Here is a 112,405-nt window from a genome sequence, read left to right on the forward strand (position 1 = left end):
GTTACATTTCGAACCCGGAAGCTAAGCCTTACAGCGCCGATGGTACTGCAGGGGGGACCCTGTGGGAGAGTAGGACGCCGCCGAACAATTTTTGGAAGGACCCCTGGTCCCCAGCGTTCAGCTGGGGACCAGGGGTCCTTTTGTTTTTCCAGAGCGCGTCGGGTACCCGACTGCGCGAGAATGACTTGCAGTACCAAAGACAGGAGTCACCCATGTCCACCAACTCTCCCGACGATCGACCGGAGCGCGACCAGCGGCGACGGGACAGTGGTGACCGGGGTGACCGCGGCGGCTACCGCGGAGATCGTGGTGGCTTCAGTCGCGACAACGACCGTGGTGGGTACGGACGTCGAGACGACCGTCGAAGCGATGACCGCGGTGCTGACCGCGGTGGTGACCGTGGTGGCTTCCGACGTGACGACCGGCGGGATGACCGTCGCGACGACCGCCGTGATGACCGCCGTGATGATCGTCGGAGCGACGACCGTGGTGGCGAACGTGGTGGGTTCCGGCGGGACGACAACCGGGGCGGTTACGGCCGGCGGGATGACCGACGCGAAGGCGACCGCGGACCGCGTCCCGCGTTCCGACGGGACGACCGTTCCGCTGGGCCCCGACGGGACGACCGTCCTGCCGGGCCGCGCCGGGATGACCGTTCCGCCGGACCGCGCCGTGACGACCGACCCTCCGGACCGCGTCGTGACGACCGACCCTCCGGGCCACGTCGTGACGATCGTGACCGTGGTCCCCGACGTGATGGAGACCGTCCCACCTTCCGCCGCGACGACCGCGGGGAGCGTCGGGACGACAACCGTGGTGGTTTCCGGCGGGACGACAACCGGGGTGCCGGCTATGGGCGCCGTGATGACCGCCGTGACGACCGTGGGGGTGACCGCGGTGGTTTCCGGCGTGACGATCGCCGTGACGACCGTGGGGGTGACCGCGGTGGATTCCGTCGGGACGACCGCCGTGATGACCGCCGAGACGATCGGCGTACCGACGATCGCCGGGACGGTGACCGTGGGGGCTTCCGGCGTGATGATCGGGACCGGGACCGTGGGTTCCGGAGTGACGACCGTGATCGTGGCTTCCGGCGTGATGACCGCGGTGGCGACCGGGGTGGCTTCCGGCGGGACGATCGTGACAGGGAACGCGGTGGCGACCGTCGTGATGACCGCGGTGGCGATCGCGGCGGTTTCCGGCGTGATGACAACCGCGGCGACCGCGGTGGCTTCCGGCGTGATGACAACCGTGGTGAGCGGGGCGGATTCCGGGGTCGGGAAGACCGTGGTGCCCGTGGCCCTCGCCGGGACGACCGAGGTGACCGTCCCGGTGGCTTCCGTGGACGTGATGACCGGCGCGGCGGCGACGACCGGCGCGGTGGCGGTCGCTTCCGTGACGAGCGTGACCGGGACCGGGAGCCGATCAGGCGGCTGCCGATCCCCGAGGACGTCACCGGCGACGAGATCGACAAGGACGTACGGCAGGAACTGCAGAGCCTGCCGAAGGGGCTCGCCGAGGACGTCGCCAAGAACCTGGTAATGGTGGCCCGGCTCATCGACGAGGACCCCCAAGGCGCCTACGGCTACTCCAAGGTGGCCCTGCGGCTCGCGTCGCGGGTTGCCGCCGTACGTGAGGCGGCCGGGTTCGCGGCGTACGCGAACCAGAAGTACAGCGAGGCCCTCGCGGAGTTCCGGGCAGCGCGGCGGATGACCGGCAACGTGGAGCTGTGGCCCGTCATGGCCGACTGCGAGCGTGGGCTCGGGCGGCCGGAGAAGGCGCTGGACATGGCCGGCGCCGCCGAGGTGCACAAACTCGACAAGGCCGGACAGGTGGAGATGCGGCTCGTCGCGGCCGGTGCCCGGCGTGACATGGGGCAGTTGGACGCGGCGATCGTCACGCTGCAGAGCCCCGAGCTGGCCTCCCACTCCGTACAGCCGTGGACCGCGCGGCTGCGGTACGCGTACGCCGACGCCCTGCTTGCCGCCGAGCGCGAGGACGAGGCGCGGGAGTGGTTCGCCAAGGCCATTGAGGCCGACAAGGACGGCAGCACCGACGCCTCGGACCGGCTCGCCGAGCTCGACGGGGTCGAATTCGTCGACGCCTTCGACGAGAACGAGAACGAGGGCGAGAGCGAGAGCGAAGGCACGGTCGAGAGCAAGCGTTCGGCCGACGTCGAGCCCCAGGAAGCCTCCGTGGAGCAGGCCGAGGACGGCGACTGGGACGACGACGAGAACGACGACGAGGACGACGCCGTGAGCGACGACAAGAACGACGACGTGAACGGCGACGGCAAGGACTGACGGCCTTGAGAGAAGGGTGGGGTCCCGGGTTCGGGATCCCACCCTTTCTGCTGTCCGGGGTGCTACAGGTCCAGGGCGCGCAGTACCAGACCTGACGCCGGTTTCGGCCCGAACGACGTCGACTTGCGGGGCATCGTGACGCCCAGCCGGGCCAGATCGCGGACGACCTCCTCGCGGACGGGGTGCATCAGGACGGCCGTACCGCCGTCACGCTCGGCCTTCTCTATCGTGGCCGCCGTGTCGTGGATGTAGGCGACGCGGGCGGGGTCGTCCTCGGGGATGTGCCAGACGTGGTCGAGGAGAGCGGCGTGCAGGACGGTCGCGTCGAGGGTGCGCCAGGCTGCGGGATGCTCGACGGGGACCGTGCGGGACAACAGGGCAGGATCCGGGCGGTCGATCAGATGGAAGGTGCCGTCGCCGGCCAGCAGGAACGCGTTGCCCTCGCGAGCCGCCTCCGCCAGGGCCTCCAGCGCCTGCGCCAAGGGGACGTCGATGCGGCGTACCCGGAACAGGCCGTCCAGGGCGGCCACCGCGGCCGCGACGGGCAGATCGTGCAGGAGACGGTGGATGGCGCGGACGCGCAGGGGGTAGCGGGCCGTGTCGACGAGGAGGACCAGGCCGTAGTCCCAGGGGCTGGGGGAGGTGTGCTCCGCGCGTAGACGCCGATAGGTGGCCCAGCGGTGGTGGCCGTCGGCGATGAGGGCCTGATGGCGGGCCAGGTCGGACTGGACGCGGCCCACGTCGGTCGGATCGGTCACCGACCACAGACGGTGGCGGTAGCCGTCCTCCGTGGTCGTCGCGAGCAGCGGGGGCTGTTCGGCGAGCCGCTCGACCAGCTCGTTGGTGGCGGACGCGGCGCCGTCGCCGCGGTAGGTCAGGAGCAGGGGCTCCAGGTTCGCCGAGGTGGCCCGCATGAGGGCGGCACGGTCGGCGACGACATGAGGCATGACGTCTTCATGGGGCAGGACCACACCCTCCGACGGGTCCGACAGGCGCAGGGCGCCGATGACGCCGCGCTGGAGCAGGAGATCGCCGTCGCTCTGTTCGTAGACATACAGGCCCGGTTGGGAGTCGGTGGTCAGGACACCCTCGGACAGCCAGCCGCGCAGGGTGCGGGCCGCCTGTGCGTTGCGTTCGGCGGGGGTCGCGGCCTGCGGGAGAATCAGTCGGACGATGTTGTGCGGGTCGGCGGACTGCAGGTGGTGCACGCCGTCCGGGCGCACGACGACGTCGTACGGAGGAGACGTCACGGCGGCCAGGTTGCCGACCCGGTCGGGGTCGTAGCGCAGGCCTCGGAACGGGGTGAGTTCCAGGCCTCGGGGCGCCGTTGCTTCCGAGTGACCTGCTGAGTTCATCCCGGCATCGTACGTGTGTCAGTGGCATGCGGGATGATCGGGGGAAAGCCGTCGAACGAGGAGCGATGCGGAATGAGCCAGCGTGTCAGGACGAGGCCCGAGGGCAGTGGGCAGGCCCTGAGCGAGGCGTACGACACGGCGCTGCTCGATCTGGACGGGGTGGTGTACGCGGGCGGGAACGCGATCGCGTACGCCGTGGAGTCGCTGGCCACCGCGCGTGAGGGCGGCATGCGGCTCGCGTATGTCACCAACAACGCGCTGCGCACGCCGGACATCGTGGCCGAGCACCTCACCGAGCTGGGCATACCGACGGGAGCCTCGGACGTCATCACCTCCGCGCAGGCGGTCGCACGGCTGATCGCCGAGCAGGTGCCGTCCGGTGCGCGCGTGCTGGTGATCGGCGGCGAGGGGTTGCGGGTGGCGCTGCGTGAGCGCGGACTCGAGCCGGTGGAGTCGGCCGACGACGATCCCGCGGCGGTCGTCCAGGGATATGGCGGGCCCGACCTGACGTGGAGTCGTTTCGCCGAGGCCTGCTACGCCATCAGGCGCGGGGTGCCGTGGTTCGCCTCCAACACCGACCTGACGATCCCGAGCGCGCGCGGCATCGCGCCGGGCAACGGAGCGGCGGTGGAGGTCGTGAGGATCGCGACCGGTGCCGATCCGCAGGTGGCGGGCAAGCCGCTGCCGCCGATGCACCGGGAGACGGTTCTGCGGACCGGTGCCGAACGCCCGCTGGTCGTCGGGGACCGGCTCGACACCGACATCGAGGGGGCGTTCAACGGGGAGGTCGACTCGCTGCTCGTCCTGACCGGGGTCACGGACGGGCCGCAGCTGCTGGCCGCGCCTCCGCAGCACCGGCCGACGTATGTCGACGCCGATCTGCGGGGGTTGCTCACCGGGCAGCCGGAGGTCACCGAGGACGGGCAGGGCTTCCGGTGCGGCGGGTGGACGGCGCGGGCCGGGACCGGGGGGAGGCTGGAACTCGACGGTGACGGCGAGGCCTTGGACGGGCTGCGGGCGCTGTGCGCGGCGGCCTGGACGGCGGCCGGTGATGGTGTGTGCGAGCTGGACGGGGGCAAGGCACTGGCACGGCTGGGCTTGTGAACCCATGGTCCCGTGGGCTTTCGTGACACCGGGATCGTGACCGAATGCGAGGGTAGGCTAACCTAACCACGTGTTGGTCGACAGTCCCCCCGAACAGCGCGCGGAGACCGCCCCCGCGCCCCCCAACCGCAGGGCGATACGCGTCGTCGGATTGCTGCTCTCGGTCGTGGCGCTGGTGCTCGTCGCGGTGGCGAGCATCGCGATCGGCGCCAAGGCGCTCTCCGTGACAGAGGTCTGGCACGGTCTGTTCGAGGAGTCGGGGACGTACGCCGACGTCGTCGTCGCCGACCGGCTGTCGCGGACCGTGCTGGGCTTGCTGGTGGGTGCCGCGCTCGGGCTGTCCGGGGCCGTGCTGCAGGCGCTGACCCGCAATCCGCTGGCCGATCCCGGGCTGCTCGGTATCAACGCGGGGGCGTCCGCCGCGGTCGTCACCGCGATCTCGTTCCTCGGGGTCACCTCGCTGAGCGGGTACGTGTGGTTCGCCTTCCTCGGCGCGGCCGCCGTCGGGGCCGTGGTCTGGTTCCTGGGCGGCAGCCGGGGTGCGACGCCGGTTCGGCTCGCGCTGGCCGGCACCGCGATCAGTGCGGCGCTGTACGGCTATCTCCAGGCCGTGATGATCCTGGACGACGCGGCGCTGAACCGGATGCGCTTCTGGACGGTCGGTTCGCTGTCCTCGGCGAGCGACTCGACCATCGCGCAGGTGCTGCCGTTCCTGCTGGCCGGCTCGGTCCTCGCGCTCGCCCTGGCCCGGCCGCTCAACGCCGTCGCCATGGGCGACGACACCGCCAAGGCGCTGGGCGCCGACCTGAACCGCACCCGGGCGCTGTCGATGCTCGCCGCGACCGTGCTGAGCGGGGCCGCGACCGCCGCCTGCGGGCCGATCGTGTTCGTGGGGCTGATGGTCCCGCACGTCGTCCGGTCCTTCACCGGCCCCGACCTGCGCTGGATCCTGCCGTACGCGACCATCCTGTCGCCGGTGCTGCTGCTGGGCTCCGACGTCCTCGGCCGGGTCGTCGCGCGCCCCGCGGAGGTGCAGGTCGGCATCGTCACCGCGCTCATCGGGGGACCCGTGTTCATCTTTCTCGTACGTCGGCGGAGGCTGGCCCAGCTGTGAAGACCACCCGTGTCCTCAGGACCCCCGGCGGGCTCTCGATCCGGCTGGACGTCCGTGCCGTCGTCGTCGTCGCACTCCTGCTGCTCGCCGCGCTGACCGCGGGTGTCGTGCTGATCGGCACCGGAGACTTCCCGATCCCGCCCGCCGACGTGCTCAGGTCGCTGGTCGGCGACGGCAACGCGGGCCAGGAGTTCATCATCAACGAGCTGCGGCTGCCCCGGGTCCTCGTGGGACTCCTGGTGGGCGCCTCGCTGGGACTCGGGGGTGCGCTGTTCCAGGCCATCTCCCGCAATCCGCTGGGCAGTCCGGACGTGCTCGGGCTCGGACAGGGAGCGGCGGCCGGTGCGCTGATCGTGATCGTGCTGATGCACGGGAGCGCGGCCCAGGTCACCGTCGGGGCACTCCTGGGCGGTCTCGTGACCGGGCTCGCCATCTACCTGCTCGCCTGGAAGCGGGGCGTGCACGGCTATCGACTGGTGCTGGTCGGCATCGGTGTGGCCGCGATGCTCACGGCGCTCAACAGCTATCTGCTCACCATCTCCGACCTCACTGACGCGGCCAGTGCCGTGGTCTGGATGACCGGGTCGCTCGACGGGCGGGACTGGGACCAGGTATGGCCGCTGCTCGGGCTGTGCGCCGTGTTCGTACCCCTCGTCCTCGCCAACGCGCGCGGGCTGCGGATGACGGAGATGGGCGACGACGTCTCGTACGCTCTCGGAGTGCGCGTCGAGCGGCTGCGGATGATGATGCTGGTGGTCGCCGTCCTGCTCACCGCGACCGCCACCGCGGCGGCCGGGCCGATCAGCTTCGTGGCGCTCACCGCGCCCCAACTGGCCCGCCGGTTGACCCGCTCGCCCGGGCCGAACCTGCTTCCCTCCCTGTGCATGGGCGCCACCCTCCTGGTCACCGCCGACTGGATCTCGCAACGCGCGTTCGGAGCGGGCCAACTGCCCGTCGGCGTGGTCACCGGCGCCCTCGGCGGGGTCTACCTGCTGTGGCTGCTGGTCATCGAGCGCAAGGCGGGCCGGATATGAGCGTCGACAGCAGCGCCGGTAACGGGCCGAACAATCCAAGGAGCACAGTGAACCGCCTGTCCGCCGAGAACGTGACCCTCGCCTACGACCAGCGGGTCATCGCCGAACAGCTGTCGGTGGAGATACCCGACAACTCCTTCACGGTGATCGTCGGTCCGAACGCGTGCGGCAAGTCCACGCTGTTGCGGGCCCTGTCACGGATGCTCAAGCCGAGTCGTGGCCGGGTGCTGCTCGACGGACAGGTCATCCAGTCGATGCCGGCGAAGAAGGTCGCCCGCACCCTGGGGCTGCTGCCGCAGTCGTCGATCGCGCCCGACGGGATCACCGTCGCCGACCTGGTCGGCCGCGGCCGGTACCCGCACCAGGGGATCCTGCGCCAGTGGTCGCCCGAGGACGAGCGGGTCGTCCAGGAGTCGATGGCGCAGACCGGGGTCGCCGAACTCGCCGACCGCTATGTCGACGAGTTGTCAGGCGGCCAGCGTCAGCGGGTGTGGATCGCGATGGCGCTCGCCCAGCAGACGCCGTTGCTGCTGCTCGACGAGCCGACGACCTTCCTGGACATCCAGCACCAGATCGACGTCCTCGACCTGTGTGCCGAACTGCACGAGGAGCAGGGCCGCACGCTGGTCGCCGTGCTGCACGACCTCAACCACGCCGCGCGCTACGCCACCCATCTGATCGCCCTGAAGGGCGGTGCGGTCATCGCCGAGGGCGCGCCGAAGGACATCGTCACCGCCGAACTGGTCGAGGACGTCTTCGGACTGCGCTGCCAGGTCATCGACGACCCGGAGACGGGCACGCCGCTGGTGGTGCCGGCGGCGCGCAAGGCTCGGACGGCCGCGGTGGTCACAGAAGTTTCCTGAGACTGAACAGGTCCTTCAGGCCCGCCTCCAGCTTCACCCGGCCCGAACCCCAGGCCTTGGCGAAGTTGAGCTCGCCGTTCACCAGGGCCACCAGGTCGTCGCCCGCCATGGCGAGTCTGATCTGGGCCTTCTCCGGTGGCGGTCCCTGGAGGGTGTCCGCCACCTCGATCCGGCCGTCGACGAGCCGGCCGACGAAGGTGACGTCAAGGTCGGTGATGTGGCAGCTCACCGAGCGGTCCAGGGCCGCGGCAGTGCGGACGTCCCCCTCGGCGGTCTGCAGGTTGTCCGAGAGCTTCTCGAGTGCGGCGCGGCACTCCTCGATCGTGGCCATCGCGATCGACGTTACCCCAGGGCTTCGAGGTAGCGTCTGGGCATGAGCGACTCTGTGCCCGAGTTCGCGGTCCGGGCGGAAGCGGAGGTTCCGGCGGCGGACGCGCCGGCCCCGACGGACGGACCGGCTCCGACGGCCGTACCAGACGCACCCGGGGCACCCCCCGTACCCGAGGTACGCGACGTGCCGGACGAACCGGACGGCCAGGCGGAACCGGACCACGATCCCGCCGCGCCCGCCCCGCTGGACGTGCCCCGTACCCCCACCGGGAACGCCGAGGTGGACGCCCAGCTGGCCCGGCTCGGCGACACCGACCACCTCGCCACCGACGGACACCTCGAGGTGTACGAGGATGTACACCGGGGGCTGCGCGACGCGCTGACCGCGCTCGACGCCCGCCCGGGACCTCCGGCGCCCGCCGGCCAGTACGAAAACAGGAGCTGAACCGAACGTGGCAGGAGTCGCACGTCGCCGTCTCGACGCGGAGCTGGTCCGCCGGAAGCTCGCGCGCTCCCGTGAGCACGCCGGGCAGCTGATCGCCGCCGGGCGGGTCACCGTCGGGAAGACCGTCGCGACCAAGTCCGCCACCCAGGTGGAGACGGCGGCGGCGATCGTGGTCTCGGCCGACGACAGCGACCCCGACTACGTGTCGCGCGGCGGTCACAAGCTCGCCGGCGCGCTCGCGGCGTTCGTTCCGGAAGGGCTCGTCGTCGAGGGGCGGCGGGCGCTGGACGCCGGCGCGTCCACCGGCGGATTCACCGATGTGCTGCTGCGCGCGGGCGCCGCGCACGTGGTCGCCGTGGACGTCGGATACGGACAACTCGCATGGTCTCTCCAGAGCGATGAACGCGTCACCGTCAAGGACCGTACGAACGTACGCGAGTTGACGCTCGAAGTGATTGATGGGGAACCAGTGGATCTTGTCGTGGGGGATTTGTCCTTCATCCCGCTCGGACTGGTACTGCCCGCGCTGGCGCGGTGCGTGAAGCCGGACTCCGACCTGGTGATGATGGTCAAGCCGCAGTTCGAGGTGGGTAAGGAGCGGCTCGGCAGTGGGGGAGTCGTACGGAGTCCGCAGCTGCGCGCCGACGCCGTGCGCGCGGTGGCGCGGCGGGCCTGGGAACTGGGGCTCGGCGTGAAGGGTGTCACCGCCAGTCCGCTGCCCGGACCGTCCGGGAATGTCGAGTATTTTCTGTGGCTGCGGTCGGGGGCACCCGAACTGGACCCGGCCGACGTCGATCGTGCCGTTGCGGAGGGGCCGCGTTGAACCAGAACCGAGCTCGTACTGTTTTCCTGCTCGCCCACACCGGGCGGCCCGCGGCGATCCGCAGCGCCGAACTGGTGGTGAAGGGACTGCTGCGTGAGGGCATCGGCGTGCGGGTCCTGGAGTACGAGGCCGCCGACCTGCCGTTGCCCAAGGAGGTGGAGCTGGTCAAGGAGGCCACTCCGCAGTGCCTCGACGGGTGCGAGCTGCTGATCGTGCTCGGGGGCGACGGAACGCTGCTGCGGGGCGCCGAGTTCGCCCGGGCGTCCGGGGTGCCGATGCTCGGCGTCAACCTCGGGCGCGTCGGATTCCTCGCGGAGGCCGAACGGGACGACCTCGACCGGGTCGTCGAGCGGGTGGCGACGAAGGCGTACGAGGTCGAGGAGCGGATGACGGTCGACGTCGTCGTGCATCGCAACGGGGACATCGTGCACACCGACTGGGCGCTGAACGAGGCGGCCGTGCAGAAGGTGTCCGCCGAGAAGCTGCTCGAAGTGGTCCTCGAGATCGACGGGCGGCCGGTCACCGGGTTCGGGTGCGACGGGATCGTGCTGTCCACTCCGACCGGGTCGACCGCGTACGCCTTCTCGGCGGGCGGGCCGGTGGTGTGGCCCGAGGTCGAGGCGTTGCTGATGGTGCCGATCAGTGCGCACGCGCTGTTCGCGAAGCCGTTGGTGACCTCGCCGGACTCCGTGCTGGCGGTGGAGGTGCTGCCGCACATCCCGCCGGGTGTCCTGTGGTGTGACGGGCGGCGGACCGTCGAGTTGCCGCCGGGGGCGCGGGTCGAGGTGCGGCGGGGGGCTGTGCCGGTGCGGCTGGCCCGGCTGCATCACGCTTCGTTCACGGACCGGTTGGTGGCGAAGTTCGCGTTGCCGGTCTCCGGATGGCGGGGGGCGCCCCACTAGGGCGTGTTGCGAAAGTCCCGTCGTCCGCCCGGAGGGCGGGCCGAGCGGCGTCGTGGGGGCCCCTCCCGCTCGAGCGCAGCCGAGAGTGGGGGAGCGTGCTCTCGGTGTGCCGGGCGGAAGCCCTCGTACTGGTTGTACGTGGGTTTTCGACCGGTGCGGCGAGAGTGCGTGCCAGGCGTCGCTCGGCAGGCGGGACTTTCGCAACACGCCCTAGGCCTGGAGATCCCGGGGGACGAGGAGCGTCCGGGCCACGCGGCGGTCGTGGCTGGTCGCGTCCACGCCGCCGAGCCGCACATAAACACGGCCCCGCGACCCCGCGCCACCTCCACTCGCCCGGGTGACAAGCGTCGGCTGTGCACATTCGTTACCTGCACCTTCACACAACAGGGGCGGGGGCCGTCGCACTTCCCCTCCCTGACCTCGTAAGGTCGTGTCCGTGTTGGAGGAGATGCGGATACGGTCGCTCGGAGTCATCGACGACGCGGTCGTGGAGCTGTCGCCCGGCTTCACCGCCGTCACGGGTGAGACGGGTGCGGGCAAGACCATGGTGGTCACCAGCCTCGGGCTGTTGCTCGGTGGGCGTGCCGACCCGGCGCTGGTGCGGATCGGGGCGAAGAACGCTGTCGTGGAGGGGCGGATCAGCATGTCCGCCGGCGACTCGGCTGTCGTGCGGGCCGAGGAGGCCGGGGCCGAGCTCGACGACGGCGCGCTGCTGATCAGCCGTACCGTGTCCGCGGAAGGGCGGTCCCGGGCGCACCTGGGCGGGCGCTCGGTGCCGGTGGGGCTGCTCGCCGAGCTCGCCGACGACCTGGCGGCCGTGCACGGGCAGACCGACCAGCAGGGGCTGCTGAAGCTGTCCCGGCAGCGGCAGGCCCTCGACCGGTACGCCGGGGACGCCGTCGCGGTTCCGCTGGCCAAGTACACCGAGGCCTACCGGCGACTGCGGGCGGTGTCCGTGGAGCTGGAGGAGATCGTCACGCGCGGGCGGGAGCGGGCTCAGGAAGCCGACCTGCTGCGGTACGGGCTCGACGAGATCGCCGGCGTCGAACCGCGCGCCGGGGAGGACGTGGAGCTGGCGGAGGAGGCGGAGCGGCTCGGACACGCCGAGGCGCTGTCGTCCGCCGCCACGGCCGCTCACGCCGCCCTCGCCGGCAACCCGGAGGACCCCGAGGGCATCGACGCGGCGACCTTCGTCGCGGGCGCGCAGCGGGCCCTGGACGCCGTACGGTCGCACGACCCGTCGCTGGCCGCGCTCGCGGACCGGATCGGGGAGATCGGGATCCTGCTGGGTGACGTCGCGGGGGAACTCGCCGGGTACGCCGACGACCTGGACGCCGATCCGCTGCGGCTGGCGGCCGTCGAGGAGCGCCGGGCCGCGCTGACCGCGCTGACCCGGAAGTACGGCGAGGACGTGGCCTCGGTGCTGGCGTGGGCCGAGCACAGTGCCGCTCGGCTCACCGAACTGGACGGGGACGACGAGCGGACCGGGGAGCTGACCGCCGAACGGGACGCCCTGCGGGCCGAACTGGGCGGGCTGGCGCAGGCCCTGACCGACGCGCGGACGGAGGCCGCGGAACGGTTCGCGGCCGCCGTGACCGCGGAGCTTGCCTCGCTGGCGATGCCGCACGCGCGGGTGTCCTTCGACATCCGCCAGACCGAGGACCCGGAGGGCGTCGAGGTCGGGGGGCGTGCGGTCGCCTACGGGCCGGCCGGTGCCGACGAGGTCGAACTGCTGCTGGCCCCGCATCCGGGGGCGCCGCCCCGGCCCATCGCCAAGGGCGCGTCCGGGGGTGAACTCTCCCGCGTGATGCTGGCGGTGGAGGTGGTCTTCGCGGGCAACGATCCGGTGCCCACCTATCTCTTCGACGAGGTCGACGCGGGCGTCGGCGGCAAGGCCGCGGTGGAGATCGGGCGGCGGCTGGCCCGGCTCGCGAAGAGCGCGCAGGTGGTGGTCGTGACGCACCTGCCGCAGGTCGCCGCGTTCGCCGACCGGCAGTTGCTGGTGGAGAAGACCCACGACGGCTCCGTCACCCGATCCGGAGTGAAGGTCCTGGAGGGGGAGGAGCGAGTCCGGGAGCTGTCCCGGATGCTCGCCGGCCAGGAGGACTCGGAGACGGCCCGGGCCCACGCGGAGGAGCTGTTGGCCACGGCCAGGGCGGATGGCTAGAGCCGGAGGTCGGTGTCCATGGCCTGATGCTCGGCTCGGTGAGTAGTGGTGAGCGCATCGGGCTGAGGCGTGTCCTCGTAGGGTGACCGGATGATGAGCCGTACTCGCGGAACCAGTCGTGCTCGCCGGATCAGTTCGTTGGGGCTCGCCGCCGCCGTCACCCGTGCCGCGACCGCCGGCCTGCGCGCCAAGCCACCCGGCGGGCGTGAGCGCTGGGCTCGGACCAACTACGCGGGGCGGACGGTCGAGTGGTACGCCGGGCCCGCGTGCGCCTTCGCGGCCGCCACCGGGACGGCGCGGGTGAGGCCCGCCGCCGGATTAGCGGTGCTGGTCGCCGGGGTGTGCGGGGCGTACGACGACGTAGCCGGGGCCGGTGACGCCCGGCGCGGGTTCCGTGCGCATCTGACCGCGCTGCGGGACGGTGAGGTCACCAGCGGGGCCGTGAAGCTGCTCGGGATCTCCGCGGCGGGGCTCGTCGCGGGCGCGTCGCTGAAGGAACGAGCGGTCGACAAGGTGCTGGCGGGTGTGGTGATCGCCGGAGCCGCGCACCTGGTGAACCTGGTCGACGTACGGCCGGGGCGGGCCGCCGCGGCGGTCGTCGCACTCGGCGCGCCGGGACTGCTGCGGAAGGGGCCGGGGGCGGAGTTGGCCGCCGCTGCCGTGGGGGCGGCGCTGGCCGTGCTCCCCGACGACCTCGGCGAGCGCGCGATGATGGGCGACACGGGCGCCCACGCGCTGGGTGCCGCGCTGGGCACCGCCGTCGTCGCGGGCAACGGGCGGGCGGGGCTGGTCGTCCATGCCGCCGCTCTGGTCGCCGCGGCCGTCCACGGGGAGGCGCGCGGCGCGTAGGTGGTGCCTCCCCCAGGGTGAACAGTGTGGGCACATGTGTGCGGAATCATGCCCTCCTTCACTCGTGTGGGTGACCTGGGCCACCGTGCCGCCAGGGCGTACGGCCGACGGCGTTCCCGGAACACCCGTACGTACTGGCATCCTTGGACCAGAACGCAGTACGCGTAGGAAGCGCGCGGTACACCCCCTCCGCCCGACACCTTCTGTACGTTTCCTCGTGACCGCCCGACGCCGAACCAGGAGCCCCGGCCACGTGACCCCCGTGAGCAGCCACTCACCGCTCGGCCAGTCGCCGCTGCGCACCGTGCAGGTGCTCGGCGGAGGCAACGCCGCCAGCAGCGCGCATGTGCGCTCCCTGGCCTCCGGGCTGGTGGCGCGGGGCGTGCGGGTCACCGTGTGCGCCCCCGTGGAGGCCGATCGCGCCTACGACTTCACCGGGGCCGGTGCCGACCACGTGCACGTGCCACGCAGCAGCGACCCGGGGGCGGTGGCCGCGCTGCGGCAGGCGTGCACCGACGCCGACCTGGTGCACGCGCACGGCCTGCACGCCTCCTTCCGCGCCGTGCTCGCGCTCAGCGGACGGCGCACCCCGCTCATCGTCACCTGGCACGACCGCGCGTACGCCGAGGGGGCCCGCGCCCACTTCCTGCGGCTGCTTGAGCGACGGGTGGTGAAGGCCGCGACCGTGGTGCTCGGCACCACCTCCGTCCTGGTGGACCGGGCACGCCGTACCGGAGCAAGGGACGCGCGTCTGGCCGCCGTGGCGCTGCCCGGCCCGCGCCAGACCGTGGAGCCGGAGGACCCCGACCGGCCGCGGGCCAAGATCCGGGCCGAACTCGGTGCCACCGGACGTCCCTTGCTGATGGCGGTCGGCTCCCTCGAACCACACCGGGGCTACGACAAGCTGCTGGATGCCGCGCGCGCCTGGCGCGACCTCGACCCGGTGCCGCTGGTGGTGATCGCGGGAGAGGGGCCCTCGCGCGCCGAGTTGCAGTGGCGGATCGAAGCCGAGGGGCTGCCGGTCCGGCTCATCGGACGGCGGGAGGACATCACCGAGTTGCTCGCCGCCGCCGACCTCGCCCTGCTGCCGAGCGGCGAGGAGTCGCGGTCCGTCCTCGCCCAGGAGGCGTTCCACGCGCGGGTGCCGCTCGTCGCCACCGACTCCGGCGCCGTCCCCGAACTCGTGGGCGACGCGGCCGAACTCGTCCCGTCCGGCAACCCCGAGGCGTTCGCGGACGCCGTGGTACGCCTCCTCGGCGACCCCGAGCGGCAGCAGTCGCTGCGGGACAGGGGCGCCCGGCAGGCGGCCACCTGGCCGTCCGAGGACGAGACCGTCGCGCAAGTGCTCAGTGTCTACGACGAACTGACCCAGCCCCGGCCGTTGATCTAGAAACAGTCCGTCGATCTGGAAACAGGCCGGACTACGGCACGAGCCGGCGTGCCCGCAGGGCCAGGCTCAACGCCAGTACCGTCTGCGGATCGTCGAGGTCGGTGCCCAGCAACTCCCCGATCCGCGCCAGCCGGTTGTACAACGTCTGCCGGTTGAGGTGGAGTTCCCGGGCCGTCTCCGCCTTGCGTCCCGCGTGCGCGAGATACGTCTCCAAGGTGGGCAGCAGCGGCGGTTTGGAGCGGTGGTCGTGGTCCCGGACCGGGCCGATCGCACGGTCCACGAAGGCCGCCAGGTCCGGATGGTCGCGCAACCGCCACAGCAGCAGGTCGATGTCCAGGCGGCGGGCGTCGTACCAGGGACGGTCCGACAGACCCTGAGCCGCCGTCGCCGTCTCCGCCGCGTGCCTGAGCCCCGCCGAGGCCGCCGCCCAGCCGCCGGTCTGCCCGACGACCACCACCGGCGGCTGCGCTCCCGGCCGCTGCATCCCGGCCCGCTCCACGCCCGCCCGCAGCGCCGCCGCGACGCGGTCCGCGACGGCCGGCCGCTCCGACTCCGAACGCAGGCCCAGCAGTACCGGGACACGGCCCTCCACCGGTCGTACGCCCAGCAGGACCGGCACCCCCACCGACGCCAGCTCCTCCGCGACCGCGCGCGCCAGGACCGCCCAGCCGCCGCCGGGGGACAGGGCGTCCCCGAGTCGCATGACCACGGGCAGCAGCGGGCCGTCGCCCGGTTTGAAGCCCAGGACGCGGGCCTGCGCGGGGGCGTCCTGGGCCGCGACCCGGCCCTCGGCGAGGTCGGTCAGGAAATCCCCGCGTCCCCGCGCGGCCAGTTCCTCCTCCTGGCGGGCCTGCATCAGGACCACGGCCAGGATGCCCGCGGCCCGTTCGGCGGCCATGCGGTGCACGGGCGCGAGCGGCGCGCGTACGGGCAGCAGGACGAGGCGGGCCCGGACCGCTCCCGCCCCCGGCCCGCCGCCCGGCACGTCCACCACGACCGAGCCGGCCGGCGGGGTGTCCTTGTGCTGGCCGCGCAGCCCCTCCCACACCTGGAGCGGGTCCGCGCCCTCGGGGCCCGCCCCGGCGGCGAACAGGAGCCGGCCGTCCGTCGTCTCCAGGAAGACCGGGTTGTCGCCGAAGTCGGCCAGGATGCCGAGGACCTGCGGTATCCCGCCACCGCCCAGCAGGGCTTCGGTGCAGCGGCGGTGCACCTCCTCCGCCCGCTGGAGCAGGGCGTAGTGGCCGTTGACGATCTCGGTGTGGATCTCCTCGGTGACCGTCACGAACGGCACCTCGCGATGAAGTTGGACCAGCGGGAGACCGGCCGCGCGTGCCGTGTCGACCAGCGCCGCGGGCAGGCGGGCGAAGCGCGGGCCGAGCTCCACGACGAGGGCCGCGATGCCGCGTTCGGCGAGCGTGCGCACGAACACGCGCTGGTCGGCCGGGCGGGTCCCGAGGCCGTAGCCCGTGGTCAGCAGCAGCTCGCCGCCCTTGAGCAGCGAGGCGATGTTGGGTACCTCGCCCGCGTGCACCCAGCGGACGGTCCGATGCAGCCGGTCGGCGCCCGCGAGGACCTCGGGCAGACCGCTGCGCAGGCCCGGCAGCTCCAGCGCGCGCTGCACGGTGATGCCGCCGCCCTGGGTCTCGAATCGGTGGTCCGTGCGGCTGTCCATGCAGCGGACGCTACCCGCGGACCAGCCCCGGAGACATCTCCGGGGATCGCGGGGCGAGCCGCGCGGTCAGGGGACGACCGGCCGCATCGCGGCGCCGGATGGCAGCGGGGCGTCACGGCCCCCGCCGGCAGGGCGTGTCAGGCAATCGCGAGCCGGTCCACCAGCAACTCCACCCTCCACTCGGCGTCCTCCGGTGGCAGCCGTCCCGCCCGGGTCAGGGTGGCCAGGCCGTGCAGGGCAGCCCAGAACGTCTCGGTGAACAGCCCCGGGTGGACGCCGTCCCCGGCGACCTCGCCGAGGGTCTCCAGCAGGGCGGCGAAGGCGTCCTTCAGTGGCTCCGGGGTTTCCTCCTTCGCGTACGCCAGGCCGCCGTCGAGCTGGAACAAGGCGTCGTAGACCGCCGGGTTGCGTGCGGCGAAGTCCAGGTAGGCGCGGGCAAGAGCGGCGACCCGCTCGCGCGGGCTGCTCGCCTCGGAGGTCGCGGCCCGCACGGCCACGGCCATCTCGGTGGCGCCCTCGATGGCGACGGCGCCGATGATCTCGCGTTTGCCGCGGAAGTGGCTGTAGAGGACGGGCTGGCTGTACTCGATGCGTTCGGCGAGCCGGCGGGTGGTGACCGCGTCCCAGCCCTGCTGCTCGGCGAGTTCGCGGGCCGTCGCCACGATGAGGCGCTCGCGCTCCGCCCGTTCGCGCTGCTTGCGTTCCTGTACCGACATGATTCGATCCTAGCACCGCTAGACAATCGAGCGGCAGTAGGTCTAGCGTTGCATCAACACCTAGCAGCGCTAGATCCAGGAGGGATCATCATGCTCAACGCACTTGAGGTCTTCACCACCGTGGTCGTCGGCCTGATGGTGGGGGTGGAGTTCTCCGTCGCCTTCGTCATGAACCCGATCTTGAGCGCCCTCCCCGAGGACAGCAGCCAGGCGGCCCACGCCCACGGGGGCCGGATGCTTGGCGCCGTGATGCCGTTCTGGTACATCGGCTCGCTCGTCCTGAGCGCGGTCTGGGCCATCGCCGGATGGCACCACGAGGGCACCGGCCTCGTCGTCACCGCCGCCGGGCTGCTGATCGTCAGCGTGGTCATGTCGCTTCTGCTGCTCGTCCCGATCAACAACCGGAACAAGACGTGGACCCCCGAGAACCGGCCCGCGGACTGGAAAGAGCAGCTGAACCGCTGGGAGCGCTTCCACTACGTCCGGGTCGCCGTCATCATCGCCGCCTTCACCCTGCTGGTCACCGCCCTCGTCTGACACCGAAGCCGCCCCCGACATCGGGTCCCACACGGCTCAGCAGCTCCACGAAGCTCACCAAGCTGACGAAGACTCACGAAGACTCACAAGGAGAAGAACCATGTCACTGAAGAAGATCAACACCGTGCTCGCCGCCGCCTTCATCCTCTTCATCCTCTGGTTCGGGACGGAGTTCATCCTCAGCCCGGAGACGACGGCACCGACCTTCGGCCTGCCGAGCTGGCCGTCCGGCGACGGCGGCGGCTTCCTGATCATCAAGGGAATCCGCGATGTCGTCTTAGGCCTGGTGCTGGCCGTCCTGCTGGTGACGGGCCACCGCCGAGCGCTGGGCCTGGTGCTGCTGGTGGAGGCGCTCGCCGCGTACGGCGACATGGCCACCGTGCTGGCCCACCACGGCTCCGTGGCCACCGCCCTCGGCGTCCACTGCCTGACCGCGACACTGATGGTGGTCAACGGCCTGCTGATCATGCGCGAGACCCGCAAGGTCCCGGCCGCTCCGGCGACGCCCGCCCCGCAGCCCGCATGACGCCGGGACGGCTCTCAGTCAGGCCTGATGTTGTGGTTGAAACGGAAGACGTTGTCGGGGTCGTACCGCCGCTTCACCTCCGCCAGCCGCCGGCTGTTCTCGGCGCCCACGCCGGCCACGACCCGGTCACTGCCCTCGTCGCCGATGAAGTTGAGGTAGACCGCGCCGGTGCTCCACGGCCGGGCGGCGGTACGGACATCCCGAACCCACTGGACGCAGCGCTCGTCGTCCGCGGGGTCCTCCCACAGACCGAAGGGGTGCACCGCCCACGGCGCGTCCCGGTAGGGCACGGGATACGTGTGCGGCCCGGTGCCGATCGCGCCGCCCTGCGGGAACAGCGCGTGCAGGGTGCCGGTCGGTACGGGCATGGCCTCCCCCTGGGCGCAGAAGGCCGCCACGAAGTCGTCGGGCGCGCCCGTCAGGTACTCCGCCGACCAGTAGTTCCGCATTCCGGGAGGATCGTCGATCATGCACTGGACGTCGGCGTAGGGCATCGCCCCGACGACCTCCGACTCGTGCGGCAGCGCCAGCAGCGGCTCGGCCAGCTTGCGCATGTCCGCCTCGGACCCGGCGTACGTCAGCAGCACCCCGCACAGCAACGACCCGACCAGATGCGGTGGTACGAACTCCTCGGGCGGGCCGGTGAGATAGATGACAGCGCCGCCGGCCTCGTCGGGACCGGCCGTGATGACATCGCGGTAGGTACGCGTGACCTCGGGACCGTGCTCGGGGAGGTACAGCAGCAGCGCGATGGAGAACTCGGGCAGCTCGTGCAGCTTCAGAGTGATCGCGGTCGCGACGCCGAAGTTCCCGCCGCCGCCGTGCAGGGCCCAGAACAGGTCCGGGTTCTCGTCGTCGCTCGCATGCACCCGGCTGCCGTCGGCTGTGACCAGTTCCACGCCCAGGAGGTTGTCGACGGCCAGTCCGCAGTGCCGGTCCAGCCAGCCCGTGCCGCCGCCCAGGACGAAGCCGCCCACCCCGGTCGTCGACGCCCGGCCACCGGTGGTGGCCAGGCCGTGGGGCTGGGTGGCGCGGTCCAGGTCGCTCATCGTGGCGCCGCCCGCGACCCGTACCGCCTCGGCCGCGGGATCGACCGTGACGGCGCGCATGTGACGCAGGTCGACCACCACCGCCCCGTCGCCCAGCGCCATGCCCGCCACACTGTGCCCGCCGCCGCGAACCGCGACCGGCAGATCGAGGCTCCGGGCGAAGCGCAGCGAGCGCACCACATCCGTCTCGTCCACACACTGCGCGATCACCGCCGGCCGCCGGTCGATCATGGCGTTGAAGACGGCCCGGGCGTCGTCGTACCCAGGGTCCTGCGGGGTGAACACGTCGCCGACCAGATCCTCGCGGAACGCGGTGAGAGCCGCGCCCGCCTTCGAGGGGGAAGCCATGGCCGCTCCCTTCCGAGAAGGGGCATTGTCTGCTTCCAGCCTAGGGGGTGTCCGCAAAGTCCCGCCTGCCCTGCGACGCCCGGCACGCACTCTCGCCGCACCGGGCGAACACCCGAGTACGACCAGTACGCGGGCGTCCGCCCGGCACGCCGAGAGCACGCACCGGACGCCGCAGGGCCCGCCCTTCGGGCGGACGACGCGACTTTGCGGACACCCCCTAGGCGGGCACGGCCAACCGGTCTCGCTCAGCCGCCGTACGCCCCCGAGGCCGTCAGGCGCAGGGCCGTGTCGATGAGGGGCACGTGGCTGAAGGCCTGGGGGAAGTTGCCGACCTGGCGTTGCAGGCGGGGGTCCCATTCCTCGGCCAGCAGGCCGAGGTCGTTGCGCAGGGCCAGGAGCTTCTCGAACAGCTTGCGGGCCTCGTCCACGCGGCCGATCATCGCGAGGTCGTCCGCCATCCAGAACGAGCAGGCCAAGAAGGCCCCTTCGTCGCCGGGCAGACCGTCGACGCCTTCGTTGTCGCCCGAGGTCGGGTAGCGCAGGATGAATCCGTCCGAGGTGGACAGCTCCCGCTGGATCGCCTCGATCGTGCCGATCACGCGCTTGTCGTCCGGCGGCAGGAAGCCCATCTGCGGGATCAGCAGCAGGGAGGCGTCCAACTCCTTCGAGCCGTACGACTGGGTGAACGTGTTGCGCTCCTTGTCGTAGCCCCGCTCGCACACGTCCCGGTGGATGTCGTCGCGCAGTTCACGCCACTTCTCCAGCGGGCCGTCCGCGTCCCCGGACTCGATCAGCTTGATCGTGCGGTCGACGGCGACCCAGGCCATCACCTTGGAGTGCACGAAGTGGCGGCGCGGACCGCGCACCTCCCAGATGCCCTCGTCCGGCTCGTCCCAGTGCTGCTCCAGGTAGCGGATCAGCTTCAGCTGGAGCAGCGAGGCGTAGTCGTTGCGGGCCAGGCCCGTCATGTGGGCCAGGTGCAGGGCCTCGGTGACCTCGCCGTACACGTCCAGCTGGAGTTGGTGCGCGGCGCCGTTGCCGACCCGGACCGGCCCGGAGTTCTCGTAGCCGGGCAGCCAGTCCAGCTCGGCCTCGCCCAGCTCGCGCTCACCCGCGATGCCGTACATGATCTGCAGGTTCTCCGGGTCACCGGCGACGGCCCGCAGCAGCCATTCGCGCCAGGCGCGGGCCTCCTCGCGGTAACCGGTGCGCAGCAGCGAGGAGAGCGTGATGGCCGCGTCCCGCAGCCAGGTGTAGCGGTAGTCCCAGTTGCGGACACCGCCGATCTCCTCCGGCAGGGACGTGGTGGGCGCGGCGACGATGCCGCCGGTCGGGCCGTAGGTCAGCGCCTTCAGGGTGATCAGCGAACGGATCACGGCCTCGCGGTAGGGGCCGTGGTACGTGCAGTGCTCGACCCAGTCCCGCCAGAAGTCCTCCGTCGCCTCCAGTGACTGCTCCGGTTCCGGCAGCGGCGGCGGCTCCTTGTGCGAGGGCTCCCAGGAGATGGTGAACGCGATCCGGTCACCGGGGGCGACGGTGAAGTCCGCGTACGTCGTCAGCGACTTCCCGTACGTCTCGGCCTCTGTGTCGAACCACACGGAGTCCGGCCCGGCGACGGCCACCGTGCGGCCCTCGTGCTTGTGCACCCACGGCACGATCCGGCCGTAGGAGAAACGCATCCGCAGCGCCGAGCGCATCGGGACCCGGCCCGAGACGCCCTCCACGATCCTGATCAGCTGCGGAGCGCCGTCACGCGGAGGCATGAAGTCGATCACCCGGACCGTGCCGCGTGGGGTGTCCCACTCGGACTCCAGGATCAGGGAGTCGCCGCGGTAGCTGCGTCGGGCCGCGGTGGGCGGCTCGGCGCCGGACGCGTGCGCCGGGCCGATCCGCCAGAAGCCGTGTTCCTCCGTGCCGAGCAGACCGGCGAAGATGGCATGCGAGTCGAAGCGGGGCAGGCACAGCCAGTCCACTGTGCCGTCCCGGCAGACCAGGGCTGCGGTCTGCATGTCTCCGATGAGTGCGTAATCTTCGATGCGCCCGGCCACGTGCAACTCCAGTCGAACGGCCACGTCACCCCCGGAACAGGGGGCTGTCGCTTGCGGTAAAAGGGGTGTGGGTCTTGTTACTGCGTCGTTGAGCGGTGAATCAAAACAGTCCTACCGCTGTGAGGCAAAACGACAACTGTTGCTCAACGAACTGACGAGCTCTCGTTGTTCCGGTTGTTCCGGTCGTTACGGGAGGGGGGTGGTCCCGTGTTGCCGGCCTGGCTCGGCAGTGAGTGTCCGAGCAGGATACGACGCACGTAGATGATCTGCGTGCTGCCCCGGGCAACGCGGGTGAGCCGAACGGGTGAGCGTGAGGTGAGAAACACGTGAGAGCGTGCGGGTCTGTGCCGATCTGTGCGCGGAGCGTGGCCGGAAATCACCGCGCCCGGTCGCTGATACCCTGGTAGCCCGTGGACCGGTGGGCACGAAACCCCCGAACCGCAGCGACGGCGCCCCCGGAAAGCCTCCGGTGCGGCAGCCGCACCGCAACCCCAGACCGCGACCACGGGAGCCCCGCCTTGGCCATGCCGCCCGCTGCTTTTCGAAACAGCCCTGCCACGACGACCAAGCACATCTTCGTGACCGGGGGTGTCGCCTCCTCGCTCGGCAAGGGCTTGACGGCCTCCAGCCTCGGCATGCTGCTCAAGGCGCGTGGCCTGCGCGTCGTGATGCAGAAGCTCGACCCGTACCTGAACGTCGACCCGGGCACGATGAACCCCTTCCAGCACGGTGAGGTGTTCGTCACCAACGACGGCGCCGAGACCGACCTGGACATCGGCCACTACGAGCGCTTCCTCGACCGTGATCTCGACGGCTCCGCCAACGTCACCACCGGCCAGGTGTACAACACGGTGATCGCCAAGGAACGGCGTGGCGAGTACCTCGGCGACACCGTCCAGGTCATCCCGCACATCACCAACGAGATCAAGCACCGCATCCGCCGCATGGCGACCGACGAGGTCGACGTCGTGATCACGGAGGTCGGCGGCACGGTCGGCGACATCGAGTCGCTGCCCTTCCTGGAGACGGTCCGCCAGGTCCGGCACGAGGTCGGCCGGGACAACGTCTTCGTCGTCCACATCTCCCTCCTGCCGTACATCGGTCCCTCGGGTGAGCTGAAGACGAAGCCGACCCAGCACTCGGTCGCCGCGCTGCGGAACATCGGTATCCAGCCAGACGCGATCGTGCTGCGCTGCGACCGCGAGGTACCCACCGCGATCAAGCGCAAGATCTCTCTGATGTGCGACGTCGACGAGGCCGCCGTGGTCGCCTGCCCCGACGCCCGCTCGATCTACGACATCCCGAAGACCGTGCACGGCGAGGGCCTGGACGCCTACGTCGTCCGCAAACTGGACCTGCCGTTCCGCGACGTGGACTGGCGGACCTGGGACGACCTGCTCGACCGCGTCCACAACCCCGACCACGAGATCACCCTCGCCCTGGTCGGCAAGTACATCGACCTGCCCGACGCCTACCTCTCGGTCATCGAGGCGCTGCGCGCGGGCGGCTTCGCCAACCGGGCCCGCGTGAAGATCAAGTGGGTCACCTCGGACGACTGCAAGACCCCGGCCGGCGCCGCCCAGCAGCTCGAGGACGTGGACGGCATCTGCATCCCCGGCGGCTTCGGCGACCGCGGTGTGCTCGGCAAGGTCGGCGCCATCCGCTACGCCCGCGAGCACAAGATCCCGCTGCTCGGCCTGTGCCTGGGCCTCCAGTGCATCGTGATCGAGGCCGCGCGCAGCCTCGCCGACATCCCGGACGCCAACTCCACCGAGTTCGACCCGGCCACCTCGCACCCGGTCATCTCCACCATGGCCGAGCAGCTCGACATCGTCGCCGGCGAGGGCGACATGGGCGGCACGATGCGGCTGGGCATGTACCCGGCCAAGCTCGCCGAGGGGTCGATCGTGCGTGAGGTGTACGACGGCAAGGAGTACGTCGAGGAGCGCCACCGGCACCGCTACGAGGTGAACAACGCCTACCGCGCGGAGCTGGAGAAGCGGGCCGGCATCCAGTTCTCCGGCACCTCGCCGGACGGCAAGCTCGTCGAGTACGTCGAGTACCCGCGCGAGGTCCACCCCTATCTGGTCGCCACCCAGGCGCACCCGGAGCTGCGCTCGCGTCCGACGCGTCCGCACCCGCTGTTCGCCGGGCTGGTGAAGGCGGCCGTCCAAAGGACCGAGGCGGCTCGGGAGAATTCGAAGTAACACACCAGTTGTACGGTGGCCGGGGTGCGATCCTTCAAAAGGTGACCGCCCCGGCTGCTTTTTCGCACGTGGCCGCAGCGCGTCGGACGGCTTCCGGACGCCTGCGTCGCGTGGTTTCCGTACGTCTGGAAGGACAGGGCATGACGATCAAGGACACCCCCGAGGAGTGGCGGATCCGGTCGACCAAGACCCCCTTCGTGGGCAACAAGACCTCCGTCCGCACGGACGAGGTGGTCATGCCCGACGGCTCGGTGGTCAACCGCGACTACCAGGTCCACCCCGGTTCGGTGGCCGTCGTCGCCCTCGACGGGGAGGACCGGGTCCTGCTGATCAAGCAGTACCGCCACCCGGCGCGGCAACGGCTGTGGGAGATCCCGGCCGGCCTGCTCGACGTGCCCGGCGAGAACCCGCTGCACGCGGCCCAGCGCGAACTGTACGAGGAGGCGCACGTCAAGGCCGAGGACTGGCGGGTGCTGACCGACGTCTACACCACCCCCGGCGGTTGTGACGAAGCCGTACGGATCTTTCTCGCCCGCGACCTGTCCGAGGCCGACGGGGACCGCTTCGAGGTGGAGGACGAGGAGGCCGACATGGAGCACGCGCGGGTCCCGGTCGACGACCTGGTCCAGGGTGTGCTGGCGGGCGACCTCCACAACAACTGCCTCGTGGTGGGCGTGCTTTCGCTGGTCGCCGCGCGGGGCGGCGAAGGGCTCGACGCACTGCGCCCGGCGGAGGCGCCCTGGCCCGCACGCCCCTTCGACTCCTGAACGCCCGCAACCCGCACTCCGGACCATTCACACCCCCTCCTGGTGTGACCATCGGCTGATCCGATTGAGGGATGTGTCCGCCGCGCTCCGCCCGGAACGTAGCAGAGCGTGAACTAGGCTCTGGAAACGCCCGAACCGGAGTCCCGGCGGGCTTGCGCGTGCGGTGGGACGGGAGTGTGGCCCGTGACGGATCAGGTGGTGGACGCAGACGGTGCACGGCTGTCGGCACAGGCTCCCCGGGACGACCAATTCCTCGGCCGCACACGGGAGTTGAAGGAACTGCGCGCCGACATCGAGCGCGCCGGACTGGATACGATCTCCGGCCGCAAGGCCCCCCGCGCGCGCGTGCTCCTCATCGCGGGCAGGCCCGGTTCGGGACGCACCGCCCTCGCCGCGGAACTCGCCCGACAGGTCGCCGACCGTTACCCGGACGGGGTCCTGCGGGCCCGCCTCGGCGAGCCCGACGGCACCCCCGTCCCGGTCGAGCGCACCGCCCGCGAACTGCTCGCCGCCCTGGAGGTGCCGGCCCCGGCCGGAGCCGCCGAGGACGACCTCACCGCGGCCCTGCGCGAGGCCCTCGCCGACCGCCGGACGCTGCTCCTGCTCGACGACGCGGCCACCGCCGAACAGGTCGACGCCCTGCTGCCGGACACCCCGGAGTGCCTGGTCGTCGCCGTCTCAGGGGGCCCGCTGACCGGGATCGCGGACGTCCGCCCCTGCACCCTGGGCGGCCTCGACACCAAGTCGGCGGTGGAACTGCTGTCCCGGCACACCGGGTCGGTCCGCGTCACCGTCGATCCGCGGGCCGCCGAGGGCCTGGCGGTGACCTGCCAGGGCCAGCCCGCCGCGCTGACCCTGGCCGGCGGCTGGCTCGCCGCCCGCCCCAAGTCGGCCGTCTCCGACTTCGCCAAGCACCTGCACGCGGAGGGCGAGGAGGGCACCCCGCTCAGCCGGGTCTTCCGGCTCGTGTACGCGTCCCTGCCCGGTCCCGCCGCCCGGATACTGCGCCTGCTCGCCCTCGCCCCGGCCGGCCTGGTCGACCCGCACACCGCGTCCGCGCTGGCCGGCTGCTCGGTGACCGGGGCCCGCACCACCCTGGACGACTTCGTCGCCCTCGGCCTGCTCCGGGCGGTGGACTCGCCGCTGCCGCAGTACGAGGTCCCCGGCTGTCTGCACCCCCTGCTGAAGGCGCTCACCGAGACCCAGGACCGGCCCGCCGAGCTGCAGCTGGCCCGGGCCCGCATGCTGGAGCGGACCGTGCGGCTGCTGCAGTCCTGCCGGGCGATCACCGAGACCGACAGCCCCGAGGCCCGCGAGAAGCTCCTGGGCATGCCCCCCGCCCTGCGCTTCCCGACCCCCCGGGCGGCCGCCCAGTGGCTGACCCTGCGCAAGCCCGCCCTGCTCGCCTCGGCCCGGCTCGCGGTCGCCGACGGGGAGCTGGACACCCTCGCCCGGCGTCTGATGTCCCAGCTCGTGCGGGCCCTGGTGGCCCACTGCGGCACCCGGGCGGTCGCGTCCGACCTGTACGGCGTCCACCGCCTCGTCCTCGACGTGGCCGAGCGCCAGAAGCTGCCCCGGGAGAAGGCCGCCGCGCTGCTGAACCTCGCCGACCTGGACGCCCGGACCGGCCGCACGAACGAGGCGCTGGCGCGGTACCGGGCGGCGCTGGACGCGGGACGGGAGGCGAACGACCCGTACGCGACCGGCCGCGCGATGGAATCCGTGGGCGGGGCCCACCTGGAGCTCGGGGACCCCGACCGGGCGGCCGACTGGTTCGGCCGCGCCCTCGCCCAGCGACTGGCCCGGGACGAGCGCGCGGACGCCGCCCGGCTGTACGGCCGTATCGCCGCCGCGCACACCCTCGCGGGTCGTTACGGCGAGGCGCAGCGGGGCTGGCGGGCGGCGGTGGCCGGGCACCGCAAGGACGGCGATGTGGCGGCCCACGCGCGGGCGTTGAGCGAACTCGCGCGCGTCCAGGAGTACGCCGGATGCCCCGAGGACTCGCTGCGCACCTGCCACGAGGCGCTGGAGTGGGCGCGTCGCGCCGAGGACGTCCGTCTCCAGGCCGCGCTCCAGCTGCGGCTCGGCGACACGCTGGAGCGTCTCGGCGATCCGGCGGCGGCCTCGCTGCACCGGGGTACGGCCGAGCGGCTGTTGGGTGACGAGCTGCGGACGCCGGAAACACGGGCCGAGCCGGAGCCGGAGCAGGCCGTTCACCTGAAACAAGACGCGAACGCCTGCGAAATCCGCAGTACATCCGCTGAAGATTGACGCAATGAAAGGCTAGACAGCGGGAACACCTTCATTAGACTGGCTCTGCCGCGCGCTCTCCTGCGGTGCGTCCTGGTGTGCCCGAGCATGCCTGGGTATGTCATGCAATGCCCCCCATTCCCTGAGCCAAGGACCGTGATCGACGTGAAGGTCGGCATCCCCCGCGAGGTCAAGAACAACGAGTTCCGGGTGGCCATCACCCCGGCCGGTGTGCACGAACTGGTGCGCCACGGCCACCAGGTCGTCATCGAGCGGGGTGCCGGAGTCGGCTCCTCCATCACGGACGGCGAGTTCGCCGCGGCCGGTGCCCGGATCCTGGAGACCGCCGACGAGGTGTGGGCCACCGCCGACCTGCTGCTCAAGGTCAAGGAGCCCATCGCCGAGGAGTACCACCGCCTCCGCAAGGACCAGACGCTCTTCACGTACCTGCACCTGGCCGCGTCCAAGGAGTGCACCGACGCCCTGGTCGCGTCCGGCACCACCGCGATCGCCTACGAGACGGTCGAACTGCCCAGTCGCGCCCTTCCGCTGCTCGCCCCCATGTCCGAGGTCGCGGGCCGCCTCGCCCCCCAGGTCGGCGCCTACCACCTGATGGCCGCCAACGGCGGCCGAGGGGTGCTGCCCGGCGGTGTCCCGGGCGTACTGGCCGCCAGGGCCGTCGTCATCGGCGGCGGTGTCTCCGGCTGGAACGCGGCGCAGATCGCCATCGGCATGGGCTTCCACGTGACCCTGCTCGACAAGGACATCAACAAGCTCAAGGAGGCCGACAAGATCTTCGGTACGAAGATCCAGACCGTCGTCTCCAACGCCTTCGAGCTGGAGAAGGCCTGCCTGGAGGCCGACCTCGTGATCGGCGCGGTGCTCATCCCGGGTGCCAAGGCCCCGAAGCTGGTCACCAACGAGCTCGTGTCACGCATGAAGCCGGGAAGTGTCCTTGTCGACATCGCGATCGATCAGGGCGGTTGCTTCGAGGACTCCCGTCCGACCACCCACGCCGAGCCGACCTTCCCGGTCCACAACTCGGTCTTCTACTGCGTCGCCAACATGCCCGGCGCGGTGCCCAACACCTCCACCTACGCGCTCACCAACGCCACGCTGCCGTACATCGTCGAGCTCGCCGATCATGGCTGGGTCGCGGCGCTGCGCCGGGATCCCGCGCTCGCCAAGGGGCTCAACGCACATGACGGCAAGGTCGTTTACCGCGAGGTCGCGGAGGCACACGGACTGGAGCACGTGGAGCTCGACGCGCTGCTCGGCTGAGCGGCGACCTTAAGTCTCCTTTTGGTAAAGGTCGATACGTCAACAGAGGTCGTCAACCCCGTGCACCTGGCCGGACCTTGCCCGACATGGTCCGGCCAGGTGTGTGTATGGTCACTTTGCGGCACTCGGTCAACTCGCCTCGAACGTAACCCTTGAACCGATTCGTACACCGGTGAAACCCACCGTGCGACGGCCGTACGCCCTTGACAGAGGGATGTTTCATTGCCGACACATCCTGCCGGGTCCGGTGGATTGTGTTGCTGCGGACGCCCGACACGCCATAGAGTCGCCAACCGTCGGCATGGTGCCACGCCGACCTGTCTAGAAGTTTCCTGGTCACCAAGGAGGTAAGACGACTTGTGAATGAGTCGACATTTTCTCCCGGGGGTGGTCAACCAGGAATGCCTGCAGGGGCCCAGGGCCCCGAGGGGTTCGAGGCTGTCGGCTCCGTCGCGGTGCGCACCTTCGCAGCCCAGCAGAGTCCCCAGGTGACTCGGACACACCAGAGCATGGATGGCCATCACGTGAACGCCATGGCCGGCGACGGAAGTGGCGCGCCCCGCAACCACTTCGCCGACTACGACGAACTGCCCGACGGGCACTTCTACGACCCCGACGCCGAGTACGAGCCCGATCCAGAGTACGCGGCCACGCTCGCGCCCGACGCCGCCCGGCAGCGCCGGGAGCGCGTCGGTCCGACCGGACGCCCGCTGCCGTACTTCCCGATCCCGGGACCGCTGACCAACCACGGCCCCGCGACGATCATCGCGATGTGCAACCAGAAGGGCGGCGTCGGCAAGACGACGTCGACCATCAACCTGGGTGCCGCCCTCGCGGAGTATGGCCGTCGTGTGCTGCTCGTGGACTTCGACCCGCAGGGCGCGCTGTCGGTGGGTCTCGGTGTCAACCCGATGGAGCTCGACCTCACCGTCTACAACCTGCTCATGGAGCGAGGCATGGCGGCCGACGAGGTGCTCCTGAAGACGGCGGTCCCCAACATGGACCTGCTGCCCAGCAACATCGACCTGTCCGCCGCCGAGGTCCAGCTGGTCTCCGAGGTCGCGCGCGAGTCGACGCTGCAACGTGCCCTGAAGCCGCTCCTGGCCGACTACGACTACATCGTGATCGACTGTCAGCCCTCGCTCGGCCTGCTCACGGTGAACGCCCTGACGGCCGCGCACAAGGTGATAGTGCCCCTGGAGTGCGAGTTCTTCGCTCTCCGTGGTGTCGCGCTGCTGACGGAGACCATCGAGAAGGTCCAGGAGCGGCTCAACCCGGAGCTGGAGCTCGACGGGATCCTGGCCACGATGTACGACTCGCGTACCGTGCACAGCCGTGAGGTGCTCGCGCGGGTCGTCGAGGCGTTCGACGACCACGTCTACCACACGGTCATCGGGCGCACGGTCCGCTTCCCGGAGACCACGGTCGCCGGTGAGCCGATCACCACGTACGCGTCCAACTCCGTCGGCGCCGCCGCGTATCGCCAGCTCGCCAGGGAGGTGCTCGCCCGGTGTCACGCCGAGTGAGTCTGCCGGGGGCCGACGAACTGTTCCGTACGACCGGGGGGACGGCGCTCCAGCCGTCCGCTCCCCGGCGCCCGGTCAACGGCGAGGCCCGGGTGCCGGCGCCCGCGGGGGAGTCCGACGGGGCCGCGGCCGCGGCGCCGTCCTCGTCCGAGGACGCACCGCAGTCGGTGCCGGCCCAGGGTGGTGACGGTGACGGTGCGGAGCATGTGGCGGCCGACTCGGAACCGGCCGGGGCCGGCGAGTCCCGCAGCCGGGGCGCCGACCCCGCCGGACGTCGTCAGGGCCCGCAGGAAGGTTCTGCCTCGGGTGCGGACGCGGCGGCCCCGCGCGGCAAGCGCGGACGGGCGGCCTCGCGCCGTCCCAGCGGGCGGGAGCGGCACGACGAGAAGATCACCGTGTACGTCTCCGCCGAGGAGCTGATGGATCTGGAGCACGCGCGTCTGGTGCTCCGGGGCGAGCACGGGCTGGCGGTCGACCGCGGTCGGATCGTCCGCGAGGCCGTGGCCGTGGTGCTGGCCGACCTGGAGTCACGCGGTGACGCGAGCATCCTCGTACGACGGCTGCGCGGGCGGTAACGGTAGCCTGCGGGGGCCATGACCTCGAACGACGTTCCCCCGGGCGCCGGCGCAGCCGCCGGCCGTCGGCGTGCGCTGGGCAGAGGGCCGGGGGCGGTTCCCGTTCCCGCGGAAGCCCTCGCCCCGCCGGCGCAACCGCCGGTCGCGGAGCACCCCGCTCCGGCGGAACCCTCCCCTGAGGCCGCGGTTCCCGCGCCGGCGGACATTCCCGCCCCTGTGCGGTCCGAGGCACCCGGAGAACCCGACGAGCCCGGGGAACCGGAAGAGCCCGGGGAACCGGAAGAGTCCGAGGAACTGGAAGAGCCCGGGGAGACCGAAAAGCCCAGAGACCCCGAAGACCCCGGCGACGGTGTCTTCAAGGTCCGTCTCTCCAACTTCGAGGGCCCCTTCGACCTCCTCCTCCAGCTGATCTCCAAGCACAAGCTGGACGTCACCGAGGTCGCCCTGTCCAAGGTGACCGACGAGTTCATGGCGCACATCCGGGCGATGGGCCCGGACTGGGACCTCGACCAGACCACCGAGTTCCTGGTCGTCGCCGCCACGTTGCTGGACCTGAAGGCGGCCCGGTTGCTGCCCGCCGCCGAGGTGGAGGACGAGGCCGACCTGGCGCTGCTGGAGGCCCGGGACCTGCTGTTCGCCCGGCTTCTCCAGTACCGCGCGTACAAACAGATCGCCGACATCTTCAGCCACCGGCTCGACGACGAGGCCCGCCGCTACCCCCGTACCGTCGGACTCGAGGCGCACCACGCCGAACTGCTGCCCGAGGTGGTCATCAGCATCGGCGCGGAGGGCTTCGCGAAGCTCGCGGTCAAGGCGATGCAGCCCAGGCCCCGGCCGCAGGTGTACGTCGACCACATCCACGCGCCGCTGGTGAGTGTCCAGGAGCAGGCCCAGATCGTGGTCGCACGGCTCAGGGAGCGGGGCGAGGCGACCTTCCGGGCGCTGATCGAGGACACCGACGACACCCTGACCGTCGTGGCGCGCTTCCTGGCGCTGCTGGAGCTGTACCGGGAGAAGGCCGTCGCGCTGGAGCAGGAGACGGCCCTCGGGGAGTTGCTGGTGCGCTGGACCGGCGGAGACGAGGGCGATACGCCGAAGGTCACCGACGAGTTCGACCGGCCGCCCGAGGTACCGAAGGACGACGCCAAGGAGGAGAAGACGTGAGTGAGGAGACGACCGACGTTCCGGCCGGGCCGCGCACGGTCGCCGACCTCGATCTCAAACCGGCTCTGGAGGCCGTCCTCATGGTCGTGGACGAGCCGGCGACGGAGGAGCACCTCGCGAAGATACTCCAGCGGCCGAAGAGGCAGATCGGGGACGCGCTGCGGGAACTGGCCGACGAGTACACCGTGCAGGGGCGCGGCTTCGAGCTGCGGCTGATCGCGGGCGGCTGGCGTTTCTACAGCCGCCCCGCGTACGCGCCGGCCGTCGAGGGCTTCGTCCTGGACGGCCAGCAGGCCCGGCTCACACAGGCGGCGCTGGAGACCCTGGCGGTGGTCGCCTACCGCCAGCCGGTCAGCCGCAGCCGGGTCTCCGCGGTGCGCGGAGTGAACTGCGACGGCGTGATGCGCACCCTGCTCCAGCGCGGTCTGGTGGAGGAGGCGGGCACGGAACCCGAAACAGGTGCGATCCTGTACGTGACGACGAACTACTTCCTGGAGCGGATGGGCCTGCGCGGTCTGGACGAGCTCCCGGAGCTCGCGCCCTTCCTCCCGGAGGCGGAGGCGATCGAGGCCGAGACACAGGAAGGCGTACCGTCGTTCGATCCGGACGCCCCGGACCCGGACGACGGTCCCACGACGAACCCGACGACGACGGAAATTTGATGCGAAGCAGCGGTAGCGGCAAGAGCGGTGGGCGCGGTAACCACCGCGGGGCCGGCAACAACAGGGACCAGAAGCAGGGTCAGGGCCAGAGCAAGGGTCAGGGCCAGGGCAAGGGTCAGGGCCAGGGCCGTCCCAGCAAGCCCCGCCCCGAGGAGCGCCGCTACGACGTGGGGCCCAGCGCGTCTCATGAGGGCCCGAAGGCCGGTCGCGGCGGCGCGGCCCGTGGCGGTGCCAAGGGCGGCCCGAAGAGGCCCCAGCAGAGCAGGCGGACGGCCCCGGCGACCTCACGCGAGTACGAGACGCGCGCCGAGGAGCGCAACCGTGAGCGGTACGCGGGCAAGAAGGACGTCAAGCTGCCCAAGACGTTCCCGGGCGCCGAGCAGGAGGGCGAGCGGCTGCAGAAGATCCTCGCGCGTGCCGGCTACGGCTCCCGGCGGGCCTGCGAGGAGCTGATCGAGCAGGCGCGGGTCGAGGTCAACGGCGAGATCGTGCTGGAGCAGGGCAAGCGGGTCGACCCGGAGAGGGACGAGGTCAAGGTCGACGGCCTGACGGTGGCGACGCAGTCGTACCAGTTCTTCTCGCTGAACAAGCCCGCCGGTGTGGTCTCGACGATGGAGGACACCGAGGGCCGGCAGTGCCTCGGCGACTACGTCACCAACCGTGAGACCCGGCTCTTCCACGTCGGACGGCTCGACACCGAGACCGAGGGCGTCATCCTGCTCACCAACCACGGCGAGCTGGCGCACCGGCTGACCCATCCCAAGTACGGCGTGAAGAAGGTCTACCTCGCGCACATCGTGGGTCCGATCCCGCGCGACCTGGGCAAGCGGCTCAAGGACGGCATCCAGCTGGAGGACGGGTACGCGAAGGCGGACCACTTCCGGGTCGTCGAGCAGACCGGCAAGAACTACCTGGTCGAGGTGACGCTCCACGAGGGCCGCAAGCACATCGTCCGTCGCATGCTCGCCGAGGCGGGCTTCCCGGTCGACAAGCTGGTCCGGGTCTCCTTCGGGCCGATCACCCTGGGCGACCAGAAGTCGGGCTGGCTGCGGCGGCTGTCCAACACGGAGGTCGGGATGCTGATGAAGGAAGTGGACCTGTAGACAACACCGCCGAGGCGTGGGCGAGTTGCGCCGAGGCACAGGCGGCCGGTTTCCCATCATGGGGCCGGCCGCTTTCTTGCGCACGCCTACCGCCGCCCCTTATGGTCAAGGTGACGATTAAACGGGCCTCGTCGCTCGTCCTGTCACTCCGGGAAGGACACCACCCACCCATGACCATGACCGCCACGAAGCGTGCCGCCACCGGCGCGCTCACGGGGCTCGCCCTCGGCGACGCGCTCGGCTTTCCTGCCGAGTTCAACGACGTGCCGTCGATCCTCGCCAAGTGCGGGCCGTGGCGGGAGATGGCGCTGCCCACGCCCGCGATCGTCACCGACGACACGCAGATGACCTTGGCGCTGGCGCGGGGCCTGAGGGCGGCCATGGACCGCGGGGTGCTCGGGCCCGACCTGGCCGAGCCCGTGCGGCGGGAGTTCATCGCCTGGAACCGGTCGCCGGAGAACAACCGGGCACCGGGCAACACCTGTCTGAGGGCCTGCGAGCTGCTGGAACGTGCGGACCGGCCCTGGCAGGACGCCAGCCAGATCGGCTCCAAGGGCTGCGGTGCCAACATGCGGGTCGCACCGGTCGGGCTGGTCCCCGGGCTGAGCGACGAACAGCGCGCGGGTGCCGCCCAGTTGCAGGCCGCGCTCACCCACGGCCATCCCACGGCACTCGCCGCCTCCGACCTCACCGCCCATGCCGTACGGCTGCTCGCGCAGGGGGTCGAGCCGGCCGCGCTGACCGGGTTGCTGCGGGCGTACGCGGACGACAACCGCAGCCACTACCACGAGCGCTGGCTCGGTGATCTGTGGACGCGCGGCCACGACTCCTCGCCCGAGCAGTTCATCGCGCGCGGCTGGGACGAGTGTGTGGGCGTCCTGGACCGTCTCCAGGAGGCGCTGCGGACTCCCTCGCCCGAGACCGACCCGTGCCTGGCCACCGGGGCGGGCTGGATCGCCGAAGAGGCGCTGGCGACCGGGCTGTTGTCCTTCCTGCTCTTCGTCGACGAGCCGCTGACGGCCCTGCGGCGCGCCGCCTGCACCTCCGGGGACTCCGACTCGATCGCCTGTCTGGCGGGCGCGTTCGCGGGCGCGCACCTGGGTGCGGAGGTGTGGCCCGCGCAGTGGGCGGACCGGATCGAGTACCAGAGCGAGCTGGCGACGTTCGGGGCGCTCTGGGACGCCTGACGCGCCGCAGGCGCCTGCCGGTCGGGCGCCGGTAGGGCGGGCCGGTGACGAGTGGGCGGCCCGGGTGATCCTCAGGCCAGGCGGATCGAGCCGTCCCGCACCGTGATCTTCTTCTGGGGCAGCGGTCGCGTCGCCGGATCGTGGACCACCGAGCCGTCGGTGATGTTGAACTTGCTGCCGTGACAGGTGCAGTTGATGGTGCCGTCCGAGACGCTGGCCACCGGACACTGAGCGTGCGTGCAGATGTTCGAGAAGCCCTTGAACTCGCCCTGCGCGGGCTGGGTGACGACGATCCCCTCGTCCTTGAAGATCTTGCCGCCGCCGACCGGGATGTCCGCCGTCCTGGCCAGTTCCGTACCGGGGGTGGCGTTCGAGGATGAGGAGCCCTCGCCGCCACCGCAGCCCGCGGTCAGCGCCGCCGCGCCCGCCCCGCCCGCCGCGATGAGAAGGGTGCGCCGCGTAGGGATGTCGGTCATGTCGTCACTCCGAAGGTGCGGAAGAACCAGTGGGCCGAGGCCGGCGGGATGAGCAGCAGCATCCTGACACCGAAAGCACCGCGGAAGAAGCACCCCGGGACCCCGGGCCACAGGTGGGCCCAGGCGTCTCAGGGAACGGGCGCCGAGCCCCGGTCCGACGGAGGCTGACTACGCTGGACGTATCAAAAGCCGTACATCAGCAAGGAGCATCGCCGTGGCGGTACGAGCGGTCCGGGGCGCCGTCCAACTCGACAAGGACGAGGCCGGCCACATGGACGAGCAGGTCGGAGCCCTGCTCACCGCCATCATGGAGCGGAACGGTCTGACCGCCGACGACCTGATCAGCGTCTGGTTCACGGCCACGCCCGACCTGCACAGCGACTTCCCGGCGGCCGCGGCCCGCAAGCTCGGCACCGGTTTCGCCGACGTACCGCTGATCTGCGCCCAGGAACTCGACATCGAGGGCGCCATGCCCCGGGTGGTCCGGGTCCTCGCGCACATCGAGTCCGCCCGGCCCCGCGCCGACATCGCGCACGTCTACCTCGGTGCGGCGGGTGCCCTGCGCAAGGACATCGCCCAGTGAGGACCGCTCTGGTCATCGGAACCGGCCTCATCGGTACGTCCGCCGCGCTCGCCCTGACCCAGCGCGGCGTCGTCGTCCACCTCGCCGACCACGACCCCGAGCAGGCCCGCACCGCGGCCGCGCTCGGCGCCGGCACCGACGAGACGCCCGAAGGGCCCGTGGACCTCGCGATCGTCGCCGCCCCGCCCGCCCATGTGGCCGCGGTGCTCACGGACGCCATGCGCCGGGGTGTCGCCCGCGGCTACATCGACGTGGCCAGCGTCAAGGGCGGTCCGCGCCGCGAGCTGGAGGAGCTCGGCCTGGACCTGTCGCCGTACATCGGCACCCACCCGATGTCCGGCCGCGAGAAGTCGGGACCGCTGGCGGCCACCGGCGACCTGTTCGAGGGCCGCCCCTGGGTGCTGACGCCGACCCGCGACACCGACACCGAGGTCCTGAACCTCGCTCTGGAGCTGGTCTCGCACTGCCGCGCGGTGCCGGTGGTGATGGACGCCGACGCCCACGACCGGGCCGTCGCGCTCGTCTCGCACATGCCCCACCTGGTCGCCAGCATGGTCGCCGCCCGTCTGGAGCACGCCGAGGAGGCCGCCGTCCGGCTGTGCGGACAGGGCATCCGGGACGTGACCCGGATCGCCGGCTCCGACCCCCGGATGTGGATCGACATCCTGTCCGCGAACCCCGGTCCGGTCGCCGACCTCCTCACCGACGTCTCCGCGGACCTCGACGAGACGGTGCGGGCGCTGCGCGCGCTGCAGTCCTCCGACGAGGACAAGCGCCGCGAGGGCACCGTCGGCATCGAGGGAGTCCTGCGGCGCGGCAACGCGGGCCAGGTCCGGGTGCCCGGCAAGCACGGGTCCGCCCCGCGGGCGTACGAGGTCGTGGTCGTCCTCATCGACGACCAGCCCGGTCAGCTGGCCCGCATCTTCGCGGACGCCGGGATGGCAGGGGTCAATATCGAGGACGTCCGTATCGAGCACGCGACCGGGCAGCAGGCGGGCCTGGTGCAGCTGATGGTGGAGCCGAAGGCGGCCCCCGTGCTGACGGTGGCGCTGAAGGAACGGGGCTGGGCCATCCGGCAGTGACCGCCCGCACCCGAGCGGCCCGTCCTCCCGGTCATCCGCCTGTCAGAGGGCGCCCGGGGAGCCAGTAACCTTGTGCGGGGCACGTTCGCGCCCCGCACACCCCAGCGCACCGCACCAGGAAGGTGTCCCCCGTGGAAAACGGCGCCGCCCAGCCCGTGATTGTCGCCATAGACGGCCCCTCCGGCACGGGTAAGTCGAGCACGTCCAAGGCCGTCGCAGCGCAGCTCGGCCTGAGCTACCTGGACACCGGCGCCCAGTACCGGGCGATCACCTGGTGGATGGTGACCAACGGGATCGACACCGACGACCCCACGGCGATCGCCGCCGTGGCCGGCAAGGCGGACATCGTCTCCGGCACCGACCCGGCGAACCCGACGATCACGGTCGACGGCACCGACGTGGCCGCCGCGATCCGTACCCAGGAGGTCACCTCCAAGGTCAGCGCGGTCAGCGCGGTGCCCGACGTGCGGGCCCGGATCACCGAACTGCAGCGTTCCATCGCGGCCGGCGCCGAGAAGGGCATCGTCGTGGAGGGCCGCGACATCGGTACGACCGTGCTGCCCGACGCCGACCTGAAGATCTTCCTGACCGCCTCCGCCGAGGCCCGCGCGGCCCGGCGCAGCGGCGAACTCAAGGGCGCCGACGTCAACGCCACCCGCGAGGCCCTGATCAAGCGGGACGCGGCCGACTCCAGCCGTAAGACCTCGCCGCTCGCCAAGGCGGACGACGCGGTCGAGGTGGACACCACCGAGCTCACCCTCGCGCAGGTCATCGAGTGCGTCGTCACGCTCGTCGAGGAGAAGCGGGACGCGAAGTGAGTGGTCCGTCCGTGCCCTCCGGGAAGGGCGCCGAGGTGGGGCGGCGCATCGGCGTCGGCCTGATGTACGGCCTGTGGAAGCCGCGGGTGCTGGGTGCCTGGAAGGTGCCCGCGACCGGACCGGTGATCTTCGCCGTCAACCACTCCCACAACATCGACGGCCCGATGGTCATGGGCGTGGCGCCCCGGCCGACGCACTTCCTGATCAAGAAGGAAGCCTTCATCGGACCGCTCGACCCCTTCCTGCTCGGCATCGGGCAGGTCAAGGTCGACCGCGACACCACCGACCGCACGGCGATCACCCAGGCACTGGGCGTGCTGGACAACGGCGGTGTCCTCGGGATCTTCCCGGAGGGCACCCGGGGCGAGGGGGACTTCGCCGCGCTGCGCGCCGGGCTCGCGTACTTCGCGGTACGCGGCCGCGCTCCGATCGTCCCGGTGGCCGTCCTGGGAAGTTCTGACCGGCCCGGACGGTTGGTCAAGGGGCTGCCTCCGCTGCGCAGCCGCGTCGACGTCGTCTTCGGCGACCCCTTCGAGGCGGGCGACGGCAGCGGACGACGTACGCGCAGGGTGCTCGACGAGGCGACCGAACGCATTCAGAAGCAGCTCACCGCGCACCTGGACAACGCTAGGCGGCTGACCGGCCGCCGGTGAGAATGCCGGGCGTCCACGCGGGCGCCGGGCGACACCGAGTAGTGGATCAACCGCAGAAAACCGGATGCTCCACCGATCACCACGATGAACGAGGTACGGACTTCATGAACGACCACATCCACTCCGACGGCTCGGGCGAGGAGCACGACCACGGAGCGCTTGGCGATGCCGAGTACGCGGAGTTCATGGAGCTCGCCGCGGAAGAGGGCTTCGACATCGAGGACGTCGAGGGCGCGATCGAGGCGGCCGGTCACGGTCCGCTTCCCGTCCTCGCCGTCGTCGGCCGCCCGAATGTCGGCAAGTCGACCCTGGTGAACCGGATCATCGGCCGCCGCGAGGCCGTCGTCGAGGACAAGCCGGGCGTCACCCGCGACCGGGTCACCTACGAGGCCGAGTGGGCGGGCCGCCGCTTCAAGGTCGTCGACACCGGCGGCTGGGAGCAGGACGTCCTCGGCATCGACGCCTCCGTGGCCGCCCAGGCCGAGTACGCGATCGAGGCCGCCGACGCCGTCGTGTTCGTCGTCGACGCCAAGGTCGGCGCCACCGACACCGACGAGGCGGTCGTACGGCTGCTGCGCAAGGCCGGCAAGCCCGTCGTCCTGGCCGCCAACAAGGTCGACGGCCAGAGCGGCGAGGCCGACGCGGCCTACCTGTGGTCCCTCGGACTCGGCGAGCCGCACCCCATCTCCGCGCTGCACGGCCGCGGCACCGGCGACATGCTGGACGCCGTCCTGGAGGCCCTGCCGGAGGCGCCCGAGCAGACCTTCGGCACCGCGGTCGGCGGGCCGCGCCGCATCGCCCTCATCGGCCGCCCGAACGTCGGCAAGTCCTCGCTGCTGAACAAGGTGGCCGGCGAGGAGCGCGTCGTCGTCAACGAAATGGCGGGCACCACCCGCGACCCGGTCGACGAGCTCATCGAACTCGGCGGCGTGACCTGGAAGTTCGTCGACACGGCGGGCATCCGCAAGCGCGTCCACCTCCAGCAGGGCGCCGACTACTACGCCTCGTTGCGCACCGCGGCCGCCGTCGAGAAGGCCGAGGTGGCGGTCATCCTGATCGACGCCTCCGAGCCCATCTCGGTCCAGGACCAGCGGATCGTCAGCATGGCCGTGGACGCGGGGCGCGCCATGGTGATCGCCTACAACAAGTGGGACACCCTCGACGAGGAGCGCCGCTACTACCTGGAGCGGGAGATCGAGACCGAGTTCGGTCAGGTCGCCTGGGCACCCCGGGTGAACGTCTCGGCGCAGACCGGCCGGCACATGGAGAAGCTGGTCCCGGCCATCGAGACGGCCCTCGCCGGCTGGGAGACCCGGGTCCCCACGGGCCGCCTGAACGCCTTCCTCGGTGAACTGGTCGCCGCCCACCCGCACCCCGTCCGGGGCGGCAAGCAGCCCCGCATCCTCTTCGGCACCCAGGCCGGCACCAAGCCCCCGCGGTTCGTGCTGTTCGCCTCCGGCTTCATCGAGGCGGGCTACCGGCGCTTCGTCGAGCGCCGCCTGCGCGAGGAGTTCGAGTTCGAGGGCACCCCGATCCACATCTCGGTGCGGGTACGCGAGAAGCGCGGCAGGAAGAAGTGACGCGGGTATGAGGAAGGGCGGTCCCGACCGGGACCGCCCTTCCTTCATGCCGCCGTCCCCCCGGACCGTCTCAGGCGCCCCTGCGAGGCCCGGGCGGCAGCGCCGCCGGCACGTGGTGCATCCCGGTGCCGTGCGCGCTGTGCTGCTGCCCGATCTGCCCCACCCGCTGCCACTGCGACTGCTGCCGGGCGTTGTACGCCCCCGCGCTGTAGGCGCTGTAGGTGTTGTTGAACGAGCCCGTGCTGTGCGGGGTGTTCCCGAAGGCGGTGAAGCCCAGCTCGTCCTCGCCGCTGCGGTCTCCCGGCAGCGTACGGAACGACTTGACGTACTCGGCGTAGAGCGCGTCGTAGATCGGCGTGGCCGATGGGCCGCCCCAGAGGTCCTGGGCCGACCGCGCGGACGGAACCGAGTGATAGGACTGGCGGCGGGGAACGTCGTAGATGTGCACGTATGTCCAAACGACCCCGAGCCATCGGGGATGCGGCTGTCAGCGCCCTTTAGGGGGCGCTGTGGCAGCCGCGGGAGCGCTGCGGCTCAGGTCCCGGCGAGCGGCAGCGCCGCCGCGACCAACTTGCCGTTCGCCGCGGCCTTGTCCAGTGCGCCCCGCAGCAGGTCCTCACGGGGCTGCCGGCCGATCGACCCCACCGGCGCGGCGAACAGCAGCACTTGCTGGTGCTTGTTGGCCGCGGCCCGCCAGCCCTCCGTCACCTGGAGCGGCTGATGCGCCTGCCACCAGGCGACCGGCTGCCCGCCGTTCGGTGACGGCTGCAGTACGGCGTGCAGCTGACCCACGGCCAACAGCACCGACCAGCCGTGCAGGACGGAGGGCACGGACTCGATGGCGGTCAGCGGCATGAACCCCTGCTCGATCAGGAGCGGCAGGAAGTCGTCCCCGGCTCCCGTCGCGCCGGGCCGCACGATCGGCGCCGTCGGCTCGACGACCAGCGCGGGGTGCAGCTCCCCGGCGATCAGGACGAGCCCGCTGGTCACTCCGAGCACGGCCTGCTCGGGCGCGGCCCTGTCCGGCTCCAGGTCGACGCCGGCGCCGCTGATGGACCGCACCGCCCCCTGCAGCTGCTCCTCGGTGACCTGCACGACCTGGGAGGGCAGGCAGCTGGAGTGGGCGAAGGCCAGGACGGCGGTCTCGTCGCCGATGAACAGGACGGTGCTGGTGCGCTCCTGTGCGGAGTCGCCCGGGGTACGGCACGACGTGCAGTCGTAGCTGCCGGGGGCGTTCTCTCCGGCGAGCAGCCGGTCGGCTTCTTCGTCGCCGATCTCGGCGCGTACCTCGTCGCTGACGTCGAGCATGCGCGGCACGGGTGGCTCCCTCGGGATGCGGTGCGTGGTGGGACCGGGTGGCTCCCGGCCCGTGAAACCGGGTGGGTCCCGGGCTCATGAATGAGACAACGGGTGACCTGTGGCGGGAGTCACGGCCCGGCGCCGAATGGAATCGAACCGCTCTACGTGCAAGGTCGCAGAGGGTGCGGAAGTCGGTACGGACGGTCAACTCCACGCGGGCGCAAGGGGGTTGAAGAGGTGAACAGAGTCACAGCTCGCCGCGTCGGCTGGTCGACAAATCCGGAAATCAACGAATGAAGTGGGTGACCGGAAATCGCCGGTACTCGCGGTAACGGTGAACTGGCCTGGGAGGACAAGCGATTGCTTGATCTTGACCGGTCGCCCTCATACATTTCTCCGCCGAGTGCAGACAGCACCGCTCGGGTACGTCCGCCAACCGCATCACACAGGCTCTCAGCACCACCTTCCGGCGGACGGGACGGAGCGCGACGACCGCGTACGAACGCGGGCCGTGGCGAACCGCCTTGGGGGACCCCGAGTCCTTGGAGAGGGAACTACATGTCCGAATGTGCCGATACCACCCGCGACAACGTCCGTAAGGCGCAGAAGGCTCCCGGCAGGAGCCAGGCCCGTACCACGGCGGTTCTCGCCGGGGCGGCACTGCTCGCCCCGCTCGGCGTGCTGGCCTCGACCGGCAACGCCGTGGCGGCGGACGGCGGGGTGTGGGACCGCATCGCCCAGTGCGAGAGCGGCGGCAACTGGCACATCAACACCGGCAACGGCTACTACGGAGGACTCCAGTTCTCCGCCTCCACCTGGCGGGCGTACGGCGGCACGGCCTACGCGGCGACCGCCGACCAGGCCGGCCGGGAGCAGCAGATCGCCGTGGCCACCAAGGTCCAGCGGGCCCAGGGATGGGGCGCCTGGCCCACCTGTTCGGCACGGGCCGGAGCGGCTGGGAACGCACCCGCGACCTCCTCCGGTTCGACGACCACCAACTCCGCCCCGAAGCCCTACAAGGCACCGGAGCGCTCGGCCGACGCGCCCGAGCGTTCCACCAAGGCACCGGAGCGTTCCTCCTGGCACGCCACCCGTGGCTCGTCCCGAGGTGACTACACCGTCCGCGCGGGCGACACCTTGAGCGGTATCGCCGCCCGGCACGGGACCACCTGGCAGCGGCTGTACGCCGCCAACAAGGCCGCCATCGGCGGTGATCCCGACACGATCGTGCCCGGCCAGCGCCTCGACATCTGAGCGTCGCTCCCCGTCGTCCCGGGCACGAGGCCCCATCCGGTCCGCCGACCGGGTGGGGCCCTCGGCCTTCTCGGACGCGCCGGGAGGGCCCCGTGGTACCGGCTGCTTAGCGTGGCCCGATGTACCCCAAGCCGATCGAGCTCGCCCTGGCCGCCGCCGCCCTGCTCATCCTCGCCCCCGGCGCGGCGTACGCCGCACCGGCACCGCCGGTCCCCGGGCCGCACAGACGGGTGCCCTACGAGTGCGCGAAGGACCAGTGGCCCTGGGGCTGCGTCGCCCAGTGCGAGAGCGGCGGGCGCTGGCACGTGAACACCGGCAACGGCTTCTACGGGGGGTTGCAGTTCTGGCAGCCGACCTGGAAGGAGTACGGCGGGCTGAGGTACGCCCCGCGCGCGGACCTGGCCACCCGGGCGGAACAGATCGCCGTCGCCCGGAAGGTGCTGGCCGTTCAGGGCTGGAACGCCTGGCCGGTCTGCTCGGCGCGCTACGGGCTCAAGGGCCGTATGCACACCGTGAAAACCGGCGACACCCTCTCCTCGATCGCCCGTAAGTACGGCGTCAAGGGCGGCTGGAAGAAGCTCTACGAGGCGAACCGGAAAACCGTCGGCCCCCGTCCGGGGCTGCTGCTCCCCAACACGCTGCTGGTCATCCCGAAGGGCTCGGCCCGGTCCCTCGGCCACGCCTAGGCAGCGATGCATTGAGGACAGTGGCTGTCCGCGATCGCTGGCAGACTCGGGCGCATGTTGGAGACCTCGGCACGTCTGCTGCGTCTGCTCTCCCTGCTCCAGGCCCACCGCGAATGGTCCGGCGCCGATCTGGCCGACCGTCTCGGTGTCACCCCGCGCACCGTCCGCCGGGACGTGGACCGGCTGCGTGAGCTGGGCTACCCGGTCAACGCCAGCCCCGGCACCGGCGGCGGCTACCAGCTGGGCGCGGGCGCCGAGCTGCCCCCGCTGCTGCTGGACGACGACGAGGCCGTCGCGGTCGCGGTGGGGCTGCGCACGGCCGCCGGGCAGGGCATCGACGGCATCGGAGAGACCTCGGTGCGGGCGCTCGCCAAGCTGGAGCAGGTGCTGCCAGGCCGGCTGCGTCACCGGGTGAGCGCCCTGAACGCCTTCACCGTGCCGATGCTGCGCGCTCCCGCTCCCTCCACCGTGGACCCGGCCGTCCTCACCGAGCTCGCCCACCTCTGCCGGGACGCCGAGCGCCTGCGCTTCGAGTACCGCGATCACGACGGCACCCCCAGCCGCCGTACCGTCGAACCACACCGCCTGGTGTGCAGCGAGCGCCGCTGGTACCTGGTCGCCTGGGACGTCGACCGGGACGACTGGCGTACGTTCCGCGTCGACCGCGTCACTCCCAAGCCGCCGCACGGCCCGCGCTTCGCCCCGCGCACACCGCCCGCCGACGACCTCGCCGCGTACGTCTCCGCGGGGATCTCCACGCGCGCGTACGCCTCGCACGCGGCCGTCCGGCTGCTGGTGCCGCTGGAGGAGGCCGCCGAGCGCCTGCCGGCGTCCGCCGGCACCTTGGAGTCCGACGGGCCGGACGCCTGTGTCCTGCGCACCGGCGCCCCGAACCTCGACGTGATGGTGATCCACGTGATGATGCTGGGCTTCGAGTTCGAGGTGCTGGAGCCGGCCGAGCTGACCGAGGCGATCAGGACCGCTCGGGACCGGCTTGCTCGCTCTTTGGCTCGGGCTGGGGGATCTGGGCCGCGTACTCGGGATAGTGCAGATCGAACGCCGGGGCCTCGGAGCGGATCCGGGGCAGCGTGGTGAAGTTGTGCCGGGGCGGCGGGCAGGAGGTCGCCCACTCCAGGGAGCGGCCGAAGCCCCAGGGGTCGTCGACGTCGACCTTCTCGCCGTACCTGGCGGTCTTCCAGACGTTGTAGAGGAACGGCAGCGTGGACAGGCCCAGCAGGAACGCGCCGATCGTCGAGAGCGTGTTGAGCGCGGTGAAGCCGTCGGCGGCGAGGTAGTCGGCGTAGCGCCGCGGCATGCCCCCCGCGCCCAGCCAGTGCTGCACCAGGAACGTGGTGTGGAAGCCGACGAACAGCGTCCAGAACTGGATCTTGCCGAGCCGTTCGTCGAGCATCCTGCCGGTGAACTTCGGCCACCAGAAGTAGAAGCCGGCGAAGGTCGCGAAGACGACGGTGCCGAAGACGACGTAGTGGAAGTGGGCGACCACGAAGTACGAGTCGGTGACCTGGAAGTCCATCGGCGGCGAGGCCAGGATCACCCCGGTCAGCCCGCCGAACAGGAACGACACCAGGAAGCCGACCGCCCACAGCATCGGCGTCTCGAAGGACAGCGAGCCCCCGAGCATCGTCCCGGTCCAGTTGAAGAACTTCACGCCGGTCGGCACCGCGATCAGGAAGCTCATGAACGAGAAGAACGGCAGCAGCACCGCGCCGGTCGCGAACATGTGGTGCGCCCACACCACCATCGACAGACCGGTGATCGCCATGGTCGCCCCGACCAGTGTCAGATAGCCGAAGATCGGCTTGCGGCTGAAGACCGGAATGATCTCCGTGATGATGCCGAAGAACGGCAGCGCGATGATGTACACCTCGGGATGCCCGAAGAACCAGAACAGGTGCTGCCACAGCAGCGCCCCGCCGTTGGCCGCCTCGAAGACCAGCGCGCCGAACCGCCGGTCCGCCTCCAGGGCCAGCAGCGCGGCGGCCAGCACCGGGAACGCCATCAGGATCAGGATCGACGTGAACAGGGTGTTCCAGACGAAGATCGGCATCCGGAACATCGTCATGCCGGGGGCGCGCATCCCGATGATGGTGGTGATGAAGTTGACGGCGCCGAGGATCGTGCCGAAGCCTGCCAGCGCCAGGCCCATGATCCACAGGTCGGGCCCGACGCCGGGGGAGTGCACGGCGTCGTTGAGCGGCGCGTAGGCGAACCAGCCGAACGCGGCCGGTCCGGACGGCACCAGCAGCGAGCCCAGCACGATCAGGCCGCCGAAGAGGAACAGCCAGTACGAGAGCATGTTCAGCCGGGGGAAGGCGACGTCCGGGGCGCCGATCTGCAGCGGCATCAGCTCGTTGGCGAAGCCCGCGAAACTCGGTGTAGCGAACAGCAGCAGCATGATCGTGCCGTGGATCGTGAACAGCTGGTTGTACTGCTGGTTGTCCATGATCTGCAGCCCGGGGCGGGCCAGCTCGGCGCGCATCAGCAGCGCCATGACACCGGCGATCAGGAAGAAGAGGAACGACGTGATCAGGTAGAGGTGGCCGATCTTCTTGTGGTCGGTGGTGGTCAGCCAGTCGACGATCACGCGCCCGCGGGTGTGACGTCCCCCGGGTCGTGCCGGCGCCCGCACGGTCTGCGTCACCATCGCTCGCTCACCCTTTCGCTCGTCGCGCTCCGGGCCCGCTGAAGCCCCGCCACGCGTACCCGCGAGCTGCCGCCTTGGTGCTCGCGTCGACACGTGCTCCGTCCGGGGGAGTTCGGGGGGATCTGTGCCGCGACCGTGTATTTCCTATGCGGTGTCAGTTCCCCTGGACCCGTCCGGAATCGCTGGGCAGAAAGGGGGGGCGGAACGGTTCTCCGGAAACTTTCCGCCGATGCTTTTCCCGCGGTCGGCACGACACGCGGGAATTGCGTTCGAATCCCAGCGGAAGGCCTACGAAACCGCTCGTACGTGTGACGGAGTTAGCCCGAACCGAGTGTCGTTGTTCTGTGACAGAAGCGTGACCGGAGACGGACGAGTGACCTGCGGCACAAGTCCGGACTTCCCCGGTCGGCGGACAGCGCCTAGCGTGGCCGTATGGCATCCATTCCGACACCTCCCGCCGAACCCGACGACAGCCCGGACACCTATGTCGGCCTCGACGCCGACACGGCCGAACGGCTCGCCCGCGAGCGGGGGTGGTCGACGGTCCGCTCGCTGCCGCCGGGGACCGTCATCACGATGGAGTACCGGAGCGGTCGGCTGAACTTCGAGGTGAAGGACGGCCAGGTGGCCCGGGCCTGGAAGGGCTGAGACCCGGCATACGGCGACGGCCCCGCTCCTGTCGAGGAGCGGGGCCGTCGGCGTGCGGGGCTGGGCTGTGCGTACCGGCCCCGTCGGCTGGAAGGGGTCCTTCCAGGCGTGCGCGGTGCGGGGGTCAGCCGCCGGTCACGGGGCGGGCGGCGGGGCCGGTGCCCCGCGCGACGCGGTCCGGGTGCGGCGGCCTGCGGCTGCCGGCCGGGGTGACCGGCGTGCGCTCCGAGCGGGTCGTGTGCGGGCCCGGGGCCAGGTAGGCGGGTGCCCGGGGGGAGCGGGCCGCGGTCTCGTTGTTCTGCGGAACGGCACGCGGCTTGAGCCGCACGGGCGTCTCGACCGGGGAGAGCGGCGCGGGTACCGGGCTGCCACGGCGGGCCCGCCAGCGGTCGCGCAGATCGAAGATCTCGTCCTCGGCGCGGGCGATCAGCGGCTCGCACCAGGGCAGGGCCAGCAGCACCAGCAGTCCGGCGGTCCAGCCGAGCAGCACGTCACTGAGCCAGTGCGTGCCGAGATAGACGGTGGCCATGCCGACGCCGAGCGACACCACCGCGGACACCGCGGACAGCCAGCGGCGCGCACCCGGGGTGGATGCCAGATACGCCAGGATGCCCCAGGTCACCACGGCGTTGGCGGTATGGCCGCTGGGAAATATATCGCCGCCCAGACCCATCTCGTTCGAGCCGATGCTGGTCGCGTAGTGCGGGCCCAGCCTGCCCATGCCGAGCTTGGCGGCGCCGACCGTGATGTTCAGCAGCAGCAGCGAGGCGCCCAGGGTCAGCAGCGGGCGCAGCGTGTGCTGGCGCCAGGAACGCCAGCCCAGCCAGGCGGCGACCATCACCGCGGTGGGGCCGCGCTGGCCGAGCACCACGTAGTAGTCGACGAACCAGTGGATGCCCGCCCACTGCTGGTACGGGCGGAAGAACATGACCTGCCAGTCGAGTCGGACCAGCCATGAGGTGATCACCACGAGCCACACCATCGCCAGATAGAACGCGAGGGTTCCGGCGAGCAGCGCGACTCGGTGCCGGCTCATCTTCGGCACATCGAGGTGGGCCGGTCGTTCCGGCTCACGGTCGAGCCTGGCGAACACCCGGTCCAGACGGGTGAGGTTTCGTTCGGTACGCACCCAATCGACGTTACAGCGAGTGAGCTCAGTTCCCGGTCGAATCCACGGCTTTGTGATGACCATGTGATGTGGGATTCCTCTCAGCATGAGGTTTATTACCGAGGAATCCGCAATACCGGAGGGGCGGCCCCTTCAATTCCTTTGATCGTTTTGGCCGGGGGTTTTATGGCCCTTATAAATTCGTTCACCGAATCATGGGGTGGAATTATCCGCGCGCTCACGGACGCCGAGCACGCCGGGTAGTCGATCATGGGGGGCCGGAGCCGTTCAGCCAGAACGCCCCGTACCCCGCCGAGGCCACCGCGACCGCGCCCAGAACCAGCGCCGACCTGCGAGGACGCGAGCGGGCCAGGGTCCGGGCGAGAGGCAGCAGCAAGGGGAAGGCGGGCAGCAGCAGGCGTGGTTTCGAGCCGAAGTAGCTCGACGCGCACAGGGCGAGGGCGGTGACGACCCCCGCGTACACCAGCAGGGGCGGCGGCTGGCCCTGGCGGACGCAGACGACGTACAGCCGGACGACCAGCCCGACCCCGACGATCAGTCCCACGCCCGCCATGGCCGAGGGGAACGACGTGAACTTGTCGGCGACGAAGCGGGCGAAGGCGTAGCCGCCGTCGAAGCCGTTGCGCCAGCCGGCCTGGACGTCGAGATACCCGAGCGGCCCCTTGCCGGTGTGGTGGCCGACCCACAGGACGTAGGCCGCCGCTCCCACGGGGGCGAGCAGTATGCCGAGGACGCGCGTCCTGGTCCGTGCGCCGCCCGGGGCCGCCCTCCGGTCCCGGGCGAGCGAGGCGATCGCCGCCACCCACACCGCCGCGACCACCGCGAGCCCCACCGGCCGGGTCAGGCCCGCCAGCGAGGCCAGCGTGCCCGCCGTCACCCACCGGCCGGTCAGCACCGCGTACAGCGACCAGGCGGCCAGCGCGGTGAACAGCGACTCGCTGTACGCCATGGACTGCACGATCCCGACGGGCAGCACGGCCCACAGCAGGACCGCGTAGAGGCCGACCCGTCCGTCCCCCGCCGCCCCGCCCGGCCCGCGGTCGGGGCCGTCGTCCGTACGGCCGTACACGTGGTCCGTGACGGCGAAGATCCCCCAGGCCGCCGCGAGCGAGGCGAGCAGGGCGACGAGGAAACCCGCGTCGGCGTACGACAGCGGGGTCAGGGCCGCGAGCAGTCGCTCCAGCCACGGCAGCAGCGGGAAGAACGCGAGGTCGGAGTGAACGTCGCCGTTCGGCAGGCGCACCTGGTAGCCGTATCCGAGCTCGGCGACCCGCGCGTACCACAGCGAGTCCCAGCGGGCGGTCAGCAGCGTGTACGCGCTCTTGTCACGGGCGGCGCTCCACAGGGCCAGCGTCAGCAGCCCCAGGGCGCGTACGGCCGCGTACCCGAGGAGGGCCGGGGCCGCCCGGCGCCAGGTCGCGGCGCCGGGCCGGGCCCCGCGCGTCTCAAGATCGGTCACGGCCCGATTATCGACCGCGGTCCGAACCGGACGGTCCGTGGGGGTCCGGTGAGGGAGCCGAGGAGAGAGGGGAGAAGTGGTGTACACCACAGGTGTTCCGTACGGGACTGAGAGGTCCGCCACTCGGCTGTGGCGCGGACTCGCGTACTCTGACGTGTCACTCGCCGTTCGCTGCGCGGGCCGGAGACCACCGCTTCTCTCCGGCCGAGTCACGGGAGTCCCCACCCGTGAGCCCCGCCGAACGCGAGGGAGCATCTGGGAGGTACGTGCATGTCCGGGACGACGACGGCTGCCGCTGCGCTGCGCCGTCGGGCGGCCGGGGCCGGCGCCAACCGCTGGGTCGTCCTGGTCGTCCTCTGCGTCAGCCTGCTCCTGGTCGCCCTCGACGCGACGGTGCTGCACGTGGCGGTGCCCGCCGTCACCGAGGACCTCAGGCCCGGCGCGATCGAACTGCTCTGGATCGTCGACGTCTATCCCCTCGTCTGCGCCTCGCTGCTGATCCTCTTCGGCACACTCGGCGACCGCGTCGGCCGCCGACGGATCCTGCTGCTCGGGTACGGCCTGTTCGGCGTCGCCTCCGCCGTGGCCGCCCTCGCCGGGACCGCCCAGACGCTGATCGTGGCGCGGGCGCTGCTCGGGGTCGGCGGCGCGATGATCATGCCCGCGACGCTGTCGATCCTGCGCCAGGTCTTTCCGGACCGGCGGGAGCGGGCGCTCGCGATCGGTATCTGGAGTGCGGTGGCGGCGGTCGGCGCGGCGGTCGGCCCGCTGCTCGGCGGCTTCCTCCTGGAGCACTTCTGGTGGGGCTCCGTGTTCCTCGTCAACATCCCGTTGATGCTGGTCAGCCTGCCGGTCGGGCGGTTGTTGCTGCCCGAGTCGAAGGGCGACGGGCGCGGGCCCTGGGACGTGGTCGGCGCGCTGATGGCGGCGGCCGGGCTGTTCGCCCTGGTGCTGGGCGTGAAGCGGCTCGGCAGCGGGGAGCTGGACGCGTTCACGGCGGTGCCGCTGGCGGTGGGGGCGAGCCTGATCGTGCTTTTCGTACGGCGGCAGCGGCGCCGGACGCATCCGCTGGTGGACCTGCGGATGTTCGCGCGGCCGGCCTTCAGCACGTCGGTGGGCTGCATCGTGCTGGCGATGCTCGCGCTGGTGGGCCTCGAACTGATCGCCGCGCAGTATCTCCAGCTGGTGCTGGGGCTGTCCCCGCTGCAGACCGGGCTACGGCTGCTGCCGCTGACCGTCGCCGCGATGGCCGCGGGACTGGTGGGAGCGCGGCTGCTGCGGCGGTTCGGACCACGGCGGATGGTGAGCCTCGGGTTCTGCCTGACGGCGGCGGCCGTCGTGCTGCTGACGGCGATGGGCGGCGAGGACAACCCCGCGCTGATGCTGTCCGGGTTCGTGCTGCTCGGCTTCGGACTGGAGACGACGCTGTTCGGGGCGTACGAGTCGATGCTGAGCGAGGCCCCGCCGGAGCAGGCGGGCGGGGCGGCGGCGATCGGCGAGACCTCGTACCAGCTGGGCGCGGGGATCGGGATCGCGCTGCTCGGCAGTGTGATGAACGCGGCGTACACGCCCGGGGTGTCGTCGGTGCCCGGTGTTCCGGCGTCGGCGTCGGCGGCCGCCGGGCATTCGCTGGGCGAGGCCTACGAGGTCGCCGGGCGGCTCGGGGGGCCCGCCGGCATGGCCCTGCGGCGGACGGCTCGGGACTGCTTCGTGCACGGGCTGCATGTGACCTTGCTGGTGAGCGCGGGGCTGCTGGTGCTGGGCGCGGTGATGGCCTTGCGGTTGCCGCGGGTCATGCAGTGCGAGACCGCCGCGGCCAAGGGCGAGAGTGCCGCGGCGGAGGCGGGGATCCCCGCGCCCCGCGAGGTCGCGGAGTCCCGCGTCTCCGCTTGACGCGACGCTCTGCCGCCCGCGCCCGCGGTGGTCCTGGACGTGCGGGACGGTCCGTCGTACCGTCGGGAGCGGACGTGTAACTAGCGGTGCTAGTTTATGAGAGGACGTGCTCATGCCCCCGTTCGACCCCGCGGATCCCCTCGGTATCGACGACCTGCTCGATCCGGAGGACCTGGCGATCAGGGCCACCGTGCGGGACTGGGCCGCCGACCGGGTGCTGCCCCATGTCGCCGAGTGGTACGAGAGCGGGGAACTGCCCGGCATCCGGGAGCTCGCCCGGGAACTGGGCGGGATCGGGGCGCTCGGGATGTCGCTCAGCGGATACGGGTGCGCCGGGGCGAGTGCCGTGCAGTACGGGCTCGCCTGTCTGGAGCTGGAGGCCGCCGACTCCGGTATCCGGTCGCTGGTGTCGGTGCAGGGCTCCCTCGCCATGTACGCCATCCACCGGTTCGGCTCCGAGGAGCAGAAGCGGGAATGGCTCCCGCGGATGGCCGCCGGTGACGTCATCGGCTGCTTCGGGCTCACCGAACCCGACCACGGCTCCGACCCCGCCTCCATGCGGACGTACGCCAAACGGGACGGCGGAGACTGGGTCCTCAACGGGCGGAAGATGTGGATCACCAACGGGTCCGTCGCGGGCGTCGCCGTGGTGTGGGCGCAGACCGACGACGGGATCCGCGGATTCGTCGTCCCCACCGACACCCCCGGTTTCGCCGCCCCGGAGATCAAGCACAAGTGGTCCCTGCGCGCCTCCGTCACCAGCGAACTCGTGCTGGACGACGTACGACTGCCCGCCGACGCCGTACTGCCCGAGGGGGCGGGGCTGCGCGGGCCGCTCAGCTGTCTGTCGCACGCCCGTTACGGCATCGTCTGGGGGGCCATGGGCGCGGCCCGCTCGTGTTTCGAGGCGGCTGTCGGCTACGCGAAGACACGGGAGCAGTTCGGGCGGCCGATCGGCGGGTTCCAGCTGACCCAGGCCAAGCTCGCCGACATGGCGGTCGAACTGCACAAGGGGATCCTGCTCGCCCACCACCTGGGGCGGCGCATGGACGCCGGCCGCCTGCGTCCCGAGCAGGTCAGCTTCGGCAAGCTCAACAACGTACGGGAGGCGATCGAGATCTGCCGGACCGCCCGTACCATCCTCGGTGCCAACGGGATCTCGCTGGAGTACCCCGTGATGCGGCACGCGACCAACCTCGAGTCGGTGCTCACCTACGAGGGCACCGTCGAGATGCACCAGCTGGTGCTGGGCAAGGCGCTCACCGGACTCGACGCCTTCCGGTAGAGACGGATCGGACCCCGCGGGGGCAGGGCCGGCGAGCGGCCCTGCCTCAGCTCTGGTTGAAGAAACCGTCCGTGCGGTGCGCGGCCGAGTTCTCGCTGATGATCTCCGTGTCGGCGGGGGTGAGCAGGAACACCCTGTTGGACACGCGGTCGATCGAACCGCGCAGGCCGAAGATGAGCCCGGCCGCGAAGTCGACGACGCGCTTGGCGTCGCCCGCCTCCATGGCCGTGAGGTTCATGATGACCGGGACGCCGTCGCGGAAAAGCTCGCCGATGGCGCGGGCGTCCCGGAAGCTGTCCGGGGTGACCGTGCCGATCCGGCGGCCTCTCTCCTCGGCGACGTCGGACGCCACCTTGACCCGCGGGTCCGTGACCCAGGCCTCCCCGGGCTGCTCGGTCCCTTCGGAGTAGTCGTCGTCGTAGTAACGCTCGTCGTCGTTGTCGTCAACGAGGCCGAGCCAGGCACTCGCCTTGCGAACCGATCCCATGGACGCCTCCTCTCACAGCGGTCTTTCTTGCTTTCCGCATCCCCATGGTCATCCATGATGCGGACGGTGCGCCATGTGGATAGACGCCGCGCGGGGGGTTTGTGACGGTACTGGTGCACAGCGAATCCGTCGAGAGTCCAGGTGTCCCAAGGGTCGTTCCGCAAACAACTGCTGACTGTGAGTGAAATATGATTCTTCACGGCGTACGGGTGATGGCCGGGGCGTACGGGTGAACGGCGGGAGGCGGAGGAGGCGCGGCCCTTCGCAGATCAGCGCCGTACGCACGCACTTTGACGGAGGCTCAGACCGGAGTGGGCAAGGACGGCGTACGCCGGGAATGTCGCCGACGCTAGATCTTCAGTTCCGGTGGTGAGGTCTGTGACGTTCGGTTTCTTCGCGAGCTGGTTTCCCGTCGACCCGGGGCACCTCGGCCGTCGCGGTCGGGGCGGGGAAGGGGAAGCGGAATCTGCTGCGAGGAGCGGGCGGGTCGCCGGGATCGTAAAGACAGTTCAAAGGGCGACGGCCGAAAGGCGCCCTTGCGCCGACCGTCCGTTCGGCCGAATACTCCCCCTCAGCGCTTGTCAGGGGCACGGCGGGTCCGGGATTCCGGCGGTCGGCACCCTGGCTGCGCCTCACGGGCCCGACAACCCCACGAGGGCCCCCGACTTCCCATGTGGAGGAACGACAAGTGAGGATCAAGCGCACCACTCCCCGCAGCGGCATCGCGAGACGCACCCGGCTGACCGCCATCGCCACCGGTCTCGTGGCCGCCGCCGCGATCGCGGTCCCCAGCGCGAACGCGTCCGACACCCCCACGTTCAGCGCCTCCGAGCTCAAGAGCGTCAGCAGTTCGGTGCTCAAGGCCGATGTCCCGGGCACCGCCTGGGCCGTCGACAGCAAGACCGGCAAGGTGGTCGTCACCGCCGACAGCACGGTCTCCCAGGCCGAGATCGCGAAGATCAAGAACCAGGCGGGCGCCAACGCCGACGCGCTCACGATCAAGCGCACCAGCGGCACGTTCCAGAAGTACATCGGAGGCGGCGACGCCATCTATGCGAGTAGCTGGCGCTGCTCCCTCGGCTTCAACGTCCGTGACAGCGCGGGCAACTACTACTTCCTGACCGCCGGTCACTGCACCGACGGCGCGGGCACGTGGTGGTCCAACTCGGGTCACACCACCACGCTCGGCACCACGTCGGGCTCCAGCTTCCCGACGAACGACTACGGCATCGTGCGGTACACCAACACGTCGGTCGCCAAGGCGGGCACCGCGGGCAACACCGACATCACCAGCGCCGGCACGCCGAGCGTCGGCACCACCGTCACCCGTGACGGTTCGACCACCGGTATCCACAGCGGCCGCGTGACCGCCCTCAACGCGACCGTCAACTACGGTGGCGGCGACGTCGTCTACGGCATGATCCAGACCACGGTCTGCGCCGAGCCCGGCGACTCCGGCGGTTCGCTCTACGGCACCAACGGTGTCGCCTACGGTCTGACCTCGGGCGGCAGCGGCAACTGCAGCTCCGGCGGCACGACCTTCTTCCAGCCGGTCGTGGAGGCGCTGAACGCCTATGGCGTGAGCGTCTTCTAGGTCCGGCCAGGGCCGGCCCACGCACCGCGAAGCTCCGCGGCCGGCGGCGAGCGAGCCCCCGCACGAACTGTCGTGCGGGGGCTCGCCCTTGCCGGTCCCCGGAGTTACCGTCGACGTACAGGCGGTCACGTCGGACCCTGGGGGGCCGTGATGGTCGAGGAACTGGTGGCGGCGGGGGCGGCGCTCGGGTCCGCCGCGGTGGTGTACGCGCTGGCGGCGGCGAAGGTCGTCAAACAGTACGAACGGGGTGTGGTCTTCCGGCTCGGCAAGCTCCGGCCGGAGGTGCGCGGACCGGGGTTCACTCTGATCGTTCCGGGTGTCGACAAGATCCGGAAGGTCAACATGCAGATCGTGACGATGCCGGTGCCCGGGCAGGAGGGCATCACCCGGGACAACGTCACGGTGCGGGTGGACGCCGTCGTCTACTTCAAGGTGACCGCGCCGGCCGAGGCGATCGTCCGGGTGGAGGACTACCGGTTCGCGGTCGCGCAGATGGCGCAGACCTCGCTCAGGTCCATCATCGGCAAGAGTGATCTGGACGATCTGCTCTCCAATCGCGAAGAGCTCAATCAGGGCCTGGAGTTGATGATCGACAGCCCGGCCGTGGAGTGGGGCGTCACCATCGACCGGGTCGAGATCAAGGACGTCTCGCTGCCCGAGACCATGAAGCGCTCCATGGCCCGCCAGGCCGAGGCCGACCGGGAGCGCCGGGCCAGGGTCATCAACGCCGACGCCGAACTCCAGGCGTCGAAGAAGCTCGCCGAGGCCGCCAAGGAGATGTCCGACCAGCCCGCCGCGCTGCAACTTCGGCTGCTGCAGACGGTGGTGGCGGTGGCCGCCGAGAAGAACTCGACGCTCGTCCTGCCGTTCCCGGTGGAGCTGCTGCGGTTCCTGGAGAAGGCCCAGCAGGCGTATCCGGCGGCGCAGTCGGTGCAGCCGCCGGGGCAGCAGGCGGTGCAGCCGACGATGGGGCAGTCGATGCAGCAGCCGACGCGGCAACCCGCGCAGCAATCGGTGCGGGAGCAACTCCAGCCCGTCGAGGCTCATGTGGACCCTGACGCGCTAGGGTCGATTTCAAGACAGGACTAGTCCTCACGGATTGATGAGTGTCACTGGCTCGTAGCGTCCGTGGCACGCATCGCCCGACGTGACCGTGAACCGTCAAAAGCGGAGGGGCGCGCAACCGCGTTCTACGCGCGTCCTGAAGTCAACCTTGTGCGCCCCCTGTGGAATTCGGAAGAGTAGGCGCTCGTCAGCCAGCCTTCCGGCCCCGAGGTCCCCACAACCGTCCGGGCCGACCCCCCACAGGAGGACGAGAGTTGAAGCATCGACGCATACCCGGGCGACGGGCGGTCCTGGCAGGTGCGGGCATCGCCGCACTGGTCGCCGCGGGTGTCACCCTCCAGTCCGCGAACGCCAGCGAGCCGGCGAAGGCTCCCACGCCCCGGACCTTCTCGGCCCTGGCGGCCGGAAAGCTCGCCTCGACGCTCGGTCAGGACCTGGGCGCCGACGCGGCGGGAACGTTCTATGACGCGAAGACCAAGAGCCTCGTGGTCAACGTGCTCGACGAGGCCGCGGCGAAGACCGTCGAGGCGGCCGGCGCCAAGGCCAGAGTCGTCGAGAACTCCCTCGCCGAGCTGAAGAGCGCCCACGGCACCCTCAAGCAGGACGCGAGCATCCCCGGCACCGCCTGGGCGACCGACCCGACGACCAACAAGGTGGTCGTCACCGCAGACCGCACGGTCTCCGACGCCGAGTGGGCGAAGCTGACCAAGGTCGTCGACGGGCTCGGCGCCACCGCCGAACTCCAGCGCACCAAGGGGGAGTACAGGCCCTTCCTCGCGGGTGGCGACGCCATCACCGGCGGCGGCGGACGCTGCTCGCTCGGCTTCAACGTGGTCAAGGACGGCGCGCCGTACTTCCTCACCGCCGGGCACTGCACCGAGTCCATCTCCACCTGGTCCGACTCCAGCGGCGACGTGATCGGCCAGAACGAGGAGTCGAGCTTCCCGGGCAACGACTACGGCCTGGTCAAGTACACGGGTGACGTGGCCCATCCGAGCGAGGTGAACCTCTACGACGGCTCCACGCAGAAGATCACGGGAGCGGCCGAGGCCACCGTCGGCATGAAGGTCACCCGCAGCGGCTCCACCACCCAGGTGCACGACGGCACGGTCACCGGCCTGGACGCCACCGTGAACTACGGCAACGGCAACGGCGACATCGTCAACGGACTGATCCAGACCGACGTCTGCGCCGAGCCCGGCGACAGCGGCGGCTCGCTCTTCTCCGGCAGCAACGCGATCGGCCTCACCTCGGGCGGCAGTGGTGACTGCACCTCGGGCGGCGAGACCTTCTTCCAGCCGGTCACCGAGGCGCTCTCGGCGACCGGCGCGCAGATCGGCTGACGGCCACGCAGTAGTCGGCTGACGGCCACGCAGTAGTGCGGCGGCCGTGATCTCGCCGGCCCGACGAAGTCCCGCCCCGCGTATGAGGGGCGGGACTTTCGCGTTGTACGGCGGATCAAGGCGGATCGAGGACGAGGGCGTCCGGGGTTGGGAGCGTCCGCGGGTGGGTGGGGGGCTGGGCGCGCAGTTCCCCGCGCCCCCAAGAGGGGGCGTTGCGGTGGCCGTCCCTCCAGGGGGTGCGGGGAACTGTGCGACCGGCCAGGGTGCGGGGAACTACGCGACCAGCCAGGACGTCCGGCGTGCAGCGTGACGAGCGGCACCGCCTGCCTCCCCAAAGAATCGTTAGTGTGTTCGAATCGACGTTCGAATCGAGTCGCCGACCGGGGCTGATGGGGTTAGAGTAATCGAACGCGAGTACGATGAACATATCGGGCTTATGGTCGAAAAGGGGTGGAGTGATGGAGGTGCGGCATGGCGGGCTTCGCCCATCTGCACGTCGCGTCCGGTTACTCCGCTCGCTACGGCGCATCCCACCCCGAACAGCTCGTCCGGCGAGCGGTCGAGCGGGGCATGTCCGCGCTCGCGCTCACCGACCGGGACACGGTCACCGGGGCCGTCCGGTTCGCGCGGGCGTGCGCCGGGGCCGGGGTGCGACCGCTCTTCGGTGTCGACCTGGCCGTAGCGGCCTTGGCGCCTCCGCCGCCGGCCCAGCGGCGCCGCACTCCGGCGCGCGGTGGGGCGCACGTCGTCGAGCCGCCGCTGCGGTTCGTGCTGCTCGCGCGGGACCGGGCCGGATGGGCGCGGCTGTGCCGCATCACGTCGGCGGCCCATGCCGGGGCGGTGTCCGGTACGGCGCCGGTGGTGCCGTGGGAGGCGCTGCGTGAGTACGGCGGCCCCGGCCTGACCGTGCTGCTCGGGCCGCTGTCGGAGCCGGTGCGGGCGCTGTCGGTGGGCCGGGAGGACGTCGCGATGAAGCTGCTGGCGCCCTGGCAGGAGATCTTCGGAAGTGGGGTCAGGCTGGAGGCCGTTGCGCAGAAACGTTTCAGCACGGGGCCGGGGTCGCTGCGGCTGGCGGCCCGCACCCTCGCACTGGCCGACCGCACCCGCACCACCGCGGTGCTCTCCAACGCCGTTCGCTACGCCGACCCCGAACAACACCGGCTCGCCGACGTCCTGGACGCCGCCAGACTGCTGCGGCCGGTCGACCGGCGCCGCCTGGACAGCGGACAGCGCTGGCTCAAGGACGAGCGGGCGATGACCGTCGTCGCGGGGATGATCTCCGACTGCGCCGGAACGGACGCCCGGCGGGCGCGGCGCCTGATGGCGGACACCGCTGCCACCGCGGCCGCCTGCGCCATCGACCCCCGAGCGGACCTCGGTCTTGGCACACCGCACTTCCCGGAACCGTCGCTCTTCGGCGCCGAACCCGAAGCCGGCGGAGCCGCGCGGCTGCTGCGCCACCAGTGCGAGGCCGGCATGGCCCGGCGTGGCCTGGACCGCGACCGGGCGGCACTCGACCGCCTGGACGAGGAACTCACCGTGATCTCCAAGCTGGACTACGACCCGTACTTCCTCGCCGTCGGACAGGTCGTGGCCGACATCCGGGCCAAGGGCATCAGGGTCGCCGCCCGCGGCTCGGGCGCAGGGTCGATGGTCTGCCACGCGCTGGACATCGCCACCGCCAACCCGCTCGACCACCGCCTGCTGTTCGAACGCTTCCTCAGCGCGCGCCGGGCCTCGCTGCCCGACATCGACATCGACGTGGAGTCCGCCCGACGACTGGAGTGCTACGACACGATCTTCGAACGGTTCGGCAAGGAACGGGTCGCCGTCACCGCGATGCCCGAGACCTACCGCGCCCGCCGGGCCCTGCGGGACACCGGCCTCGCTCTCGGGATCGCGCCCATGGACGTCGACCGGATCGCCAAGAGCTTCCCGCACCTGCGCGCCTCCGACATCACCGGCGCCCTCGCCGAACTGCCCGAACTGCGGCAACTCGCCGCGGAGGCACACCGGTACGGACCGTTGTGGGAGCTCGCCGAAGGCCTCGACGCCCTGGTCCACGGCATGGCCATGCACCCGTGCGGCGTGGTCATCAGCGACGCGACCCTCCTGGACCGGCTGCCGGTACAGCCCACCCCGCAGGGCGACTACCCCATGGCCATGGCCGCGAAGGAGGAGATCGAGGCGCTCGGCAACATCAAACTCGACGTCCTGGGCGTGCGGATGCAGTCCGCGATGGCCCACGCCGTCACCGAGATCGAACGCACCACCGGCAACCACATCGACCTGGACGACCCGCGGCAGGTGCCGCTCGACGACGTCTTCGCCTTCAAGCTCATCCAGGAGAGCCAGACCCTGGGCCTGTTCCAGCTGGAGTCGCCCGGCCAGCAGGACCTCCTGTCCCGGCTCCAGCCCCGCGACCCGCAGGACGTCATCGCCGACATCAGCCTCTTCCGTCCCGGCCCGGTCGCCGGCGGCATGCCCGAGCGGTACATCGCCGCCCGCCACGGAGGCACGCCGGCCTATGCCCACCCCGACCTCGAACCGGTGCTCGCCGACACCTACGGCGTGACCATCTGGCACGAGCAGATCATCGAGACCTTCGCCGTGATGACCGGCTGCGACCGCGCGCTGGCGGAGATCGCCCGCAGAGCACTCGGCGACAAGAGCCAACTGCCCGGGATCAAGGACTGGTTCCACCAGCACGCGCGGGCCCGTGGCTACAGCGCGGCCGTCCGGGACGAGGTGTGGAAGACCGTCGAGGCCTTCGGCGCGTACGGCTTCTGCCGTGCCCACGCGGTCGCGTTCGCCGTACCGGCGCTGCAGAGCGCCTGGCTCAAGGCGCACTATCCGGCGTTCCTGCTGGCCGGCCTGCTCGAACACGATCCCGGGATGTGGCCCAAGCGCGTCCTCGTCTCCGACGCCCGCCGCCGCGGCGTCCCGGTCCTGCCGGTCGATGTGAACCGCTCCAAGGTGAGACACATCGTGGAGCCGGCCGACGGGAAGCGGTGGGGTGTGCGGCTCGCGCTGTCCGCGGTGCACGGGATCAGCGAGGGCGAGTGCGCCCGGATCGAGGAGGGGCAGCCGTACGGGTCACTGTCGGACTTCTGGCAGCGGGCCCACCCCAGCAGGCCGACAGCGGAACGGCTGGCGGAGATCGGCGCTCTGAACGGACTCCACGACGGACGCCTCACCCGACGTGACCTGCTCCTGCAGATCGCCGAACTCCACCGGGCCTCCCGCACCCGGTCCGCCGGCAAGGGCCAACTGCCCATCGAAGCGGGCGCGGTCGGGGGAGCGGAGCCGAGCGGTCTGCCGGAGATGACCGGACGCGAAGCGCTGAGCGCCGAGCTGAGCACGCTGGGCATCGACGTCTCCCGGCACCTGATGGAGCACCACCACCGGCTGCTGCGCGAGATCGGCGCGACGGACGCGACCCACCTGGCCGGCTTGCGCGCCGGTCAGCAGGTCCTGGTCGCCGGAGTGCGGGCCTCCACCCAGACCCCGCCGATCGCCAGCGGCAAACGCGTCATCTTCGTCACCCTGGAGGACGGCTCCGGCCTGGTCGACCTGGCCTTCTTCGAGGACTCCCACCCGGCCTGCGCCCACACCGTCTTCCACAGCGGGCTGCTCCTGGTGCGCGGCACCGTCCAGGTGCGCGGCACCCGCCGTACCGTCGTCGGCACCATGGCCTGGGACCTGGACGAGATCGCCGCGGCCCGTCGCGACGAGGGCCCCGAGGCCGCCCTCGCCCTCCTCGGCGCCGACCGTCCGTCCCCGACCCCCGCCCAGCCGCAGCGCACCCTGGCCAACGGCACCACCGGCGCCCGCCTGCACCCGTACGCCGACCTGCAGCCCGCCGGCACCCGCTCGGCCGATCTGAAGAAGTTCGGCCATCGCAGTCCAGGGAGCGCGGGATGACCCCACGGCAGCGGCATATCGCCCACCTCCACCTCCACCTGCACGCCTCGCCGACTGAGGATCAATACGAAGACTTGATCGAACTGATGTGTGGTATCACGCCTCACGTCCAGGCCGTTCCACCCAACGCCCTTCAACTGGACCTGACTTCCGCACTCCGGTACTTCGACCTGTCCCCCTATGACGTCGTCCAACTGGCGAAGATCAGACTGAAGGCCCTCTACGACATCGACAGCAGCGCCGGGCTGGCGGGTAACCGCATGCTCGCGGCAATGGCCGCCGACGCGTCCGCCCCCGGAGAGACCACCTGTGTCCCCATCGGGCATGCGGCCGACTGGTTGTACCCGCGGCCGGTCGCCGCGCTGCCGGGAATCGGCCGTGCCACGGCGGAGGCGCTCAGCAGGTACGGGCTGCACACCATCGGCCAGGTCACGGATCTGCCCGCGGGGACCCTGCAGCGCCTGCTCGGCGCAGGGCCCGCCCGGTTGCTGGCCGAACGCGCCCGCGGCCACGATCCCCGCCCGGTCACTCCGTCCGAACCGGCGGAGCGCATGGTCGCAGACCTCGTGCTGGAGCGGGATTGTCTCGACCCGAGCGGACATCACCGAGCAGTCCTGGGACTCGCCGGCCAGATCGGCCAACGCCTGCGCGGCGAGAGCCAGGTTGCCGGGCGGCTCGCCCTGACGGTGCGCTATGCCGACCACAGCTCGACCACACGTACACGCACACTGCCGGAACCGACCGATCATTCACCCGCCATCGCGGCAACCGCCCTCGGGCTGCTGGCCGCCCTGGGACTGCAACGAGCGCGAGTCCGCTCCTATGCGATCCGCGCAGACGATCTGCTGCCGGCCGGCAGTGCTTACCGTCAACTCTCCCTGGAGCCGGGCGACGACCGGGCCCGTGCGGCCGAGGCCGCCGCCGACCGAGCCCGCCGCCGCTTCGGTCTGAAAGCCGTACGTCCAGCGGCTCTCGCGAATTGATCACTTATGCCAAGAACCACTGGTTCCTGGCGAAGGCGGTGGTGTGCGGCATGGTGTTTGGCTCCCGTCGTTGGGTCGTGGCGACATCGTCGGGACGGGGTGTACGGGGGCGTAATACCGCTTCCGTGTCACGGAAGACTGCTCGGAAACTGCCTGGTGATCGCAGTGACGCGAGGCGTCGTGCCGCTGCTGACGGCAATGGGGACAGCGGTTGACGTCCCACCCCTCGGCGGCCAGCCCGACGGCCGTCTCCAGGCCGATTCCGCCCGTACCGCCCGTCACCACGGCCTTCTTGCCCCGCACTGTCATTGGTCGCTCCCGTTCTTTCCAGTCCACCGGCGGTGGTGAAGCCCTCCGCCCGCTTCCAGCACACCGCCCCGGAGACGATCATGGAAGTTCCCGTTGGGCATGGGGAGATGCCCGGGCGGCATAACGGCACGTGGGACAGCGGTCGCATGGGTGCTGTGGAGATCCGGCAGGTCGAGTACTTCGTCGCGGTCGCGGAGGAACTGAGCTTCACCCGGGCCGCACAGCGGCTGTCCATGACCCAGCCGGCGCTGTCGCGGGCGATCCGGGCCCTGGAGAAGAACGTCGGCGCGGCCCTGCTCGTGCGCACCCGCACGGCGTCACGCTCACCGACGCCGGCCGGGCCATGCTCGATGAAGGCACCTCGCTCCTGGCACGGGTGGCCGACATGACCTCGCGCGTGCGGCGTGCGGCCGAGCACGCCCTGCTGACGGTGACCGGTTCGGGGGTGCGACGCCTCGCTGCTGGACCGGCTGGTCAGGTCGTACAACGACACCGCCCCGCCGCGACCGGCCCGAGCGATCGTCGGCACCCCCGAGGACCAGCTCGAACGGCTCCGGTCGGGGCGGGCGACATCGGCCTGTTGCGCGCCGCCCTGCACGATCCCGGCCTGGACGCCGTGGTGCTGCGCCAGGAGCCCTGCCGCGTGCTGCTGAGCGACCGGCACCGGTTGGCGGGCGAGGACACCGTGAGCAGGGCCGACCTCGCCGACGAGCCGCTGGTCAGCTGGGCGGGCCCCTCCGCCTGGTCTGGCCGCGAGAACGGACCACACCGCAGATCCGCTCCTTCGTCCGGCGCGCCGTCACATTCCTCCGGACAGGACAGGAGATCGACGCCGGTCCACACTGACCACCCGTTCCGAGCTCGGACTGGGCGTGGTGCACTGCCTGCGCGCCCGCGTCGCGAATGGCCGACGGCTCGGCGTCGTTGCCGATCACCTTCGCGCCGGCGTCCGCCGCGAGCCGTGGCAGAAGCTAGCCCAGGCCGCCGGTCGTGGCACCCACTCGTCCGGGGCGGTCAGCGACTGATCGAGGCGACCAGTTCCGCGGTCGTCTTGTGCAGGCGCTCGGCATTCGTGGGGTCGAAGGCGGGACGGGTGACCGGCATGGGCTTGCCCCGGTTGAGCACCGTCAAGGCGGCCACGGGAGGGTTGTCGATCAACTCGATCATCGGGGCGATCGCCTTGGCGACCGGAGCGGCGAACAGCCGTGTCATCCCCTTGTAGACGGCGCGCACGGGCTGCTTCATCGAGTCGCCCATACCGGTGGCGACGAAGCCCGGGCCGAACAGCACGTAGCGGGTGCGGGCGCCCGGGTGGACCTGGGGGAAGGACACACCGAGGAGGTCGTTGCGACGCGCCGTCTGCGTCGCGGCGCGCATGCTGCTGTAGCCCTCGCGCTGTTGCAGGTCGTCGAAGCGCATCTTGCCGGGGGAGCCCGGGGCGGCGATGTTCAGTACCAGTGGCGCCTCGGCGATCTCAAGCCGGTCGAACAGCTCGTGGCCGAGCAGGTAGCGGCTGAGGTAGCCGAGAGCGAAGCTGGACTCCAGTCCATCCGAGGTCTCCACGCGCTTGTTCTGGAACCGCTGGGCAGCGAGGACCAGTACGTCGATCACGTCGGGCATCCGGTCGACGAGTTCGCGCATGCCCCCTACGGTGCTGAGATCGGCCCGTACAAAGGAGGCACGCTCGGCCGCGTCGATACCGGCCGCTGCCGCGAGGAACAGGTCGCCCTTGGCCTGGCTGCTGCCCACCGCGATCACCCGGTCCCCTCGCCCCAGGTAGTGCAGGCCCAGCCCCCGGCCCATGCCGTCGGTGCCTCCGGTGATGACGAATGTGCGCATGGTGCTCCTCATGGGTGCTTGATCAATTCAGGCTGTGTGGCATCGGGGGCGGATCGAGGCCGTCCATCAGGTCGGCGGGCGGCTGCCGGTCAGGGGCTCGTCAGCGCAGCCGGCGTGAACTTCGGAGTCAGCATCCGCCGGAACCGTGTGTGCTCCGGCGGGTCGAACGCGTTGAGGTTCCCGGGCCGCATACCGCACCACCAGACGCGCGGGCACCCGGAACGACGTCATCTGCTGCGGCACACCCCGGTCATCTCGTGAGCGGCCGAGTCGTCGACCGGTCGAAGCCCTTGCGTGGCATGTCCCGCTCAGCCTTTCCCGTGACCGTATGAGGCCTCCTCAAGCTACCAGATAAGTGAGAGTTGACTAACGCTTAGGCCGACCGGCGGTCAGTTGGTGGCGGTGAACCCGCCGTCGACGACAAGGGTTTCTCCGGTGACGAAGGGTGGCTGGTGGCCAGGGCGTAGATGGACTCGGCGACGTCGTCGAGGGTGACGTTGGCCTTCATCGGGGTCATCCGGGCCCGGCGTTCCATGAGGCCCTCGTATGTGTCGCCGAGGGTGCGTGCCATCCACTCTCCGGCGATCCAGCCAGGCGCGACGGCGTTGACTCGGACCTCGGGCGCGAGGATCCGGGACAGGGTGTGGTTGAGGCTGATGACGGCGGCCTTACTGGCCGCGTAGGTGAGGGGCTGCGGACCGGGGCGCAGCCCGACGATGCTGGCGACATTGACGACCGGGCCGCCCGCAGAGCGCAGGGGAGGCGCGGCGGCGCGGGTGACCTGGAACAGGCCCCGCACGTTGACTGCCGTGCCCGTCATTCCTGGGTGAGCTGGTCGAGGAACTGGCCGACCAGCTTCAGGCCGGTCCGCAGAGCCTGGGTGTCGTCAGCGACCCCGATGTGCACGGTGTGCTCGATGTCGAAGGCGGCACCGGGGGTGAACATGACACCGGTCTGCTCCAGCAGCCGCGTGCGGGTGCACACCGGCGGCCCCGTCATGCCCACCATCTCCTGCCGGATCTCGCGGCTGCGCCCGGGCTTCGACGGCCCCGCACACCGCCACACGGCCGGCACCATCTACCACGTCGTCTCGGGTGAGGGTCGCACGGAAGTGGACGGCACGGTACTGGAGTGGAGGGAGAAGGACGTCTTCGCGGTGCCCGGATGGGCTGCCCATCGGCACCGGAACGTCTCGAAGACCGCGGACGCGATCCTGATGTCGTACACGAACGAGCCTGTGCACCAGGCCCTCGGCGTGTACCGCGAGGAGCCTGTGGAGTGAGCACGCGGCCGACTTAGCGGCGAGCCCGGCAGCCGATGTGGGCAGCCGGCATGTCGGCGAGACTCGGCGCCGCCCGCGTTCCCTCGTGCGTTGTCGGCAGCGCACGCGCTCGCGTGCACTGCCGATGGGGCATGACCGCTCACACCAGCAGGAGCGTCTTGCTGATCGTTCTCCTGGCCTCCATCGCGGCGTGGGCGTCGGCCGCACGCTCCAGCGGGAAGGTCTGCCCGATCACCGGCCGCAGCCGCCCGGCCGCCGCCTCCTCGAGTGCGGTGGTCGCCAACTCGTATGGGTTCAGTCCCCTCTCCATCACCTGCTGCAGGCCCAGCACGGTGACACCCCGAGCCGTCAGCGCCGCGACGTCCGTGTATGTACCGCTGGCCGCGCCGGTCGGTACGAATCGCCCGCCCGCCTCGATCAGAGCGGCCGCCGCCGTGCCGATCTCGCCGCCCACGCCGTCGAACACGACGTCGACGGGCTCGCCGCCGGTGAGCGTGCGCACCCGCTCGATCCAGTCGGGCTGCGCGTAGTTCACCGCCTGCGCGCCCGCGTTCCGCACAGCCGACAGCTTGGCGTCGCCGCCCACCGCGCCGATCACCTTGGCGCCGACGTTCAGGGCGAGTTGCACCAGAAGGCCGCCCAGGCCGCCGGCCGCGGCCTTGACCAGCACCCACTCGTCCGGCTTGACCGCGGCCACCCGGGAGAGGGCCAGTGCGGTCGCGCCGTCCGTGAGCAACGCCACCGCGTCGGCGGTGGACAGCACAGCCGGGATCGGGATCACCTGGTCGGCGGCGACCACCGCCTTCTCCGCGTAGCCCCCCATGCCGTTCGTCTGGGCCATCACCCGCCGATCGAGAAGGCCCGGGTCGACGTCTGGACCCACCTCGGTGATCACGCCGCCGATGCCGCTGCCGGGCACGTAGGGCGGTTCGGGCAGGGGGAGCGGAGAGCGCCCGGCCCGAATCTGCGTCTCGATGAACACCACGTTCACCGCTTCGACGTCCACCACCACCTGTCCCTCGCCGGGCTCCGGATCAGGGGCCTCACCGGCAACCAGCACTGACGGATCTCCGAACTCGGTCAACCAGATAGCTCGCATGGGCGGTCGAGGCACGGTGCCTTTTCGAGGCCGTCACCCCGGCCTCCTTCCACTTTCGTGTCTGGGCTGTGCAGAAGTCCGTCACTGCCCGCAGTCCGGCGGTCCGGACAGGTCGTGGGACGAGGGAGGGGGCAGGGTGGTGGGGGCGGGGCGCAGCCCGTCGGCGAGCAGGGCGAGGTAGCGTCGGCGGTCCGCTCCGTCCGGATCGCCGGGATGCGCGGTAGCCATGGTCATGATGATGACCGCGACCAGGTCACGCACTTCCAGCTCCGGCCGGACCGCCTCGGCATCGATCGCGCGGTCAAGCAGGCCCTGCATGGAGCGGAGGAAGTGCTGGGCGGTCTCGTGGGCGAACGCCCGGAACTCCAGCGCCAGCGAGTGGATCACCTGCCGCTGGACGAGCAGCTCGGTGGTGGTCGTGAGCGCGTCGACGAGGTCCTGCCAGGGATCGTCGGTGTGCACCGTGGTCGCGGGCTCGATCTCGGTGACCAGCAGATGGTCGAAGACGGCCTGGATGAGCTGGTCGCGGTTGCGGAAGCGGCGGTAGAGCGTCATCACGCTCACCTCCGCCCGCTCGGCGATCTGCTCCAGCGTCGCCTCCGGTCCGATCTCCTCGAAGGCCTCGACCGCGGCGCCGATGATCCGCTCATAGTTGCGGGCGGCATCCGCTCGCAGGGGCCGCGCACTCACCAGGTCACCCACAGTCTGTTCAGGCCGTACACGGTGCTGAAGGTCTTGAACTCGGGCATGAGCAGCCGCCGCAGGCGCGTGTGCTCCGGCGGGTCGAACGCGGGTAACGTCCCGGCCCGAGCTTCCGGGTCCAGGTCGCCGCCCGCGCCGGCCAGGACACGGGCGGAGCTGAACCGCTCCGGGTCCGACAGCACTTCCCGGACGTCCTCATGGCGGCAGACCAGATAGGCGGTCCCGCCGAACGGCGTCTGCGTCGCCTGCAGGCCCTGGTCGTCCCTGGCCCGGGCCAGTTCATCAACAGGAGCGAACCCGTTGCGCCGCATCTGCAGTGGCAACTCCGGCGTGTGCGTCATCCTCGTTCCGCCCATCGCGTGATCGTGTGTCCACAAACTACCAGGGAAGCGTTAGACAACTACCACTTATTGGTGAGCGCTGTGTTCCGACAGGCCCGTCACAGTCGTGTTGTGCGATGCCTGCCCGCAAGGATCGCAGCTGATCAGATACCCGTCCGCATCGCGCGTCCCGGGACGCGCGGGCGTCACCAACAAGCCTCGCGGTGACGCACATCGGTGAGGAACTTCAGGCCACTCGCGATCACGGCCGTTGCCGGCTGCGGTGGCCGACGGTCGGAACAATGACCGGTGGAACGCCTTCCATCACGGTGTTGGACACAGAGCCCATGCCCTGAGGTCGTTGGCGATCGTGTACCCGGCGACGTACTCCAAAGCCTCCTCGACGGACACCCGGTGAGCCGACTTGCCGATGACGGCCGCCAACTCCAGCTCCCAGTCCGGTTGTTCAGACCAGACAGGGAGGACGACGTCGTCGTACGGGCCGGTGATCGCGCTCGGCAGGCCGATGAACACGTACGGCAGGTCCTCTGCCGCCCGCCGGTCCATGAGCTCCGCGACCTCGGCGCGCGCCTCCTCCATCGTGCGGGGGTCGTCGGGGGAGCGGTGGGCGACCTCCAGGTCGATCACGTGGTGGCGGTAGTTGGCGCCGGACTGGAAGATCTGCCGGGGCTCGACTGGAGCGTGCACCCGCAGACCGTCCAGCGTCCGCCAGCCGCCGGCCCGCCGGCGGCGAGGTCGTGCAGCAGGGGGAAGGCCTTGGCCGACCGTTCCAGAAGCGTACGGATCGTCAGGGCCGCGTCGTCGAATGCCGACCGCAGGTCCAGGGAGCGCTCGTCAGGCGTTACGAGAGCGGGGAAGGGGGCCTCGTCCGGGGCCGGAAAGGGTGCCCAGGGCGAAGGGCCCCGTGAAAAGGGCGGAATTGCCGGGGGATTCACGAACGTGCCCTCCTCGATGCGATGGAAACCAATCTGGCGCCGCACACCGCAATCAAGCCGGTTCTGATCGGCTTGACGGGATCGGAGTGCCGCTATTACTGCTGGTCGGAGGAGGATTCCGCCGTACGGTCCTGTTGCTGGATGTTGTCCAGGACGGTGGCGGAGATCTCGGCGAGCTGGTCCAGTTGCTCGGGGCTGAGGCAGTCGATCAGTAGCCCGCGGACGTGGTCGCTGTGCCGCGGCGCCGCCTCGGTCAGCGCCTCCCGTCCCTGCTGTGTGAGCGTTACGTAGGTGGACCGGGCTTCGCCGCTGTGGCGTTCGATGAGTCCTCGTTTGGACATGCGGGTCAGCTGGTGGTGCAGGCGGCTCTTCTCCCAGCCCATCAGTGTGCCCAGGTGGAAGGCGCGCAGTTGGCCGTCGGTGGCGCCGGACAGCACGGTGAGCACGGTGTAGTCCGCGGTCGAAAGCCCGCTGCTCGTCTGCAGCTGCTGCTCGATGCGTCCGCGCAGGACTTCCTGCATTCGGAAGAACGTCTGCCAGGCGCGCAGTTCCCGCTCGCTGAGTCCTCGCTCCTTGTGCATCACAGGCACAGCATAGCGTCCCAGTTGACGTGTCACCCCAGTCGGCGTACGTTTGGGGTGATACATCAACTCGTTGGGTGATGCGGAGGCAGACCATGCAGACCCAGCAGCACACCGCGCACCGAACCGTCGCCCGGGTCCAGGGCAAGGTGCATCTCGGACCGGACTCGCAGGTCGACGACAAGAGCCTGTGGTTCACTCCGCAGTCGCCGGGACTGACCGATCCCTTCCTCGTGCTGGCCGACGACCTGTTCTCGGCGCCCGGTTTCGAGTGGCACCCGCATCGGGGCCTGGAGACGGTGACGCTCGTTCTGGACGGGGTACTGGAGCACGGCGACAACATCGGGCACGCCGGCACCCTGGCCGCCGGAGACGTCCAGTGGATGACCGCCGGCCGCGGGATCATCCATCGTGAACTCGCCTTCCGCAACGAACGTGCCCACGTGCTGCAGTTGTGGGTGAACCTGCCGGCTGAGAAAAAGCTGGTGGACAGCCGTTACCAGGACCTGCTGGCCGCCGACCGGCCGCTCATCGACCATGAGAATGCCCGCATCGACCTCATATCCGGTACCGCCGCCGGTCTGAGGGGACCGGCGCTCACGCACTGGCCCATCTCAGGCTCCGTGATCACCCTCGAGCCCGGCCGGAGCGCCGAGCCCGTCCTGCCCGGCCGGGACCGGGCGTTCTTCTCCGTGCTCTCCGGCGCCGTGACCATCGCGGGCCGCGCCGTGGCGGCGGGGCAGACCGCTTGGTCCGATCCCGTATCGGATGCGGACCTGTCCGTCATCGACCTGCGTACGGGCGACGCGGAAACCCCGAGCGTGGTCATGACCTTCAGCGGGCCGCCCATACGGCAGCCCGTCGCCCTGGGCGGATCCATGGTCATGAACAGCCACGCCGAGATCGAGCAGGCCTATCGCGACTTCCTCGCCGGCAAGTTCGGCGCCGTCCCGCGCCAGGCCCGACTGCAGCACCGCTGACCGCCTCTTCGCGGAATCGCGAAAGGCCTGTGCCTGACCACACCTCTGTCGGCACCACCGCCCGCCCGCCGCTTCACACGACGGCCAACTCACGAGCAGGAGACCCTTCATGACCCGGATCGGCATCATCCTCGGCAGCACCCGCCCCAACCGTAAGAGCGAACAGGTCGCCAAGTGGGTGCATGACACGGCAGTCCAGCGCGGCGACGCAGACGTCGAACTGATCGACCTCCGTGACCACCCGCTGCCGCACCTCGACGAGCCGATGCCGCCCTCCATGGGCCGGCCCCAGAACGACCACACGCGGCAGTGGGCAGCCAAGATCGCATCGTTCGACGGCTATGTCATCGTCACGCCCGAGTACAACCACAGCATCCCCGGCGTGCTCAAGAACGCCCTCGACTACCTGTACGGCGAGTGGCACAACAAGGCTGTCGGGTTCGTCTCCTACGGCGCCTCCGGCGGCGTCCGAGCCGCGGAACACCTGCGCCAGATAGCCGGGGAACTGAAACTGGCCGACGTCCGGCAGCAGGTCACTCTCACTCTCGCCACCGACTTCGAGAGCTACTCCGTCTTCAAGCCAGGCGGGCACCAACCCTCCCAGCTGAACACCCTGTTCGACGAGGTCATCGCCTGGAGCGCCGCCCTTGCCGGTCTTCGCGATCCGGCCGCCGCGAGGGCCGCCTGACCAGCGCAGTCACCCTGCGCCTGGTCCCCGGTCCGATCCTCGAAGGCGGCGGTGCCTAGTTGGGGGGATTCCATCATCGGTAGGGAGAACTTCAGGGCAGACGCGAGAAACGGCCCCGCCCGGGGACTCAGGGACGCTGAGGCCTTCGTGCGCCGTCGAGGAAGATCGCCACGGTGACCTCGGTGGCTTCCTCCGGGGTCAGCGCCTCATCGATCGTCAACCAGAGTGCACGTTCCACGATCGCGGAGAACATGGCGAACACCGCGTCGCCGCGCAGGTCGTCGCGCAGGACACCCTCGCGGACGCCACGGTCGATGACCTCGCGGACGGGCTTGACCGTGCGCTCCATGTCGGCGGGGTCGCAGTACTCGTCCGCCTGTCGGATCACCGCCGCGTACTTGGCGCCTTCGCGCAGGAAGACGGCGACGATCCGGGTGATCGCCCGGCTGGCCGGAAGCTCGTCGAGTCGGGTGGCGTCGAACGCCTCCACGAGTTCATTGATCCCCACCTCCGCCAGGCCTCGCAGCAGCGCGTCCCGGGATGGGAAATGCCGGTACAGCGTCGCGCGCCCCACACCGGCCTCATCCGCGATCTCCGCCATCCCGGCATCCGTTCGCCGGCCCAGTACCCGCGCGGCGGCATCGAGGATCGCCGCCCGGGTCCGCTCCATCCCGCTATCTGATTTGACCACCTCGTTATGTTAACGCCTCATGGCGAGACTTTCGTGTCTCATTATGGGTGTACGCTGCCTCTCATGGTTACCCGAGAGCTCGGGCGCACCGGCGTCCGCATCTCATCCATAGGTCTTGGATCCGCGCAGTTCTCCGGCGGAGGCGCCGGCACGTTTTTCCCGGCGTTACCGCAGTCCCAAGTCGACGCCATCGTCAAAACGGCCCCGGACGGCGACATCACCTGGTTGGACACGGCCGAGGGATACGGCAAGGGAAGGTCGGAGCGCAGCCTCGGCGCCGCACTCACCCGTGCCGGGGAGGGCCCAGGTGACGTCTCCCTCTCCACGAAGTGGACACCGCTCGGCCGGACCGCCCGCAGCATCCAGCGCACCATCGGCAACCGGATCGTGAACCTGGCGCCCTTCCCCGTCGACCTGTACCAGATCCATGTTCCCTACGGCGGCCTCTCATCGATCCGCGCCCAGGCGCGGGCCATGGCGCAGCTGGTCGAAGCGGGCAAGATCCGCTCAATCGGCGTCAGTAACTTCTCCGCCAGGCAGATGGAGACCGCGCACAGGGAACTCGCGCGACACGGCGTTCCGTTGGCGAGCAACCAGGTCCAGATCAATCTGCTGCATCGCAAGATCGAGCCCAACGGAGTCCTGGAGACCGCCCGCCGGCTCGGCATCACACAGATCGCGTCCGTTCCCTGCGCAGCGGCATGCTGACCGGCAAACTCCACGCCGACCGCACGCTGGTCACCGAACTGCCTCGCCAGCGCCGCCTGTTGACCGGCATGTCCACCAAGAGCCTCGACCGCACAACCCCGTTGATCGACGAACTCAGCACGATCGCCGACGCGCACCGGGCGACTGTCGGTCAGGTCGCACTCGCGTGGCTGATCACCTCCTACGGCGACACCGCCGTCGCCACACCGGGAGCCTCCAAACCGCACCACGCCGAGGAGGCCGCCGGTGCGATGAAGATCGCCCTGAGCGACGAGGAGACCCGGCGGCTCACCGACCATTCGACCCAAGTCACCCGCTGACCACACCCCCTCTCGCGCGTTGCGACCAGGCCCGGGTCTTGCACGAGTGCGTAAAGACCTCACGCGGCAGAGCAAGCGGTCCACCTGCCCGACACCCAGCTGGGCCGCTTTCGTACCTCGGCACCTGCCGAACCTTCCCTCCCAGAACGTGGAGTCCCACCCATGTCCACTCTCGCCCGCTGGTGCTATCGGCACCGGCTCCTCGTCGTCCTGCTCTGGCTCGGCATGCTCGTCGGCCTCGGCGTCGCGGAGACAAGCGCCGGAAGCGCCTACAACGACAGCTTCTCGCTGCCCAACACCGAGTCCACCCAGGCCGTCAACCTGCTGAAGTCCTCCTTCCCGGCCCAGGCGGGCGACTCGGACACCGTGGTCTGACACGTCGAGGGCGGCTCGGTCCGCGACACCGCCACCAAGGCGCGGATGACCACCACCCTGGACAAGATCTCCAAGCTGCCCGAGGTCACCGGCGTCACCAGCCCCTACGGCCAGCAGGGTTCGGCCCAGATCAGCACGGACGGCCGTACCGCCTACGCCCAGGTGAACTTCGCCAAGGCCGGTGAGCAACTCGCCGACTCCGACATCCAGCGGGTGATCGACACCGCCAAGGCGGCCAGGACCGACGGTCTGGAGGTCGAACTGGGCGGCCAGGCGATCGAGGGCACCGAACAGGCGCCCACCTCCCTCAGCGAGATGGTCGGCGTGCTCGCGGCCGCCGTGGTGCTGTTCATCGCCTTCGGCTCACTGATCGCCATGGCGTTGCCCATCCTCACCGCCGTCGCCGGCGTCGGAACCGCCATCCTCGCCACCGGCCTGCTCAGTCACGCGATCAGCATGGGCAGCATCGCCCCGACCCTGTCCGCCCTCATCGGCCTGGGCGTGGGCATCGACTACGCCCTGTTCATCGTCACCCGCTACCGCAAGGGCCTGCAGTCCGGGCTCAATGTCCCCGAAGCCCTGACCAGGGCGGTCAACACCTCGGGACGTGCGGTGCTGTTCGCCGGCGCCACCGTGTGCATCGCCCTGCTCGGCATGTTCGTCCTGCGGGTGAACTTCCTCAACGGCGTCGCCGTGGCCGGAGCGCTGACCGTCGCGGCGACCGTGCTGGCCGCCGTCACCCTCCTTCCGGCCCTCCTTGGCCTGCTCGGTACCCGGGTCCTGGGCCGTCGCGCCCGGCGCCGGCTGGCCGCAGGTGAAGTCCTGGCCGAGAACTCCGCGTCCGGGCTGTGGTCCCGCTGGGCTGCTGTGGTCCAACGCCGTCCCCGGGCCCTCTCCCTGGTCGCACTGGTGGTGATGGCCGCTCTGAGCATCCCCGTGTTCTCCCTGCGCCTGGGATCGTCGGACGCGGGCAACGACCCGTCGTCCAGCACTACCCGCAAGGCCTACGACCTGCTCGCCGACGGATTCGGCCCCGGCTTCAACGGGCCCCTGCAACTCGTCGCCCAGGCCCCCACGGCCGCCGACAAGGCCGCCCTGACGAACCTGTCCACCCGGCTGAAGAACGTCGACGGCGTCGCGAGCGTGGCCGCCCTGCCCATGCAGTCCGGCGCCACGGTGGGCATCGTCCAGGTCGTCCCCACCACCTCGCCCCAGGCGAAGCAGACCTCCGACCTGATCGACCACCTGCGCAACGACGTGATCCCCGCGGCCGAGCAGGGCACCACCCTGAAGGTCTACGTCGGCGGCCAGACCGCCATCTTCGACGACTTCGCGAGCGTCCTGACCAGCAAGCTGCCGGAGTTCATCGCGGTCATCGTCGTTCTCGGCGGGCTGCTGCTCATGCTCGCCTTCCGCAGCCTGCTCATCCCGGCCACCGGGGCGGTGATGAACCTGCTGGCCGCCGGGGCCTCCTTCGGCATCCTGATCGCGATGTTCCAGTGGGGCTGGGGCTCGGACGCCCTCGGGCTCGGCAAAGCGGGGCCCGTGGACGCGTTCATCCCCGTGATCATGATCTCCATCCTGTTCGGACTGTCCATGGACTACCAGGTGTTCCTGGTCAGCCGGATGCACGAGGAATGGCTGCATACCAGGGACAACGCCCGGGCCGTGCGGGTGGGCCAGGTGGAGACCGCCCGGGTCATCACCGCTGCCGCCGCCATCATGGTCTGCGTCTTCCTCGCCTTCGTCTTCGGCGGACAGCGCGTGATCGCCGAGTTCGGCATCGGACTTACCGCCGCGGTCGCCCTGGACGCCTTCATCCTGCGCACCATCCTGGTCCCCGCGGCCATGCACGCCTTCGGCAAGGCCAACTGGTGGCTCCCCGCCTGGCTGGAGCGCACCATGCCCCACCTCTCCGTCGAACCGCCGGACGAACCGCTTCCGGCCAGCCCGCACGACGACCCGACTCCGGCACCCGAGCCTTCCACCCGCCCCTGAGCCAGCGTCCTGCGCGCCTCCGGCAACCTGCTGCGGGTCGAGGCGTCGTCATCCGAAGTCGGCCGGATACGCCGATACCGGAGGACGGCGGTTCGACCCGCTTCGGTACCGCAGCCTTCGTAGGCGGCCTCACCTGCTGGGCCGAACCCATCCTCCAGCAGCCCGACCGGGACCAATTGGAAGACGGGCGGCGTCCGAAGGGAGTTCGTGCCCCTCAGGGCTCCCGCGCTGGAAACGCCGCGCACACCTTTCGCCCCACGCCGTCGTGCGGTCCGGCGGTCACTTCGCAGCCCAGTGCGGGCTCGGTCGGCCTCTACCTGGGCCGCTCCGATCCGCAGGCCGAGCAGGTCCGTGACGCCCGGCTCGCCCGCCTCGCGGCCACAGACCTGGCCGGGCTCACCGCATCGCTCGGCTCGCCGACCACGCGGCGGACGGGACCGAGAGGGACTGGCGCGATGAGGTCTGGGAGGCAGCGGAGTCTGGGAAGTGGCGGCACGGACGCCGTGGCGGCGTTGGACGCACTCTCGATGCAGGGCCGGTCAAGACCGTCCGCGGCCACCGGCTGTCCGACCGCGGCGGGCCTGGAGCAGGACGCCGCTGGTGTTCAGGCGGAAGCGGGCCATGGGAACGCTGACGCCGGCTGCTGCTGCAAGGGTCGCAGCGTCTGCTCCGGTGTACGCGTGGCGGAGCAGAAGCTGACGGGGGAGTAGCAGGCCGCCAGCCAGCTCGTCGACGAGATCGTGCGCAAGGGGTACGCCGAGCGCCGGCCGCACCCGGAGGACGCCCGGGCCCGACTGGTCGTGCTGACCGGGCGGGGGTGGGCCTGTACCCGTGCGGCGGAGGAGGCGGCGGCGGAGGTCGTCGGGGCGTGGGCCGGGCTGCTCGGGGAGGGTGAAGTGCGCGCGCTGCGTGACCGACTGGGGCGCATCGCTCCCCACGGTCCCGTCAGACCCACCTGGTGAGTGTTCATCAGCGGTGTCAGGCGTCGACGGTTATCACTGGAAGTTTTTACTGACGCGTAACTTCACAAGTGCACTACTCGCTCGTAACTTGACGAGTGAACAGCATTCTTGTGATCCGGATCACAGGGCGTAGAGCCGTCGCAACTCCCTTGAGCCGCAAGGAGATCACTCGATGCTGCCCTGGAAACGAGTGCTCAGACCCCTGACCGCGTTGCTGCTGACCGCCGCGGCCGCCGTCGTCCCCGTCACCGCCCAGGCGGCCGTCGCCCCCAGCTCCGGCTGGAACGACTACTCCTGCAAGCCGTCCGCCGCCCACCCCCGGCCCGTCGTCCTCGTGCACGGCACCTTCGCGAACTCCGTCGACAACTGGCTGACCCTCGCGCCGTACCTGGAGAACCGCGGCTACTGCGTCTTCTCGTTCGACTACGGCCGGCTATCCGGCGTTCCGCTCTTCTACGGCCTCGCTCCCATAGCCAGCTCGGCCGAGCAGTTGAAGGCGTACGTCGACAGGGTGCTCGCGGCGACCGGTGCCGACGAGACCGACATCGTCGGCCACTCGCAGGGCGGCATGATGCCCCGCTACTACCTCAAATTCCTCGGCGGAGCAGCCAAGGTGAACGCCCTCGTCGGCATCGCGCCCTCCAACCACGGCACCACGCTCTCCGGGCTCACCGAACTGCTGCCGTACTTCCCCGGCATCGCGGACCTGCTCACCACCCATACCCCCGCCCTCGCCGACCAGGTGGTCGGCTCCGCCTTCCTCAGCAGGCTCAACGCGGGCGGCGACACCGTGCCCGGCGTCCGCTACACGGTCCTCGCCAGCACCTACGACGAGGTGGTCACGCCGTACCGCAGCCAGTTCCTGAGCGGATCCGGCGTGCGCAACGTGCTGCTCCAGGACCTGTGCCCGGTGGACCTGTCCGAGCATGTGGCGATCGGACTGTTCGACCGGATCGCCTTCCACGAGGTGGCCAACGCGCTGGACCCGGCCCACGCCGAGCCCACCACCTGCGCGTCGGCGTTCAGCTGACCCGCTGACCGTCGAGGAAGCGGCTGGACCGGGGTGCCTGGGGTCTCACGCGTCCGGCCACCAGGTGCGTGCGATGTCCTTGCGGACCTCCGGGCGTCCCGCGGGGCGCTCGTCAGCCTCCTCGCGGACTCGGGAGCCCGTCTTCTTCAGGGGCTTCTGCACGGTCATACGGCGCATGGCTGCCTCCTCCAGGGGCTACCGGGTTCCGCGTTTTCACGGAGGTAGACCTGTGCAGGGAGAGTCACTCATCGGTTGCCGGTCTGTCAGTGGCCGCTGTCACCATTCGAGTGTCAGTGGCGCGTGTCACTCTTGGGCCCATGACGAACCAGAGTGGTGCCCCGACCCCGGCCATGACCTCGACGGATGTCGACTGGGACGCGCAGGCCGAGTCCTTCGACGACGAACCGGACCACGGCCTGCGCGACCCGGAGGTGCGCCGCGCCTGGGCCGGGCGGCTGCGGGACTGGCTGCCCGGCGATCCCGCCGACATCCTCGATCTCGGCTGCGGCACCGGCAGTCTGTCGCTCCTCGCGTCCGAGCAGGGACACCACGTCACCGGGGTGGACGGGTCCCCGAACATGGTGGCCCTCGCCCGCACCAAGCTCGCCGGGCGGGACGCCGTGTTCCTCGTCGGCGACGCGGCACAGCCGCCGGTGGGGGAGGACCGCTTCGACGTGGTGCTGGTCCGGCATGTGCTGTGGGCGCTGCCCGACCCCGGCCGGGCCCTGCGGCACTGGCGGGAGCTGCTGCGCCCCGGAGGGCGGCTGGTGCTGGTCGAGGGCGTGTGGGGCACGGTCCACCCGGTCGGCATACCCGCCGACCGGCTCACCGCCCTGCTCGCCCCGCTCGGCGGCCGGGTGCGCGTGGAGGGGCTCTCGGACGACCCGCGGCTGTGGGGGAAGGACGTGGACGACGAGCGGTACGCGGCGGTGGCGACGGTGGGGTGAGGGGGCGGGGGGCGAGACCTCGGGGGTGAGACCTCAAAGGGGAACCCCGCCAGGGTCTTCCGTGCCTTCCTAGCCGAGCAGCGCGGTGAGGCGGCCCTCGCGGGCCAGTGCCTCCAGCTCGTCGAGCGCGGCCACGGCGGCGGACGCCGCACCGGGGTCCCGGTCCGCCAGACCGCTCTCGGCGAACTCGTCCTCGTCCAGCCGGCGTACGTCCGAGCCGTCGCCGGAGACCCACAGGTCCAGGTCGAGGTCCTCGACGACGAGCTCGGCGCCGGAGAACACGGCCGGGCGGGTGATGTCGCAGTACCAGCCCTTCCGTACGCCGGCCCCGTCGCGGACCTCCTTCACGGCGTACCAGCGGTCACGCCAGTAGTGCTCGGTGAAGACGTCGCCCGGCTCGAAGCGGACGAAGCCGAAGTCGCGGACGACCTCACCGGCCCAGGGGGCGCGGACCGCGATCCGGGTGCCGTCGTCGTCGAGGAGTTCCGCCTCGTAACGGATCTTCGTGCGGCCCGCCTTGACGAGGACCACCTCCACCACACGCGCCGCTTCAGCCGAGTTCGCGGACATAACGCCTCTCCGTCGCACAGATCTCATAACCGAACCACTTGTTGATCGCGATCATCGGTTCGTTGCCGGTGTCGTTGCCCGTGAACGCCTCGGTGAGCCCCGCGGCACGGGCGCGGTGCAGGGAGTCGGTCTTGGCGAGCTTGGCCAGGCCGCGGCCGCGGAAGGCGCGGGCGGTGCCGGTCATGACGGTGCCGTAGCGGGTGCCGCCGTCCGTGCGGGCCGCGCTGAAGGCGACCGGGACGCCGTCGGCCACGGCGACCGAGGTCAGCTCGGGGCTGAACAGGGGGTGGTTCCAGGTGTCCGCCAGCCAGGCCTCGTAATCGGTGAACTCGTAGGCGATGTCGCTGGGTTCGTCCGACATCGTCTCCGAGTCCAGCGCGAACAGCGGGCGGGGGTCGTCGGCGAAGTCGGCGCCCGTACGCAGCTCGACTCCCGGCGGCGGGTCCTGGAGCGGCGGCAGGGTGCCGTGCGCCAGGTCCAGGCGCAGGAAGTGGGCGGAACGGCTGCCGCGATAGCCGTGCCGTTCGGCGAAGGCACGGTTGCCGGGCTCGTCCAGGACCCAGGCGAACAGCTTCGTCGCCCCCAGGCCGGCCAGGTACTCCTCGGCGGCGCGCACCAGCCGGGAGCCGGCGCCGCGGCCGGTGCGCTCCGGGTGCACGTACACGTTGACGTAGCCCTGGCCCGGTTCCGGGCTGTCGTGCACGATCCCGACCTGGGCCGTGCCGATCACCTCCCCGTCCTCCTGAGCGACCAGGGGCCGGTAGTGGGAGTCGGGATGGGCGTGGGCGAGGTCGTAGGCCAGGGAGTCCGGCGTGACGAGATAGAACGGGAGGGCGAGGTGGCGGACGCGGGCGAAGCCCTCGAAGTCGGCCTGGACCCCTGGACGGAGGCCGCGCACAGTCATGGTCATATGGGCGCACGCTACGGGGGAGATGCGTACCGGTGCCTCTCATTTTCGCCCGGGTGCGGGACAATCGCCTGCGTGACCTTGAAGATCCACGTCGATGACAGCGCCCCGCCGTACGAGCAGGTGCGGGCGCAGATCTCCGAGCAGGCGCGCTCGGGAGTACTGCCGGTGGGCTACCGGCTGCCGACCGTCCGCGGGCTGGCCGAGTCGCTCGGCCTGGCCGCGAACACGGTCGCCAAGGCGTACCGGGCGCTGGAGGCGGACGGGGTGATCGAGACGCGGGGGCGCAACGGAACGTATGTCGCCGCCGCGGGCTCGGCGGCGGAACGCGAGGCGGCGTCGGCCGCCCAGGCGTACGTCGAACGGGTCCGGCGTCTGGGGCTGGACGAGAACGCGGCGCTTGTCGCGGTACGGGACGCCCTGCGGGCGGCTTACCGGGCGGGGTGAGCGGGGCGTCGCCGTGGAGGCAAGGTCACGGTGTGCGCGTGGGGGGAAGCCCCGCCCTGTCGGCTGCCCTTGCGAAGACCACCGCGTCCTTCACCGCCGCCGCGTTCGGGTCGTTGTTGAAGAACGCGAACACGTCCTCGCCCTCGGACCAGGTGTCCGCGATCCGCTCGGCCCAGGTCTTCAGGGACTGCCGGCCGTAGCGGGGCCAGGCCCGGGCGCGGCCGACGTGGAAGCGGACGTAGCCCCAGTCGGTGGTGCGCCACAGCGGGGTCGCCGGCCGGGAGCGGACGTCGGCCCAGCACAGGGCGGCACCGCGGGCCTCCAGCACCCCGCGCACCTCGGGCGTCCACCACGAGTCGTGGCGCGGTTCGACCGCGGCCCTCGTGCCGGCCGGGAAGCAGGACAGGCAGGTGTCCAGCAGCCCCGCGTCCGCGCGCAGCGTCGGTGGCAGCTGGAGCAGGACCGGACCGAGCCGGTCACCGAGGCCCGCCGCGTGGCTCATCAGACGACGCACCGGCTCCTCGGGCTCCCGCAGCCGTTTGATGTGGGTCAGATAGCGGCTGGCCTTCACCGCGACCACGAAGTCCGGCGGAGTGCGCTCCCGCCAGGCCTCGAAGGTCTCCCGGGACGGCAGCCGGTAGAAGGCGTTGTTGATCTCGACGGTCGCGAAACGCGCCGCGTACTCCTCCAGCCACAGCCGCGTGGGACACCCGGCCGGGTAGAGCACACCCCGCCAGTCCTTGTACTGCCACCCCGACGTGCCGACGAACAGGGTCATACCCCCATCAAAGCACGTGCCCTACAGGTACAGCCCCGCATCCGTCCCCGGCCGGGGCTCCGGCAGCGACGTCGGGGAGGTGCCCCGCCGCAGCGCGTACAGCTCCGCCAGTGTCGCGCCCTCGCGGCCCACGCCCTCCTCGTCGCCCAGCCAGCTCACGGCCTCCCGGCGGGTCAGCGGGCCCACCTCGATACGGGCCAGACAGCGGCCCGGGCGGACCACGGCCGGGTGCAGGCGCTCCAGGTCCTCGTTGGTCGTCACACCGACCAGGACGTTACGGCCCTGGCCCAGCAGACCGTCGGTGAGGTTGAGGAGCCGGGACAGCGCCTGACCGGCGGTGTGCTTGGCCTCGCCGCGGATCAGTTCGTCGCAGTCCTCAAGGAGCAGCAGCCGCCAGCGGCCCTTGCCCGTGCTGTCGTCCTCCCCGATCGCGATGTCCATCAGATAGCCCACGTCGCTGAACAGCCGCTCGGGGTCCAGCACGCAGTCCACCTGGCACCACTCCCGCCAGGACCGCGCCAGCGTCCGCAGCGCCGACGTCTTGCCGGTGCCCGGCGGGCCGTGCAGGAGCAGCAGCCGGCCGGCGATGTCCTCCGGGGTGGTCCCCATCAGGACGTCCATCGCGTCCGCGACCGGCGCGGTGTAGTTGGCCCGCACCTCGTCCCAGGTGCCCGCTGAGATCTGCCGCGTGGTGCGGTGCGGGCCGCGCCTGGGGGAGACGTACCAGAAGCCCATCGTCACGTTCTCCGGCTGCGGCTCGGGCTCGTCCGCCGCGCCGTCGGTGGCCTGGTCGAGGACCTTCTGGGCGAGTTCCGCGGTGGTCGCCGTGACCGTGACGTCCGCGCCCCGGTTCCAGCGGGAGACCAGCAGGGTCCAGCCGTCGCCCTCGGCCAGCGTCGCGCTGCGGTCGTCGTCGCGGGCGATGCGCAGCACCCGGGCGTCGGGGGGCAGCAGGGTCGCCCCGGAGCGCACGCGGTCGATGTTGGACGCGTGCGAGTACGGCTGCTCGCCCGTCGCGAAGCGACCGAGGAACAGCGCGTCGACGACGTCGGACGGCGAGTCGCTGTCGTCGACGTTGAGCCGGATCGGCAGAGCGTCGTGTGGGTTGGCAGACATGCCCGCCATGATCCGGCACGTTCGGGTCTCGTGCACCCGCTTTCCGTACTGCACCGGAGTGCACCTGCCGTGCCGTCAGCCACCGGCCGCGTCCTCGGCACACCCCGGTGGCGTCGGTGTCGCGTGCCTGCGGCGCGCCCCCTGCGTCTCGGCGTCCGTCCTGTTACAGAGCTGTGCGGCTACGACCTCTGCCCCGCCGGGTGTCCGGCCCGTTACCGTTGCCCTCGATGGGACGTCATGGGTGGAATTCGGGGGCCGGGCGGTGGCGGTTCACCGCGCTGCTCGGTGTGGGGCTGGCCGCGCTGGCCCTGGTCGTGACACTGCTCAACACGTTTCCCGGGGACGGCGGCGGCACCGAGGGCACCTCGCGCGACGGCGACAGGGTGCACGGCACGCCGAGCGCTCCCGCCGGTCCGTCGAAGCCCGAGGTGGGCTGGGGCTTCACGCACACCCAGTTCAGCGCCGACGAGGGGCCCGGCGCCGCCACCCGGCGAGTCGAGGACCTGCTGTCGAAGACCGGGGGCCTGCCGCAGAACCAGCACATCATGGGCTGGGGCGCCGACAACCCCGAACCGGTGAAGGGCCGTTACGACTTCGGGTCCCTGGACCGCCGGGTCGACTTCATGCGTGCATCCGGGGCCACCCCGGTGATCACCCTGTGCTGCTCCCCGGACTGGATGAAGGGCGGCGAGGCAGGCGTCGACAACACGAACTGGAGCCAGGCCGCCCTGGAGACCGCGCCGACGGCCGACCACTACCAGGACTTCGCCAACCTGGCCGTGACCGTCGCCAAGCGCTATCCCGACGTACGCCACTTCGTCGTCTGGAACGAGTTCAAGGGCTTCTGGAACGACGCCGAGGCCCGCTGGGACTACGAGGGCTACACCAAGCTCTACAACCTGGTCTACAAGGCTCTCAAGGGTGTCGACAAGGACATCGAGGTCGGTGGGCCGTACCTGGTGATGGACAGCGTCGACCCGCGCGCGGAGGACGCCTCGGCCACCTTCAAGGGGCCCTGGGGCGCGATGGACCAGCGGATCCTCGACGCCTTCGCCTACTGGAACCGGCACAAGGTGGGCGCGGACTTCGTGGTCGTCGACGGCTCCAGCTACACCAACGACGACGAGTTGCTGCCCGACGAGTTCGCGGCCACGGACAAGTTCACCGCGGTGGGGAAGTGGGTGCGGGCCCGCACCGGAGGCCTGCCGCTGTGGTGGGCCGAGTACTACGTCGAACCCGCCGACGCCAAGGACGAACGCGACGGCTGGTCCGAGACCCGCCGGGTCGCCGTCCAGGCCGCCGGGATGATCGCCATGGTCAAGGGCGGTGCCTCCTCCGGCTTCTACTGGAACCCGGAGAGGGAGACCGGCACCGACTGCCCCGGCTGTCTGTGGACCCCGACCGACCGGGGCGGCGGCGGTGCGAAGCTCCCCCTGTACGACCTGGTCTCCCGCTTCGGGGCTCAGTTCCCGCCCGGTACCGCCTACCGGACGGTGTCCGTCGCCACGGACGACGTGCCCAACGTGCGGGTCCTGGCGACCGACACGGTGGCCCTGGTGGTCAACACCCTCGACCGGTCGATCAGCGCCAAGGTCGACGGCAGGCGGTTCACGATGCAGGCGTACGAGGTGAAGTGGCTCGACCGTCGGGCCGACTGAGCCGCTTCACCCCGGGGCGCCCTACTTCATCGTCAGGAACCGCTGGACCAGCGCCGCGAACAGCACCGCCAGCAGCGGCAGCGAGAACCAGAAGCTGCCCTGCAGCCACCGCAGCTGCCGCACACTAGGCCGCACCGCGACCCGCACGACCTCCCGTGCCGTCAGCAGCACGATCAGCGCGAGCGCCGCGAGCGCCCCGACGACCGACCACGGCGTCCACGTCACCTGCGGCCCGATCGGGCCCGGATCCGCGGCGGGGACCTTGCCCTCGGGCTGTTCGCGCAGCGTGTACATCGTCACGTCGTCGTTGACGAGGACCTTCCGCAGCTCCTTGCGCTGGTCCAGGTTCCCGACCAGCCGCGGTTCCCAGCTGTCCGCATAGCCCACGTCCAGCTGGAGATAGACGACCTGACTGCGGTTGATCATCAGGTACGAGTTCGGGCCCGAGTCCTTCAGTGCCTTGACCAGGCCCGACACCAGCACCGGGTCGGGCGGCGCCAACGTGGGCACGTACTGGACCTTCTCCATGTCCCGGGCGCCCCACGGCATCGCCGGCGTCACGTTGGTCACCGTGTCATTGCTCAGCCACAGCAGCCGTACCGTCGGATCGTCATGGGCGTACACGTAGTCCATGGCCGCGACCTCGCCGGGCCGGATCCGTTCGAACGGCTCGTTGCCCCACCGCGCCACCAGGAAACCGCCCATGAGGACCAGCCCCGCCAGCAGCGCGGCCAGCGGGGCGAGGCTCGCCCGGTCCTTGTCGCGTTCCCCGGTGGTGACGCCGGTGCGCGGGAACAAGGCGAGTCCGGCGAGCAGGGCCGAGCCGGGCAGGGCGAACATGAAGACCCGCAGCGCCATCTCACCGCCGTACGACTGCATGCCGAAGCCCAGGAACGGCACGAAGGTGAGGACCAGCAGGGACCGTTCGCGGTAGTGGTGCCGGCGTCGGCGCCACCAGCCCCAGCAGGCGAAGGCCATCACCCCGCCGGCCAGCAGCACCCGCACGTACAGCACCAGCTTGTGCGTCGAACTGCCGCCCTGGATCCGGCCGGACACCGACGACGACACGTTGCTGCCGACCCCGCCCACCCCGCCGAACAGGTCGTCGAAGTGCCCGGACCAGTACGGCTCGGCCATGAAGCCCACCCAGGCCGCCACCAGAACCCCGAACAGGATGGGCAGGCCGCGCAGTTCGCTGCGGCCGACCAGGACGAGCACCGCGAGCACGCCCAGCATCACGAACGGGGTGAGCTGGTGGGCCGGGACGCTCGCCGCGAACAGGCCGATCACGATCATCAGCAGTACGGCCCGCTGCCGCCGGTCGGCCGGCTCGACCTCGATCTCGCCCGGGCGCCGCTTCGCCCAGATCACGCCCGGGGCCCGGAACCAGACGAGCAGGATGGCCACGAACACCAGGTACAGCAGATACGTGAAGCCCTGCGGGGAGAAGTAGTCCTGCCCCACCCAGCCGCTGAGCACGAAGACCCAGATACCGGTCCACTTGGCCCGCCAGCTCGCCCGCATCGAACGCACCAGCAGGAACATCGGGGCCAGGTAGAGGAGTTGGATGGCGGTCGGCCACCAGCGGATGACCTCGGTGAGGTCGCTGACCCCGCACGCCTTCGTGACGAACGCGGCCACCGCGAAGAAGCCCGGCCAGCTCCAGCGCGCGTCCAGGTCGGGCACGGCGGACCCGGTCCGGTCGATGTAGTCGATGAACCCGAGGTGCTGCCAGGCCGTCGCGAACCGCGGTTCCGTCTCGATCACGGCGGGCAGCGCGTGCAGGGAGACGACGGTCGCCAGCAGCGTCAGCAGCAGCAGCGCCCGGTGCTCGCGCCCGAGCCACAGCAGCGACGCGAACACCACGACCAGCAGCGCGGCCCCGACCAGGGTGGGCAGGGGCAGCACGGAGATCAGCCCGAGCCCGCCCATCTCGTCCAGGTCGGCCTCGCCGAGCCGCAGTGCGGGCACCCAGTACAGGAGCAGCGCGGCGGTCAGCAAAATGCCCCGGACCACCCCGACGCGGGTGGGCAGCAGCCTGCGCGCGGGCGGCGGTGCCGCTGCGGACCCAGGCGCCTGAGCGGCCACGGCCGTCTTCGCCCCCGCGACCGCGCCCACGACCGCCCCGGCGTCTCCCGCGGTGTCCTCCCGCGGCTCGAACGGGGCGTCCACCTCGGCCTCGGCCTGAGCCGGCCCCAGTGACGCCTCGGCCTCGGCCTGAGCCGGCCCCAGTGACGCCTCGGCCTCGGCCTGAGCCGGCCCCAGTGACGCCTCGGAGCCCGGCTCCCTCACCTCGACGGGCAGCCCCAGCTCGGGCCCCCGCGCCCAGGTCGGCCTTCGGTCCTCGGGGGGCGTGGCCGTGCCTGCGGGCGGTGTGCCGGGGCCCGGGCGGACGTCCGGCCGGCGTTCCACGTGGTCGAAGTCGACGTGGATACCGAGAGCCAGGGTGTCCTGGTCGAGCGCCCAGCCGGGCCCGCGCCGCGGTGCTCCGGACGGAGCGGGGACCTCGCGCGTCCCCAGGTCGGCGAGGTCCCCGTCCGGCGCCGCGTCCTCGGGCAGTTCGCCGGACCCGGCCCGGACGGTCCGGTACAGCTTGGGCGCGGCGATCGCCACGATCACCGTGAGCGAGGAGATCTCCGCGACGCCCGCGCCGGTCAGGCCCATGCGGGGCAGCAGCAGCAGTGTCAGACCGAGCACCAGCACACACAACAGGCCCTGCATCCAGGCCAGTCCGGCGGTGCGGCTCTGCGCCCGCAGCACCGCGAAGTACGTCTCCATGACGACCCGCAGCACCGCGCCGACCGCGAACCAGCGCAGCAGCGGGGTGGCCGCGTCCGCGTAGCCCGCGCCGAACACCCCGAGGATCCAGGGCGCCCCGACGAACAGGGTCCCGGCCACCGGCAGCATGATCCGGGCCATCCGTCTGAGCGCGGCCCGGGTGTTGGAGGCCAGCCGGTGCGGGTCGTGCGAGCCCTCCACGGTCAGCGAGGCGCCCATGTTGATGGCCAGCAGGTTGACCGTGCCGCCGATCGTGGTGGTGATGTAGAAGTACGCGTTGTCCTCGGAGCTCACCTGCGAGGCGATGATCACGGGGACCAGGTAGACCACGGCCAGCGAGAACAGCGATCCGGTGTAGTCGCCCGCCAGGAACCGCCCGATCTCCCTCAGCGTCGGCGGCCGCGCGTGCTCGTCGGTGGCCTCGATGTGCCGGGGCGTCAGCCGCCGGAACACCAGCCAGCCCAGCGGCAGCACGGAGAACGCGATCGCCGCGACCCACGACACGAACACGCCCGACGTCGGGAGGGCCACCGCGAACGCGACCAGCAGCCCCAGTTTCACCGCGGAGAACACGGTGTTGCCGACCGGCACCCACAGCGCGCTGCGCAGCCCCGTCAGCACCCCGTCCTGCAACGTCAGCAGCGACCAGGCGACGACGGCCACCACGAAGCCGAGCCCGTTGAGGGGCCCGTGCAGGAAGCGGTACGACGGCCCCCACAGGTTCAGGGTGAGCAGGAACACCAGCGCGGCAACCGCCACGACCACCGAACTGCCCACGTACGTCCGCAGCACGAGCCGCCCGGTGGCCCGGCCCGCGACCGGGATGAAGCGGGCCAGCGCACCGGTCAGGGTCACCGCCGTCAGGCCCGCGAGCAGCTTCATCGCGGCGATCGCGGCGGAGCCCTGACCGACCGCCGACTCGGAGTAGTAGCGGGCGGCGGCCAGCCAGAAGCCGAGGCCGAGCACCGCGGAGATGCCGGTGTTCAGCATCAGCGCGTAGGCGTTGCGGAACAGCTGATTGCCCCCCGGCGACCGGCCGAGGCCGGGCAGCCGGAGCCGGCGCCCCGACCGCTCGGGCGCCCCGGTCGCGGGCGAGGTGTCCTTGGGCGTGGTGTCCTCGGGCGTGGTCGTGGTCGTGTCAGACACGGGAACGGATGGCCTTCCGGCGGACCTGGCGTGCTCTGCGGACCAGGGCGTACCCCTTGGTGAGGGCACGGTCCCCGGCGAAGACGCGGGCGATCGCGCGACCCTGGACGAGCCGCTCGAACTCCTCGATGCCGGTGCTGCGGCGCACGGTGACCCGCCGCAGGGCGTACGGCCCCTGCCGCCGGTGGGCCAGCCCGTTACCGACGGCGAGCGCCTGGCCGTACCCCGTCTCCCGCACCGCCTGCCGCACCCGGCGGCTGGAGTAGCCGTAAGGGTAGGCGAACGAGGCCGGGACCGTGCCGAGTTCGTCGGCGATGATCTCCTTGCAGTGGATCAGCTCGTGGCGCAGCGTGGCGTCGTCGAGCTGGTCGAGCTGCGGATGGGTGTGACTGTGTCCGCCGATCTCCACCCGGTGCGCGGCGAGTTCGCGGATCTGGTCCCAGTCCAGCATGGTGTCGAGGCCGCCCCCGGTGTCGTACGCGCCGCGGATCCAGCCGGTGGAGACGAACAGGGTGGCCGCGAAGCCGTGCCCCGCGAGCACCGGCAGGGCGTGCCGGTGCACGCCCTCGTAGCCGTCGTCGAAGGTGATCAGGACGGGCCGGGCGGGCAGCGGGCGTCCGGAGCGCCACCCCGCGGCGAGGGCGGCGGTGTCGACAGGGGTGAACCCCAGCTCGCCGATCACGGCCAGCTGCTCGGCGAAGGCGTCCGGGGTCACCGACAACTCCCGGGTGGCGTCGTTCGGTTCGGCCGCGATCGCGTGGTACATGAGGATCGGCACCGGCGCCTCAGCCATCCGCTTCCCCCTCGATCCCGCCGCCGATCCCGGCCACCGAGAAGGTGGTGGTGCCGCGGCGTGCCCGCACGCTGCCCACCACATATCCGCCCGCCGCCGTCAGCACCCCGGCGACGATCGCGCCCGCGCGGCCCGCGCCGCCCGGACGGGCCAGCACGGCGTCCCGCAGACCGCGCGCCACCCCGGCCGGCAGTACCCGGGTCGCGTACCGGCGCTCCGACTCAAGTCCCTTGTCCGTCCCCACACTCCGGGCCACCAGCGCCTTCGACAGGCCCTCGGCGTACGCCCGCGTCCGGAAGTACCGGAAGTGCTCACGCGCCTCGGGCACCCGGTGATGGATCACCGCACGGTCGTCGATCAGCAGGATCGCCTCCGGTCTCGCCCGGGTCAGCCGGATGCACAGCTCGGTCTCCTCGCAGCCCAGCGGCCGCTTGTCGCCGTCGCGTCCGATGCCGGTGGCGAAGCCGCCCGCCGAGTCGAAGGCACTGCGACGGAAGGAGGCGTTGCCGCCGAGGACGTTGCGCACCCGCACCCGGCCCGGGGGCAGTCCCCGGTACGTGCAGCCGACCACCCAGTCGAACTCCTCCGGGAACCAGGCCGGCCGGCGGCCCGACGCCCAGATCGGCACGGTCCGGCCGCCGACGGCCAGCACCCGCGGATCGGCGTAGCCCGCGGCGAAGTGCCGCAGCCAGTCCCGCTCGGCCACGGCGTCGTCGTCCAGGAACGCCACGACCTCGCCGTGCGCCGCGGCGATCCCGGTGTTGCGGCCGGCGGACAGGCCGCGGGGGCCCGCGTTGGCAAGCACCCGCACCTCCCCGCTCTGCTGCGGCTCCTTGTACTCCTTGGCCAGCCGCTCCAGGAGAGCCGCGTTGTGGTCGACGACGAGGAGTGTCTCCCGTGCGGGATGCGATTGCGCCCGTACCGAGGCGACCGCCGCGAGGATGTCCTCCCAGCGGTCCTCGGTGTAGACGCAGATCACCACGGAGATGGCGGGACCGCTCAAGACGCCTCTCCCCGGACCGAGTCGAGCAGCGGGGAGTGCTGCGGCCGGCGCCGCAGCGCCCGCCGGTTGGAGCGCTCGCTCAGGATCACCTTGAGCACCCTGAGCCCGTCCCGCACGGCCCGCAGATTACTGGTGCCGTGGATGCGGAGGTACTCGTGGCTCGGTATCTCCTGCACCTTCAGCCCGGCCTTCACCACCCGGATGTTCATCAGGGTCTCGACCTCGAAGCCGGTGCAGTCCAGCTCGATCTTGTCGAGGCAGTGCCGCCAGAACGCGTTGTAGCCGTAGCACAGGTCCGTGTACCGGGCGCCGAACTTGCGGTTGACCGCCGTGCACAGCGCCCAGTTGCCGAGCTTGCGGATGAAGGTCATGTCGTCGGTGCCGCCGCCGTTGGCGAACCTGGACCCCTTGGCGAAGTCCGCGCCCGACACGAGGGCGGAGACGTAGCTGACGATCTCGTTGCCGTCGGCCGAGCCGTCCGCGTCGACCATCACGATGATGTCGCCGGTGGCGGCCTGGAACCCGGTGGTCAGCGCGTCGCCCTTGCCCTTGCCGCGCTGTTCGACCACCTTGACGTCCGGCCACAGCGAGCGGGCCACGTCGACGGTGTCGTCGGTGGAGTTGCCGTCCACCAGGACCACTTCGTGTATCCAGGCCGGAAGGGTCTTGAAGACATAGGGGAGATTCTCCGCCTCGTTCATGGCGGGAATCACCACGCTCACCGGTGGCGTGATCGCCAGGTGAGAGGAGATCGGACGGTACATACCGGCCGTTGACGGATCTTTGCCCGTACTGGCCGGGCGCAGAACTGAGCTCATGGGTCTGGTCCCTCTCGTCCGGTGGACCGCCCGCCCCTGGGCAGCCCGGTTCTTTGTCCGGTTCGAAAGGGGGGTTCTCACCCGGGGCATGCCGGAAGCGATCTCCGTGCGTGCCGGGTGAGCTGGCAAAGCTGGCCGGCCCCGGAGAACGGCAGCCGGTCGCGCGGCACGGCTCGGTCACCACTGCGGTCACCGAGCACGGCACCCCCCTACCGCGCCCCGCGCCGGATTCCATCGCGGACCTGAGCCCTCCCCTGGAGCCGCTTGATGATGGTCCGATGCGGGTGAGATGTACGACGGTATTGATGATTGAGCCCGTATGGCAAGACCTGGAACGAGGCCTCACCTTTTTGTTGGTTTGACCGTTACGGCTCCCTTGTCGTCAGCGAGTTGTGACTCTGGCCGCCGCACGGTCCCGCGCGACCGCGGCACCAGGGACGGCAGGAGCAGGAGAGCGCTGAGGGCGGTCACGGCCACCAGCCCGCCCCGCACCGACCAGCGGTGCACGGCCAGCATGCCCTGGGCGACCAGCATGTTCAGGACGACCGACCCCGCGACCGCGGTCAGCAGACGACCGAACGGCTCCAGCCCGCGCAGGCCCACCGGGATGGCGGCCGCGGGCGTGGCGAGCAGGAAGAACAGGGTGAACGGGCCGCGCAGCGGCGAGTTGGAGTCGGCGAGCGCGAACAGCGCGCCGCATCCCGCGACGGCCGTCGCGGCGCCGGCGAGCAGCGGCGACAGCTCTCTTGACGATGCCTTGACGCGTGTGGTTCGCATTGGCGACTTTGCCCCCCGAAGCGCCGGATGCCGGGCTTCAATGTCGCGCAGCCGCGAGGGGGCCGTCAAGACGCGCACGGTCGCCCACGATGCGCGCGCCCGTGGGGGAACGCTGGTTCAGGTCACGGCGAACAGGCGGGGTCCATCCCGCGAACGGCCGAAAAGACTTGGCATGGACACTTCCCGTCAACACGCGTAGTTGCTACGACGGTTGTGGCAGAGATCCTGCTAAGGGAGGTTCCATGAGATGTTCCCGACTTGCCGTATTCGTCAGCTCTCTCCTCCTCGCCGTCGGCACCGCGCTCACCGGCGCGTCCACGGTTCACGCGTCCCAACTCGCCTCGACCGGCGGCTATGTGGCGCTCGGTGACTCCTACTCCTCCGGGGTGGGCACGGGCAGCTACCTCTCCGCGAGCGGCGACTGCAAGCGAAGCGCCAAGGCCTATCCGTACCTCTGGGCCGCCGCCCACTCACCCGCGTCCTTCGACTTCACCGCGTGCTCGGGCGCCCGAACGAGTGATGTTCTGGCGAGTCAACTGACCCCGCTCAACTCCGCCACCGCCCTCGTCTCGATCAGCGTCGGCGGCAACGACGCCGGATTCTCCGACGTCATGACCACCTGTGTGCTCCAGTCCGACAGTTCCTGCCTGTCCCGGATCGACACCGCGCGGGCGTTCGTCGACTCGACGCTCCCCGGCAGGCTCGACAGCGTCTACTCGGCGATCCGGGCCAAGGCACCGGCCGCCCGCGTGGTCGTGCTCGGCTACCCCCGCTTCTACCAGCTCGGCGCCACCTGCCTCGGCCTGTCCGAGACCAAACGGAAGGCCATCAACGACGCGGCCGACTACCTGGACACCGCGGTCGCCAAGAGGGCCGCGGACCACGGCTTCGCCTTCGGCGACGTCCGCTCCACCTTCACCGGCCACGAGCTCTGCTCCGGCAGTCCGTGGCTGAACAGTCTCAATGTGCTCAACATCGGCGAGTCGTACCACCCGAAGGTGGCCGGCCAGTCCGGCGGCTATCTGCCGGTGTTCACCGGTCTGGCCTGACCGTCAGGAAGGTTCCGGCGCCGTCACGGCGTCGCTGACGTGGAGGGGGAGGCCCCGTCCGACGGGGTCTCCGACTCACAGGTCACCGAGAACGGCACCGAGTTGGAGGTCGTGTGCACGGGGTCGCGGACCTCGACGCTGATCTCGTTCTGGACGCTGCCGTTGTCGTTGTTGGTCGTCACGAACGCGGTGTCCTGCTTGGTCTTGTTGCCGCCGTCCGGGAACGACAGGGTCTTCCACCCCGCGTCCAGGGCCTCGCCGTCCCGTGACACCCAGCGGTAGCTGACCTCGGCCGGCAGCGTGCCCACCGTGAACGTCGCGGTGAACGCGGGCGAGTCGTTCCGCGCCGGCGGGCAGGGGCCGGAGTACTCCGTGTGCGAGCCGGCCAGGGAGACCTTCACCGACTGCGGTGGGGCGGCGGACGTGGACTCGCGGGTTTTGCTGGGCGTGGGCTCGGACTTCTCGGTGTTCTTGGGCGCGGTGTCGCTCACCGAGGGCGATGCCGGTGCGGACGTCTCGGTCTTGGTCCCGCCGCCCTCGGTCTTCTTCCCGTCGTCCTGGTTCAGCAGGGCGTACGTCAGCCCCGCGATCGCCAGCGCCAGGGCGGCGATGCCCGCGACCAGCACGATGGCCGCCCGGCGGCTGCGGCGCGGTCCGGCGGGTCCGCCGGGGCCGGTCGTGGGTGTCGTGGGTGTCGTGGGTGTCGTGGGGCCACCGGTCGCGGTGGGCTGCGTCCACTGCGACGAGGTCGACGGCGGCTGCGGATGGGCCGCGACGGTCGGCGGGTACGCGAACGAGGACTCCGGGCCGAAGCCCGCCCGGGGTGTGCCGCCCGCGCCGATGATCCGCAGGTCCTGCTCGGCCTGCTCGGCCGGCAGCCGCTCGGCCGGGTCCTTGCGCAGCAGCCCCTCGATCACCGGGGTCAGCGGACCGGCCCGCAACGGCGGCGGCAGCTCATCGTCGACGATCGCCCGCAGGGTGCTGAGCGGGGTGTCGTGGCGGAACGGGGAGTGGCCCTCGACGGACGCGTACAGCAGGACGCCCAGCGCCCACAGGTCGGACTCGGGGCCGGGCGTGCGGCCCAGCGCCCGCTCCGGCGCCAGGAACTCGGGCGAGCCGATGACCTCGCCGGTCATGGTCAGCGCGGAGCTGCCCTCGACCATGGCGATACCGAAGTCGGTGAGCACGACCCGGCCGTCGTTCGACATCAGCACGTTGGCCGGTTTCACGTCCCGGTGCAGCACCCCGGCCTCGTGCGCGGCCCGCAGCGCGGACAGCACCTCGGCGCCGATGTGCGCGGCCCGCTGCGGGTCGAGAGGCCCCTCCGCATCCAGCAGTTCGGCCAGGGAGATGCCGCGCACGATCTCCATGACGATCCAGGGACGGCCGTCCTGGGTGGCCACGTCGTACACCGTCACCACGTTGCGGTTGGCGACCCGGGCAGCAGCCCAGGCCTCCCGCTCGAGGCGCGCGTACAACCGCTCGAGCTCGGATCCCTGCAGCCCGGCGGGTGCCCGTACCTCCTTGACCGCCACCTCGCGGTGCAGCACCTCGTCACGGGCACGCCACACGGTTCCCATGCCGCCCTCGCCGAGCGGGGACAGGAGACGGTAGCGACCCGCGATCAGACGTTCACTGCCCGATTCTTCGGACACGGGCGTCCCCCATTCGCATCCGCGCTATTTCTCCACAAACGTAACTCAGCCGAGTGCGGATGCCGCCCCCTGAAGTACCAGTCCGACCCCGATGACCACGACCACGAGCGCGGACCCCAGGGGCGCGGTCCTGCGGACCAGGGCCGTCAGCGGACTGGCCGTCCACCGCGGACGCCGGTCCAGCACCCGGGTGACACCCGTACCCAGTTTGACGACGGCGAAGCCGGCCGCGGTCAGGGTGAGGGCGAGCCCGACGCCGTAGGCCACGACGAGCAGGAGCCCGAACCAGGCCTGTCCGAGCGCCGCGGCGCCCACCAGCACCACGACCGCGGAGGGGCTGGGCACGAGCCCGCCGGCGAAGCCGAGCAGGATCGTGCCGCGCAGGGTGGGGGCTACGGCGTGGGTGTGGGTGAAGCCGCCGTGCGAGTGCGTGAGGGAACGGCCCCGGCCCCGGTCGTGGTCGTGCTCGTGCTCGTGGTCATGGTCATGCGTGTGGTCGTGCGTGTGGGGATGGGGGTGGTGTGTGGGCGCCGGGGAGGGGGCGGGGGAGACGGCAGGGGCGTCCGCGGAGGTGCTGTGGCTGTGTGCGGCGGCCAGGACCAGCGGGCGCTCGTGCGTGTCGGCCGTCTCTTGGACGTCCGCTGTCTCGTGCGGGTGGCTGTGGTCGTGCGGGTGGTCGTGACCGTGTCCATGCCCATGCCCATGCCCATGCCCGTGATCGTGCCCTGGCCCGTGGTCGTGCCCTGGCCCGTGGTCGTGGTCGTGGTCGTGTCCATGGTCGTCGTCGTGCGAGTGATCGTGTCCGTGGTCGTGACCCCGCGTCCGCCCGAGCGCGTGGGCCCGGTTCTGCCAGGCCCGTCGCAGGAGGGTGATCCCCGCGGCCGTCACCATCGCGCCGCTGGCCATGCCCAGCCAGGTGATCACCGAGGGCGCCGCCGCCGACCCGGCCGTCACCAGGAGGCCGAGGGCGACCACGCCCAGGGTGTGGGTGACGGTCACCGAGGCGGCCAGCGGGAGGACGTCCTTCATCCGGGCCCTGCCGCCCCGGGCGGCCGCCACCGCGGCCATCAGCGTCTTGCCGTGGCCCGGTGCGAGCGCGTGGAGGGCGCCCAGGGCGACGGCGATCAGGATCGCCAGCGCGCCGAAGCCGAGGGTGAGGTCCTCGCGGGCGACCAGGGAGTCCAGGGCCCGCGTCCAGCGGTCGGCGCCGCGCGGCAGGACGGAGGCGGCGGGAGCGTCCCGGCCCGACTCGGTCAGGGCCGGGCCGCCCGGGCGGACCCGGAGCGACGCGGTCGTGGTGTCGGCGGGGGAGGACAGCAACTCCTGCGGGTACTTGGTCAGTTCACCCGACAGCGACTTCTCGGGTACGTCCGAGTCGGTGAGCGTCATACGGTCGCCGCGCGCGGTGATCTCCCGCCAGCCGGGGCCCGCGGAGGTGGCCACGCTGTGGAAGCCGAGGGTCACGCTGTCGTCCTTCGGCAGCGGCGCGGTCAGCCGGCACTCCACCCGGAGGGTGTCAAGGCCGGCTTGCCCGGGGCGCACCCGCACCGCGCTGTCGCGGGCCGTGAGCGTGACCGTACGGCCGTCGACGGTGACCTCGCTGTCCCGGGCGGCCGCCGCGCACCGCTGCCGGGCCCAGTCGGTCGCGCCGAGCCTCTTCAGGTCGGGCTTGGCCTGGGTGGCCGGGATCTCGGCGAGGTCCTCGACGTGCTGGACGCGCAGTTCGCCGGGGGCGGCGACCAGTCCGTCGTAGTGGTTGACGGTGAAGTTGCCGAGCGGGTGGGCGCTCGCCGCCCCCGAGGGGACCAGCACCAGCGCGCAGGCGGCCGTGAGTACGGCCGCACCGGAGGTGACCAGGCGACGGGTGGCGGACCGGGGCGTCATCGGGCCGCCTCCGTCGCCTCGAGGGCCTTGAGTGCCTTACGGGCCTCGCGGGCGCCCAGCGGAGAGAAGCCGGGGTTCAGCTCCAGCGCCGCCGTCAGATGCGTGCGGGCTTCCTTCTCGTCGCCGGTGGCGCGCTCGATCATCCCGCGGTGGTAGCGGAACGTGGCGTTGCGGTAGCCGGTGGCGGTGGCCCGGCGGGCGTACGGCAGGGCCTCCTCGTCGCGGCCGTTGACGTGCAGGGCCCAGGCGAGGGCGTCCGCCGTGTGCACGGTGTGCCGGCGGGACCACTCGGCGCGGGCCGCGCGCAGCGCCGCGGCCTTGTCGCCGTGGTCGGCGGCGGCGAGGGCGGTGTCGAGGTCGGCGTTGACCTTGTTGGCGCGGGCCAGCGCGGTCCAGGCGTCGACGAGGGCGTACTGGTCGCGCGCCTTGGCCCGGTCGCCGTCGGCACCCCGGGCCTCGTACAGCTCGCCGAGTTCGACCAGCGGGCCGGGCAGCGGGTAGCGGGCGACCACTGCCTCCATGTTCCGCAGGGCGGTGGCGCTGTCGCCGTCGGCGGCCTGGGCGCGGGCACGGCCCTCCAACGCCGGGAGGTAGTTCTCGTCGGCCGCGAGGGCGCGCGCGTAGTGGTCGAGGGCTTCCTTGTAGTCGCCCTGGTTCCAGGCGAGTTGACCGAGCGAGCTGGACACGTACGCCACGTCCCCCGGGGAGGTGGCCGTGGTGAGCGCCTGCTCCAGCACCCGTTTGGCGGTCGCCACGTCACCGCGCAGCTCACGCACGTACGCGTACCGCGTGAAGACGGGGATGCCCGGTCGCCGGGTGTCGGCGGTGTCGGCCGCCTTCGACGCGTCGTCGTAGCGGCCGAGCTCGACCAGCGCGTCGATACGGGAGGACAGCGCGCGTTCGCTGTAGGGGTTCTGTTCGAGGGCCTGGTCGGCGTAGGTCAGCGCGTTCTTGAAGTCGTGCCGGGCGGCGGCGAGGGCGGCTCGGCCGGCCAGGGCCTGGTCGTTGTCCGGCTTCAGGTCCAGCGACTGCTTGAGGGCGCGCTCCGCCTGCGGGTAGCGCGCGGGGTCGCCCTTGGTCCTGGCCTGTTCGACGTAGGCGAGACCCAGGGTGGCCCAGCCGCCGAAGTCCTTCGGCTGGGCACGGAGATGGGCCTGCAGAGCGGTGATGCTGGTGTCGATGTCACCGCTGGTGAGCAACTGAGGCGACAGCGCCGCCGACGCGGACGCCACCTCCGGGGTCCCACCGTCCCTGGCGGCCCCGACCACGATGGCCCCGGCGGTGAGCGCCACCGCCAACAGGGCGGCACACCCGGCGAGTTGAGCGACCCGCCAACGCCGCCCGGCAGCGGAGACCCGCCGCACGGCCACGACCCGCGGATCCCCGTCCGACCCCGCACCGACCTCACCGAGCTCCTTGCTCGGGGTGCCGGTGGTGTCGGTGTCGACCTCGGCCTCGGCGTGCTGCCCGGTGGCGTCGGTCTCAGTGGCGGAAATCTCGGCCTCGCCGCTCTCGCCAGTCCCGCCGCCCCCCGTCACTGGCGCGTCGTCCGCCGCGGTCTCGGCCGGAGACGGCGTGGCCGCCTGCTCCGGGACGGAGGCCGACGTCCCGGTTGCCTCGGGCGTGTTCGGTGTGTCCGCCCCGGCGGGCGAACCCGTGCCGTGCTCGCGCTCCGGTGTGGCCGGTGGCGGTGCCGCGTGGCCGCTGGCCGGTGCGCTGTCGTTCGTACGCCGGGGCATGCCCTCTCCTTGGTCGACGGATCGACGGGTCGACGGACTGTTCAACCTGCTTGTGGTACTGCGGCGCGGCCCGCGCCGTGGGGGATGGGTACGAGCGGACCGCGCCAGTCGAGGGGACGGGCTCCCGGCCGGTGCGGCCGGGAGGGCCGCCTAGTACGCGCGGTCCCGCATCCGGCGCCACCACATCAGGGCCCCGCCGATCAGCAGGATGCCGAGCGCGCCCGCGCCCGCCGAGCCGGCGATCAGGGTCATGTTGTCGGAGCTGTCCGCTCCGGCCGGCTGAAGGGCGTCACCGAGCTGGCTGCGGACGTCGGTCCCGTCGGTCGTGCCCTTGGCGAGCGGTCCACGCGAGCCCTCGGTCGGCAGCGCGACGTACGGGAAGGACTTCTCGAAGTTCTTGTCGTTCTTGTCGACCGCGTCACCGAGGTCGTTCTTCGCGCCGAGCAGTTCACCCTCGACGACCTGGAGCGAGGCGTCGATCACGTCGTCGGTCAGCCGGCGCCCGTTCGGGAAGCCCGCGGTGTCGCCGTCGAGCACGCCGAGCCGCTTGGGCTTGGCGGCCGGCATGATCGAGGTGTTGAGGCGCAGTTCCTCGGCCGGCGTCACGTACGGCGGCTGGTTGAGGTCCTTGACGCCCTTGAGGAACACGTCGACCAGGTCGTTGCGCGGCTCGGCCGGCGCCTTGATCTTGTAGATCGCCTCGATGAGCTTCGGCAGCTCGGGGTTGGTGACGTTCTTCAGGAACTGGCCGTCGTCCTTCGGCTCGGACGCGTTGAACTTGTCCTTGTCCTTCAGCGGGTTGACGACCTCGTTGACCAGCGGGTTGCCCAGGCGTGAGACCTGCGTGTAGTAGCCCTGCGCGTTCCTGCGCTGAGTGGTGGACCAGATGCCGACGATCGGCTGCTCTTTGGACTCGGTGATCATCTTGGTCGGCACCTGGAGGGCGATCGAGTTGACGTTGTAGCCCTTGAGGGTGTCGTTGCCGACCTCGGAGAGGTTGCCGCCGTACAGCAGGTCGAAGACCCGCAGGTCCAGGAAGAACGGGTCGTCGGCCTGGCCGGCGAAGGTCTTCGCGCCGTTGGAGAGCTTGTGCACGGCCTGGTACCGCAGGGTCTTGTAGTCCGGCATCGACGCCTTGCCGACGTTCGACGGCGCCACCGGCACGTTGCTGGCGACCTTCGACTTGTAGGTCTCCTTCCCGTGTTCGAGCCGGATCATCTCGATGTCGTACGTCTGCGTGATGTTGAGGTCCGGGTCGTCCAGGCTGGTGACCGCGCCCGTGTTGTAGAGGAACGTCTTGTCGTTCTTCGTGTGCGTCTTGAACGTGTACCGGAACAGCAGGTCGCCCTGGCCGTCACCGTTGTTGTCGATGTGCAGGTCGTACTGCGCGTCCTCGGCGAACGTGAAGAAGTTCGGCCCGCCGGCCGGGTCCTCCATCGGGATCCAGTTGGCGACGATGGTCGTCGAGTCGTGGTGGTCCGGGCTGACGAACGCGTACACGTCGGTGTTGTCGTACTGCGGCTGCCCCGAGATCAGCGGAGCTTCCCGGTGGCTGGAGGCGGAGGCCGCCCCCGGTTCCAGCGTGGCCACGCCAGCTGCTGCGAGCCCGCCGGCGGCCAGCGCCCCGCATACGAGGGTCGCAAGGCCGCGGTATCGCGCGCCGGTCCTGGAGTTAGGTGTCATGCCGTCCGTCCTCAGTGCCAACTTGCCTGACGAACGCGATTCGGAGCGGTCGGCAGGGTGGATTGGTCGAATCCCAAACGTTCTTACGGCGCTCGTGAAAAGTTGTTTCATCGAAAGCCACCCGCGTTTTCGGCTCGTTGATCCGTAACCCCATCCGGAGGTGGGTTGGTTGCGCATGCCTCGTGGGACGGGACGTCGGCCCAGATGCGGTCTGGCTGGAGGGGGAGACGAGTTGGAGGCGGACGAACTGCTGATTCTGGTGGCCGGCGGCGACCAGAGGGCGTTCGAGGAGTTGTACGGGCTGGTGTCCGGACCGGTGTTCGGACTGGTGCGGCGGGTGGTACGGGATCCGGCGCAGTCGGAGGAGGTGGCGCAGGAGGTGCTGCTGGAACTCTGGCGGACCGCGGCCCGGTTCGACCCGGCCCGCGGCAGCGCCCTGTCCTGGGTCCTCACCCTCGCCCACCGCCGGGCCGTCGACCGGGTGCGCAGCGCCCGCGCGGCCGGCGAACGCGAGCAGCGCGAGGCCCGCCGCGCCCACCACCCCGCCTTCGACCAGGTCACCGAGGAAGTCGAGGCCGGACTCGAACGGGAGTGGGTGCGCCGCTGTCTGGACGGACTGACCGCCCTGCAGCGCCAGTCGGTCACCCTCGCCTACTACGAGGGCTACACGTACCGTGAAGTGGCCGAGCGGCTCTCCCTGCCGCTGGGCACCGTCAAGACCCGGATGCGCGACGGACTCACCCGGCTGCGCGAGTGCCTCGGAGGTGCCGCATGAGTCTGAGCGACCGTCTGCTGCGCCGCGGGGACATCCACTCCCTCGCCGCCCCGTACGCCCTCGACGCTCTGGAACCCGCCGAGCGGGTCCGCTTCGAGAAGCACCTCAAGGACTGCGCCCGCTGCGACGCCGAGGTCCGCACCCTGTCCGAGGACGCCGTCCGGCTCGCCTGGTCGACGGCCGCGCCGGCGCCCGCCGCGATGCGCGACCGGGTGCTGGCCGCCGTACGCACGACCGCGCAGGAACCCGCCGGCCGGCAGGAACACGCCCGGCACGAGGCGGGGCGGGGGCGGGCGTCCCAGTTGCCGCCGCACGTGTGGGGCACGCAGCCACCGCCGTCACGCTCCCGTGCGGCGCGCTCGCGCCCCCTGTTCGTGCCGTTCGCCACGGTGACGGCGGCAGCGGCCCTCGTGGTGGCGTCCTTGTTCGCCGTCCGGGCCGACGAGACACAGGACACGCTGAACGCGGAGCGGGCCCAGGCGCGTGAGATCGCCCACGTTCTCGCGGCTCCCGACGCCAGGTCGACCATCGGGCGGGACACCCGGGGAGGAAGTATCGGAGTGGTCGCCTCCGCGGCAGAGGGGAGCGCGGTGGTGACTCTGAGCGGGTACGGCGATCTGCCGAGCGACCGCGTACGCCAACTGTGGCTCATGCGCCCCGACGCGCGACCGCGCTCCCTCGGTCTCTTCGCCCGCGACACGCCCTTGGTCACATCGGGCCTGAACAAAACGGCGACGTCACTCGCTGTGACCGTCGAGCCGGAGGGGGGCTCGGAGCAGCCCACTACCCAGCCAGTTGTCCAACTCGCCCTGAAATCGGTCGGATTTGGAGATTGACCGGGAAGGCGTCGTCAACGCCCTTGCGGGGAAGGTGAATCCTGTGACCGCGATACACGAGTGCCCCGAGGGGGCGATAGGGTTACTCTGCCCGGGCCGGGTGGACTCGTACGGGTGGGGAGTGACATGGAACAGATAACAGTGCGCAGCAGGGCGAGGGTTCCTGCGATCACGTGCGGGAGCAGCGCGACCAGCTCGCGTCTTGATCGCCATCTCTCGGTGCTGGGCGGCCCCGCCGTCCCGCAAGGGGAGACGGTCGAGGCGACCTCGCTGATGCGTGAGCTGACCGCACGGGAGCCCGCACAGAACCGAAGTGCGAGGGGAGCGCGGGTGCGCCGCGTCTCGCTCTTCGCGCCACTGCGACGGCTGCGCCGTTCGCTGTTCGGCGGGCGCTAGACACGACACCGGCGTTCCTCGGGGCCGTCCCGAGGAGCCCCCACTCGGGTCGCCACGCGATCCCGGCGCGACGCCGCGCTCCAGCCCGTCATCCCCACGGCACGCGGCGCCGCACCGGTGGTCACCTCCGGGCGCGGGGCAAGACCCCCGTCCATTCCCCGCGCCCCACCCGCGCCACCGGCACGCCTCCACCCGGCGTGACGTGTCAGATCCACCGGCGGATTCCGGGCGCGGAACCCTGATTCACCGCTCACCGCTCACCGTTCGCGTACCGGTGCACGGCAGCCGGCGCGAACACCGCCAACAGCACCGCGCACCAGGCCAGTGACCCGGCGATCGGGTGGGCCACCGGCCAGGCCGCACCCTCCGGCACCGCCGCGTTCCCGAACAGGTCCCGCAGTGCCGTCGTCACCGCGCTGATCGGATTCCACTCGGCGACCACGCGCAGCCAGCCCGGCAGCCCCTCGGTCGGGATGTACGCGTTCGACAGCAGCGGCAGCAGGAAGGTCGCGCCGCCCAGCTGGCCCGCGGCCTCCTCACTCCGGGTGAGCAGGCCCAGGAAGATCCCGATCCAGGTGGTCGCGAACCGGAACAGCAGCAACAGGCCGAAGGCGCCCACCGCTTCGAGGACGCCGCCCTCGATCCGCCAGCCCACCGCGAGCCCCACCATCAGGTAGGGCACCGTACCGGCCGCCGTGATCAGCAGATCCGCGCCCGCCTGTCCGAGCGGTACCGCCGCCCGGCTCATCGGCAGCGTGCGGAAGCGGTCCATCACGCCCCGGTGGGTGTCCTGCGCGGCCTGGAACATCCCGTTCATGATCCCGTTCGCGGCGGTCGCCACCAGCAGGCCCGGCACCAGGAACGAGCGGTACTCCTCGCCCGGCATCGCCAGTGCGCTGCCGAAGACGTAGCCGAAGAACAGCAGCATGCTGACCGGCATGGTCTGGGTCAGGATGATCAGGCCCGGGTTGTTGAGCGACCGCCGCAGCTGGCGGCCGAGCATCGCGCTTGAGTCGTACGCCAGCATGCTCATGCGGCGGTCTCCTTCTGGTCCTGGGGGGTGTCCTCGGTGAGCCGGAGGAACGCGTCGTCGAGGGTCGGCGGGCGCAGGCTCGCGTCCAGCAGCGGCACGCCGGCCGCGTCCATCTCACGCACCAGCCGGGGGAGCGTGAGCGTCGAGTCCCGGGTGACCGCGCCGACGGCCTTGCGTTCGTGGTCGAACGTCGGCCGCGCGCCGGTGAGCTGGTCGAGGACGCCCGCCGCTGTCGCCATGACCTCGACGTCCGCGACGACCACCTCGACATGCGCCCCGATGAGGGCCTTCAGCTCGGTCGGAGAGCCCGTGTGGGTCACCCGGCCCCGGTCCACCAGTGCGATGTCGTCGGCGAGCTGGTCGGCCTCCTCCAGGTACTGCGTGGTCAGCAGTACGGTCGTGCCGTCCGCGGTGAGGTCGCGTACGGCGGCCCAGATCAGGTTGCGGCTCGCCGGGTCGAGGCCGGTCGTCGGCTCGTCCAGGAACAGCACCTCGGGGCGGCGGATCAGGCTCGCCGCCAGGTCCAGCCGGCGGCGCATCCCGCCCGAGTAGGTGGACGCGGGCCGGTCGGCGGCCTCGGTCAGTCCGAAGCGGTCGAGCAGGTCCCCGGCCCGTTCGGCCGGTCCGCGCACCCGGTGCAGCCGGGCGAACAGGTGGAGGTTCTGGCGGCCGGTGAGGTCCCCGTCGACCGACGCGTACTGCCCGGTGACGCCGATCCTCTTCCGCACCGCCGCCGCCTCCCGGGCGAGGTCGTGTCCGGCGATCCGCGCCGAGCCGGCGTCCGGCCGCAGCAGGGTGGTGAGCAGTCGGACGGCCGTGGTCTTGCCCGCCCCGTTCGGCCCGAGGATTCCGCAGACCGTGCCGGTCGCCACCGCGAGATCCAGCCCGCGGAGTGCCTGGACAGCGCCGAACCGCTTCTCCAGACCTTCACTAAGTACAGCGTACGTAGTAGTCATGTGTCGACCATAGCGCACTACGTACGGTGTACGTAACTAGGATGGTGGACGAGGTGATGATCGATGGCGGGCCGAGCGGCCGTACCCGAAGTGATCTGGGCCCGTCCCGAGCGCACGGGCCGGGGACCGAGACCGGCGTTCACGCGTGCCGACATCGCGGCGGCGGCGGTGCGGATCGCCGACGCTCGGGGGCTGGACGGCGTCTCCATGCGCCATGTCGCGGCCGAGTTGGGCTGCGGGACGATGTCGCTGTACAACTACGTCCCCCGTAAGGAGGACCTGTACGAGCTGATGGTGGACGCGGTCGGCGGGGAGCACGAGCTGTGGGAGCCGGGCGGTGACTGGCGGGCCGAGATGATCCGGGTGGCGCACCAGACGCGGGCGGCCATGCTCCGGCATCCGTGGATGCCGCGTCTCATGTCGCCGGTCTACGGCTTCAGTCCCAACGCCCTGCGCTACCTCGAGCACTGCATGACCTGCCTGGACTCCTTCGACGCGCCCTACGGCACGAAGATGGAGCTGCTCGGGATGCTCAACGGGTGCGTGACCGTGTACGTCGCGACCGAGCTGTCCTCGGCCGAGCGGGCGCGGTCGCTGCCGTGGTCCGAGGAACAGGAGAACGCGGTGCGGATGGCCTATCTGGGCGGCCGGATCGCTTCCGGTGCCTATCCGAGGCTGGCCGCCGCGTTCACCGAGGACGCGGGGCCCATCGACATGGCGGCGGTGTTCCAGCGGATGCTGGAACGGGTGCTGGACGCCTTCGAGCCCAAGGGGCAGGGGGCGGGGGCACCCCCGGAGGCGTAGAGCCGTCCTGAGGCGTAGAGCTGTTCAGAGCAGCGCGAACTGTCCTTCCGGGCCTTCCTCGGGGTGGTCGAGGACCGAGGCCGGCCGGCGGGCCGCCTCGGGTACCGGCAGGATGCCCGCCTTGGTCAGCTCCGACGCCGTGATCGGGGCGGTCACGGTGAACTCCGCCCGCCGCGGGCCCAGTTCCGCCAGCAGCGCCAGCACGGTGATCAGCTCCAGCAGTTCCGACGTCCACGTCTGCGGCCAGGCCACCGGGCGGATCGCCGCCAGGGTGCCCGGATCGGCCGTCGCCGTGCGGTTCGCGAACCACTGCTCCAGGACGCGCACCCCGGCCATCTCGAAGTCCCAGGCCTCCGGCGGGACCGGGGAGATACGGCCGTCGTCGAGGTGCAGGGACTCCTCGTCGCGGTCGTAGCGCAGGCTCAGGGGACGGTCGGGCAGCGGGGCGCGGACGTAGGGGCGGCGCCCGCCGGGGAGTTTGGGGCGGGCGCCGTCGCGGCGCATCAGCCAGAGCGTGCGGTGGCCCAGTTCGACGCCCTGTGCCCACAGGTCGGGGTCCTCGGTGAGCGGGACGGTGAGGCCGGGGCGGGTCGCCGTCACGATCCAGGCCAGCAGGTCCGCCGGGGTGGGGGAGAGGCCGAGGCGGTCGGCCAGGTGCTCCAGCAGGCCCGGCGCCAGGTTCGGTTCCGTGCCGCCGGGGCGGCGGTGCAGCGGGCGGACCCGGCCGGGGCGCAGGAGCGGGAGCAGCGAGGTCGCGAACAGTTGGGGACCGGTTGCGCCGGGTGTCTCCGCGACGAAGATCTGCTGGTCGTCGGCCACCCGCCACAGTTCCGGCCGGGCGCTGTCGATCAGCCGCTGATCGGGAATCAGCCACTGCTCGTCGAAGGGACCGTGCAACACCCGTACGGGGTGCGGGCAGGGCCCCGAGGCGCGCACCAGCTTCTCCGTGCCGCCGGTCCGGCCCGGCAGCTGACCGACGGCCGAGTGGAGCGTGCGGGAACGGGTGGGTTCGAACAGGGCCTCCCGGTCGGGGCCCTCGGCCTTCAGCAGGGCGTCCCAGCGGGCCTTGAGGGACGCCGGGTCGGGGCCCGCCGGCCACCCCCGGCCGAGCCGGGGCGGTGCGACCGACCACGGCATGAGGTCCGCCAGCAGCGGAGCGTCGTCGTGCGTCACGCTGGGCATCGTACGACCTGCCGACGACACCGGCAGGAGGGCCTCCGGGTGGCCTACGTGGCGTCGAGGGTGACCGTGAAGGAGAAACGATCCCCCCGGTAGTGGATGACGGCCGCGTCCAGCACCCGGCCCTCCCCGTCGTACGTCACGCCCGTGTAGTGCAGGATCGGGCTGAGCAGCGGGACCTGGAGGAGGCGGGCCGTCTCCGGGTCGGCCAGGCGGGCCTCGACCGTGTCCGTGATGCGGCTGATGTCCGCGCCGACGACGTCCCGCAGCACCTTGGTCATCGGCCAGCGGACCAGGTCGTCGGGGTCGAAGCGGGCGGCGAGTTCGGGGCGGACGTAGTTGCGGGCGTGGTTGGTCGGTTCGCCGGTCTTCTCGTCGCCGCGCAGGCGGTGGTACGTCGCCACCTCGTCGAGATCCGGGAAGAACTCGGCGAGTTCGGCCGGTGCCGGCGCCCTGCCGTGGTCGAGCAGTTCCGTCGCCATGCCGGACTGCTGGGCCACGATCGCGTCCACCGAGCCCAGCAGCCGCACCGGGGAGCCCCTGCGGGCGTCCGGCTCGATGAAGGTGCCGCGGCGACGGTGACGCGTGATCAGGCCCTCGTCCTCGAGTTCCTTCAACGCCTGCCGCATGGTCAGCACGCTCACCCCGTAGTGCCCCGCGAGCTGTTCCTCGGTGGGCAGCCGCAGGGGGTCCCGGGGCGAGCGGCCGAGTATCGAGGCGCGCAGCGACTGCGACACCTGGTACCAGAGCGGCAGCTTGCGGTTCAGGACGATCGAGTCCGGGGCGAAGGAGGTCACGGGCTCATCCGTACCGGTAGGGGAAACGTCAGTGCAAGGGCCGGAAATGCCGCTGCAGGCCCTGCCACACGTCGTCGTAACGCCGCTGCAGGTGCTCCGCCCCGGCCGCGTGCGGGGCCAGGGTCAGCGGCCACCGCGTCTCGAACATGAACGCCAGCCCGTCGTCCACCTTCTGCGGCCGCAGCTCGGCGGCGCTGGCCCGGTCGAAGGTCTCCCGGTCCGGCCCGTGCGCCGACATCATGTTGTGCAGCGAGCCGCCGCCGGGCACGAAGCCCCCCTTCCCGGCGGTCTTGGCGTCGTACGCGCCCTCGACCAGACCCATGTACTCGCTCATCACGTTCCGGTGGAAGTACGGCGGCCGGAAGGTGTCCTCGCCCACCAGCCAGCGCGGCGCGAACACCACGAAGTCGACGCCGGCCAGGCCCGGGGTGTCGGACGGGGACGTCAGCACCGTGAAGATCGACGGGTCCGGGTGGTCGTACGAGATGGTGCCCAGCACATTGAAACGGCGCAGGTCGTAGATGTACGGCACATGGTTGCCGTGCCAGGCGACCACGTCGAGCGGTGAGTGGTCGTAGGTCGCCGTCCAGAGGTTGCCGCAGAACTTGTTGACCACCTCCACCGGGCCCTCGGCCTCCTCGTACGCGGCGACCGGGGCCAGGAAGTCCCGGGCGTTCGCCAGACCGTTGGCGCCGATGGGGCCGAGGTCGGGGAGACGGAAGGGGGCGCCGTAGTTCTCGCACACATAACCACGGGCCCAATCCCCGATCAGCTCCACACGGAAGCGCACCCCACGCGGGATCAGCGCCACCTGGGCCGGCTCCACATACAGCGGTCCGAACTCGGTGTGCAGCAGCAGCCCGCCGTGCTCCGGCACGATCAGCAACTCCCCGTCGGCGTCGCTGAAGACACGGTCCATCGAGGCGTTGGCGTGGTACAGGTGCACGGCCATGCCGGTGCGCTGCGTCGCGTCGCCGTTGCCGCCGAGGGTCCACAGCCCCGCGAGGAAGTCGGTGCCCGGCGCCGGCTCGGGCAGCGGGTCCCAGCGCAGCCGGTTCGGGTCGGGCACCGTCTCCGTGAACGGTGCCGTACGGATCATGCCGTTCTGCGTACGGCGGAACGCCGGGTGCGCGGCCGAGGGGCGGATCCGATACAGCCACGAGCGCCGGTTGCAGGCCCGCGGCTCGGTGAACGCCGTGCCGCTGAGCTGCTCCGCGTACAGCCCGAGGGGCGCGCGCTGGGGCGAGTTCCGGCCATCGGGCAGGGCCCCCGGCACGGCTTCAGAACTGTGCTCGTTGCCGAAACCGGAGAGGTAGGTCAGCCCCTCCGCGGTCTTCTGCGCTTCCCCGCTCATCATCGCTCCCTGGGCGTTTGATTCCTATGCATCACCGTAGGATTGCGGTTTCCCACGCGCAAGAGGCCGGGCGGCGTCCTCATCGAGGACTACCGGAGCCGACGGGAACCAGACCCGAGGGGGATTCGAGGTGTCGCACCGGTGTTCTACGCTCCCCGGCATGTCGTGGACACGGGAACTTCCCGCCGTGCTCGCGGTCTGTGTCCTGCTGCTGACCGGAGCCGCGGGGTGCGGCCCGGACGGTGCGCGGGAGAACGGGACGAACGGGGACTCACCCGCACCGGTGGGCAAGCTCCTCGGCGAGACGGACAAGCAGGGGCACCGCTATCGGGAGGTGGCCGAGAAGGGCGCGCCGCGCGTCGGCATCGAGGTGCAGCCCGACGGGGACGACGGTGGGTGGAACGTGCGGCTGATCCTCCGCGACTTCCGCTTCTCGGCGGCCGGCGGGAAGGCGTCGGCGGTGGCCGGGCGCGGCGTGGCCGGGCTCTTCGTGGACGGGCGCCCCGTGGTGCGGCTGCGTACCACCGCGTACCGTCTCGCGGCCCGCTACGTCCCGCACGGTACGCACCACCTCACCGCCCGCCTGTACGCCGACGACGGCACCGTGTGGACCGTCGACGGTGAACCCGTCGAGAGCACCGCGGACATCACCGCCTCGGGCCCCGCGCTCTCCGCGGCCCTGCACGGTGTGCTGAGTGTGCCCGGCACCCCGCTCCGTACTGGAGGGCGAGGTTCCCCGGACCGCGGCGGAAAGGCATCATGAAGCCCGTGCCCCAAGCGACATCGCTCCGGCGAGCGCCCGTGCAGCGGCGCAGCGCCGAACGACTGACCAGGATCCTCGACGCCTGCGCCGATCTGCTCGACGAGGTCGGCTACGACGCCCTGAGCACCCGGGCCGTGGCGCAGCGCGCCGAGGTCCCCATCGGCTCGGTCTACCGCTTCTTCGGCAACAAGCGCGCGATGGCCGACGCGCTCGCCCAGCGCAACCTGGAGCGTTACACCGAGCGGGTCACCGAGCGGCTCGAGAAGACCGGTGGCGGGGGAGGCTGGCGGGTGGCGATGGACGCCGTCCTCGACGAGTACCTCGCCATGAAACGCACCGCGCCCGGGTTCTCCCTGGTCGACTTCGGCAACCAGATCCCGGTCGGCGCCCGCTACGCCGAGCCCAACCACCGCGTCGCCGACCGCCTCACCGACCTGCTCTCCGGCCACCTCGACCGCGAACCGGACGAGGACCTGCGCCGCGTCTTCCTGGTCGCTGTGGAATCCGCCGACACCCTCGTCCATCTCGCCTTCCGGGTGGCGCCGGAGGGGGACGAGCGGATCATCGCGGAGACCCGGGAACTGCTGCGGGCCTATCTGGCGCGGGTGCTGGACTGATCGGCGCGGGTGCCCGACGGTCGGCGCAAGGGCCTCCCCTCCGTTCATACCGGTCGGTATGCTCGGCCTCGACCCCGGCGTCACCGTCGCCGCCGCACTCCGGGAGGACCCGTGTCCCGCACCGCCCTGCGCATCTGCCCCCTCTGTGAGGCCACCTGCGGCCTCACCCTCACCATCGACGGGACCCGGGTCACCGGTGCCCGCGGTGACCAGGACGACGTGTTCAGCCGGGGGTTCATCTGCCCCAAGGGCGCCTCGTTCGGAGCCGTCGACGGCGACCCAGACCGGCTGCGCGCCCCGCTCGTCCGCAAGGACGGGGAGCTGCGGGAGGCAAGCTGGGAGGAGGCCTTCGACGCGGTCGCCGCCGGGATCCGCACGGTCGTCGAACGGTACGGGCCGCACGCCGTCGGTGTCGTCCTCGGCAACCCCAACGTGCACACCATGGCTGGCGCCCTCTACCCGACCGTGCTCCTCGCCGGGCTCGGCACCCACAGCCTCTTCACCGCCTCCACGGTCGACCAGATGCCCAAGCACGTGTCGAGCGGCTTGCTGTACGGCGACGCCAACGCGATCCCGGTACCCGACCTCGACCACACCGACCACCTCCTCCTCATCGGCGCCAACCCCCTGGAGTCCAACGGGAGTCTGTGCACCGCGCCGGACTTCCCCGGCAAGCTGAAGGCGCTCAAGGCCCGCGGCGGCACGCTCACCGTCATCGACCCCCGCCGGACCCGGACCGCCCGGCTCGCCGACCGGCACATCCCGATCCGGCCCGGCACCGACGCGCTGCTGCTCGCCGCGATGGCCCACGTCCTCTTCGACGAGGACCTCGCGCAGCTCGGCGCGCTGGCCCCGCAGGTGCAGGGGCTCGACGAACTCCGGTCAGCCGTGGGGGACTTCACCCCGGAGGCCGTGGCCGGGGCGTGCGACGTGGACGCCGCGACCATCCGCACCCTCGCCCGCGAACTGGCGGCCGCCCCCACCGCCGCCGTGTACGGCCGCATCGGCAGCTGCACCGTCCAGCACGGCACCCTCGCCAGCTGGCTCGTGGACGTCCTCACCATCCTCACCGGCAACCTCGACCGGCCCGGCGGCGCCCTCTTCCCGCAGGCCGCCACCGACAGGACACCCCGGCCCGCCGGGCCCGGCCGCGGGTTCGCGCTCGGGCGCTGGCACTCCCGGGTCGGCCGGCACCCGGAGGCCAAGGGGGAGCTGCCGCTGTCCGCGCTCGCCGAGGAGATCGACACCGCGACCGAGGAGGGCGAGCCGGTCCGGGCGCTGATCGCCGTCGCCGCCAACCCCGTCCTGTCCGCGCCGGACGGCGACCGGCTCGACAAGGCGCTCGACTCGCTCGACTTCATGGTCAGCGTCGATCCCTACCTCAACGAGACCTCGCGGCACGCCCAGGTCGTCCTGCCACCGCCCCCGCCCGCCCAGAGCCCGCACCACGACTTCGCCTTCAACACCCTCGCCGTCCGCAACCAGGTCCGCTACACCCGCCCCGCCGTCCCCCTGGAGCCGGGCAGGATGGCCGAGACCGAGATCCTGGCCCGGCTGGTCCTGGCCGCGACCGGCATGCACGGCGCCGACCCGTCCGCCGTCGACGACCTGGTCATCGCCCAGACCCTCGGCAAGGCGGTCCAGGAACCTCACTCACCCGTGCACGGCCGGGACCCGAAGGAGCTCGCCGCACAGCTCACCGGCGACAACGGCCCCGAGCGGCGGCTCGACATGATGCTGCGCCTGGGCCCCTACGGCGACGGCTTCGGCGTACGACCGGACGGCCTCAGCCTGGACAAGCTGCTGGCGCATCCGCACGGCATCGACCTCGGGCCGCTCTCCTCCCGGCTGCCGCAGCCCCTGAAGACCCGCAGCGGCGCGGTGGAACTGCTGCCCCGGCCGATCGCGGACGACCTGCCCCGGCTCAGGGACGCCCTGGAGCAACGCCCCGACGGGCTCGTCCTGGTGGGCCGCCGTCATCTGCGCTCCAACAACAGCTGGATGCACAACATCCCCGCCCTCACCGGCGGAACCAACCGCTGCACCCTGCACATCCACCCCGAGGACGCCGAACGGCTGGGCGTACGGGACGGGTCGGCCGTACGCGTCAAGGGCGCCGGGGGAGAGGTGACGGCCCCCGCGGAGGTCACCGACAGCGTGCGCCCGGGGGTGGTCAGCCTGCCGCACGGCTGGGGTCACGACCGGCCCGGCACCCGGCTCGGCCACGCCGCCACCGACCCCGGCGTGAACGTCAACCAGCTCCTCGACGGCACCCTGCTCGACCCGCTCTCGGGCAACGCGGTGCTCAACGGCATCCCCGTGAAAGTGACCTCCAGGGACTGAAAACGCACCCCCTGTGAGCTGTGCAAAGCCGTGACCAGCAGTTTTGCGCTTATTGCTCGCATGTCAACGTCTTGTTAACGCCGCTTGACGGGACCTAACGTCAACGCACCGCCGTCCCTGGTGGGATGTTCAAGGGCGAACGTTAGGTATCCACTCATGCTGACCATCCTCGGCTTCGCCATGATCGCGACCTTCCTGGTCCTGATCATGATGAAGAAGATGTCGCCGATCGCGGCGCTCGTACTGATCCCGGCACTGTTCTGCGTCTTCGTCGGGAAGGGCGCCAAGCTCGGTGACTACGTCATCGACGGCGTCACCGACCTGGCCCCGACCGCCGCGATGCTCATGTTCGCGATCGTCTACTTCGGGGTGATGATCGACGTCGGACTCTTCGACCCGGTCGTCCGGGGGATCCTGAAGTTCTGCAAGGCCGACCCGATGCGGATCGTCGTCGGCACCGCCGTCCTCGCCGCGATCGTCTCGCTCGACGGCGACGGCTCGACCACCTTCATGATCACCGTCTCGGCGATGTACCCGCTGTACAAGCGCCTCAAGATGAGCCTCGTCGTGATGACCGGTGTGGCCGCGATGGCCAACGGCGTCATGAACACCCTGCCGTGGGGCGGCCCCACCGCCCGCGCCGCCACCGCGCTGAAGGTGGACGCCAGCGACATCTTCGTCCCGATGATCCCGGCCCTCGCCGTCGGCCTGCTCGGCGTCTTCGTCCTCTCGTACGTGCTCGGCAAGCGCGAGCGCAAGCGCCTCGGCGTGCTCACGCTGGACGACGTCCTGGTGGAGGAGAAGGCCGAGGAGAAGGAGACCGAGACGGTTCTGGTCGGCGCGGGTTCCGGCGCCTCCGGCACGGGCAAGGGCACCACCGCCACCGGCGGCTCCGGCTCCGGCACGGACGCCGACGCCGACGCCGACGACGACGCCGAGGGCGACGCGGCGCGCTTCCAGGTCCTCGACCCGAACCGGGCCACCCTGCGGCCCAAGCTCTACTGGTTCAACGCGCTGATCACCGTCGTCCTGCTCACCTCCATGATCATGGAGTGGCTGCCGATCCCGGTGCTGTTCCTGCTCGGCGCCGCGCTCGTGCTCACCGTCAACTTCCCGCACATCCCCGACCAGAAGGCGCGCCTGGCCGCGCACGCCGACAACGTCCTCAACGTCGCCGGCATGGTCTTCGCCGCCGCCGTCTTCACCGGCGTCCTGCAGGGCACCGGCATGGTCGACCACATGGCCCGGTGGATGGTGGACGTCATCCCCGCAGGCATGGGCCCGCACATGGCCCTGGTCACCGGCGTCCTGAGCCTCCCGCTCACCTACTTCATGTCGAACGACGGGTTCTACTTCGGCGTCCTCCCGGTGCTCGCCGAGGCCGGCGCGGCGCACGGCGTCACGCCGCTGGAGATGGCCCGCGCCTCGCTGGTCGGTCAGCCGCTGCACATGTCGAGCCCGCTCGTCCCGGCCGTGTACGTCCTGGTCGGCATGGCCAAGGTGGAGTTCGGCGACCACACGAAGTTCGTGGTCAAGTGGGCGGCGCTCACATGCCTCATCATCCTCGGGGCAGGAATCCTCTTCGGGATCATCTGATGCGGGATCACCTGACCAACACCTGATCAACGACGAAGGATTCACACATGAGGCCCGGTGGGAACCGCGGCTGGCTGCTCCGCCTCGTCATCGCCTTCAGCTTCGCGCAGGGGGCGGTGTCGATGGCCCGGCCCGCCGTCTCCTACCGGGCCCTCGCGCTGGGCGCGGACGAGCGGGCGATCGGCGTCATCGCGGGCGTGTACGCACTGCTGCCGCTCTTCGCCGCGGTGCCGCTGGGCCGCCGTACCGACCACGGCCGTTGTGCGCCCCTGCTGCCCATCGGCGTGGTCCTGATATCCGGCGGCTGCGCCCTGAGCGGGGTGGCCAACTCCCTGTGGGCGATGGCGATCTGGAGCGGGGTGATGGGCCTGGGCCACCTCTGCTTCGTGATCGGCGCCCAGTCACTCGTCGCCCGCCAGTCCGCGCCGCACGAACAGGACCGCAACTTCGGTCACTTCACCATCGGCGCATCCCTCGGCCAACTGATCGGCCCGATCGCCGCGGGCGCGCTGATCGGCGGCCGGGACATGGCAGGCACCAGCGCGCTCGCCCTCGTCGTGGCGGGCGCGTCAGCGGCGATCGCGTTCACCTCGCTGTGGCGCATCGAGGACCGTACGACGGTCAAGTCCCGTACGGAGCAAGGCGACCGGGTCCCCGTCCAGCGCATCCTGCGCGCCCGGGGCGTACCCGCGGGCATCTTCGTCAGCCTCTCCGTGCTGTCCGCGACGGACATCCTCACCGCCTACCTCCCGGTGGTCGGCGAACACCGGGGCATCGCCCCGTCCGTGGTCGGCCTCCTGCTCAGCCTGCGGGCCGCGGCCACCATCGCCTGCCGCCTGGTGCTGACGCCGCTACTGCGGATGCTGGGCCGGCCGCTGCTGCTCACCGTCACCTGTCTGCTGGCGGCCGTGCTGTGCGCCGCCATCGCGCTGCCGGTGCCGGTCTGGGCGCTGGCTCTGATCCTCGCCGTCCTCGGCTTCTGCCTCGGCGTCGGACAGCCGCTGTCCATGACGACGGTGGTCCAGGCCGCCCCCGACGCGGCCCGCTCCACCGCCCTCGCCCTGCGCCTGACCGGCAACCGCCTCGGCCAGGTCGCCGCGCCCGCCGCGGCCGGCCTGGTCGCGGGGGCCGCGGGCGTGGCCGCGCCGTTCGTGATGCTGGGGGC

99 protein-coding genes, 1 rRNA gene and 6 pseudogenes (1 of these 106 cut by a window edge) are annotated in these 112,405 nt (G+C 71.1%); 64 read left to right on the forward strand and 42 right to left on the reverse strand.

All coding sequences use genetic code 11. The features are described 5' to 3' along the window. Window positions 1–86 (forward strand): 5S ribosomal RNA (rrf, locus tag ACFYRY_RS38400); the annotation flags it as partial. A gap of 120 nt (window positions 87–206) precedes the next feature. Here rrf and ACFYRY_RS38405 read toward each other — a convergent pair. After that, window positions 207–1,574 (reverse strand): hypothetical protein, encoded by a 1,368-nt coding sequence (locus ACFYRY_RS38405; protein ID WP_389156735.1) that lies wholly within the window; start codon window positions 1,572–1,574, stop codon window positions 207–209. On the opposite strand from ACFYRY_RS38405, the gene ACFYRY_RS38410 reads away from it, so the two are divergent. Then, window positions 1,542–2,303, forward strand: coding sequence for a hypothetical protein (locus ACFYRY_RS38410; protein ID WP_389156738.1), 762 nt, complete (start codon window positions 1,542–1,544; stop codon window positions 2,301–2,303). The genes ACFYRY_RS38405 and ACFYRY_RS38410 overlap by 33 nt on opposite strands. Before the next feature lie 62 nt (window positions 2,304–2,365). Here the strand turns inward: ACFYRY_RS38410 and ACFYRY_RS38415 are convergent, their stop codons facing one another. Then, window positions 2,366–3,658 carry a DUF1015 domain-containing protein gene (locus ACFYRY_RS38415; protein WP_389156741.1) on the reverse strand — a complete coding sequence of 431 codons (1,293 nt, stop codon included), beginning with the start codon at window positions 3,656–3,658 and terminating at the stop codon, window positions 2,366–2,368. A 72-nt stretch (window positions 3,659–3,730) separates the two neighbouring features. Here ACFYRY_RS38415 and ACFYRY_RS38420 point away from each other — a divergent pair, with 72 nt between their 5' ends. The 4 genes from ACFYRY_RS38420 to ACFYRY_RS38435 all read left to right on the forward strand — a co-directional run bounded on the left by ACFYRY_RS38420 (window position 3,731) and on the right by ACFYRY_RS38435 (window position 7,773). Beyond that, complete coding sequence (locus tag ACFYRY_RS38420; protein WP_389156744.1) at window positions 3,731–4,762, forward strand: HAD hydrolase-like protein; 1,032 nt, start codon at window positions 3,731–3,733, stop codon at window positions 4,760–4,762. Window positions 4,763–4,832: 70 nt separating this feature from the next. Beyond that, a complete protein-coding gene (locus ACFYRY_RS38425) occupies window positions 4,833–5,876 on the forward strand; it encodes a FecCD family ABC transporter permease (protein ID WP_389156746.1) in 1,044 nt (347 codons plus the stop codon). Then, window positions 5,873–6,910, forward strand: a complete 1,038-nt coding sequence (locus tag ACFYRY_RS38430) for a FecCD family ABC transporter permease (protein ID WP_389156749.1) — start codon at window positions 5,873–5,875, stop codon at window positions 6,908–6,910. Before ACFYRY_RS38425 ends, ACFYRY_RS38430 begins: the two co-directional genes overlap by 4 nt. Then, window positions 6,907–7,773, forward strand: coding sequence for an ABC transporter ATP-binding protein (locus ACFYRY_RS38435; RefSeq protein WP_389156751.1), 867 nt, complete (start codon window positions 6,907–6,909; stop codon window positions 7,771–7,773). The genes ACFYRY_RS38430 and ACFYRY_RS38435 overlap by 4 nt, the downstream gene beginning before the upstream one ends. On the opposite strand, the gene ACFYRY_RS38440 is transcribed toward ACFYRY_RS38435, so the two are convergent. Continuing rightward, entirely contained in the window at window positions 7,757–8,104 is a 348-nt protein-coding gene (locus ACFYRY_RS38440) for an SCP2 sterol-binding domain-containing protein (protein WP_389156754.1), read from the reverse strand. The two genes, ACFYRY_RS38435 and ACFYRY_RS38440, sit on opposite strands and share 17 nt — an antisense overlap. 42 nt (window positions 8,105–8,146) lie before the next feature. On the opposite strand from ACFYRY_RS38440, the gene ACFYRY_RS38445 reads away from it, so the two are divergent. The 6 genes from ACFYRY_RS38445 to ACFYRY_RS38470 all read left to right on the forward strand — a co-directional run bounded on the left by ACFYRY_RS38445 (window position 8,147) and on the right by ACFYRY_RS38470 (window position 14,679). Further along, the gene (locus ACFYRY_RS38445; protein ID WP_389156756.1) at window positions 8,147–8,548 is read left to right on the forward strand and encodes a hypothetical protein; all 402 of its coding nucleotides are present in this window, start codon (window positions 8,147–8,149) and stop codon (window positions 8,546–8,548) included. 7 nt (window positions 8,549–8,555) lie between these two features. Continuing rightward, window positions 8,556–9,371 carry a TlyA family RNA methyltransferase gene (locus ACFYRY_RS38450; RefSeq protein WP_389156758.1) on the forward strand — a complete coding sequence of 272 codons (816 nt, stop codon included), beginning with the start codon at window positions 8,556–8,558 and terminating at the stop codon, window positions 9,369–9,371. Next, window positions 9,368–10,273, forward strand: coding sequence for an NAD kinase (locus tag ACFYRY_RS38455; protein ID WP_356775005.1), 906 nt, complete (start codon window positions 9,368–9,370; stop codon window positions 10,271–10,273). The genes ACFYRY_RS38450 and ACFYRY_RS38455 overlap by 4 nt, the downstream gene beginning before the upstream one ends. 448 nt (window positions 10,274–10,721) lie before the next feature. Then, window positions 10,722–12,440, forward strand: a complete 1,719-nt coding sequence (gene recN / locus ACFYRY_RS38460; RefSeq protein ID WP_389157105.1) for a DNA repair protein RecN — start codon at window positions 10,722–10,724, stop codon at window positions 12,438–12,440. 93 nt (window positions 12,441–12,533) lie between these two features. Continuing rightward, window positions 12,534–13,289 carry a hypothetical protein gene (locus ACFYRY_RS38465; protein WP_389157108.1) on the forward strand — a complete coding sequence of 252 codons (756 nt, stop codon included), beginning with the start codon at window positions 12,534–12,536 and terminating at the stop codon, window positions 13,287–13,289. Between the two features lie 253 nt (window positions 13,290–13,542). Then, a complete protein-coding gene (locus ACFYRY_RS38470) occupies window positions 13,543–14,679 on the forward strand; it encodes a glycosyltransferase family 4 protein (RefSeq protein ID WP_389156761.1) in 1,137 nt (378 codons plus the stop codon). Between the two features lie 31 nt (window positions 14,680–14,710). On the opposite strand, the gene ACFYRY_RS38475 is transcribed toward ACFYRY_RS38470, so the two are convergent. After that, window positions 14,711–16,351, reverse strand: coding sequence for a PucR family transcriptional regulator (locus tag ACFYRY_RS38475; protein WP_389156764.1), 1,641 nt, complete (start codon window positions 16,349–16,351; stop codon window positions 14,711–14,713). Between the two features lie 137 nt (window positions 16,352–16,488). After that, on the reverse strand, window positions 16,489–17,067 hold the full coding sequence (locus ACFYRY_RS38480; protein ID WP_389156767.1) for a TetR/AcrR family transcriptional regulator: 579 nt from the start codon (window positions 17,065–17,067) through the stop codon (window positions 16,489–16,491). 90 nt (window positions 17,068–17,157) lie between these two features. Here ACFYRY_RS38480 and ACFYRY_RS38485 point away from each other — a divergent pair, with 90 nt between their 5' ends. Then, window positions 17,158–17,604, forward strand: a complete 447-nt coding sequence (locus ACFYRY_RS38485) for an anthrone oxygenase family protein (protein WP_389156770.1) — start codon at window positions 17,158–17,160, stop codon at window positions 17,602–17,604. Between the two features lie 100 nt (window positions 17,605–17,704). Next, window positions 17,705–18,130 carry a DUF4267 domain-containing protein gene (locus ACFYRY_RS38490; RefSeq protein ID WP_389156772.1) on the forward strand — a complete coding sequence of 142 codons (426 nt, stop codon included), beginning with the start codon at window positions 17,705–17,707 and terminating at the stop codon, window positions 18,128–18,130. A gap of 14 nt (window positions 18,131–18,144) precedes the next feature. On the opposite strand, the gene ACFYRY_RS38495 is transcribed toward ACFYRY_RS38490, so the two are convergent. Together ACFYRY_RS38495 and ACFYRY_RS38500 are read right to left on the reverse strand one after the other, a co-directional pair. Next, window positions 18,145–19,527: an FAD-binding oxidoreductase gene (locus ACFYRY_RS38495; protein WP_389156775.1), complete on the reverse strand. Its 1,383-nt coding sequence runs from the start codon at window positions 19,525–19,527 to the stop codon at window positions 18,145–18,147. Window positions 19,528–19,772: 245 nt separating this feature from the next. After that, window positions 19,773–21,575, reverse strand: coding sequence for a glycoside hydrolase family 15 protein (locus ACFYRY_RS38500; RefSeq protein ID WP_389157111.1), 1,803 nt, complete (start codon window positions 21,573–21,575; stop codon window positions 19,773–19,775). Between the two features lie 524 nt (window positions 21,576–22,099). Between ACFYRY_RS38500 and ACFYRY_RS38505 the strand changes: the two genes are divergently transcribed. The 10 genes from ACFYRY_RS38505 to ACFYRY_RS38550 all read left to right on the forward strand — a co-directional run bounded on the left by ACFYRY_RS38505 (window position 22,100) and on the right by ACFYRY_RS38550 (window position 34,297). Then, window positions 22,100–23,782 (forward strand): CTP synthase, encoded by a 1,683-nt coding sequence (locus ACFYRY_RS38505; RefSeq protein ID WP_389157114.1) that lies wholly within the window; start codon window positions 22,100–22,102, stop codon window positions 23,780–23,782. 140 nt (window positions 23,783–23,922) lie between these two features. Continuing rightward, a complete protein-coding gene (locus ACFYRY_RS38510; protein WP_389156778.1) occupies window positions 23,923–24,549 on the forward strand; it encodes an NUDIX domain-containing protein in 627 nt (208 codons plus the stop codon). A gap of 183 nt (window positions 24,550–24,732) precedes the next feature. Further along, on the forward strand, window positions 24,733–26,820 hold the full coding sequence (locus ACFYRY_RS38515; protein WP_389156780.1) for a tetratricopeptide repeat protein: 2,088 nt from the start codon (window positions 24,733–24,735) through the stop codon (window positions 26,818–26,820). A gap of 135 nt (window positions 26,821–26,955) precedes the next feature. Further along, a complete protein-coding gene (ald, locus tag ACFYRY_RS38520; RefSeq protein ID WP_389156783.1) occupies window positions 26,956–28,080 on the forward strand; it encodes an alanine dehydrogenase in 1,125 nt (374 codons plus the stop codon). 401 nt (window positions 28,081–28,481) lie between these two features. Further along, window positions 28,482–29,606 (forward strand): ParA family protein, encoded by a 1,125-nt coding sequence (locus ACFYRY_RS38525; protein ID WP_389156786.1) that lies wholly within the window; start codon window positions 28,482–28,484, stop codon window positions 29,604–29,606. Next, window positions 29,591–30,181, forward strand: coding sequence for a hypothetical protein (locus ACFYRY_RS38530; protein WP_389156789.1), 591 nt, complete (start codon window positions 29,591–29,593; stop codon window positions 30,179–30,181). The genes ACFYRY_RS38525 and ACFYRY_RS38530 overlap by 16 nt, the downstream gene beginning before the upstream one ends. Before the next feature lie 18 nt (window positions 30,182–30,199). Next, the gene (locus ACFYRY_RS38535) at window positions 30,200–31,345 is read left to right on the forward strand and encodes a segregation/condensation protein A (protein WP_389156792.1); all 1,146 of its coding nucleotides are present in this window, start codon (window positions 30,200–30,202) and stop codon (window positions 31,343–31,345) included. After that, a complete protein-coding gene (scpB, locus tag ACFYRY_RS38540) occupies window positions 31,342–32,007 on the forward strand; it encodes an SMC-Scp complex subunit ScpB (protein ID WP_389156795.1) in 666 nt (221 codons plus the stop codon). The genes ACFYRY_RS38535 and scpB overlap by 4 nt, the downstream gene beginning before the upstream one ends. Next, window positions 32,007–33,110 carry a pseudouridine synthase gene (locus tag ACFYRY_RS38545; RefSeq protein WP_389156798.1) on the forward strand — a complete coding sequence of 368 codons (1,104 nt, stop codon included), beginning with the start codon at window positions 32,007–32,009 and terminating at the stop codon, window positions 33,108–33,110. The genes scpB and ACFYRY_RS38545 overlap by 1 nt, the downstream gene beginning before the upstream one ends. A 170-nt stretch (window positions 33,111–33,280) precedes the next feature. After that, window positions 33,281–34,297 (forward strand): ADP-ribosylglycohydrolase family protein, encoded by a 1,017-nt coding sequence (locus tag ACFYRY_RS38550; protein WP_389156801.1) that lies wholly within the window; start codon window positions 33,281–33,283, stop codon window positions 34,295–34,297. 71 nt (window positions 34,298–34,368) lie between these two features. Here ACFYRY_RS38550 and ACFYRY_RS38555 read toward each other — a convergent pair whose 3' ends face one another. After that, the gene (locus ACFYRY_RS38555) at window positions 34,369–34,773 is read right to left on the reverse strand and encodes a Rieske (2Fe-2S) protein (protein WP_389156803.1); all 405 of its coding nucleotides are present in this window, start codon (window positions 34,771–34,773) and stop codon (window positions 34,369–34,371) included. 214 nt (window positions 34,774–34,987) lie between these two features. On the opposite strand from ACFYRY_RS38555, the gene aroH reads away from it, so the two are divergent. From aroH to der, 5 genes are all read left to right on the forward strand, one after another. After that, entirely contained in the window at window positions 34,988–35,356 is a 369-nt protein-coding gene (gene aroH / locus ACFYRY_RS38560) for a chorismate mutase (protein ID WP_356775039.1), read from the forward strand. Continuing rightward, on the forward strand, window positions 35,353–36,438 hold the full coding sequence (locus ACFYRY_RS38565) for a prephenate dehydrogenase (protein WP_389156805.1): 1,086 nt from the start codon (window positions 35,353–35,355) through the stop codon (window positions 36,436–36,438). Before aroH ends, ACFYRY_RS38565 begins: the two co-directional genes overlap by 4 nt. A 131-nt stretch (window positions 36,439–36,569) precedes the next feature. Beyond that, on the forward strand, window positions 36,570–37,256 hold the full coding sequence (cmk, locus tag ACFYRY_RS38570) for a (d)CMP kinase (protein ID WP_389156807.1): 687 nt from the start codon (window positions 36,570–36,572) through the stop codon (window positions 37,254–37,256). 62 nt (window positions 37,257–37,318) lie between these two features. Then, window positions 37,319–37,909 carry a lysophospholipid acyltransferase family protein gene (locus ACFYRY_RS38575; RefSeq protein WP_356775103.1) on the forward strand — a complete coding sequence of 197 codons (591 nt, stop codon included), beginning with the start codon at window positions 37,319–37,321 and terminating at the stop codon, window positions 37,907–37,909. A 104-nt stretch (window positions 37,910–38,013) separates the two neighbouring features. Next, window positions 38,014–39,489 (forward strand): ribosome biogenesis GTPase Der, encoded by a 1,476-nt coding sequence (gene der / locus ACFYRY_RS38580; RefSeq protein ID WP_389156810.1) that lies wholly within the window; start codon window positions 38,014–38,016, stop codon window positions 39,487–39,489. A gap of 70 nt (window positions 39,490–39,559) precedes the next feature. On the opposite strand, the gene ACFYRY_RS38585 is transcribed toward der, so the two are convergent. Both ACFYRY_RS38585 and ACFYRY_RS38590 read right to left on the reverse strand, forming a co-directional pair. After that, window positions 39,560–39,937, reverse strand: a complete 378-nt coding sequence (locus ACFYRY_RS38585) for a hypothetical protein (protein WP_389156812.1) — start codon at window positions 39,935–39,937, stop codon at window positions 39,560–39,562. An 86-nt stretch (window positions 39,938–40,023) separates the two neighbouring features. Then, window positions 40,024–40,806 carry a hypothetical protein gene (locus tag ACFYRY_RS38590; RefSeq protein ID WP_389156815.1) on the reverse strand — a complete coding sequence of 261 codons (783 nt, stop codon included), beginning with the start codon at window positions 40,804–40,806 and terminating at the stop codon, window positions 40,024–40,026. A gap of 540 nt (window positions 40,807–41,346) precedes the next feature. Here ACFYRY_RS38590 and ACFYRY_RS38595 point away from each other — a divergent pair. The 3 genes from ACFYRY_RS38595 to ACFYRY_RS38605 all read left to right on the forward strand — a co-directional run bounded on the left by ACFYRY_RS38595 (window position 41,347) and on the right by ACFYRY_RS38605 (window position 43,823). Then, window positions 41,347–42,042: a transglycosylase family protein gene (locus tag ACFYRY_RS38595; protein ID WP_389156818.1), complete on the forward strand. Its 696-nt coding sequence runs from the start codon at window positions 41,347–41,349 to the stop codon at window positions 42,040–42,042. A gap of 119 nt (window positions 42,043–42,161) precedes the next feature. Beyond that, window positions 42,162–42,728, forward strand: a complete 567-nt coding sequence (locus ACFYRY_RS38600) for a transglycosylase family protein (protein ID WP_389156821.1) — start codon at window positions 42,162–42,164, stop codon at window positions 42,726–42,728. Between the two features lie 54 nt (window positions 42,729–42,782). Next, a complete protein-coding gene (locus ACFYRY_RS38605; RefSeq protein WP_389156823.1) occupies window positions 42,783–43,823 on the forward strand; it encodes a helix-turn-helix transcriptional regulator in 1,041 nt (346 codons plus the stop codon). On the opposite strand, the pseudogene ctaD reads toward ACFYRY_RS38605, so the two are convergent. Next, window positions 43,711–45,393: pseudogene (ctaD, locus tag ACFYRY_RS38610) on the reverse strand (cytochrome c oxidase subunit I); the annotation flags it as partial. The gene ACFYRY_RS38605 and the pseudogene ctaD sit on opposite strands and share 113 nt — an antisense overlap. A gap of 432 nt (window positions 45,394–45,825) precedes the next feature. On the opposite strand from ctaD, the gene ACFYRY_RS38615 reads away from it, so the two are divergent. Continuing rightward, a complete protein-coding gene (locus ACFYRY_RS38615; protein ID WP_389156826.1) occupies window positions 45,826–46,041 on the forward strand; it encodes an I78 family peptidase inhibitor in 216 nt (71 codons plus the stop codon). 124 nt (window positions 46,042–46,165) lie between these two features. On the opposite strand, the gene ACFYRY_RS38620 is transcribed toward ACFYRY_RS38615, so the two are convergent. Continuing rightward, on the reverse strand, window positions 46,166–47,170 hold the full coding sequence (locus tag ACFYRY_RS38620; RefSeq protein WP_389156829.1) for a phosphatase PAP2 family protein: 1,005 nt from the start codon (window positions 47,168–47,170) through the stop codon (window positions 46,166–46,168). A gap of 247 nt (window positions 47,171–47,417) precedes the next feature. Beyond that, window positions 47,418–48,629 carry a hypothetical protein gene (locus tag ACFYRY_RS38625; RefSeq protein ID WP_389156832.1) on the reverse strand — a complete coding sequence of 404 codons (1,212 nt, stop codon included), beginning with the start codon at window positions 48,627–48,629 and terminating at the stop codon, window positions 47,418–47,420. Window positions 48,630–48,899: 270 nt separating this feature from the next. Here ACFYRY_RS38625 and ACFYRY_RS38630 point away from each other — a divergent pair, with 270 nt between their 5' ends. After that, complete coding sequence (locus ACFYRY_RS38630; protein WP_389156835.1) at window positions 48,900–50,522, forward strand: MFS transporter; 1,623 nt, start codon at window positions 48,900–48,902, stop codon at window positions 50,520–50,522. A 112-nt stretch (window positions 50,523–50,634) separates the two neighbouring features. Continuing rightward, window positions 50,635–51,807, forward strand: a complete 1,173-nt coding sequence (locus ACFYRY_RS38635) for an acyl-CoA dehydrogenase family protein (protein WP_389156838.1) — start codon at window positions 50,635–50,637, stop codon at window positions 51,805–51,807. Window positions 51,808–51,853: 46 nt separating this feature from the next. On the opposite strand, the gene ACFYRY_RS38640 is transcribed toward ACFYRY_RS38635, so the two are convergent. After that, window positions 51,854–52,294, reverse strand: a complete 441-nt coding sequence (locus ACFYRY_RS38640) for a cell division protein SepF (RefSeq protein ID WP_389156840.1) — start codon at window positions 52,292–52,294, stop codon at window positions 51,854–51,856. A 688-nt stretch (window positions 52,295–52,982) separates the two neighbouring features. Here ACFYRY_RS38640 and ACFYRY_RS38645 point away from each other — a divergent pair. From ACFYRY_RS38645 to ACFYRY_RS38675, 7 genes and pseudogenes are all read left to right on the forward strand, one after another. Beyond that, on the forward strand, window positions 52,983–53,888 hold the full coding sequence (locus ACFYRY_RS38645) for a S1 family peptidase (RefSeq protein WP_389156843.1): 906 nt from the start codon (window positions 52,983–52,985) through the stop codon (window positions 53,886–53,888). Window positions 53,889–54,038: 150 nt separating this feature from the next. After that, on the forward strand, window positions 54,039–54,977 hold the full coding sequence (locus ACFYRY_RS38650) for a slipin family protein (protein ID WP_389157117.1): 939 nt from the start codon (window positions 54,039–54,041) through the stop codon (window positions 54,975–54,977). A 230-nt stretch (window positions 54,978–55,207) separates the two neighbouring features. Further along, window positions 55,208–56,296, forward strand: a complete 1,089-nt coding sequence (locus ACFYRY_RS38655; RefSeq protein WP_389156846.1) for a S1 family peptidase — start codon at window positions 55,208–55,210, stop codon at window positions 56,294–56,296. A 471-nt stretch (window positions 56,297–56,767) separates the two neighbouring features. Continuing rightward, complete coding sequence (locus ACFYRY_RS38660) at window positions 56,768–60,220, forward strand: DNA polymerase III subunit alpha (RefSeq protein WP_389156849.1); 3,453 nt, start codon at window positions 56,768–56,770, stop codon at window positions 60,218–60,220. Beyond that, window positions 60,217–61,203, forward strand: a complete 987-nt coding sequence (locus tag ACFYRY_RS38665) for an ImpB/MucB/SamB family protein (protein WP_389156852.1) — start codon at window positions 60,217–60,219, stop codon at window positions 61,201–61,203. The genes ACFYRY_RS38660 and ACFYRY_RS38665 overlap by 4 nt, the downstream gene beginning before the upstream one ends. Window positions 61,204–61,658: 455 nt before the next feature. Then, the gene (locus ACFYRY_RS38670) at window positions 61,659–61,901 is read left to right on the forward strand and encodes a LysR family transcriptional regulator (protein WP_389156856.1); all 243 of its coding nucleotides are present in this window, start codon (window positions 61,659–61,661) and stop codon (window positions 61,899–61,901) included. After that, window positions 61,898–62,182: pseudogene (locus tag ACFYRY_RS38675) on the forward strand (hypothetical protein); the annotation flags it as partial. The gene ACFYRY_RS38670 and the pseudogene ACFYRY_RS38675, both read left to right, overlap by 4 nt. Window positions 62,183–62,526: 344 nt before the next feature. Here ACFYRY_RS38675 and ACFYRY_RS38680 read toward each other — a convergent pair. The 3 genes from ACFYRY_RS38680 to ACFYRY_RS38690 form a co-directional block, all read right to left on the reverse strand. Further along, entirely contained in the window at window positions 62,527–63,351 is an 825-nt protein-coding gene (locus ACFYRY_RS38680) for a short-chain dehydrogenase (protein WP_389156858.1), read from the reverse strand. Window positions 63,352–63,724: 373 nt separating this feature from the next. Then, entirely contained in the window at window positions 63,725–64,171 is a 447-nt protein-coding gene (locus ACFYRY_RS38685; RefSeq protein WP_389156861.1) for an SDR family NAD(P)-dependent oxidoreductase, read from the reverse strand. Then, window positions 64,168–64,350, reverse strand: coding sequence for a hypothetical protein (locus ACFYRY_RS38690; RefSeq protein WP_389156864.1), 183 nt, complete (start codon window positions 64,348–64,350; stop codon window positions 64,168–64,170). Before ACFYRY_RS38690 ends, ACFYRY_RS38685 begins: the two co-directional genes overlap by 4 nt. On the opposite strand from ACFYRY_RS38690, the gene ACFYRY_RS38695 reads away from it, so the two are divergent. Then, the gene (locus tag ACFYRY_RS38695) at window positions 64,349–64,633 is read left to right on the forward strand and encodes a cupin domain-containing protein (RefSeq protein WP_389156866.1); all 285 of its coding nucleotides are present in this window, start codon (window positions 64,349–64,351) and stop codon (window positions 64,631–64,633) included. The genes ACFYRY_RS38690 and ACFYRY_RS38695 overlap by 2 nt on opposite strands. 139 nt (window positions 64,634–64,772) lie before the next feature. On the opposite strand, the gene ACFYRY_RS38700 is transcribed toward ACFYRY_RS38695, so the two are convergent. The 5 genes and pseudogenes from ACFYRY_RS38700 to ACFYRY_RS38720 form a co-directional block, all read right to left on the reverse strand. After that, window positions 64,773–65,693 carry a zinc-binding dehydrogenase gene (locus ACFYRY_RS38700; RefSeq protein WP_389156869.1) on the reverse strand — a complete coding sequence of 307 codons (921 nt, stop codon included), beginning with the start codon at window positions 65,691–65,693 and terminating at the stop codon, window positions 64,773–64,775. A 120-nt stretch (window positions 65,694–65,813) separates the two neighbouring features. Beyond that, window positions 65,814–66,422, reverse strand: a complete 609-nt coding sequence (locus ACFYRY_RS38705) for a TetR/AcrR family transcriptional regulator (protein WP_389156872.1) — start codon at window positions 66,420–66,422, stop codon at window positions 65,814–65,816. Then, window positions 66,419–66,775 carry a hypothetical protein gene (locus tag ACFYRY_RS38710; protein ID WP_389156875.1) on the reverse strand — a complete coding sequence of 119 codons (357 nt, stop codon included), beginning with the start codon at window positions 66,773–66,775 and terminating at the stop codon, window positions 66,419–66,421. The genes ACFYRY_RS38705 and ACFYRY_RS38710 overlap by 4 nt, the downstream gene beginning before the upstream one ends. 333 nt (window positions 66,776–67,108) lie before the next feature. After that, window positions 67,109–67,666 (reverse strand): annotated as a pseudogene (locus ACFYRY_RS38715) (fumarylacetoacetate hydrolase family protein); the annotation flags it as partial. Between the two features lie 139 nt (window positions 67,667–67,805). Further along, on the reverse strand, window positions 67,806–68,291 hold the full coding sequence (locus ACFYRY_RS38720) for a MarR family winged helix-turn-helix transcriptional regulator (RefSeq protein WP_389157120.1): 486 nt from the start codon (window positions 68,289–68,291) through the stop codon (window positions 67,806–67,808). 95 nt (window positions 68,292–68,386) lie between these two features. Between ACFYRY_RS38720 and ACFYRY_RS38725 the strand changes: the two genes are divergently transcribed. Beyond that, window positions 68,387–69,271: a pirin family protein gene (locus tag ACFYRY_RS38725; protein WP_389156878.1), complete on the forward strand. Its 885-nt coding sequence runs from the start codon at window positions 68,387–68,389 to the stop codon at window positions 69,269–69,271. 109 nt (window positions 69,272–69,380) lie between these two features. Next, the gene (locus ACFYRY_RS38730; protein ID WP_389156881.1) at window positions 69,381–69,959 is read left to right on the forward strand and encodes an NADPH-dependent FMN reductase; all 579 of its coding nucleotides are present in this window, start codon (window positions 69,381–69,383) and stop codon (window positions 69,957–69,959) included. 127 nt (window positions 69,960–70,086) lie between these two features. Here the strand turns inward: ACFYRY_RS38730 and ACFYRY_RS38735 are convergent, their stop codons facing one another. Further along, window positions 70,087–70,650, reverse strand: a complete 564-nt coding sequence (locus tag ACFYRY_RS38735; protein ID WP_389156884.1) for a TetR/AcrR family transcriptional regulator — start codon at window positions 70,648–70,650, stop codon at window positions 70,087–70,089. 63 nt (window positions 70,651–70,713) lie between these two features. Between ACFYRY_RS38735 and ACFYRY_RS38740 the strand changes: the two are divergent. From ACFYRY_RS38740 to ACFYRY_RS38765, 6 genes and pseudogenes are all read left to right on the forward strand, one after another. After that, window positions 70,714–71,678, forward strand: a pseudogene (locus tag ACFYRY_RS38740) (aldo/keto reductase). 162 nt (window positions 71,679–71,840) lie between these two features. Beyond that, window positions 71,841–72,053, forward strand: coding sequence for a hypothetical protein (locus ACFYRY_RS38745; protein WP_389156887.1), 213 nt, complete (start codon window positions 71,841–71,843; stop codon window positions 72,051–72,053). 24 nt (window positions 72,054–72,077) lie between these two features. After that, window positions 72,078–72,932: pseudogene (locus ACFYRY_RS38750) on the forward strand (MMPL family transporter); the annotation flags it as partial. A 279-nt stretch (window positions 72,933–73,211) separates the two neighbouring features. Then, complete coding sequence (locus ACFYRY_RS38755; protein WP_389157123.1) at window positions 73,212–74,051, forward strand: MMPL family transporter; 840 nt, start codon at window positions 73,212–73,214, stop codon at window positions 74,049–74,051. A gap of 710 nt (window positions 74,052–74,761) precedes the next feature. Then, a pseudogene (locus ACFYRY_RS38760) lies at window positions 74,762–75,013 on the forward strand (MarR family winged helix-turn-helix transcriptional regulator); the annotation flags it as partial. 172 nt (window positions 75,014–75,185) lie between these two features. Further along, complete coding sequence (locus tag ACFYRY_RS38765) at window positions 75,186–76,043, forward strand: esterase/lipase family protein (RefSeq protein WP_389156889.1); 858 nt, start codon at window positions 75,186–75,188, stop codon at window positions 76,041–76,043. A gap of 45 nt (window positions 76,044–76,088) precedes the next feature. Here the strand turns inward: ACFYRY_RS38765 and ACFYRY_RS38770 are convergent, their stop codons facing one another. After that, the gene (locus ACFYRY_RS38770) at window positions 76,089–76,220 is read right to left on the reverse strand and encodes a hypothetical protein (protein ID WP_389156891.1); all 132 of its coding nucleotides are present in this window, start codon (window positions 76,218–76,220) and stop codon (window positions 76,089–76,091) included. A 140-nt stretch (window positions 76,221–76,360) separates the two neighbouring features. On the opposite strand from ACFYRY_RS38770, the gene ACFYRY_RS38775 reads away from it, so the two are divergent. Further along, complete coding sequence (locus ACFYRY_RS38775) at window positions 76,361–76,990, forward strand: class I SAM-dependent methyltransferase (RefSeq protein ID WP_389156894.1); 630 nt, start codon at window positions 76,361–76,363, stop codon at window positions 76,988–76,990. 69 nt (window positions 76,991–77,059) lie between these two features. On the opposite strand, the gene ACFYRY_RS38780 is transcribed toward ACFYRY_RS38775, so the two are convergent. Then, window positions 77,060–77,560, reverse strand: coding sequence for a DUF402 domain-containing protein (locus ACFYRY_RS38780; RefSeq protein WP_389156897.1), 501 nt, complete (start codon window positions 77,558–77,560; stop codon window positions 77,060–77,062). Next, the gene (locus ACFYRY_RS38785) at window positions 77,541–78,470 is read right to left on the reverse strand and encodes a GNAT family N-acetyltransferase (RefSeq protein ID WP_389156900.1); all 930 of its coding nucleotides are present in this window, start codon (window positions 78,468–78,470) and stop codon (window positions 77,541–77,543) included. The genes ACFYRY_RS38780 and ACFYRY_RS38785 overlap by 20 nt, the downstream gene beginning before the upstream one ends. A gap of 72 nt (window positions 78,471–78,542) precedes the next feature. Here ACFYRY_RS38785 and ACFYRY_RS38790 point away from each other — a divergent pair, with 72 nt between their 5' ends. Then, a complete protein-coding gene (locus tag ACFYRY_RS38790) occupies window positions 78,543–78,914 on the forward strand; it encodes a GntR family transcriptional regulator (protein WP_389156903.1) in 372 nt (123 codons plus the stop codon). 25 nt (window positions 78,915–78,939) lie between these two features. On the opposite strand, the gene ACFYRY_RS38795 is transcribed toward ACFYRY_RS38790, so the two are convergent. Then, the gene (locus ACFYRY_RS38795) at window positions 78,940–79,692 is read right to left on the reverse strand and encodes a DUF72 domain-containing protein (protein WP_389156906.1); all 753 of its coding nucleotides are present in this window, start codon (window positions 79,690–79,692) and stop codon (window positions 78,940–78,942) included. Between the two features lie 21 nt (window positions 79,693–79,713). Beyond that, window positions 79,714–80,808, reverse strand: coding sequence for a DUF5925 domain-containing protein (locus ACFYRY_RS38800; protein ID WP_389156909.1), 1,095 nt, complete (start codon window positions 80,806–80,808; stop codon window positions 79,714–79,716). A gap of 227 nt (window positions 80,809–81,035) precedes the next feature. Between ACFYRY_RS38800 and ACFYRY_RS38805 the strand changes: the two genes are divergently transcribed. Continuing rightward, window positions 81,036–82,466 (forward strand): xylan 1,4-beta-xylosidase, encoded by a 1,431-nt coding sequence (locus tag ACFYRY_RS38805; RefSeq protein ID WP_389156912.1) that lies wholly within the window; start codon window positions 81,036–81,038, stop codon window positions 82,464–82,466. Between the two features lie 21 nt (window positions 82,467–82,487). On the opposite strand, the gene ACFYRY_RS38810 is transcribed toward ACFYRY_RS38805, so the two are convergent. From ACFYRY_RS38810 to ACFYRY_RS38830, 5 genes are all read right to left on the reverse strand, one after another. Next, window positions 82,488–86,390 carry a lipopolysaccharide biosynthesis protein gene (locus ACFYRY_RS38810; RefSeq protein ID WP_389156915.1) on the reverse strand — a complete coding sequence of 1,301 codons (3,903 nt, stop codon included), beginning with the start codon at window positions 86,388–86,390 and terminating at the stop codon, window positions 82,488–82,490. Further along, window positions 86,383–87,183, reverse strand: coding sequence for a polysaccharide deacetylase family protein (locus ACFYRY_RS38815; RefSeq protein WP_389156918.1), 801 nt, complete (start codon window positions 87,181–87,183; stop codon window positions 86,383–86,385). Before ACFYRY_RS38815 ends, ACFYRY_RS38810 begins: the two co-directional genes overlap by 8 nt. Continuing rightward, window positions 87,176–88,186, reverse strand: coding sequence for a glycosyltransferase family 2 protein (locus ACFYRY_RS38820; RefSeq protein ID WP_389156920.1), 1,011 nt, complete (start codon window positions 88,184–88,186; stop codon window positions 87,176–87,178). The genes ACFYRY_RS38815 and ACFYRY_RS38820 overlap by 8 nt, the downstream gene beginning before the upstream one ends. Continuing rightward, the gene (locus ACFYRY_RS38825) at window positions 88,183–89,004 is read right to left on the reverse strand and encodes a glycosyltransferase family 2 protein (RefSeq protein ID WP_389156923.1); all 822 of its coding nucleotides are present in this window, start codon (window positions 89,002–89,004) and stop codon (window positions 88,183–88,185) included. The genes ACFYRY_RS38820 and ACFYRY_RS38825 overlap by 4 nt, the downstream gene beginning before the upstream one ends. A 342-nt stretch (window positions 89,005–89,346) precedes the next feature. Then, the gene (locus tag ACFYRY_RS38830; RefSeq protein WP_389156926.1) at window positions 89,347–89,781 is read right to left on the reverse strand and encodes a hypothetical protein; all 435 of its coding nucleotides are present in this window, start codon (window positions 89,779–89,781) and stop codon (window positions 89,347–89,349) included. A gap of 242 nt (window positions 89,782–90,023) precedes the next feature. Between ACFYRY_RS38830 and ACFYRY_RS38835 the strand changes: the two genes are divergently transcribed. Next, window positions 90,024–90,830 (forward strand): SGNH/GDSL hydrolase family protein, encoded by an 807-nt coding sequence (locus ACFYRY_RS38835; protein WP_389156929.1) that lies wholly within the window; start codon window positions 90,024–90,026, stop codon window positions 90,828–90,830. Between the two features lie 23 nt (window positions 90,831–90,853). Here ACFYRY_RS38835 and ACFYRY_RS38840 read toward each other — a convergent pair whose 3' ends face one another. The 4 genes from ACFYRY_RS38840 to ACFYRY_RS38855 form a co-directional block, all read right to left on the reverse strand. Then, window positions 90,854–92,485 (reverse strand): protein kinase, encoded by a 1,632-nt coding sequence (locus ACFYRY_RS38840; RefSeq protein WP_389156932.1) that lies wholly within the window; start codon window positions 92,483–92,485, stop codon window positions 90,854–90,856. Between the two features lie 45 nt (window positions 92,486–92,530). After that, entirely contained in the window at window positions 92,531–94,369 is a 1,839-nt protein-coding gene (locus tag ACFYRY_RS38845) for a nickel transporter (RefSeq protein ID WP_389156935.1), read from the reverse strand. After that, entirely contained in the window at window positions 94,366–96,108 is a 1,743-nt protein-coding gene (locus ACFYRY_RS38850; protein ID WP_389156938.1) for a tetratricopeptide repeat protein, read from the reverse strand. The genes ACFYRY_RS38845 and ACFYRY_RS38850 overlap by 4 nt, the downstream gene beginning before the upstream one ends. Window positions 96,109–96,258: 150 nt before the next feature. Continuing rightward, on the reverse strand, window positions 96,259–97,791 hold the full coding sequence (locus ACFYRY_RS38855; protein WP_389156941.1) for a DUF4331 domain-containing protein: 1,533 nt from the start codon (window positions 97,789–97,791) through the stop codon (window positions 96,259–96,261). A 232-nt stretch (window positions 97,792–98,023) separates the two neighbouring features. Between ACFYRY_RS38855 and ACFYRY_RS38860 the strand changes: the two genes are divergently transcribed. From ACFYRY_RS38860 to ACFYRY_RS38870, 3 genes are all read left to right on the forward strand, one after another. Next, on the forward strand, window positions 98,024–98,566 hold the full coding sequence (locus ACFYRY_RS38860) for a sigma-70 family RNA polymerase sigma factor (RefSeq protein ID WP_389156944.1): 543 nt from the start codon (window positions 98,024–98,026) through the stop codon (window positions 98,564–98,566). Beyond that, a complete protein-coding gene (locus ACFYRY_RS38865; RefSeq protein ID WP_389156947.1) occupies window positions 98,563–99,402 on the forward strand; it encodes an anti-sigma factor domain-containing protein in 840 nt (279 codons plus the stop codon). The genes ACFYRY_RS38860 and ACFYRY_RS38865 overlap by 4 nt, the downstream gene beginning before the upstream one ends. Before the next feature lie 126 nt (window positions 99,403–99,528). Further along, window positions 99,529–99,798 (forward strand): hypothetical protein, encoded by a 270-nt coding sequence (locus tag ACFYRY_RS38870; RefSeq protein ID WP_389156950.1) that lies wholly within the window; start codon window positions 99,529–99,531, stop codon window positions 99,796–99,798. Window positions 99,799–100,048: 250 nt separating this feature from the next. On the opposite strand, the gene ACFYRY_RS38875 is transcribed toward ACFYRY_RS38870, so the two are convergent. Then, window positions 100,049–100,831: an ABC transporter permease gene (locus ACFYRY_RS38875; RefSeq protein WP_389156953.1), complete on the reverse strand. Its 783-nt coding sequence runs from the start codon at window positions 100,829–100,831 to the stop codon at window positions 100,049–100,051. After that, window positions 100,828–101,787, reverse strand: a complete 960-nt coding sequence (locus tag ACFYRY_RS38880) for an ATP-binding cassette domain-containing protein (protein WP_389156956.1) — start codon at window positions 101,785–101,787, stop codon at window positions 100,828–100,830. Before ACFYRY_RS38880 ends, ACFYRY_RS38875 begins: the two co-directional genes overlap by 4 nt. Before the next feature lie 63 nt (window positions 101,788–101,850). Between ACFYRY_RS38880 and ACFYRY_RS38885 the strand changes: the two genes are divergently transcribed. Beyond that, window positions 101,851–102,591, forward strand: a complete 741-nt coding sequence (locus ACFYRY_RS38885; protein ID WP_389156959.1) for a TetR/AcrR family transcriptional regulator C-terminal domain-containing protein — start codon at window positions 101,851–101,853, stop codon at window positions 102,589–102,591. Window positions 102,592–102,615: 24 nt separating this feature from the next. Here the strand turns inward: ACFYRY_RS38885 and ACFYRY_RS38890 are convergent, their stop codons facing one another. The 3 genes from ACFYRY_RS38890 to hmgA are packed head-to-tail and all read right to left on the reverse strand — an operon-like array spanning window position 102,616 to window position 105,921. Beyond that, window positions 102,616–103,773, reverse strand: coding sequence for a type ISP restriction/modification enzyme (locus ACFYRY_RS38890; RefSeq protein ID WP_389156962.1), 1,158 nt, complete (start codon window positions 103,771–103,773; stop codon window positions 102,616–102,618). 44 nt (window positions 103,774–103,817) lie between these two features. Continuing rightward, window positions 103,818–104,567, reverse strand: coding sequence for a GntR family transcriptional regulator (locus tag ACFYRY_RS38895; RefSeq protein ID WP_389156964.1), 750 nt, complete (start codon window positions 104,565–104,567; stop codon window positions 103,818–103,820). A gap of 28 nt (window positions 104,568–104,595) precedes the next feature. Next, window positions 104,596–105,921 carry a homogentisate 1,2-dioxygenase gene (gene hmgA, locus ACFYRY_RS38900; RefSeq protein WP_389157126.1) on the reverse strand — a complete coding sequence of 442 codons (1,326 nt, stop codon included), beginning with the start codon at window positions 105,919–105,921 and terminating at the stop codon, window positions 104,596–104,598. 160 nt (window positions 105,922–106,081) lie between these two features. On the opposite strand from hmgA, the gene ACFYRY_RS38905 reads away from it, so the two are divergent. The 5 genes from ACFYRY_RS38905 to ACFYRY_RS38925 all read left to right on the forward strand — a co-directional run. Next, window positions 106,082–106,684: a hypothetical protein gene (locus tag ACFYRY_RS38905; protein ID WP_389156967.1), complete on the forward strand. Its 603-nt coding sequence runs from the start codon at window positions 106,082–106,084 to the stop codon at window positions 106,682–106,684. Further along, the gene (locus ACFYRY_RS38910) at window positions 106,681–107,301 is read left to right on the forward strand and encodes a TetR family transcriptional regulator (RefSeq protein WP_389156970.1); all 621 of its coding nucleotides are present in this window, start codon (window positions 106,681–106,683) and stop codon (window positions 107,299–107,301) included. Before ACFYRY_RS38905 ends, ACFYRY_RS38910 begins: the two co-directional genes overlap by 4 nt. A 111-nt stretch (window positions 107,302–107,412) precedes the next feature. Next, on the forward strand, window positions 107,413–109,644 hold the full coding sequence (locus ACFYRY_RS38915) for a molybdopterin oxidoreductase family protein (protein ID WP_389156973.1): 2,232 nt from the start codon (window positions 107,413–107,415) through the stop codon (window positions 109,642–109,644). Window positions 109,645–109,800: 156 nt separating this feature from the next. Continuing rightward, window positions 109,801–111,240 (forward strand): CitMHS family transporter, encoded by a 1,440-nt coding sequence (locus tag ACFYRY_RS38920; protein WP_389156975.1) that lies wholly within the window; start codon window positions 109,801–109,803, stop codon window positions 111,238–111,240. A 47-nt stretch (window positions 111,241–111,287) separates the two neighbouring features. Further along, window positions 111,288–112,405, forward strand: partial view of an MFS transporter gene (locus ACFYRY_RS38925; protein WP_389156978.1) — the 5' portion only. It continues 127 nt past the right edge of the window; 1,118 of the gene's 1,245 nt are visible here — the first part of the coding sequence; its start codon is at window positions 111,288–111,290; its stop codon lies beyond the right edge, outside the window.

Source organism: Streptomyces sp. NPDC005263 (assembly GCF_042872365.1).
GTDB lineage: Bacteria > Actinomycetota > Actinomycetes > Streptomycetales > Streptomycetaceae > Streptomyces.

Excerpts from the sequence above, each read along its gene's own strand:
- ACFYRY_RS38755 (WP_389157123.1), top strand. The coding sequence starts at position 73,212 with ATGCAGTCCGGCGCCACGGTGGGCATCGTCCAGGTCGTCCCCACCACC.
- hmgA (WP_389157126.1), bottom strand. The coding sequence starts at position 105,921 with ATGAGCGGGGAAGCGCAGAAGACCGCGGAGGGGCTGACCTACCTCTCC.
- ACFYRY_RS38670 (WP_389156856.1), top strand. The coding sequence starts at position 61,659 with ATGGGTGCTGTGGAGATCCGGCAGGTCGAGTACTTCGTCGCGGTCGCG.
- ACFYRY_RS38920 (WP_389156975.1), top strand. The coding sequence starts at position 109,801 with ATGCTGACCATCCTCGGCTTCGCCATGATCGCGACCTTCCTGGTCCTG.
- ACFYRY_RS38765 (WP_389156889.1), top strand. The coding sequence starts at position 75,186 with ATGCTGCCCTGGAAACGAGTGCTCAGACCCCTGACCGCGTTGCTGCTG.
- ACFYRY_RS38835 (WP_389156929.1), top strand. The coding sequence starts at position 90,024 with ATGAGATGTTCCCGACTTGCCGTATTCGTCAGCTCTCTCCTCCTCGCC.
- ACFYRY_RS38485 (WP_389156770.1), top strand. The coding sequence starts at position 17,158 with ATGCTCAACGCACTTGAGGTCTTCACCACCGTGGTCGTCGGCCTGATG.
- ACFYRY_RS38855 (WP_389156941.1), bottom strand. The coding sequence starts at position 97,791 with ATGACACCTAACTCCAGGACCGGCGCGCGATACCGCGGCCTTGCGACC.
- ACFYRY_RS38635 (WP_389156838.1), top strand. The coding sequence starts at position 50,635 with ATGCCCCCGTTCGACCCCGCGGATCCCCTCGGTATCGACGACCTGCTC.
- ACFYRY_RS38435 (WP_389156751.1), top strand. The coding sequence starts at position 6,907 with ATGAGCGTCGACAGCAGCGCCGGTAACGGGCCGAACAATCCAAGGAGC.
- ACFYRY_RS38465 (WP_389157108.1), top strand. The coding sequence starts at position 12,534 with ATGAGCCGTACTCGCGGAACCAGTCGTGCTCGCCGGATCAGTTCGTTG.
- ACFYRY_RS38545 (WP_389156798.1), top strand. The coding sequence starts at position 32,007 with ATGCGAAGCAGCGGTAGCGGCAAGAGCGGTGGGCGCGGTAACCACCGC.
- ACFYRY_RS38775 (WP_389156894.1), top strand. The coding sequence starts at position 76,361 with ATGACGAACCAGAGTGGTGCCCCGACCCCGGCCATGACCTCGACGGAT.
- ACFYRY_RS38490 (WP_389156772.1), top strand. The coding sequence starts at position 17,705 with ATGTCACTGAAGAAGATCAACACCGTGCTCGCCGCCGCCTTCATCCTC.
- ACFYRY_RS38865 (WP_389156947.1), top strand. The coding sequence starts at position 98,563 with ATGAGTCTGAGCGACCGTCTGCTGCGCCGCGGGGACATCCACTCCCTC.
- ACFYRY_RS38640 (WP_389156840.1), bottom strand. The coding sequence starts at position 52,294 with ATGGGATCGGTTCGCAAGGCGAGTGCCTGGCTCGGCCTCGTTGACGAC.
- ACFYRY_RS38910 (WP_389156970.1), top strand. The coding sequence starts at position 106,681 with ATGAAGCCCGTGCCCCAAGCGACATCGCTCCGGCGAGCGCCCGTGCAG.
- ACFYRY_RS38480 (WP_389156767.1), bottom strand. The coding sequence starts at position 17,067 with ATGTCGGTACAGGAACGCAAGCAGCGCGAACGGGCGGAGCGCGAGCGC.
- ACFYRY_RS38825 (WP_389156923.1), bottom strand. The coding sequence starts at position 89,004 with ATGAGCTCAGTTCTGCGCCCGGCCAGTACGGGCAAAGATCCGTCAACG.
- ACFYRY_RS38695 (WP_389156866.1), top strand. The coding sequence starts at position 64,349 with ATGCCCACCATCTCCTGCCGGATCTCGCGGCTGCGCCCGGGCTTCGAC.
- ACFYRY_RS38710 (WP_389156875.1), bottom strand. The coding sequence starts at position 66,775 with ATGACGCACACGCCGGAGTTGCCACTGCAGATGCGGCGCAACGGGTTC.
- ACFYRY_RS38600 (WP_389156821.1), top strand. The coding sequence starts at position 42,162 with ATGTACCCCAAGCCGATCGAGCTCGCCCTGGCCGCCGCCGCCCTGCTC.
- ACFYRY_RS38885 (WP_389156959.1), top strand. The coding sequence starts at position 101,851 with ATGGCGGGCCGAGCGGCCGTACCCGAAGTGATCTGGGCCCGTCCCGAG.
- ACFYRY_RS38535 (WP_389156792.1), top strand. The coding sequence starts at position 30,200 with ATGACCTCGAACGACGTTCCCCCGGGCGCCGGCGCAGCCGCCGGCCGT.
- ACFYRY_RS38875 (WP_389156953.1), bottom strand. The coding sequence starts at position 100,831 with ATGAGCATGCTGGCGTACGACTCAAGCGCGATGCTCGGCCGCCAGCTG.
- ACFYRY_RS38420 (WP_389156744.1), top strand. The coding sequence starts at position 3,731 with ATGAGCCAGCGTGTCAGGACGAGGCCCGAGGGCAGTGGGCAGGCCCTG.
- ACFYRY_RS38660 (WP_389156849.1), top strand. The coding sequence starts at position 56,768 with ATGGCGGGCTTCGCCCATCTGCACGTCGCGTCCGGTTACTCCGCTCGC.
- ACFYRY_RS38870 (WP_389156950.1), top strand. The coding sequence starts at position 99,529 with ATGGAACAGATAACAGTGCGCAGCAGGGCGAGGGTTCCTGCGATCACG.
- ACFYRY_RS38680 (WP_389156858.1), bottom strand. The coding sequence starts at position 63,351 with ATGCGCACATTCGTCATCACCGGAGGCACCGACGGCATGGGCCGGGGG.
- recN (WP_389157105.1), top strand. The coding sequence starts at position 10,722 with ATGCGGATACGGTCGCTCGGAGTCATCGACGACGCGGTCGTGGAGCTG.
- ACFYRY_RS38795 (WP_389156906.1), bottom strand. The coding sequence starts at position 79,692 with ATGACCCTGTTCGTCGGCACGTCGGGGTGGCAGTACAAGGACTGGCGG.
- ACFYRY_RS38440 (WP_389156754.1), bottom strand. The coding sequence starts at position 8,104 with ATGGCCACGATCGAGGAGTGCCGCGCCGCACTCGAGAAGCTCTCGGAC.
- ACFYRY_RS38730 (WP_389156881.1), top strand. The coding sequence starts at position 69,381 with ATGACCCGGATCGGCATCATCCTCGGCAGCACCCGCCCCAACCGTAAG.
- ACFYRY_RS38720 (WP_389157120.1), bottom strand. The coding sequence starts at position 68,291 with ATGCACAAGGAGCGAGGACTCAGCGAGCGGGAACTGCGCGCCTGGCAG.
- ACFYRY_RS38780 (WP_389156897.1), bottom strand. The coding sequence starts at position 77,560 with ATGTCCGCGAACTCGGCTGAAGCGGCGCGTGTGGTGGAGGTGGTCCTC.
- ACFYRY_RS38800 (WP_389156909.1), bottom strand. The coding sequence starts at position 80,808 with ATGTCTGCCAACCCACACGACGCTCTGCCGATCCGGCTCAACGTCGAC.
- ACFYRY_RS38880 (WP_389156956.1), bottom strand. The coding sequence starts at position 101,787 with ATGACTACTACGTACGCTGTACTTAGTGAAGGTCTGGAGAAGCGGTTC.
- ACFYRY_RS38805 (WP_389156912.1), top strand. The coding sequence starts at position 81,036 with ATGGGACGTCATGGGTGGAATTCGGGGGCCGGGCGGTGGCGGTTCACC.
- ACFYRY_RS38510 (WP_389156778.1), top strand. The coding sequence starts at position 23,923 with ATGACGATCAAGGACACCCCCGAGGAGTGGCGGATCCGGTCGACCAAG.
- ACFYRY_RS38415 (WP_389156741.1), bottom strand. The coding sequence starts at position 3,658 with ATGAACTCAGCAGGTCACTCGGAAGCAACGGCGCCCCGAGGCCTGGAA.
- ACFYRY_RS38445 (WP_389156756.1), top strand. The coding sequence starts at position 8,147 with ATGAGCGACTCTGTGCCCGAGTTCGCGGTCCGGGCGGAAGCGGAGGTT.
- ACFYRY_RS38605 (WP_389156823.1), top strand. The coding sequence starts at position 42,783 with ATGTTGGAGACCTCGGCACGTCTGCTGCGTCTGCTCTCCCTGCTCCAG.
- ACFYRY_RS38725 (WP_389156878.1), top strand. The coding sequence starts at position 68,387 with ATGCAGACCCAGCAGCACACCGCGCACCGAACCGTCGCCCGGGTCCAG.
- ACFYRY_RS38770 (WP_389156891.1), bottom strand. The coding sequence starts at position 76,220 with ATGCGCCGTATGACCGTGCAGAAGCCCCTGAAGAAGACGGGCTCCCGA.
- ACFYRY_RS38665 (WP_389156852.1), top strand. The coding sequence starts at position 60,217 with ATGACCCCACGGCAGCGGCATATCGCCCACCTCCACCTCCACCTGCAC.
- ACFYRY_RS38830 (WP_389156926.1), bottom strand. The coding sequence starts at position 89,781 with ATGCGAACCACACGCGTCAAGGCATCGTCAAGAGAGCTGTCGCCGCTG.
- ACFYRY_RS38630 (WP_389156835.1), top strand. The coding sequence starts at position 48,900 with ATGTCCGGGACGACGACGGCTGCCGCTGCGCTGCGCCGTCGGGCGGCC.
- ACFYRY_RS38690 (WP_389156864.1), bottom strand. The coding sequence starts at position 64,350 with ATGACGGGGCCGCCGGTGTGCACCCGCACGCGGCTGCTGGAGCAGACC.
- ACFYRY_RS38745 (WP_389156887.1), top strand. The coding sequence starts at position 71,841 with ATGTCCACTCTCGCCCGCTGGTGCTATCGGCACCGGCTCCTCGTCGTC.
- ACFYRY_RS38475 (WP_389156764.1), bottom strand. The coding sequence starts at position 16,351 with ATGGACAGCCGCACGGACCACCGATTCGAGACCCAGGGCGGCGGCATC.
- ACFYRY_RS38845 (WP_389156935.1), bottom strand. The coding sequence starts at position 94,369 with ATGACGCCCCGGTCCGCCACCCGTCGCCTGGTCACCTCCGGTGCGGCC.
- ACFYRY_RS38615 (WP_389156826.1), top strand. The coding sequence starts at position 45,826 with ATGGCATCCATTCCGACACCTCCCGCCGAACCCGACGACAGCCCGGAC.
- ACFYRY_RS38555 (WP_389156803.1), bottom strand. The coding sequence starts at position 34,773 with ATGACCGACATCCCTACGCGGCGCACCCTTCTCATCGCGGCGGGCGGG.
- ACFYRY_RS38785 (WP_389156900.1), bottom strand. The coding sequence starts at position 78,470 with ATGACCATGACTGTGCGCGGCCTCCGTCCAGGGGTCCAGGCCGACTTC.
- der (WP_389156810.1), top strand. The coding sequence starts at position 38,014 with ATGAACGACCACATCCACTCCGACGGCTCGGGCGAGGAGCACGACCAC.
- ACFYRY_RS38650 (WP_389157117.1), top strand. The coding sequence starts at position 54,039 with ATGGTCGAGGAACTGGTGGCGGCGGGGGCGGCGCTCGGGTCCGCCGCG.
- ACFYRY_RS38575 (WP_356775103.1), top strand. The coding sequence starts at position 37,319 with ATGTACGGCCTGTGGAAGCCGCGGGTGCTGGGTGCCTGGAAGGTGCCC.
- ACFYRY_RS38410 (WP_389156738.1), top strand. The coding sequence starts at position 1,542 with ATGGTGGCCCGGCTCATCGACGAGGACCCCCAAGGCGCCTACGGCTAC.
- ACFYRY_RS38890 (WP_389156962.1), bottom strand. The coding sequence starts at position 103,773 with ATGCCCAGCGTGACGCACGACGACGCTCCGCTGCTGGCGGACCTCATG.
- ACFYRY_RS38550 (WP_389156801.1), top strand. The coding sequence starts at position 33,281 with ATGACCATGACCGCCACGAAGCGTGCCGCCACCGGCGCGCTCACGGGG.
- ACFYRY_RS38595 (WP_389156818.1), top strand. The coding sequence starts at position 41,347 with ATGTCCGAATGTGCCGATACCACCCGCGACAACGTCCGTAAGGCGCAG.
- ACFYRY_RS38505 (WP_389157114.1), top strand. The coding sequence starts at position 22,100 with ATGCCGCCCGCTGCTTTTCGAAACAGCCCTGCCACGACGACCAAGCAC.
- ACFYRY_RS38815 (WP_389156918.1), bottom strand. The coding sequence starts at position 87,183 with ATGGCTGAGGCGCCGGTGCCGATCCTCATGTACCACGCGATCGCGGCC.
- ACFYRY_RS38685 (WP_389156861.1), bottom strand. The coding sequence starts at position 64,171 with ATGACGGGCACGGCAGTCAACGTGCGGGGCCTGTTCCAGGTCACCCGC.
- ACFYRY_RS38525 (WP_389156786.1), top strand. The coding sequence starts at position 28,482 with ATGCCTGCAGGGGCCCAGGGCCCCGAGGGGTTCGAGGCTGTCGGCTCC.
- ACFYRY_RS38850 (WP_389156938.1), bottom strand. The coding sequence starts at position 96,108 with ATGCCCCGGCGTACGAACGACAGCGCACCGGCCAGCGGCCACGCGGCA.
- ACFYRY_RS38495 (WP_389156775.1), bottom strand. The coding sequence starts at position 19,527 with ATGGCTTCCCCCTCGAAGGCGGGCGCGGCTCTCACCGCGTTCCGCGAG.
- ACFYRY_RS38905 (WP_389156967.1), top strand. The coding sequence starts at position 106,082 with ATGTCGTGGACACGGGAACTTCCCGCCGTGCTCGCGGTCTGTGTCCTG.